The organism is Luteipulveratus halotolerans (assembly GCF_001247745.1).
GTDB lineage: Bacteria > Actinomycetota > Actinomycetes > Actinomycetales > Dermatophilaceae > Luteipulveratus > Luteipulveratus halotolerans.
In genome coordinates this window covers 4,066,265-4,177,857 of record NZ_LAIR01000002.1, presented here as the reverse complement: position 1 = coordinate 4,177,857, position 111,593 = coordinate 4,066,265, and the positions used below count along the sequence as shown (strand labels likewise).

Annotated in this window: 116 protein-coding genes (2 of these 116 running past the window's edge); 65 read left to right on the top strand and 51 right to left on the bottom strand. The window is 70.6% G+C overall.

Annotated elements, in window-relative coordinates:
- Positions 1-654: the beginning of an arginine--tRNA ligase gene (gene argS / locus VV01_RS20955; protein WP_050671597.1), read on the bottom strand. Its footprint begins 1,110 nt before the window's first position; the window shows 654 of its 1,764 coding nt (coding positions 1-654); the start codon lies at positions 652-654; its stop codon lies off the left edge, out of view.
- A gap of 110 nt (positions 655-764) precedes the next feature.
- Here argS and VV01_RS20950 point away from each other — a divergent pair, with 110 nt between their 5' ends.
- From VV01_RS20950 to VV01_RS20900, 10 genes are all read left to right on the top strand, one after another.
- Positions 765-4,679: a Pls/PosA family non-ribosomal peptide synthetase gene (locus VV01_RS20950; RefSeq protein ID WP_050671596.1), complete on the top strand. Its 3,915-nt coding sequence runs from the start codon at positions 765-767 to the stop codon at positions 4,677-4,679.
- Positions 4,679-5,980: a M1 family metallopeptidase gene (locus tag VV01_RS20945; protein WP_050671595.1), complete on the top strand. Its 1,302-nt coding sequence runs from the start codon at positions 4,679-4,681 to the stop codon at positions 5,978-5,980. The genes VV01_RS20950 and VV01_RS20945 overlap by 1 nt, the downstream gene beginning before the upstream one ends.
- 47 nt (positions 5,981-6,027) lie before the next feature.
- On the top strand, positions 6,028-6,882 hold the full coding sequence (locus VV01_RS20940) for a hypothetical protein (protein WP_050671594.1): 855 nt from the start codon (positions 6,028-6,030) through the stop codon (positions 6,880-6,882).
- A gap of 257 nt (positions 6,883-7,139) precedes the next feature.
- A complete protein-coding gene (locus VV01_RS20930; protein ID WP_157509021.1) occupies positions 7,140-7,652 on the top strand; it encodes a hypothetical protein in 513 nt (170 codons plus the stop codon).
- A 148-nt stretch (positions 7,653-7,800) separates the two neighbouring features.
- Complete coding sequence (locus tag VV01_RS20925; RefSeq protein WP_050671591.1) at positions 7,801-9,240, top strand: cytochrome ubiquinol oxidase subunit I; 1,440 nt, start codon at positions 7,801-7,803, stop codon at positions 9,238-9,240.
- 15 nt (positions 9,241-9,255) lie between these two features.
- Positions 9,256-10,314 (top strand): cytochrome d ubiquinol oxidase subunit II, encoded by a 1,059-nt coding sequence (gene cydB / locus VV01_RS20920; protein WP_050671590.1) that lies wholly within the window; start codon positions 9,256-9,258, stop codon positions 10,312-10,314.
- The gene (cydC, locus tag VV01_RS24545; RefSeq protein ID WP_050671589.1) at positions 10,314-13,619 is read left to right on the top strand and encodes a thiol reductant ABC exporter subunit CydC; all 3,306 of its coding nucleotides are present in this window, start codon (positions 10,314-10,316) and stop codon (positions 13,617-13,619) included. The genes cydB and cydC overlap by 1 nt, the downstream gene beginning before the upstream one ends.
- 56 nt (positions 13,620-13,675) lie before the next feature.
- A complete protein-coding gene (locus tag VV01_RS20910) occupies positions 13,676-14,062 on the top strand; it encodes a BlaI/MecI/CopY family transcriptional regulator (RefSeq protein WP_050671588.1) in 387 nt (128 codons plus the stop codon).
- 210 nt (positions 14,063-14,272) lie between these two features.
- Complete coding sequence (locus VV01_RS20905; protein WP_197275128.1) at positions 14,273-14,872, top strand: TetR/AcrR family transcriptional regulator; 600 nt, start codon at positions 14,273-14,275, stop codon at positions 14,870-14,872.
- A 59-nt stretch (positions 14,873-14,931) separates the two neighbouring features.
- A complete protein-coding gene (locus VV01_RS20900) occupies positions 14,932-17,316 on the top strand; it encodes an MMPL family transporter (RefSeq protein WP_071606480.1) in 2,385 nt (794 codons plus the stop codon).
- Positions 17,317-17,704: 388 nt separating this feature from the next.
- Here the strand turns inward: VV01_RS20900 and VV01_RS20895 are convergent, their stop codons facing one another.
- The 3 genes from VV01_RS20895 to VV01_RS20885 form a co-directional block, all read right to left on the bottom strand.
- Positions 17,705-18,346, bottom strand: a complete 642-nt coding sequence (locus VV01_RS20895; protein ID WP_050671586.1) for a copper resistance CopC family protein — start codon at positions 18,344-18,346, stop codon at positions 17,705-17,707.
- Positions 18,343-19,080 (bottom strand): YcnI family copper-binding membrane protein, encoded by a 738-nt coding sequence (locus VV01_RS20890; RefSeq protein ID WP_050671585.1) that lies wholly within the window; start codon positions 19,078-19,080, stop codon positions 18,343-18,345. Before VV01_RS20890 ends, VV01_RS20895 begins: the two co-directional genes overlap by 4 nt.
- A 76-nt stretch (positions 19,081-19,156) precedes the next feature.
- Positions 19,157-19,747: a hypothetical protein gene (locus tag VV01_RS20885; RefSeq protein WP_050671584.1), complete on the bottom strand. Its 591-nt coding sequence runs from the start codon at positions 19,745-19,747 to the stop codon at positions 19,157-19,159.
- A 73-nt stretch (positions 19,748-19,820) separates the two neighbouring features.
- Between VV01_RS20885 and VV01_RS20880 the strand changes: the two genes are divergently transcribed.
- The 5 genes from VV01_RS20880 to galK all read left to right on the top strand — a co-directional run bounded on the left by VV01_RS20880 (position 19,821) and on the right by galK (position 24,828).
- Positions 19,821-20,696, top strand: a complete 876-nt coding sequence (locus VV01_RS20880; protein WP_050671583.1) for a M56 family metallopeptidase — start codon at positions 19,821-19,823, stop codon at positions 20,694-20,696.
- Between the two features lie 151 nt (positions 20,697-20,847).
- A complete protein-coding gene (locus VV01_RS20875; RefSeq protein ID WP_050671582.1) occupies positions 20,848-21,519 on the top strand; it encodes a DUF4282 domain-containing protein in 672 nt (223 codons plus the stop codon).
- A gap of 121 nt (positions 21,520-21,640) precedes the next feature.
- A complete protein-coding gene (locus VV01_RS20870; RefSeq protein WP_071606479.1) occupies positions 21,641-22,456 on the top strand; it encodes a GTP pyrophosphokinase in 816 nt (271 codons plus the stop codon).
- Between the two features lie 51 nt (positions 22,457-22,507).
- Positions 22,508-23,665 (top strand): galactose-1-phosphate uridylyltransferase, encoded by a 1,158-nt coding sequence (galT, locus tag VV01_RS20865; protein ID WP_050671581.1) that lies wholly within the window; start codon positions 22,508-22,510, stop codon positions 23,663-23,665.
- The gene (gene galK / locus VV01_RS20860) at positions 23,662-24,828 is read left to right on the top strand and encodes a galactokinase (protein ID WP_231635297.1); all 1,167 of its coding nucleotides are present in this window, start codon (positions 23,662-23,664) and stop codon (positions 24,826-24,828) included. Before galT ends, galK begins: the two co-directional genes overlap by 4 nt.
- A 253-nt stretch (positions 24,829-25,081) precedes the next feature.
- Here the strand turns inward: galK and VV01_RS20855 are convergent, their stop codons facing one another.
- Positions 25,082-25,330: a hypothetical protein gene (locus VV01_RS20855; RefSeq protein WP_050671579.1), complete on the bottom strand. Its 249-nt coding sequence runs from the start codon at positions 25,328-25,330 to the stop codon at positions 25,082-25,084.
- 183 nt (positions 25,331-25,513) lie between these two features.
- Between VV01_RS20855 and VV01_RS20850 the strand changes: the two genes are divergently transcribed.
- Positions 25,514-26,074, top strand: coding sequence for an isochorismatase family protein (locus VV01_RS20850; protein WP_071606614.1), 561 nt, complete (start codon positions 25,514-25,516; stop codon positions 26,072-26,074).
- Here VV01_RS20850 and pseI read toward each other — a convergent pair.
- A complete protein-coding gene (gene pseI / locus VV01_RS20845; RefSeq protein ID WP_050671577.1) occupies positions 26,071-27,117 on the bottom strand; it encodes a pseudaminic acid synthase in 1,047 nt (348 codons plus the stop codon). The genes VV01_RS20850 and pseI overlap by 4 nt on opposite strands.
- A gap of 130 nt (positions 27,118-27,247) precedes the next feature.
- Between pseI and VV01_RS20840 the strand changes: the two genes are divergently transcribed.
- The 5 genes from VV01_RS20840 (at position 27,248) to VV01_RS20820 (ending at position 30,478) form a co-directional block, all read left to right on the top strand.
- On the top strand, positions 27,248-28,111 hold the full coding sequence (locus VV01_RS20840) for a LysR family transcriptional regulator (protein WP_050671576.1): 864 nt from the start codon (positions 27,248-27,250) through the stop codon (positions 28,109-28,111).
- Between the two features lie 57 nt (positions 28,112-28,168).
- A complete protein-coding gene (locus VV01_RS20835; RefSeq protein ID WP_050671575.1) occupies positions 28,169-28,402 on the top strand; it encodes a hypothetical protein in 234 nt (77 codons plus the stop codon).
- A gap of 78 nt (positions 28,403-28,480) precedes the next feature.
- Positions 28,481-28,972 carry a low molecular weight protein-tyrosine-phosphatase gene (locus tag VV01_RS20830; RefSeq protein WP_050672069.1) on the top strand — a complete coding sequence of 164 codons (492 nt, stop codon included), beginning with the start codon at positions 28,481-28,483 and terminating at the stop codon, positions 28,970-28,972.
- A 3-nt stretch (positions 28,973-28,975) separates the two neighbouring features.
- Positions 28,976-29,470, top strand: coding sequence for an arsenate reductase/protein-tyrosine-phosphatase family protein (locus tag VV01_RS20825; RefSeq protein WP_050671574.1), 495 nt, complete (start codon positions 28,976-28,978; stop codon positions 29,468-29,470).
- Positions 29,471-29,806: 336 nt separating this feature from the next.
- A complete protein-coding gene (locus VV01_RS20820; protein WP_050671573.1) occupies positions 29,807-30,478 on the top strand; it encodes a slipin family protein in 672 nt (223 codons plus the stop codon).
- Positions 30,479-30,487: 9 nt separating this feature from the next.
- Here the strand turns inward: VV01_RS20820 and VV01_RS20815 are convergent, their stop codons facing one another.
- Entirely contained in the window at positions 30,488-30,988 is a 501-nt protein-coding gene (locus VV01_RS20815; RefSeq protein ID WP_157509009.1) for a DUF1232 domain-containing protein, read from the bottom strand.
- A gap of 120 nt (positions 30,989-31,108) precedes the next feature.
- Between VV01_RS20815 and VV01_RS20810 the strand changes: the two genes are divergently transcribed.
- From VV01_RS20810 to VV01_RS20795, 4 genes are all read left to right on the top strand, one after another.
- On the top strand, positions 31,109-31,876 hold the full coding sequence (locus VV01_RS20810; RefSeq protein ID WP_050671571.1) for a VOC family protein: 768 nt from the start codon (positions 31,109-31,111) through the stop codon (positions 31,874-31,876).
- A 64-nt stretch (positions 31,877-31,940) separates the two neighbouring features.
- Entirely contained in the window at positions 31,941-32,681 is a 741-nt protein-coding gene (locus tag VV01_RS20805; protein ID WP_050671570.1) for an NYN domain-containing protein, read from the top strand.
- A gap of 143 nt (positions 32,682-32,824) precedes the next feature.
- Entirely contained in the window at positions 32,825-34,237 is a 1,413-nt protein-coding gene (purB, locus tag VV01_RS20800) for an adenylosuccinate lyase (protein ID WP_050671569.1), read from the top strand.
- Positions 34,238-34,341: 104 nt separating this feature from the next.
- Positions 34,342-34,731: a ribonuclease domain-containing protein gene (locus tag VV01_RS20795; protein WP_082221273.1), complete on the top strand. Its 390-nt coding sequence runs from the start codon at positions 34,342-34,344 to the stop codon at positions 34,729-34,731.
- 223 nt (positions 34,732-34,954) lie between these two features.
- Here the strand turns inward: VV01_RS20795 and VV01_RS20790 are convergent, their stop codons facing one another.
- Positions 34,955-35,674: a dienelactone hydrolase family protein gene (locus VV01_RS20790; RefSeq protein WP_050671568.1), complete on the bottom strand. Its 720-nt coding sequence runs from the start codon at positions 35,672-35,674 to the stop codon at positions 34,955-34,957.
- Positions 35,675-35,705: 31 nt separating this feature from the next.
- On the opposite strand from VV01_RS20790, the gene VV01_RS20785 reads away from it, so the two are divergent.
- The gene (locus tag VV01_RS20785) at positions 35,706-36,347 is read left to right on the top strand and encodes a class I SAM-dependent methyltransferase (RefSeq protein WP_050671567.1); all 642 of its coding nucleotides are present in this window, start codon (positions 35,706-35,708) and stop codon (positions 36,345-36,347) included.
- Here VV01_RS20785 and VV01_RS20780 read toward each other — a convergent pair whose 3' ends face one another.
- A complete protein-coding gene (locus VV01_RS20780) occupies positions 36,348-36,956 on the bottom strand; it encodes a hypothetical protein (RefSeq protein ID WP_050671566.1) in 609 nt (202 codons plus the stop codon).
- Between the two features lie 141 nt (positions 36,957-37,097).
- Here VV01_RS20780 and VV01_RS20775 point away from each other — a divergent pair, with 141 nt between their 5' ends.
- On the top strand, positions 37,098-37,388 hold the full coding sequence (locus tag VV01_RS20775) for a hypothetical protein (protein WP_050671565.1): 291 nt from the start codon (positions 37,098-37,100) through the stop codon (positions 37,386-37,388).
- Positions 37,389-37,479: 91 nt separating this feature from the next.
- On the opposite strand, the gene VV01_RS20770 is transcribed toward VV01_RS20775, so the two are convergent.
- The 9 genes from VV01_RS20770 to serS all read right to left on the bottom strand — a co-directional run bounded on the left by VV01_RS20770 (position 37,480) and on the right by serS (position 47,069).
- On the bottom strand, positions 37,480-38,133 hold the full coding sequence (locus tag VV01_RS20770; RefSeq protein WP_050671564.1) for a VOC family protein: 654 nt from the start codon (positions 38,131-38,133) through the stop codon (positions 37,480-37,482).
- 74 nt (positions 38,134-38,207) lie between these two features.
- Positions 38,208-39,017: a TrmH family RNA methyltransferase gene (locus tag VV01_RS20765; RefSeq protein WP_050671563.1), complete on the bottom strand. Its 810-nt coding sequence runs from the start codon at positions 39,015-39,017 to the stop codon at positions 38,208-38,210.
- 152 nt (positions 39,018-39,169) lie between these two features.
- Positions 39,170-39,958 carry an HAD family hydrolase gene (locus tag VV01_RS20760; RefSeq protein WP_050671562.1) on the bottom strand — a complete coding sequence of 263 codons (789 nt, stop codon included), beginning with the start codon at positions 39,956-39,958 and terminating at the stop codon, positions 39,170-39,172.
- An 81-nt stretch (positions 39,959-40,039) separates the two neighbouring features.
- A complete protein-coding gene (locus VV01_RS24105) occupies positions 40,040-40,978 on the bottom strand; it encodes a hypothetical protein (RefSeq protein ID WP_050671561.1) in 939 nt (312 codons plus the stop codon).
- A 114-nt stretch (positions 40,979-41,092) separates the two neighbouring features.
- The gene (locus VV01_RS20750) at positions 41,093-42,304 is read right to left on the bottom strand and encodes an ABC transporter permease (RefSeq protein WP_050671560.1); all 1,212 of its coding nucleotides are present in this window, start codon (positions 42,302-42,304) and stop codon (positions 41,093-41,095) included.
- The gene (locus tag VV01_RS20745; RefSeq protein WP_050671559.1) at positions 42,301-43,179 is read right to left on the bottom strand and encodes an ABC transporter ATP-binding protein; all 879 of its coding nucleotides are present in this window, start codon (positions 43,177-43,179) and stop codon (positions 42,301-42,303) included. The genes VV01_RS20750 and VV01_RS20745 overlap by 4 nt, the downstream gene beginning before the upstream one ends.
- Positions 43,180-43,264: 85 nt before the next feature.
- Positions 43,265-43,870: a response regulator gene (locus tag VV01_RS20740; protein ID WP_082221272.1), complete on the bottom strand. Its 606-nt coding sequence runs from the start codon at positions 43,868-43,870 to the stop codon at positions 43,265-43,267.
- 65 nt (positions 43,871-43,935) lie between these two features.
- Positions 43,936-45,228, bottom strand: coding sequence for a sensor histidine kinase (locus VV01_RS20735; protein WP_197275126.1), 1,293 nt, complete (start codon positions 45,226-45,228; stop codon positions 43,936-43,938).
- A 536-nt stretch (positions 45,229-45,764) separates the two neighbouring features.
- Positions 45,765-47,069, bottom strand: coding sequence for a serine--tRNA ligase (gene serS / locus VV01_RS20730; RefSeq protein ID WP_050671556.1), 1,305 nt, complete (start codon positions 47,067-47,069; stop codon positions 45,765-45,767).
- Between the two features lie 105 nt (positions 47,070-47,174).
- Here serS and VV01_RS23560 point away from each other — a divergent pair, with 105 nt between their 5' ends.
- The 3 genes from VV01_RS23560 to VV01_RS20720 all read left to right on the top strand — a co-directional run bounded on the left by VV01_RS23560 (position 47,175) and on the right by VV01_RS20720 (position 48,809).
- Positions 47,175-47,342: a hypothetical protein gene (locus VV01_RS23560; protein ID WP_157509004.1), complete on the top strand. Its 168-nt coding sequence runs from the start codon at positions 47,175-47,177 to the stop codon at positions 47,340-47,342.
- 96 nt (positions 47,343-47,438) lie between these two features.
- A complete protein-coding gene (locus VV01_RS20725) occupies positions 47,439-48,353 on the top strand; it encodes a diacylglycerol/lipid kinase family protein (RefSeq protein WP_050671555.1) in 915 nt (304 codons plus the stop codon).
- 6 nt (positions 48,354-48,359) lie between these two features.
- Positions 48,360-48,809: an SRPBCC family protein gene (locus VV01_RS20720; RefSeq protein WP_050671554.1), complete on the top strand. Its 450-nt coding sequence runs from the start codon at positions 48,360-48,362 to the stop codon at positions 48,807-48,809.
- A 45-nt stretch (positions 48,810-48,854) separates the two neighbouring features.
- Here VV01_RS20720 and VV01_RS20715 read toward each other — a convergent pair whose 3' ends face one another.
- The 6 genes from VV01_RS20715 to VV01_RS20690 form a co-directional block, all read right to left on the bottom strand.
- Complete coding sequence (locus VV01_RS20715; RefSeq protein WP_050671553.1) at positions 48,855-49,451, bottom strand: ATP-binding cassette domain-containing protein; 597 nt, start codon at positions 49,449-49,451, stop codon at positions 48,855-48,857.
- Complete coding sequence (locus tag VV01_RS20710; RefSeq protein WP_050671552.1) at positions 49,448-50,317, bottom strand: ABC transporter ATP-binding protein; 870 nt, start codon at positions 50,315-50,317, stop codon at positions 49,448-49,450. Before VV01_RS20710 ends, VV01_RS20715 begins: the two co-directional genes overlap by 4 nt.
- The gene (locus tag VV01_RS20705; protein ID WP_050671551.1) at positions 50,314-53,010 is read right to left on the bottom strand and encodes a hypothetical protein; all 2,697 of its coding nucleotides are present in this window, start codon (positions 53,008-53,010) and stop codon (positions 50,314-50,316) included. The genes VV01_RS20710 and VV01_RS20705 overlap by 4 nt, the downstream gene beginning before the upstream one ends.
- Before the next feature lie 140 nt (positions 53,011-53,150).
- Positions 53,151-53,978 carry a uracil-DNA glycosylase gene (locus VV01_RS20700; RefSeq protein ID WP_050671550.1) on the bottom strand — a complete coding sequence of 276 codons (828 nt, stop codon included), beginning with the start codon at positions 53,976-53,978 and terminating at the stop codon, positions 53,151-53,153.
- Positions 53,975-54,580: a class I SAM-dependent methyltransferase gene (locus VV01_RS20695; protein ID WP_050671549.1), complete on the bottom strand. Its 606-nt coding sequence runs from the start codon at positions 54,578-54,580 to the stop codon at positions 53,975-53,977. The genes VV01_RS20700 and VV01_RS20695 overlap by 4 nt, the downstream gene beginning before the upstream one ends.
- A 9-nt stretch (positions 54,581-54,589) precedes the next feature.
- Complete coding sequence (locus VV01_RS20690; RefSeq protein ID WP_050671548.1) at positions 54,590-56,512, bottom strand: S9 family peptidase; 1,923 nt, start codon at positions 56,510-56,512, stop codon at positions 54,590-54,592.
- A 64-nt stretch (positions 56,513-56,576) separates the two neighbouring features.
- Here VV01_RS20690 and VV01_RS20685 point away from each other — a divergent pair, with 64 nt between their 5' ends.
- Positions 56,577-57,377, top strand: a complete 801-nt coding sequence (locus tag VV01_RS20685; protein ID WP_197275125.1) for a PIG-L family deacetylase — start codon at positions 56,577-56,579, stop codon at positions 57,375-57,377.
- 86 nt (positions 57,378-57,463) lie between these two features.
- Here VV01_RS20685 and VV01_RS20680 read toward each other — a convergent pair whose 3' ends face one another.
- The 5 genes from VV01_RS20680 to VV01_RS20665 all read right to left on the bottom strand — a co-directional run bounded on the left by VV01_RS20680 (position 57,464) and on the right by VV01_RS20665 (position 60,714).
- The gene (locus VV01_RS20680) at positions 57,464-58,015 is read right to left on the bottom strand and encodes a TetR family transcriptional regulator (protein ID WP_050671546.1); all 552 of its coding nucleotides are present in this window, start codon (positions 58,013-58,015) and stop codon (positions 57,464-57,466) included.
- A gap of 52 nt (positions 58,016-58,067) precedes the next feature.
- On the bottom strand, positions 58,068-59,054 hold the full coding sequence (locus VV01_RS20675; RefSeq protein ID WP_050671545.1) for an IS481 family transposase: 987 nt from the start codon (positions 59,052-59,054) through the stop codon (positions 58,068-58,070).
- Positions 59,055-59,120: 66 nt separating this feature from the next.
- On the bottom strand, positions 59,121-59,312 hold the full coding sequence (locus VV01_RS24835; RefSeq protein ID WP_331456466.1) for a hypothetical protein: 192 nt from the start codon (positions 59,310-59,312) through the stop codon (positions 59,121-59,123).
- Entirely contained in the window at positions 59,303-60,016 is a 714-nt protein-coding gene (locus VV01_RS20670; protein ID WP_331456465.1) for an alpha/beta fold hydrolase, read from the bottom strand. The genes VV01_RS24835 and VV01_RS20670 overlap by 10 nt, the downstream gene beginning before the upstream one ends.
- Entirely contained in the window at positions 60,013-60,714 is a 702-nt protein-coding gene (locus tag VV01_RS20665; RefSeq protein ID WP_050671544.1) for a TetR/AcrR family transcriptional regulator, read from the bottom strand. The genes VV01_RS20670 and VV01_RS20665 overlap by 4 nt, the downstream gene beginning before the upstream one ends.
- Positions 60,715-60,812: 98 nt before the next feature.
- Between VV01_RS20665 and VV01_RS20660 the strand changes: the two genes are divergently transcribed.
- Positions 60,813-61,424: a DUF2867 domain-containing protein gene (locus tag VV01_RS20660; RefSeq protein ID WP_050671543.1), complete on the top strand. Its 612-nt coding sequence runs from the start codon at positions 60,813-60,815 to the stop codon at positions 61,422-61,424.
- Positions 61,425-61,620: 196 nt separating this feature from the next.
- Here the strand turns inward: VV01_RS20660 and VV01_RS20655 are convergent, their stop codons facing one another.
- Both VV01_RS20655 and pheA read right to left on the bottom strand, forming a co-directional pair.
- A complete protein-coding gene (locus VV01_RS20655; RefSeq protein WP_050671542.1) occupies positions 61,621-62,268 on the bottom strand; it encodes a CatA-like O-acetyltransferase in 648 nt (215 codons plus the stop codon).
- 74 nt (positions 62,269-62,342) lie between these two features.
- On the bottom strand, positions 62,343-63,296 hold the full coding sequence (gene pheA, locus VV01_RS20650; RefSeq protein ID WP_071606478.1) for a prephenate dehydratase: 954 nt from the start codon (positions 63,294-63,296) through the stop codon (positions 62,343-62,345).
- A gap of 117 nt (positions 63,297-63,413) precedes the next feature.
- Here pheA and VV01_RS22990 point away from each other — a divergent pair, with 117 nt between their 5' ends.
- Positions 63,414-65,540, top strand: a complete 2,127-nt coding sequence (locus tag VV01_RS22990) for a DUF2339 domain-containing protein (RefSeq protein ID WP_050671541.1) — start codon at positions 63,414-63,416, stop codon at positions 65,538-65,540.
- Here the strand turns inward: VV01_RS22990 and VV01_RS22585 are convergent.
- Complete coding sequence (locus tag VV01_RS22585; RefSeq protein ID WP_071606475.1) at positions 65,428-66,702, bottom strand: glycosyltransferase 87 family protein; 1,275 nt, start codon at positions 66,700-66,702, stop codon at positions 65,428-65,430. The two genes, VV01_RS22990 and VV01_RS22585, sit on opposite strands and share 113 nt — an antisense overlap.
- A 289-nt stretch (positions 66,703-66,991) precedes the next feature.
- On the opposite strand from VV01_RS22585, the gene VV01_RS20635 reads away from it, so the two are divergent.
- A complete protein-coding gene (locus VV01_RS20635; RefSeq protein WP_050671539.1) occupies positions 66,992-69,064 on the top strand; it encodes a hypothetical protein in 2,073 nt (690 codons plus the stop codon).
- A 97-nt stretch (positions 69,065-69,161) separates the two neighbouring features.
- On the top strand, positions 69,162-69,758 hold the full coding sequence (locus tag VV01_RS20630) for an alpha/beta fold hydrolase (RefSeq protein ID WP_050671538.1): 597 nt from the start codon (positions 69,162-69,164) through the stop codon (positions 69,756-69,758).
- 84 nt (positions 69,759-69,842) lie between these two features.
- Here VV01_RS20630 and mptB read toward each other — a convergent pair whose 3' ends face one another.
- The 5 genes from mptB to VV01_RS20605 all read right to left on the bottom strand — a co-directional run bounded on the left by mptB (position 69,843) and on the right by VV01_RS20605 (position 75,095).
- Positions 69,843-71,408 carry a polyprenol phosphomannose-dependent alpha 1,6 mannosyltransferase MptB gene (gene mptB / locus VV01_RS20625; RefSeq protein ID WP_050671537.1) on the bottom strand — a complete coding sequence of 522 codons (1,566 nt, stop codon included), beginning with the start codon at positions 71,406-71,408 and terminating at the stop codon, positions 69,843-69,845.
- Complete coding sequence (locus tag VV01_RS20620) at positions 71,405-72,109, bottom strand: glycosyltransferase (protein WP_050671536.1); 705 nt, start codon at positions 72,107-72,109, stop codon at positions 71,405-71,407. Before VV01_RS20620 ends, mptB begins: the two co-directional genes overlap by 4 nt.
- Entirely contained in the window at positions 72,109-72,984 is an 876-nt protein-coding gene (locus tag VV01_RS20615; RefSeq protein ID WP_050671535.1) for a DUF5926 family protein, read from the bottom strand. The genes VV01_RS20620 and VV01_RS20615 overlap by 1 nt, the downstream gene beginning before the upstream one ends.
- 11 nt (positions 72,985-72,995) lie before the next feature.
- The gene (locus VV01_RS20610) at positions 72,996-74,417 is read right to left on the bottom strand and encodes a DUF2079 domain-containing protein (protein ID WP_050671534.1); all 1,422 of its coding nucleotides are present in this window, start codon (positions 74,415-74,417) and stop codon (positions 72,996-72,998) included.
- Between the two features lie 240 nt (positions 74,418-74,657).
- On the bottom strand, positions 74,658-75,095 hold the full coding sequence (locus tag VV01_RS20605; protein ID WP_050671533.1) for an ATP-binding protein: 438 nt from the start codon (positions 75,093-75,095) through the stop codon (positions 74,658-74,660).
- Positions 75,096-75,307: 212 nt separating this feature from the next.
- Here VV01_RS20605 and VV01_RS20600 point away from each other — a divergent pair, with 212 nt between their 5' ends.
- The 3 genes from VV01_RS20600 to VV01_RS20595 all read left to right on the top strand — a co-directional run bounded on the left by VV01_RS20600 (position 75,308) and on the right by VV01_RS20595 (position 77,609).
- Positions 75,308-76,657, top strand: a complete 1,350-nt coding sequence (locus VV01_RS20600; RefSeq protein WP_050671532.1) for an FAD-binding oxidoreductase — start codon at positions 75,308-75,310, stop codon at positions 76,655-76,657.
- A 326-nt stretch (positions 76,658-76,983) separates the two neighbouring features.
- On the top strand, positions 76,984-77,148 hold the full coding sequence (locus VV01_RS24100) for a sigma factor-like helix-turn-helix DNA-binding protein (RefSeq protein ID WP_231635296.1): 165 nt from the start codon (positions 76,984-76,986) through the stop codon (positions 77,146-77,148).
- Positions 77,145-77,609: a hypothetical protein gene (locus VV01_RS20595; RefSeq protein ID WP_050672066.1), complete on the top strand. Its 465-nt coding sequence runs from the start codon at positions 77,145-77,147 to the stop codon at positions 77,607-77,609. Before VV01_RS24100 ends, VV01_RS20595 begins: the two co-directional genes overlap by 4 nt.
- Before the next feature lie 82 nt (positions 77,610-77,691).
- On the opposite strand, the gene VV01_RS20590 is transcribed toward VV01_RS20595, so the two are convergent.
- Entirely contained in the window at positions 77,692-78,018 is a 327-nt protein-coding gene (locus tag VV01_RS20590; RefSeq protein WP_050671531.1) for a DMT family transporter, read from the bottom strand.
- Complete coding sequence (locus VV01_RS20585) at positions 78,015-78,338, bottom strand: DMT family transporter (protein ID WP_050671530.1); 324 nt, start codon at positions 78,336-78,338, stop codon at positions 78,015-78,017. The genes VV01_RS20590 and VV01_RS20585 overlap by 4 nt, the downstream gene beginning before the upstream one ends.
- Positions 78,339-78,425: 87 nt before the next feature.
- Here VV01_RS20585 and VV01_RS20580 point away from each other — a divergent pair, with 87 nt between their 5' ends.
- Entirely contained in the window at positions 78,426-78,785 is a 360-nt protein-coding gene (locus tag VV01_RS20580) for a MerR family transcriptional regulator (protein ID WP_050671529.1), read from the top strand.
- A gap of 77 nt (positions 78,786-78,862) precedes the next feature.
- On the opposite strand, the gene VV01_RS20575 is transcribed toward VV01_RS20580, so the two are convergent.
- Positions 78,863-79,636 (bottom strand): glycerophosphodiester phosphodiesterase, encoded by a 774-nt coding sequence (locus tag VV01_RS20575; RefSeq protein ID WP_050671528.1) that lies wholly within the window; start codon positions 79,634-79,636, stop codon positions 78,863-78,865.
- A gap of 40 nt (positions 79,637-79,676) precedes the next feature.
- Between VV01_RS20575 and VV01_RS20570 the strand changes: the two genes are divergently transcribed.
- The 4 genes from VV01_RS20570 (at position 79,677) to VV01_RS20555 (ending at position 82,999) form a co-directional block, all read left to right on the top strand.
- Positions 79,677-80,693 carry an enoyl-CoA hydratase/isomerase family protein gene (locus VV01_RS20570; protein ID WP_050671527.1) on the top strand — a complete coding sequence of 339 codons (1,017 nt, stop codon included), beginning with the start codon at positions 79,677-79,679 and terminating at the stop codon, positions 80,691-80,693.
- A 42-nt stretch (positions 80,694-80,735) separates the two neighbouring features.
- The gene (locus VV01_RS20565) at positions 80,736-81,200 is read left to right on the top strand and encodes a MerR family transcriptional regulator (protein WP_050671526.1); all 465 of its coding nucleotides are present in this window, start codon (positions 80,736-80,738) and stop codon (positions 81,198-81,200) included.
- 130 nt (positions 81,201-81,330) lie between these two features.
- Positions 81,331-82,326, top strand: a complete 996-nt coding sequence (locus VV01_RS20560) for an aldo/keto reductase (RefSeq protein ID WP_050671525.1) — start codon at positions 81,331-81,333, stop codon at positions 82,324-82,326.
- Positions 82,327-82,471: 145 nt separating this feature from the next.
- Entirely contained in the window at positions 82,472-82,999 is a 528-nt protein-coding gene (locus VV01_RS20555) for a GNAT family N-acetyltransferase (protein ID WP_050671524.1), read from the top strand.
- 68 nt (positions 83,000-83,067) lie between these two features.
- Here the strand turns inward: VV01_RS20555 and VV01_RS20550 are convergent, their stop codons facing one another.
- Positions 83,068-84,534: a UDP-N-acetylmuramoyl-L-alanyl-D-glutamate--2,6-diaminopimelate ligase gene (locus tag VV01_RS20550; RefSeq protein WP_050671523.1), complete on the bottom strand. Its 1,467-nt coding sequence runs from the start codon at positions 84,532-84,534 to the stop codon at positions 83,068-83,070.
- A gap of 169 nt (positions 84,535-84,703) precedes the next feature.
- On the opposite strand from VV01_RS20550, the gene VV01_RS20545 reads away from it, so the two are divergent.
- Positions 84,704-85,480 (top strand): MBL fold metallo-hydrolase, encoded by a 777-nt coding sequence (locus VV01_RS20545; protein ID WP_050672065.1) that lies wholly within the window; start codon positions 84,704-84,706, stop codon positions 85,478-85,480.
- A 235-nt stretch (positions 85,481-85,715) separates the two neighbouring features.
- The gene (locus VV01_RS20540) at positions 85,716-86,885 is read left to right on the top strand and encodes a lysylphosphatidylglycerol synthase transmembrane domain-containing protein (RefSeq protein WP_157509002.1); all 1,170 of its coding nucleotides are present in this window, start codon (positions 85,716-85,718) and stop codon (positions 86,883-86,885) included.
- A gap of 115 nt (positions 86,886-87,000) precedes the next feature.
- On the opposite strand, the gene VV01_RS20535 is transcribed toward VV01_RS20540, so the two are convergent.
- Positions 87,001-87,402, bottom strand: coding sequence for a hypothetical protein (locus VV01_RS20535; protein ID WP_050671521.1), 402 nt, complete (start codon positions 87,400-87,402; stop codon positions 87,001-87,003).
- A 158-nt stretch (positions 87,403-87,560) separates the two neighbouring features.
- On the opposite strand from VV01_RS20535, the gene VV01_RS20530 reads away from it, so the two are divergent.
- The gene (locus VV01_RS20530; protein ID WP_082221131.1) at positions 87,561-88,715 is read left to right on the top strand and encodes a lysylphosphatidylglycerol synthase transmembrane domain-containing protein; all 1,155 of its coding nucleotides are present in this window, start codon (positions 87,561-87,563) and stop codon (positions 88,713-88,715) included.
- 139 nt (positions 88,716-88,854) lie between these two features.
- On the opposite strand, the gene VV01_RS20525 is transcribed toward VV01_RS20530, so the two are convergent.
- A complete protein-coding gene (locus tag VV01_RS20525) occupies positions 88,855-89,262 on the bottom strand; it encodes an MmcQ/YjbR family DNA-binding protein (RefSeq protein ID WP_050671519.1) in 408 nt (135 codons plus the stop codon).
- Positions 89,263-89,364: 102 nt separating this feature from the next.
- On the opposite strand from VV01_RS20525, the gene VV01_RS20520 reads away from it, so the two are divergent.
- A complete protein-coding gene (locus VV01_RS20520; RefSeq protein ID WP_050672064.1) occupies positions 89,365-90,048 on the top strand; it encodes an alpha/beta fold hydrolase in 684 nt (227 codons plus the stop codon).
- Between the two features lie 4 nt (positions 90,049-90,052).
- Here VV01_RS20520 and VV01_RS20515 read toward each other — a convergent pair whose 3' ends face one another.
- The 3 genes from VV01_RS20515 to VV01_RS20505 all read right to left on the bottom strand — a co-directional run bounded on the left by VV01_RS20515 (position 90,053) and on the right by VV01_RS20505 (position 93,017).
- Positions 90,053-90,583 (bottom strand): hypothetical protein, encoded by a 531-nt coding sequence (locus VV01_RS20515; protein ID WP_071606611.1) that lies wholly within the window; start codon positions 90,581-90,583, stop codon positions 90,053-90,055.
- Between the two features lie 221 nt (positions 90,584-90,804).
- Positions 90,805-92,013 (bottom strand): DUF1266 domain-containing protein, encoded by a 1,209-nt coding sequence (locus tag VV01_RS20510; RefSeq protein WP_082221130.1) that lies wholly within the window; start codon positions 92,011-92,013, stop codon positions 90,805-90,807.
- Positions 92,014-92,156: 143 nt separating this feature from the next.
- Positions 92,157-93,017 carry a CoA transferase gene (locus VV01_RS20505; RefSeq protein WP_050672063.1) on the bottom strand — a complete coding sequence of 287 codons (861 nt, stop codon included), beginning with the start codon at positions 93,015-93,017 and terminating at the stop codon, positions 92,157-92,159.
- Between the two features lie 106 nt (positions 93,018-93,123).
- On the opposite strand from VV01_RS20505, the gene VV01_RS20500 reads away from it, so the two are divergent.
- The 7 genes from VV01_RS20500 (at position 93,124) to VV01_RS20470 (ending at position 100,021) form a co-directional block, all read left to right on the top strand.
- On the top strand, positions 93,124-93,660 hold the full coding sequence (locus VV01_RS20500; RefSeq protein WP_050671516.1) for a PadR family transcriptional regulator: 537 nt from the start codon (positions 93,124-93,126) through the stop codon (positions 93,658-93,660).
- Positions 93,657-94,376 carry an ABC transporter ATP-binding protein gene (locus tag VV01_RS20495; RefSeq protein WP_050671515.1) on the top strand — a complete coding sequence of 240 codons (720 nt, stop codon included), beginning with the start codon at positions 93,657-93,659 and terminating at the stop codon, positions 94,374-94,376. The genes VV01_RS20500 and VV01_RS20495 overlap by 4 nt, the downstream gene beginning before the upstream one ends.
- Entirely contained in the window at positions 94,373-95,881 is a 1,509-nt protein-coding gene (locus VV01_RS20490) for an FtsX-like permease family protein (protein WP_050671514.1), read from the top strand. The genes VV01_RS20495 and VV01_RS20490 overlap by 4 nt, the downstream gene beginning before the upstream one ends.
- Before the next feature lie 220 nt (positions 95,882-96,101).
- Positions 96,102-97,748, top strand: a complete 1,647-nt coding sequence (locus VV01_RS20485) for a P-loop ATPase, Sll1717 family (RefSeq protein ID WP_157509000.1) — start codon at positions 96,102-96,104, stop codon at positions 97,746-97,748.
- 214 nt (positions 97,749-97,962) lie between these two features.
- Complete coding sequence (locus VV01_RS20480; protein ID WP_050671512.1) at positions 97,963-98,337, top strand: YciI family protein; 375 nt, start codon at positions 97,963-97,965, stop codon at positions 98,335-98,337.
- Positions 98,338-98,342: 5 nt separating this feature from the next.
- The gene (locus VV01_RS20475; protein ID WP_050671511.1) at positions 98,343-98,723 is read left to right on the top strand and encodes a YciI family protein; all 381 of its coding nucleotides are present in this window, start codon (positions 98,343-98,345) and stop codon (positions 98,721-98,723) included.
- Positions 98,720-100,021, top strand: coding sequence for an RNA polymerase sigma factor (locus tag VV01_RS20470; protein WP_407942928.1), 1,302 nt, complete (start codon positions 98,720-98,722; stop codon positions 100,019-100,021). Before VV01_RS20475 ends, VV01_RS20470 begins: the two co-directional genes overlap by 4 nt.
- 4 nt (positions 100,022-100,025) lie before the next feature.
- On the opposite strand, the gene VV01_RS20465 is transcribed toward VV01_RS20470, so the two are convergent.
- Positions 100,026-100,331, bottom strand: a complete 306-nt coding sequence (locus VV01_RS20465; protein ID WP_050671510.1) for a GNAT family N-acetyltransferase — start codon at positions 100,329-100,331, stop codon at positions 100,026-100,028.
- Between the two features lie 156 nt (positions 100,332-100,487).
- Here VV01_RS20465 and VV01_RS20460 point away from each other — a divergent pair, with 156 nt between their 5' ends.
- The 4 genes from VV01_RS20460 (at position 100,488) to VV01_RS20445 (ending at position 104,104) form a co-directional block, all read left to right on the top strand.
- Positions 100,488-101,243, top strand: a complete 756-nt coding sequence (locus VV01_RS20460) for a DUF4190 domain-containing protein (RefSeq protein WP_157508999.1) — start codon at positions 100,488-100,490, stop codon at positions 101,241-101,243.
- 37 nt (positions 101,244-101,280) lie between these two features.
- Entirely contained in the window at positions 101,281-102,249 is a 969-nt protein-coding gene (locus VV01_RS20455; protein WP_050672061.1) for a pirin family protein, read from the top strand.
- Between the two features lie 128 nt (positions 102,250-102,377).
- On the top strand, positions 102,378-103,493 hold the full coding sequence (locus tag VV01_RS20450) for an LLM class flavin-dependent oxidoreductase (RefSeq protein WP_050672060.1): 1,116 nt from the start codon (positions 102,378-102,380) through the stop codon (positions 103,491-103,493).
- Positions 103,490-104,104, top strand: a complete 615-nt coding sequence (locus VV01_RS20445) for an FMN reductase (RefSeq protein WP_050671508.1) — start codon at positions 103,490-103,492, stop codon at positions 104,102-104,104. Before VV01_RS20450 ends, VV01_RS20445 begins: the two co-directional genes overlap by 4 nt.
- On the opposite strand, the gene VV01_RS20440 is transcribed toward VV01_RS20445, so the two are convergent.
- Complete coding sequence (locus tag VV01_RS20440; protein WP_231635295.1) at positions 104,035-104,820, bottom strand: DUF4166 domain-containing protein; 786 nt, start codon at positions 104,818-104,820, stop codon at positions 104,035-104,037. The two genes, VV01_RS20445 and VV01_RS20440, sit on opposite strands and share 70 nt — an antisense overlap.
- A 14-nt stretch (positions 104,821-104,834) precedes the next feature.
- Here VV01_RS20440 and pyrE point away from each other — a divergent pair, with 14 nt between their 5' ends.
- Both pyrE and VV01_RS20430 read left to right on the top strand, forming a co-directional pair.
- Positions 104,835-105,368, top strand: coding sequence for an orotate phosphoribosyltransferase (gene pyrE / locus VV01_RS20435; RefSeq protein ID WP_050671507.1), 534 nt, complete (start codon positions 104,835-104,837; stop codon positions 105,366-105,368).
- Positions 105,369-105,408: 40 nt separating this feature from the next.
- Positions 105,409-106,533, top strand: a complete 1,125-nt coding sequence (locus VV01_RS20430; protein ID WP_050671506.1) for a serine hydrolase domain-containing protein — start codon at positions 105,409-105,411, stop codon at positions 106,531-106,533.
- Between the two features lie 194 nt (positions 106,534-106,727).
- On the opposite strand, the gene VV01_RS20425 is transcribed toward VV01_RS20430, so the two are convergent.
- Both VV01_RS20425 and VV01_RS20420 read right to left on the bottom strand, forming a co-directional pair.
- Positions 106,728-107,249 (bottom strand): hypothetical protein, encoded by a 522-nt coding sequence (locus VV01_RS20425; RefSeq protein WP_050671505.1) that lies wholly within the window; start codon positions 107,247-107,249, stop codon positions 106,728-106,730.
- A gap of 253 nt (positions 107,250-107,502) precedes the next feature.
- Positions 107,503-107,868, bottom strand: a complete 366-nt coding sequence (locus tag VV01_RS20420) for a cupin domain-containing protein (RefSeq protein ID WP_050671504.1) — start codon at positions 107,866-107,868, stop codon at positions 107,503-107,505.
- Positions 107,869-107,922: 54 nt separating this feature from the next.
- On the opposite strand from VV01_RS20420, the gene rsgA reads away from it, so the two are divergent.
- The gene (rsgA, locus tag VV01_RS20415; RefSeq protein WP_157508995.1) at positions 107,923-108,915 is read left to right on the top strand and encodes a ribosome small subunit-dependent GTPase A; all 993 of its coding nucleotides are present in this window, start codon (positions 107,923-107,925) and stop codon (positions 108,913-108,915) included.
- Positions 108,916-108,925: 10 nt separating this feature from the next.
- On the opposite strand, the gene VV01_RS20410 is transcribed toward rsgA, so the two are convergent.
- Positions 108,926-109,678, bottom strand: coding sequence for a helix-turn-helix domain-containing protein (locus tag VV01_RS20410; RefSeq protein WP_050671502.1), 753 nt, complete (start codon positions 109,676-109,678; stop codon positions 108,926-108,928).
- Between the two features lie 597 nt (positions 109,679-110,275).
- Between VV01_RS20410 and VV01_RS20405 the strand changes: the two genes are divergently transcribed.
- The 4 genes from VV01_RS20405 to VV01_RS20390 all read left to right on the top strand — a co-directional run.
- Positions 110,276-110,902 (top strand): 4'-phosphopantetheinyl transferase family protein, encoded by a 627-nt coding sequence (locus VV01_RS20405; protein ID WP_050671501.1) that lies wholly within the window; start codon positions 110,276-110,278, stop codon positions 110,900-110,902.
- 63 nt (positions 110,903-110,965) lie between these two features.
- On the top strand, positions 110,966-111,289 hold the full coding sequence (locus tag VV01_RS20400) for a metal-sensitive transcriptional regulator (protein ID WP_050671500.1): 324 nt from the start codon (positions 110,966-110,968) through the stop codon (positions 111,287-111,289).
- Positions 111,290-111,317: 28 nt separating this feature from the next.
- The gene (locus tag VV01_RS20395; RefSeq protein WP_050671499.1) at positions 111,318-111,521 is read left to right on the top strand and encodes a heavy-metal-associated domain-containing protein; all 204 of its coding nucleotides are present in this window, start codon (positions 111,318-111,320) and stop codon (positions 111,519-111,521) included.
- A protein-coding gene (locus VV01_RS20390) for a hypothetical protein (protein ID WP_050671498.1) crosses the window boundary here: on the top strand, positions 111,518-111,593 show its 5' portion. The gene runs 923 nt beyond the window's last position; only the first 76 of its 999 coding nucleotides appear in the window; it begins with the start codon at positions 111,518-111,520; the stop codon falls past the right edge of the window. The genes VV01_RS20395 and VV01_RS20390 overlap by 4 nt, the downstream gene beginning before the upstream one ends.

Here is a 111,593-nt window from a genome sequence, read left to right as displayed (position 1 = left end):
GCCTGCGCTGCCTGCGGGCTCGGCCTCGTCAGCGGCCTTGAACTTCGAGCGTGCGCCCCGGTAGAACGCGTTGGGGTCGGACTCGAGCAGACCCGCCTCGTCACTGTCGGGGCCGACCTCGAGCAGGTGCTCGATGAGCATCCCGAACGACGTGCCCCAGTCACCGAGGTGGTTCTGCCGGATGACGTCGTGCCCGAGCGCCGAGAGCGTACGCACCAGCGAGTCGCCGACCACGGCGCTGCGCAGGTGGGCGACGTGCATCTCCTTGGCCGCGTTGACCGAGGAGTAGTCGACGACGACGGTCTCCTTCGGGGGCGTCGGCAGCCCGAGCCGCTCGTCGGCCAGCTGAGCCTGGGCGGCCTGGGCCACCCAGGCGTCGCGCAGGGTGATGTTGAGGAAGCCCGGCCCGGCGATCTCGACCGACTCGACCAGCTCGGGGGCGTCGAGGTGCTCGACGATCGCGGCGGCGACCTCGCGCGGCGGCTTGCCGACCTTCTTGGCAGCGGCCATCGCGGCGTTGACCTGCAGGTCGGCGCTGGTCTGCTTCTTGTTGGCCGGACGGATCACCGGGTCCGCCTCTCGCCACTCAGGCCCGAAAGCAGCCGCCATGGCCGCCTGGACGTGAGGAGTGAGGACAGTGCCGGGATCAGTCATGCGTCCCAGGGTAATGGCGTACGACCACCGGTTTTCCCGCGCTGTCAGGGCGAAGTGACCCCGACCACACGGTGCCCGGCGGAACCGACCGTTCACCTTCGTACGGGACAATGCCGCGACTGTCGGACAGCACAAGATGGAGTACGCCTGTGACGCTGCTGCGTGGAACGAGCGCACCGCCACCGCGCACCCTCGTCGACATCTTCACCGAGACCGTCCAGGAGTGCCCCGACGCGCCGGCGCTCGACAACGGGGCGACCGTGATGACGTACGCCGAGCTGCACGAGGCCGCGACCGAGCTCGCCGAGCAGCTCGCCGAGGTGGGCGTCGCGCGCGGCGACCGGGTCGGCGTCCGCATCAAGTCCGGCACCACCGACCTCTACGTCGCGATCATCGGCACGCTGCTGGCCGGCGCGGCGTACGTCCCCGTCGACGCCGACGACCCCGACGAGCGCGCACGCACGGTCTTCGGGGAGGCCGCTGTCGCAGCGGTGCTCGGCGACGACCTCACCATCGACGTACGCCGGGGTCTCGATGCGGCTCGCCCTGAGGGGCTCGCCCACTCGACCAGCGAGGTGCGCGCGGTCGAGGAGCCGACGCTCGACGACGACGCGTGGATCATCTTCACGTCCGGCTCGACCGGCACACCCAAGGGCGTGGCGGTCAGCCACCGCAACGCCGCGGCGTTCGTCGACGCCGAGGCACGCCTGTTCCTGCAGGACGACCCGCTCGGGGTCGACGACCGCGTCATGGCCGGCCTGTCGGTCGCGTTCGACGCGAGCTGCGAGGAGATGTGGCTGGCGTGGCGCTACGGCGCCTGCCTCGTCCCGGCGCCCCGCTCACTCGTGCGCTCCGGCATGGACCTCGGCCCGTGGCTGATCGCCAACAGCATCACCGTCGTCTCGACCGTGCCGACGCTGCTCGCGCTCTGGCCGGCCGAGGCGCTCGCCAAGGTCCGGCTGCTGATCCTCGGCGGCGAGGCCGCGCCCGCCGAGCTCGGCGCTCGCTACTTCACCGGCGGCCGCGAGGCCTGGAACACCTACGGTCCGACCGAGGCCACCGTGGTCGCCTGCGCCGCTCCCCTGACCGGCGAGGAGCCCGTACGCATCGGCCTGCCCCTCGACGGCTGGGACCTGGAAGTCGTTGACGCACAAGGCAATCCGGTCGCCGAGGGCGAGACGGGTGAGCTGATCATCGGCGGCGTCGGGCTGGCCCGCTACCTCGACCCGGCCAAGGACGCCGAGAAGTACGCGCCCATGCCGACCCTCGGCTGGGACCGCGCCTACCGCAGCGGTGACCTCGTCGTACGCGACTCCGCCGGCCTGGTCTTCGGCGGTCGGGCCGACGAGCAGATCAAGCTCGGCGGCCGGCGTATCGAGCTGGGTGAGGTCGACGCCGCTCTGACCGCCCTGCCCGGTGTCGCCGGTGGCGCCGCCGCCGTCCGCAAGACCAGCTCGGGCACGCAGATCCTCGTCGGCTACGTCAAGGTCGAGGACGACTTCGACCTGTCAGCGGCGATGCAGCAGCTGCGCGCGGTCATGCCCGCCACGATGGTGCCGCGCCTCGCCGCCGTCGACACGCTGCCCACACGCACGAGCGGCAAGATCGACCGCAACGCGCTGCCGTGGCCGGTCGCGACCCTGCGCGCGGCGTCGACCGACGCGCCGGCCGAGCTCACGGGGACGCCCAAGGCGATCGCCGACCTGTGGCTCGAGGTGCTGGGCGCCGAGGTCACGTCTGAGAACGACGACTTCTTCGACCTCGGCGGCGGCAGCCTCACCGCGGCGCAGATGGTGTCGCGGCTGCGCGAGACGCAGCCCGAGATCACGGTCGCCGACATCTACGACTACCCGACCGTCAAATCCCTTGCGGCACAGCTGGACTCGATGAGCGCCCCGGCCAACGTGCGCGAGCGCTCGGTCCGTCCCACGCCGCTCAAGACGCAGCTCGGGCAGAACGTCGGGCTCGTCGCTCTGCGCTGGCTCGCGGGCCTGCGCTGGGTCGCCTGGCTGGTGCTCGGCACGGCCCTCACAGCTCAGGTCGTCGACCGCGACCTGCCGACGGCCACCTGGTGGGCGGTCGTCCCGATGTGGCTCGTGCTGCTCACGCCGCCCGGCCGAATGGCGTTGGCAGTGCTGCTGATCCGCCTGACGATGGTGGGCATCGAGCCCGGTTCGTACCCACGCGGTGGCAAGGTGCACCTGCGCCTCTGGCTGGCCGAGCACATCGCCGAGGAGGTCGGCGCCACCCGCCTGTCGGGCGCTCCCTGGATGACGGCGTACGCCCGTGCGCTCGGCGCCAAGATCGGCAAGAACGTCGATCTGCACAGCTTCCCACCGGTGACCGGCTTCCTCACCGTGGGCGCTGCGGCGTCGATCGAGCCCGAGGTCGACCTGAGCGGGCACTGGCTCGACGGCGACCGCCTGCACATCGGCACGGTGACCGTACGCCGTGAGGCCCGCGTCGGCACGCGCTCGACCCTCACACCGGGCGCCGTCGTCGGCCGACGCGCCGAGATCGCCCCGGGCTCAGCGGTGTTCGGCGAGGTGCCTGACGACGAGGCGTGGAGCGGTGCGCCTGCCACCAAGGTCGGCAAGGCTCGCGGCCCGTGGTCCGACGAGCGCCCGAAGCACAAGCCGGTCATGACACTGGCGTACGGCCTCGTCGCCGTCGTCATCGCCCTTCTGCCGGTGATCGCCACGGCCGCGGCGGTGCTTGTCGGAGCCGCCGTGCTCGGCGACCGCAGCCTTGCCGCGATGGCCGTGCCGATGGTCGTCGCCGGCGGCGTCGTCGGCCTGATCGTGCTGACCGCTCTCATCTGGGTGTCCGTGCGCCTGCTCGGCATCGGGCTCACCGCCGGCCACCACCCCGTGCACAGCCGACAGGCCCTGCAGGCGTGGGGCACGATGCGCGTCCTCGACGAGGCGCGCACCTGGCTGTTCCCGCTCTACTCCAGCGCTCTCACGCCGGCGTGGCTGCGTTCGCTCGGCGCCAGGATCGGCAGCGAGGTCGAGGCGTCGACCGTGCTGATGATCCCGTCGCTGGTCACCGTCGGCGAGGGTGCGTTCCTCGCCGACGACACGCTCGTCGGCCCGTACGAGCTGGGCGGCGGCTGGCTGCGCGTCGAACGCACGAAGATCGGCAAGCGCGCCTTCGTGGGCAACTCCGGCATGACGGCGCCCGGTCGCAAGGTGCCCAAGAAGGGCCTGGTCGCGGTGCTGTCCGCTGCTCCCGGCAAGGACGCCAAGCCCAAGTCCGGTACGTCGTGGCTGGGCAGCCCGCCCCAACGGCTGCGGCGCCAGTCCAGCAAGGGTGACGACACGCGTACGTACCGCCCGCCGCGCCGCCTCAAGGTCGCACGGGCCCTGGTCGAGGCGTGCCGCATCGTGCCGGTGCTGCTGTCGTTCGGGCTCGCCGTCGCCGTGGCGTGGCTGCTGCTGGAGATTCAGGACCGCTGGGGGCTGTGGGCGGTGCTGCTGCTCGCCGGTCTCGTCCTGATGGTCGCGGGCGCGGTGGCCGCCGCCGTGACCACGCTTGCGAAGTGGGCGCTCGTCGGCCGCATCCGTGCGGGCGACCACCCGCTGTGGAGCTCGTTCGTGTGGCGCAACGAGCTCGCCGACACGTTCGTCGAGGTGCTGGCCGCACCCTGGCTCGCGCGTTCGGCGGCCGGCAGTCCGGTGCTCAACCTGTGGCTGCGCACGATGGGATCACGCATCGGGCGGGGAGTCTGGTGCGAGACGTACTGGCTGCCGGAGGCCGACCTGATCGAGCTGCGCGACGGCGCCACGGTCAGCCGCGGCTGCGTCGTCCAGACCCACCTGTTCCACGACCGGGTGCTGTCGATGGACGAGGTCGTGCTCAAGCAGGGGGCCACGATCGGACCGCACGGCGTCATCCTTCCGGCCGCGACGCTGGGTCGGCACGCTACCGTCGGCCCGGTGTCACTGGTCATGCGAGGAGAGTCCGTCCCCGACAAGACGCGCTGGATCGGCAACCCGATCGGCCCGTGGGTCGAGGACGACTGATGCGGCGACCCGAGGCTGACCCCTACCTCCCCGGGCACGGTGACCACTCGTACGAAGTCCTGCACTACGACCTCGACGTCGACTACGCGCTCGACAACAACCACCTCACGGGGCGCGCGACGCTGACCGTGCGTGCCAACATCGACCTGGACGACCTCACGCTCGACCTGCACCACCTCAAGGTCGTCAAGGTCACCGGTGTCCGGCTCAAGCGGCACACCCACCGCAGCGGTCGCCTGCGGCTCGTGCTGCAGCAGCCGCTCGCTGCGGGCGAGGAGGCCACGGTCACGATCACCTACCGCGGCGCCCCGAAGCCGGTCAAGGACAAGGTCGGCGACGCCGGCTGGGAAGAGCTCGAGGACGGCGTCATCGTCGCCTCGCAGCCCGGCGGCGCCCCGTCGTGGTACCCGTGCAACGACCGCCCCGACAACAAAGCGACCTACCGCATCACCGTCACGGCGGCCTCCGACTACCTCGTCGTCGCCAACGGCGTGCGCACCGAGCAGCGTCGCCGCGCGAGCCGCACGACGTGGACGTACGAGATGACCGACCCGATGGCGACCTACCTCGCCACGGTGCAGATCGGCCGGTACGCCGAGCACGAGATCCGCGCGGTCGTGCCCCTGACCGCGGCGCTGCCGCCGGCCCGGCGGAGGGCGTTCGACATCGCGTTCGCCGACCAGCCCGCGATGCTCGAGCTGTTCACGCGCCTGTTCGGGCCGTACCCGTTCAGCGGCTACCGCGTGGTCGTCACCGATGACGAGCTGGAGATCCCGCTCGAGGCGCAGGGGTTGTCGATCTTCGGGTCCAACCTGCTGACCCGCGACTGGGACAGCCAGCGCCTCATCGCCCACGAGCTGGCCCACCAGTGGTTCGGCAACGCCGTCACCCTGCGGACGCTGCGCGACATCTGGCTGCACGAGGGGTTCGCCTGCTACTCGGAGTGGCTGTGGTCGGAGGAGTCCGGCGGGCCGACCGCCGATCAGCGTGCGCACGAGCACTGGGGTCGACTGGCCGAGCTGGGCCAGAGGCTCGTCCTCGGCGATCCCGGGCCGGACGACGTCTTCGACGACCGGGTCTACAAGCGCGGAGCCCTCACCCTGCACGCCCTGCGGCTCACCGCGGGTGACGAGGCGTTCTTCGACCTGCTGCGCGCCTGGGTCGACCGCCACCGCGGCGGCAACGTCACCACCGACGACTTCGTCGAGCTTGCCGAGGAACGCCTCGACGTCCCGGTGCGTCCGATCATCGACGCGTGGGTCCGTTCCGGCCCGCTGCCGCCGTTGCCCGTACGCCGCTGAGCGGCCGTACGATCCCGCACACCGCACCATCTCGGGGAGGAACCCTCATGCTGCACTCCGCCACCCGTCGTACTCTCGCGCTCGTCGCTGCGGCGCCGTTGTCGATCGCGCTCCTCACCGCGTGCGGCGACGACTCGGTCTCGGTGACCAACGCCTCGGCTCCGGCGACCGGCGCCGCCACGACGTCGACGGCCGCGTCCTCGGAGGCGTCGTCCAGTCAGGCGCCGAGCACGTCGAGCGCCGCCCCGACCACGACGACGCCGAGCACGGCCGCTGCGCCGGCCACCGGCAGCCGCGACCCGGGCCAGATCCTGCGGACGTCCAAGACGTCGGCCAACCAGGCCAAGAGCGCGCACGTGTCGGGTGACGTCGTCGAGGACGGCGAGAAGATGCACATCGACGCCCGCGGCCAGATCCAGACCTCCAACCAGGAGGTCACCGTCAAGACGGCCACGGACGGCACGATCACGATCCGCACGATCAGCGGCACCCACTACGTCAAGGGCGATCGGACGTACTGGATCAAGCAGGGTGCACCGACGGCCACCGCCAACAAGTACGCCGGCAAGTACATCAAGGCACCCGCCGACAAGGCCGCCTCGTTCAACAACTTCACCATGAAGAAGCTCATCTCCGACATGACCGACGGCTTCGACGACTCCCGCATCAACTCCGTCAACACCACGGTCACCAGCAAGCAGGTGGGCACCCAGGCGGCTCTCCAGCTGGCGCCGCGCTTCGCGGCCGAGACCACCAACATCACGGTGGTGGACGACGCCAAGCGGCTGCCGCTGGAGATCACCTCCAAGGAGGGCAAGGTCGCGCTGACCGAGTGGGACGCCGTGCCGTCGTACACCGCACCGCCCGCCTCCCAGCAGGTCAAGGTGCCCGGCGGCGCCTGAGGACGGCCGTACGCCCCTTCTCACTCACACTCAGGAGACCGATGCTCGGCTGCACATCTCGTCGAATTGCGCTGACAGTCATGGCGATCTGCTCGCTGACACTCGCCGCGTGCGGGGATGAGGCCCCGCCCGCCGCAGCACCGTCAGTCGTACCGAGCACGAGCGCGAGTGTCCCGACGTCGACCGCGGGCACTGCCGAGGAGAGTGGCGCGGCGCTGCTCGCTACCGCCAAGAGGACGAGCAGCACGGTGAAGTCCGTGCGCATCACGATGGACCTGCAGCAGGGCGCTGAGCACAACACCATGGACATCTCCGGGCAGGCCGACGGGTCCAACCAGAAGGGCCGGATGACCAGCACGTCCGAAGGCACGCTGACCAACATGGTGGTCGCCGGGAAGATGTACGGAATGGGCGACGTCAGGTTCTGGACGTCCAGCGGCGTTCCCTCCGCCGAGGCGCACAGGCGGGTCGGCAAGTACCTCGTCAAGGTCGCGACGCCGACCAAGACCGCGCGTACGTACCTCGCCGAGTCCTTGGGTGAGTTCGACGATGCGGCCGGCCAGAGCACAACCCATCCCGCGACCTATCAAGGGGAGGCCGCGATCAAGGTCACCTCGACGAGCGACCCGGGGTACTGGTTCGCGGTCACGGCGGACCCGAGCCACCGGCCGCTGGAGGCCCACCTGCCTGGCGCCGACATGACGTTCAGCAGCTGGAACGCCGTCACGCCGTTCACCGCGCCGCCTGCGTCCCAGATCTACGGGGGCTGACACACCGCCCCCGCGACGCTCTCGACGTCTCGCGGCGAGAGTGCAGGCCTTGTCGTCCTGACCGCTCTCGGAGCGACAAGGCCTGCACTCTCGCCGTACTACTACGTGTAGTAGTACGCTGTTACTACACCTCGTAGTAGGAGCGCCCGTGAACGTCGACCTGGCTCGGTGGCAGTTCGCTGTCACGACCGTCTACCACTTCCTGTTCGTGCCGGTCACGATCGGCCTGTCCGCGTTCGTCGCCGGGTTCCACACGGTGTACCTGCGCACTCGCAACCCTGCTCATCTGCGGCTGTCGAAGTTCCTCGGCAAGCTGTTCACGATCAACTTCGGCCTCGGCCTGGTGACCGGCATCGTCCAGGAGTTCCAGTTCGGGATGAACTGGTCGGACTACTCACGATTCGTCGGCGACATCTTCGGGGCGCCGCTCGCGATCGAGGCGCTGCTCGCGTTCTTCCTGGAGTCGACGTTCCTCGGTCTGTGGATCTTCGGCTGGGGTCGCATCCCCGAGAAGCTGCACGTCGCGTGCATCTGGATCGTGCACATCGGCACGCTGCTGTCGGCGTACTTCATCCTCGCGGCCAACTCGTTCATGCAGCACCCGGTCGGCTACCGCATCAACCCCGAGACCGGCCGCGCCGAGCTGACCGACTTCGTCGCCGTGCTCACCAACAAGGTGCAGATGGTGACGTTCCCGCACACCGCGTTCGCGTCGTACATGTGCGGCGCCGCGGTCGTGCTCGGCGCGTGCATGTGGCACATCCACAAGAAGCACGTCGCCGACGACCTGCCGATGTATCGCACCGGCGCCCGCGTCGGCGCGATCGCGCTGCTCGTCGCCGGGGCGGGCGTCGCCATCAGCGGTGACTTCCAGGGCAAGGTCATGACCGAGGTGCAGCCGATGAAGATGGCGGCCGCCGAGGCGTTGTACGAGACGCAGGACTCCGCGCCGTTCTCGATCCTGACCGTGTCGAGCCTCAACGGCGAGCAGGAGAAGGTCGCCATCACCGTCCCGAAGCTGTTGTCGTTCCTCGGAACCGGCAGCTTCGACGGCACCATCCACGGCATCAACGACCTCGAGGCGCAGTACCAGGCCAAGTACCAGCAGGCCGAGCTCACCTCGTCGCCGTCGTACACCCCGACGCTGCCGCTCACGTACTGGTCGTTCCGGATGATGATCGGCATCGGCATGAGCTCGTGCGCGGTCGCCCTGCTCGCCCTGTGGACCCTGCGACGTCGCAACGACGCACCCGCCCGATCGCGCTGGTGGCCCTGGCTCGTCGGGTTCGTCGCAGTGGCGCCCGTGCTGGGCAACGCGTTCGGCTGGATCTTCACCGAGACCGGTCGTCAACCGTGGCTCGTGTTCGGCCTGTTCACGACGAAGTCCGGTGTGTCACCTGGTGTCTCGACGGCCGAGGTGGCGACGTCGCTCATCACGTTCACCCTGCTGTACGCCGTCCTCGCCGTCATCGAGGTACGCCTCACCCTGCGTTATGCCAAGGCCGGTGCAGAGCCGCTCAAGGATCCGCCGGACACGCCGTCGGACTCGTCGTCCGACGACAGCCAACCTCTCCAGTTCGCTTACTAGACAGGGGATTTCGACATGGAGCTCACAACTGTCTGGTTCGTCCTGATCGCCGTCCTGTGGACCGGCTACTTCTGCCTGGAGGGTTTCGACTTCGGCGTCGGCATGCTGTTCCCCGTGCTCGGCACCACCGAGAAGCGGCGGCGCGTGCTGCTCAACACGATCGGCCCGGTCTGGGACGGCAACGAGGTCTGGCTCATCACGGCCGGCGGTGCGACGTTCGCAGCCTTCCCCCACTGGTACGCCACGATGTTCAGCGGTTTCTACCTGCCGCTGCTGCTGATCCTCGTCGCCCTCATCGTGCGCGCACTCGGGTTCGAGTACCGCCACAAGCGCAACGACGACACGTGGCGGCAGCGATGGGACTGGATGATCATCGCCGGCTCGGTGGTCGTGCCGTTCATCTGGGGCGTGACCTTCACCAACATCGTGCGAGGCATCCCGATCAACGCCGACCGCGAGTTCACCGGCTCGGTCCTCACGCTCCTCAACCCGGCCGCGCTGTTCGGCGGGCTCGCGCTGGTGGCCGTCTGCCTGCTGCACGGACTGCTGTTCGTCGCGCTCAAGACGGACGGCGAGATCCGTTCGGACGCAAGGACTCTCGCGGGTCGCATCGGGTGGGTGGCGGTCGCCGCGGCAGCCGTCCTGCTCGTCGTACTCGGCCTCGACTCCGGTTCGGTCGCCAGCTGGATCATGACCGCCCTCGCAGCGGTCGCGCTCGTCGCGGCTCTGCTGCTCAACGCCCGCGACCGCGAGGGGCTCGCCTTCACCGGCACGTTCCTCGCCATCGGCCTCGCCGTGGCGTCGCTCTTCGTCATGCTGTTCCCCGACGTGATGCCGTCCTCCACCAACGCCGCGTGGTCACTGACCGTCGACAACGCCGCGAGCTCGCACAAGACGCTCGGCATCATGACCTGGGTCGGAGTGCTGTTCCTGCCGATCGTGCTGCTCTACCAGGGGTTCACGTACTGGACCTTCCGTAAGCGCATCACCACCGAGCACATCCCGCCTGCGCACGACGAGCGCGACTGGGCGCCCCGACGTGACCGGTCGCCGTCGGAGGGGGCCGGCGTCTGATGCGCCCCTTCGACCCTCGCCTGGTTCGCGAGATCCCTGCCGTACGACGACCGCTCGCTCTGCTCGGAGCGCTCGGCGTCGTCGGTGGTGCGCTCGCCGTGGCGCAGGCGTTCGCTCTCGCGCACCTGGTCGTCTGCGTGGTGAGGAGCGACGGGGTCGGTCGGGCTGGATTGATCGTCGGCGCTCTGCTCGTCGCCCGCGGAATCGTCTCTGCTGCAACGGATTTCGTTGCGGCGTGGTCAGGAAGCCGGGTCGCCGGCGAGGTCCGTGAGCGCCGCGTCGCGGGCTGGCTGGGGGCACCGATCGAGCGACGCCCGTCGTCCGACCGCATGACCACGCTGGCCGGCGAGGGTGCGTCGAGCCTGGAACCGTACGTCTCCCGCTACCTGCCGGCCCTGGTCACCGCAGCGGTCGTGCCCGCGCTCGCGCTGGTCGCACTGCTGTGGACCGACGTGTGGAGTGCGCTCATCGTCATCGCGACGCTGCCGCTGCTGCCGGTCTTCGCTGCGCTCATCGGCAAGCACACCGAGCGCGAGACGGCGTCTCGGTGGGCCGAGATGACTACTCTCGCAGGGCATTTCCTCGATGTCGTACGCGGACTTCCGACTCTCGTGTCGTACCAGAGAGGGGAGGCGCAGGTCGACGTCGTACGCGCCGTCAGCGATCGTCACCGCCGCGCGACCGTACGCACCCTGCGGACGGCGTTCCTGTCCTCGGCGGCCCTGGAGCTGCTCGCGACCATCTCGGTGGCGATGGTCGCGGTCGCCGTCGGGCTGCGGCTCGCCGGCGGACACATGGCGCTCGGCACCGCGCTGACCGCGATTCTCCTGGCGCCAGAGGCGTACTGGCCGGTCCGTCGCGTCGGCCAGGAGTACCACGCAGCCGCCGACGGCGCCCAGGCACTCGATGAGCTGCTGGCCGCGGACGACGTGGCCGACCGACCGGCGTACGACGGTGGTCCGGTGCGCGCAGAGGGCCTGACCTATCGCTACCCCGGCTCGTCGACCGACGTCCTGCACGAACTCAACCTGTCGATCGGCACCGGCCTCACGGCGATCACCGGTCCGTCGGGCTGCGGCAAGACCACCGTCCTCGACCTGCTCGCCGGGCTGCGCGAGCCGACCGCAGGCTCGGTGCATGCGCCTCGGGCGCACCTGGTGACCCAGCGGCCGTTCGTCGTACCGACCACGCTCGCCACCAACCTCGCGCTCTCCGACCCGCCCGACGGCGCCCCAGCCCAAGCCCCACTCACCGGGCGAGATGTGACTTCACGAGCCCGCACAGCAGCCCCTGAAGTCACATTTCGCCTGGGGAGTGAGGTGCTCGACGGCGAGACGGTGCTGGGCGACGACGGGTTCGGGCTGTCGGCGGGCCAGCGTGCCGAGCTCGCCCTCGAGCGCGCCCGCCGTGACGACGCGCCCCTCCTGCTGGTCGACGAGCCCACCGCGCATCTGGACCCCGACGCCGCCGCGCGCGTCCGCGAGCTGCTGACCGAGCTCGCCAGCGAGCGCACCGTCGTGGTCGTCACGCACGATCCCGAGCTCGCGGCGTCGGCCGACCGGACGATCGCCCTCTCTCCGGCCCCGACCCCTTCGCCGAGTGCGCATGTCGTGCTGGTTGAGGCCGGCCCGAACCAGCACGACATGCGCACTCGGCCGGTCGAGGTGGGGGCCGCCACCGACTCCGCACGCCCGGCCCGGAAGCCCCACCCGTGGTGGGCGGCCGGGCTCCTCGGCGGCCTGGCCGCAGCGTCCGGTGTCGCGCTCACCGCGACCAGCGGCTGGCTGATCGTCCGCGCATCCGAGCGCCCGGTCGTGCTGACCCTGCTCACAGCGATCGTGGCCGTGCGCACGTTCGGCATCGGCCGTCCCGTGCTGCGGTACGCCGAACGCGTCCTCTCCCACGACGCGGCCCTCGCCGACCTGACCGACCGGCGTACGCGCTCGTACGCCCGACTGATCCCGCTCACGCCCGCCCGCCTCGGCCGCCGCCGACGCGGTGACCTGCTCACCGGGTTCGTGCGTGACCTGGACGACGCGGTGTTCGCGAGCGTGCGGGTGCGCGTGCCGGTCATGTCGGCGCTCGTGGCTCTCGCCGTCGCGATCGCCCTGGCCACCGCGCTGCTGCCCCGAGCGGGTCTCGTCGTCCTCGCCCTCGCCGCGGCCCTCGCGCTGGTCTGCGCCGGGTGCTACGCACTCGAACGCCGTACGCAGCGCGCGGCCCTGCAGGCCCGCGCTGATGTCGCCACAGCCAGCCACCTCGCGACCGCGAACATGCCTGACCTGCAAGCGATCTCAGCGACGACGTATGCGACCAGCAGGCTCGCCGAGACCCACCGCCGGCTCGAGCGAGCCACCCTGAGGCAGGCCCGCGCCACCGCGCTCGGCGGCGCTGCGATGCTGGCGCTCACCGGTGCCGCGACCGCGCTGATCGCCGTCGTCGTCGCCGGCGAGGTCGCTCCGCCTCTCGCAGCCATGCTCGTGCTCCTGCCGGTCGCGTTGAGTGAGGTCGCCGCGACCTTGCCGCCGGCCATGTCCGCTCTCGCGGCGTCGCGTGCGGCCGAGGCCCGGGTCGAGACGCTGCTCGCGCAGGAGCCCGCGGTGCGTGACACCGACGCGAGCGCCGAGCCCGGCACCCGGCCCGCGCTGCAGCTGGTCGGGGTCAGTGCCACCTGGGACGACCGGCGTACGGCGCTGCCTGCTACCGACCTCACCGTGCGGCCCGGCGCACACGTCGCCGTGACGGGCCCCAACGGCAGCGGCAAGTCCACGCTGCTCGCCGTGCTCGCCCGACAGCTCGACCCGACGACCGGCGCCCATCTCGTCGACGGCCACGAGGTGCGCACCCTCTCGACCGACGCCGTACGCCGGCGGGTCGCCGTGGTCGACGACGAGCCGCACGTCTTCGCCGGGTCGGTCCGCGCCAACCTGGCCCTCGCCCGGCCGGACGCCGACGACTCGGCGATCACGACCGCGCTGGTGGACGCCGGCCTCGGACGGTGGCTCGCGGCACTGCCCGACGGCCTCGACACGAGCATCGGGTCCGAGCGCGGCCTGTCCGGTGGTGAGCGCGCTCGGCTCGGCATCGCGCGCGCCCTCCTGTCGCGACGACCGATGGTGCTGCTCGACGAACCGGTCGCTCACCTGGACCACCCGACGGCGCAGTCCGTGCTGGCCGACCTGCACCTGTCGGCGCGCGACCGGAGCGTGGTGATCGTCACCCACCAGCGCGCTGCCACCGAACGGTGTGAAACTGTGCTGCGATGGGGCGCACTCGACCGTGCGCCCTCAGTGAGCGCGCGATGAGTCAGACCAACGGCGAAGCACCTGGTGCCGAGCCCACCACAGGAGGACAGCGACCGATGCGCACAGGAGGCGGCAGCTCGGGCCTGGGCGACCTGGAGTCTGCGGTCATGCAGATCCTCTGGGCCTCGCCGACCCCTCTGTCGGTCCGTGAGGTGCACGCGTCGCTCACCGAGCGCGAGCTCGCCTACACCACCGTGATGACCGTGCTCGACCGGCTCGCCAAGAAGGGCCTGGCCGACCGCCAGCGCGAGGGACGGGCGTGGCGCTACACCGCACGCGCCTCCCGCGAGGAGCTCACGGCCCAGGTGCTGCGTACGACGCTCGGCGGCCTCGCGCCCGCCGACCGCACCGCGGCGCTGCTGCACTTCCTGGGCGAGTCGAGCCCGGGCGAGCGCGATGAGCTGCGTGCGGCCCTCGACGCGCTCGAGCGCGACAGCGACTGACCTCCCGGCCCCGGGCCACGTCCGGGCACCTGCACCACCACCGGCCTCGGCCGTCCACGCTGCGGCTGAAGCCGCTCTGAAACCGTCCTGAAGCAAGCCTGCCGGATGCTCGCTGACATGACCGGCGCCGTACAGATCACTCCACGCTGCGATGCACGTCACACTCCATCGAATTGCACTCGCACGGGTCAGGGTGCAAAACTGCACTTTGTGAGCCAAAGTGCAATTGAGTCGTCGGGCCGCGCCGCCCGCCGCTACGCCACCACCCACCGGCTCTCCGTGTGCGCTCAGCGACTGGCCGACGAGCACGGGGTCGACGGCTTCACGATGGACGACCTCGCCGCCGATGCCGGGGTCTCACGGCGCACGCTGTTCAACTACTTCCCCACCAAGGACGACGCGATCCTCGGCCCGCAGCCGCAGGTCGACGCCGACCTGCTCGCGCAGTTCCGCTCCGGCGGACCCACGGGTGACCTGCTCGCCGACCTGGCCACGCTCGTACGCGACCTGATGGCCTCCAAGTCGACGACCCGCGAGGACGTCGCCGTCGTCCATCGCGTCATGGAGGCCAACCCACGACTGATGAAGCTCGCGCACGAGCGCTTCCACGCCTTCGGCGAGGCGGTGCTCAGCGACATCGAGGCGCGCGAGGGAGACGCGTACGACGCCGTACGCGCTCGCGTCGCCATCACCGTGCTCGGCGCCCTGGTCGCGCTCGCGCTCGACACGTTCGTCAACCGCGACGCCGACGCCACGCTCAGCGAGCTGTTCGAGATCGCGTTCACCCACGCCAGATCCCCTCTCGCATAACGCTTCTCACCACCTTCCCTGGCGGCACTGCCGTCGACCCACCACCACCAGGAGTTCCCATGGCAACCCTGCTGTACCGGCTCGGAAAGACCGCCTACCGGCGGTGGCCGGTGTTCCTCGCCGCCTGGCTGCTCGCCCTGATCGGGTTCGGCACGCTCGCGGTGAGCGTGTCCAAGCCGATGGCCGACACCTTCTCCATCCCGGGCATTCCCTCGCTCAAGGCGCAGGACACCCAGAAGGAGCTGTTCCCCGGCACGGCCAACGCCGAGGACCAGGCCACCGTCAACGTCGTCGTCGCCGCACCCGAGGGGCACACCCTCAAGGAGCCGAAGTACTCCGGTGCCGTCGACGCGCTGATCGCCGACCTCAAGGACACGCCCCAGATGCCCAAGACGCCGCTGGGCAACCCGGTCCAGGCGTCCAACGCGCAGTACAAGATGGCGGTCGAGCAGGCCGTCAAGCAGGGCACACCGCGCGCGGTCGCCGAGACCAACGCCAAGCAGCTGCTGCCGCTGAGCGCGGACGGCCGCATCGGCACCATCACGTGGACGTTCGACGCCCCGTCCGTGCAGGACGTCAAGCAGGAGACCCGCGACGAGGTGCTCGCGAGCCTCGACAAGGCCCGCAAGTCCGGCCTGACCGCTGAGGTCAACGGCTCCGGTATGCAGGCCATGCCCGAGACCGGCGGCAAGAGCGAGCTGCTCGGTGTCGGCGTGGCCGCCCTCGTCCTCATCATCACGTTCGGCTCGCTCGTCGCCGCCGGCCTGCCGATCATCTCGGCGTTCGTCGGTGTCGGCATGGGCATGCTCGGCATCCAGCTCGCGACCGCTTTCACCACCATCGGTACGACGACCCCGATGCTCGCGACGATGATCGGCCTCGCGGTCGGCATCGACTACACGCTGTTCATCCTCGCCCGTTACCGCAACGAGCTGCACGACACCGACGACCGCGCCGAGGCGATCGGTCGAGCCGTCGGCACCGCAGGATCCGCAGTGGTGTTCGCGGGTCTGACCGTGATCATCGCGCTGTCCGCGCTGTTCGTCGTCGGCATCCCGTTCCTCACCTCGATGGGTCTGGCCGCCGCCGGCACCGTGTTCTTCGCGGTCCTCGTCGCCCTGACCCTGCTGCCGGCCGTGCTCGGCATGCTGAAGTCGAAGTCCTTCGGCGGCCGGGTGCGCAAGCAGAAGGTGCACCGCGAGGACGACGGCAAGCTCATCAACAACGGTGTGCGCTGGGCGCGCGCCATCGGCAAGGCGCCGATTCTCATCGCCGCGCTCGTGATCGTCGTCCTCGGCGCGCTCGCGACGCCGGTCAAGGACCTGCACCTGGCCCTGCCGAGCGACTCGACGGCGTCGGCGACCACGACCCAGCGCAAGGCGTCGGACCTGATGACCGAGGCGTTCGGCCCCGGCCGCGAGGCCCCGCTGGTGATCATCGCCGACGGTCGCGACATCACCGACCCGCAGGCGCGACCGAAGGCGTACAGCGATGTCGTCGCCTGGGCGTCCAAGCAGGGTGACGTCGCCAACGCCCAGATCGTCGGCATGAACAAGGACGGCACCGGCGCCCAGATCCTGATCACGCCGAAGTCCGGCCCCGACGACCAGGCCACGCTCGACCTGCTGCAGAACCTGCGCGACGGCGAGCCCGGCATCGAGAACCAGACCAAGGTCGACGTCGGCACCACCGGCATCACAGCCATCCAGACCGACGTGTCGGACCGCCTGACCGAGGCGCTGCCGCTCTACCTCGCGGTGGTCGTCGGCCTGGCGTTCATCCTGCTGATGCTGGTGTTCCGCTCGATCCTGGTGCCGCTGACCGCGACCCTCGGGTTCCTGCTGTCGGTGCTCGCCACGCTCGGCGCGACCGTGCTGGTGTTCCAGGAGGGCCACCTCGGCCTGGTCGACGGGCAGCCGCTGGTCAGCTTCCTGCCGATCATCCTCATCGGCATCGTGTTCGGTCTCGCGATGGACTACCAGGTGTTCCTGGTGACCCGGATGCGTGAGGCGTACGTGCACGGCGCGACCGCCAAGGAGGCCGTCGTCGACGGGTTCCGCCACGGCGCCCGCGTGGTCACGGCGGCCGCGGCGATCATGATCTCGGTGTTCGCGGCGTTCATGCTGCAGCCCGACAACCTGATCAAGTCGATGGGCTTCGCGCTCGCGGCAGCCGTGTTCTTCGACGCGTTCATCATCCGCATGGTCCTCATCCCCGCGGTGATGTACCTCATCGGTGACAAGGCGTGGTGGCTGCCGAAGTGGCTGGACAAGATCCTGCCCAACGTCGACGTCGAGGGCGAGAGCCTGGCCAAGCTGCAGGCGGCCACGCCCAAGCACGCCACCGACGCCGAGGCGCCCGCCGACGAGGACCCGTCCCAGCCGGCCCGTCACCAGGCCGACGATGACGACGACATCGACGACGAAGAGCTCACGCGGGTCTGACGATCGGCGGATCGCACCCGCACCACCCAGAACGCCGTACGCCGGTCGCTCACCTGAGCGGCCGGCGTACGGCGTTGAGGTCGCCACCTCTCTGAGAACCCCCGCGAACGGGCACTCCTCAGACCACCCGACCCGACCGGACCTGAGAACCCCCGCGAACGGGCACTTCGCAGACCGCATGGGCCCAGTGGCCGTACGCCGGTCGCTCACCTGAGCGGCCGGCGTACGGCCTTGTGATCTGTGCGCAGGAACGGCTCATGGATCCGGTTCGGACCGACCGTTGCTGCGCACTCCAGGAGCGGACCCGGCCGATCCGCGGCAACGGGTGTCGGATCGGGCGTCAGGACACGCATTACGACACCCGCTGGACACGGCCGTCGATCGGTGGTCAGTCCTCGTCGTCCTCGTCGTGGGTGTGCCGGGTGGTGCCGTCGGACCGCGAGCGGCGCCGGACCAGGCCGACGAGCGCACCGACGATGGCGCCGACCACGAGCAGGCCGACCAGGGTGACCAGCAGGTTGCGGCCGTCCTCGGGCTCATCGGACGCCGCGTCGGACGACGGCGCAGCGGACGGGACCGCGGTCGGCGACGACGTGCCGGTCACCGCCTGCGTCGTCGCGGTCGCGCCGCCGGGCGTGGCCGTCGGCTCGGACGACGCACCCGCCGCAGCAGCCGTCGCGGTGAACCGGAACGTGCCGCTGATCGGGTGGCCGTCGACGGAGGTGACCCGCCACGTCACGGTGTAGTCACCGGCCGGTGCACCCGCCTTGAGCGGCTGCGTGACCACGTGGTCGACGAACTGGGGCTTGCCCTCGTCGACCGGGCCGTCCGGGCCCTTGACCTGGATGACCGAACCCGTCGCGATGGCCGGGTTGTTGAACGTCAGCGTGACCTTCGAGGGCGCAGTCGCGACGGTCGAGCCGTCCTTGGGCGAGGTCGAGATCAGCACGTCGTGGGCCGACGCAGCAGGTGCGCCGAGACCCAGCACGGCGGCCACGGCGGCGAGCAGCAGGAGCAGACGGGCCCTCATACCTGGCCATCCTTGCGCGGGCGCGTCCAGCCGAGCACGCCGGCACCGATACCGACGACGCCCGCGAGCAGACCGCCACCACCGAGCCAGCGCGCCGTGCTGTCGGTGCTGGCCGTGCCGCCGGACTCGGGCGCGGCCGCCGCAGCCGGAGCCGCACTCGGCGCGGCTGCCGGGGCGGCTCCGTGCCCACCCTCGGCCGCGGTCACCGTCAGCGCGGGTGCGGGCTTGTCGGGCTCGGCCGCACCGGCCTCGGTCGGCTGGTTCCAACGGACGACCTCCCCGTTGGAGTAGGTCTGGTCGGCGGGCAGGACGACGGTCTTGCCGGCGGCCGGCAGCTTGCCGACGCTGATCGCGAACTCCTGGTACTGCTCGGGCCGAATCGCGTTGGCACCGCTCGCAGTCCAGGTGACCGTACGCACCGCCTCGGTGATCGTGGTGCCCTCGTCGTCGACCGGCTTGGGCAGCTTGGCCGTCGCCGTCGAGATCGCCCAGCCGGGAACGGGCTTGACCGACACCGACAGGAACGGGTCGGCCTGCGGGAGCGTGACGGTCACCTTGGTGGTGCTCGCGTCGTCACGCTCGTTGGGCACCCGGAAGGTGAGCTGGGAGTACGAGCCCGCGGCCGTCGTACTCGGTGTCACCCGCACGTGGGCGGACGCCGAGGCAGCGGTGCCGGCGAGGGTGAGGCCGGCGAGCGCGCCGACCGTGAGGAGTCTGGGCAGGGTTGAACGCATGAGTTGTCCTTCGAGATGAGTGGGGTCAGCGCTCGTACGCCGGTGGTTCGGCGTACGAGGGATGGCAGGTGGGTGCTCAGCGGCTGAGCGCGACCTGCGGCGGACCTCGAAGGAGCGGGACGTGGCGCAGCGCCACCCGCGGCCGGGTCGGGCCGGTGTGGCGGGGCAGCTGACGGCGGGTGGGCGCCGGTGCGGTCGGACGTGTCGGCAGCGTCAGGCCGAGCGCGGCGGCGAGCGTCCAGAGGATCTGCTCACCGCGCGCGAGGACCAGGGCCAGCGCGAGGGTCGCGGCCGCGTGCGCGAGCAGCATCGCGGCGCCACCGCTCGCGGCGTGGCCGGCCATCGCGCCCGGCTCACAGGCCGTGGCGTGCGCGGCGTGATGATCGCCGCTCAGGCAGTGCGACCCCGTCGGCGTCGAGCCCAGCACCCCGAACGTCGTGTGCAGAGCGATCTGCGACCCGGCGAGCAGACCGAGCATCGCCAGGCGACCGATGCGGCGTCCTGAGACGAGCACGGCGACCGCGAGCACCGCACCGAACCCGAGGCCGAGGACACCTACGCGGGGCGGGCCGCCGCCACCGGTGACGTGAGCGGTCGCCGACAGCGCCACCGCCACGGACGCGAACGTCGCGGCCCTGGCCAGTCGTACGCCACCCCGGTCGAGCACCCGCCCAGCCTAGGTCGTCCCGGTGGGCCGGTACGGTCCTGGGCACGCAGGCACGTCAGAGAGGATGGCCCGCATGACAGTCGGTGCGGTCGCCGTGCTCGCGATCGTGCTGGCGTGGCCCGTCCCTCGACTCCTGCCGCGCCTGCACGCGCTGCGCCACGTCCCGGGGCCTGCCCTGCTGCTGTGGCAGTCGGTGTCGCTGGCCGCGGTCATCGCCGGTCTCGCAGCCGCGCCGCTCGCGATGCTCGATCGCGCCCGCGACACCACGGCCGTCCCCGACCCCACCGACCACCTCGGCACTCTCGTGCTCGGCCTGTCGGTGACGGGCGTGATGGTCGTCCGGCTGCTGCTGGAGGCGCACCGCGTCGGCACCGACCTGCGACGCACCCGACGCCAGCACCGCGAGCTGGTCGACCTGCTCGGCGACGACGGGCCTGCCGACCGGCCCGCCGACGTACGCGTCCTCCCGCACCCCACGCCCACGGCGTACTGCGTCCCCGGTCGCCAGCACCGGGTGGTGATCACCGACTCGACGATGCAGTCGTTGCCCTCCGGCCAGCTCGACGCCGTGCTCGCGCACGAGCGCGCCCACCTGCGCTACCGGCACGACCTCGTGCTGGAGTTCTTCACCGTCCTGCACCACGCCGTGCCGCCATGGCTGCGCAGCCCCGGCGGCCTGCGTGAGGTGACCCTGCTGATCGAGGTGCTCGCCGACCACACCGCCCTGCGGACCGCCCCGCCTCGCGAGCTCGGCCGGGCCCTGGTCGCGCTCGCCGAGGGCACCCACCCCGAGGCCACGCTGGGCGCGCACGGATCGGCCCTGACCCGGCTGCAGCTGCTGCAGCAGCGCCGCCACCGTCCCGGCCTGGTGGCACTGGTCGTCGGGGCGTCCGTCGTGGTCCTGCTGCTGCCGCTCGTGCTCGTCGCGCTGGTGCTGCTCGGCGTCTGAGCACGCGACTCGTCGGCTGCTGCGGCCCTGATGAGCGGGTCCGGCGTGATATCACTGCACTGCCTGTCCATCGCCAGGCACGTCGGCTTGGCGGGCCCGGGCCACGGACGCGAGGATGGGCCGCCAGGACATCCCCCAGGGAGGAATCGCAATGTCATCGCCGACCAACGGCTCGTGGAACGACACCCCGGACAGCTCGGGACCCAACCCCCAGTACCCCGGCTACAATCAGGGCAGTGGCTTCGGTCAGTCGCAGGGTCAGGGCCAGCCGCAGAGCATCGGCCAGGGCTTCGAGCAGCAGGGTGGTTTCGGCCAGCCCGCCGGCGCGGGCCGTCCGTCCGAGGGCCAGCAGGACCAGACCAGCATCGGCCAGGACTTCGGCCAGCAGCAGGGCGGTTTCGACCAGGGCCAGCACGGCTCGTACGACCAGGGCCAGCAGGGTTACGGCCAGCCCCAGCAGCAGGGCGGCTTCGGCCAGCAGGCTGCCGGCAGCGCAGGCGCCGCGGTCCAGGGCGCCGGCGACGGCATCGGCGACCTGTTCAGCGACTTCCAGTTCAAGAAGGGCCTCACCGAGAAGATCGCCTCGCTGGCGTTCCTGCTCACCGTGGTCTGGGCGGTCATCCGCTTCGTGCGCACCCTCGCCCACGCGTGGGGCAGCCAGGACTTCGGCACCGAGTCCGTCAAGAACATGGGCGGTTTCGAGGCCTTCATGACCACGCTCGAGGCGCTCGCCTCGCTCGTGCTCACGGTCGCGATCATCCGCATCGTGCTCGAGCTGGCCGTCAACGTCGCCCGCATCGCCAAGGCGCGCGCCCGCGACTGACGCCCGCCCTCACGGCTCACCCGAGGCCCGCTCGTCCGCACCGGACGGGCGGGCCTCGTCGTCTCTCCGGGTACACCGGACCCACGGGCGGTGCACAGAGTCCCGGCTTACCATCGAAGTCATGGTCGACACGTCCGCATCTGCGTCCGGGGCCGACCTCCTGGGGCTGCTGGGGGAGTTCCGCGAGCTGCGTGATGAGTTCACGCGCTTCATGCTCTGCTACCAGTTCGGGATCGACGAGGTCACCACCAAGATCAAGATCCTGCAGCAGGAGTTCACCCACATCCACTCCTACAACCCGATCGAGCACGTCTCGTCACGGCTGAAGACCCCGGAGGGCGTCCTCGCCAAGGCGCAGCGCCGGGGCGTCAGCCCCGACCTCGAGAGCGTGCGGGCCGAGATCACCGACATCGCCGGTGTGCGCGTGACGTGCGCGTTCGTGAGCGACGTCTACCGGGTGTTCGACCTGCTCACCGGGCAGGAGGACGTGCGGCTGATGATCACCAAGGACTACATCGCCGAGCCCAAGGCCAACGGCTACCGCAGCCTGCACGCGATCGTCGAGGTGCCGGTGTTCCTGTCCGACCAGACGGTGCTCGTGCCGGTCGAGGTGCAGTTCCGCACCATCGCGATGGACTTCTGGGCCAGCCTCGAGCACAAGATCTACTACAAGTACGACCGGCAGGTGCCGTCCGAGCTGCTCGAGGGTCTGCACGAGGCAGCGACCACCGCCTCCCAGCTCGACGCTGACATGGAGCGCCTGCACCACGAGATCCGGGTCGCCCCCGACGGCACGCGCAGCGCCCCGCGCGGCCCCCAGGTCGAGGTCTCCGACCAGGCGGTCGCCGCGCTGCGCGACTTCATCGCCTCGGACGAGCCTGGCGCAGCAAGCCGGACCGCCCACTCCGGCGGCCCCGACGAGGCCATCGACATCTGAGCCGACCACGTCGTACGCCGCCGCCGCGGACGCGTCCGTTAGCGTCGTCCCGTGACCCGACGAACCACAGGCCGGCTGGCCGACGGACGCGAGATCCTCTGGTACGACGTCGACGGGTCTCCCCCGCGTGACGTCCCCGCCGACGAGCGCGACCTGCCGCACACGGCCACCTCGTCGCAGATGCGCCAGGACGTGCTCACGGGTGAGTGGGTCGCGCTCGCCTCGCACCGGCAGACGCGCACGTTCATGCCGCCCGCCGACGAGTGCCCGTTGTGCCCGTCGCGCGAGGGCCGCCACACCGAGGTGCCGACGCCGGACTACCAGGTGGTGGCGTTCGAGAACCGCTTCCCGTCGTTCTCCACGCGCGTCGAAGGCATCGAGCCCGTGGAAGATCAGGCGACGATGCCGGCCCGCGGGAGCCTGCGACCGCGGCCGGAGGAGGAGCATGATCAAGAGCGCATCGACGGGATCGAGCAGCTGCGAGCGGGCGTCGGTCGGTGCGAGGTCGTGTGCTTCTCCAGCGACCACGACGGGTCGTTCGCGACGCTGACCCAGCAGCAGGCGCGCCTGGTCGTCGACGCCTGGGCCGACCGCACCCACGACCTGTCGCAGATCCCCGAGGTCGAGCAGGTCTTCCCGTTCGAGAACCACGGCGCCGAGATCGGCGTGACCCTGCAGCATCCGCACGGCCAGATCTACGCCTACCCGTTCGTACCCGCCCGGGCGCAGCGCGAGCTCGACTCGGCCCGGGCGTACGCCGATCGCACGGGCCGCTCCCTCTTCGGCGACATCGTCGAGCGTGAGCTGGCCGACGAGGTGCGGGTGATCGCGTCCAATGAGCACTGGGTGGCTTTCGTCCCGTACGCCGCGCGCTGGCCCATGGAGGTCCACTTCTTCCCGCGGGTGCAGCGGCCCGACCTGCCCTCGCTCACGTCGGCGGAGCGGGATGCGTTCGCGGAGGTCTACCTCGACGTGCTGGGGCGGTTCGACCGGCTCTACTCGACGCCGATGCCCTACATCGCCGCCTGGCACCAGGCGCCCGTGCGGCAGGACCGCGACCTCGCCTGGCTGCACCTCGAGCTCTACTCCACCCGTCGTGGCGAGGGCAAGCTCAAGTACCTCGCGGGGTCCGAGTCCGGCATGGGCGCGTTCGTCGGTGACGTGCTGCCCGAGCAGCAGGCCGAGCAGCTCAAGGAGGCCGGCGCGTGAAAAGCGTTGAGGACATGCAGGACTCGGTCCTCGCGTCGTTCCGGTCCGAGTTCGGCGCTTCGCCCGACGGGTTCTGGTTCGCGCCCGGTCGGGTCAACCTGATCGGCGAGCACACCGACTACAACGACGGCTTCGTGCTGCCGATGGCGCTGCCCCTCGGCACCGTCGCCGCCGTACGCCGCCGCGACGACGGTGTGCTGCGCGTCCACTCAGCCGAGGCACGTGAGACGCGCACGATCACGCTCTCCGAAGTCGCACCAGGTGGCGACCTCGGCTGGTTGTCCTACGTGGCGGGCGTCGCATGGGCCGCCGGCGAGCAAGGCCTCGACGTCCCCGGTTTCGACATCTCGTTGGAGGCCAATCTCCTTCAGGGAGCAGGCCTTTCGTCGTCGGCGTCCCTGTCGTGCGTGACGGCCAAGGCATGGTCGGACCTGGCCGAGTGGGGCCTCGACGGCGACGCGATCGCCGCACTCGGTCGTACGGCCGAGAACGAGATCGCCGGAGCACCCACGGGTGTCATGGACCAGCTGGCCTCCGTGCACGGCCGGGCGGGGCACGCGATGAAGATCGACACGCGTTCGATCGACGTCGAGCAGATCCCGTTCGACCTTGCGGCACAAGGGCTTTCGCTGCTCGTGGTCGACAGCCGAGCACCGCACGCCCTGGTCGACGGTGAGTACGCCGAACGCCGCGCGTCCTGCCGTGAGGCCGCGCTGATGCTCGGCGTCCCTGCGTTGCGCGACGTGCCGCTCGACGGTCTCGACGAGACGCTCGGTCGCATGAAGTCCGATCTGCTGCGTCGCCGCGCCCGGCACATCATCACCGACAGCGCACGCGTGCTCGAGGTGTCGGGGCTGATGCAGGACGGCGGTGACGTACGCCGGATCGGCCCGCTGCTCAACGACTCTCACGCCTCGATGCGCGACGACTTCGAGATCACGGTGCCCCAGGTCGACGTGCTCCAGGAGGCGCTGGTGTCGGCGGGGGCCCACGGTGCGCGGATGACCGGCGGCGGCTTCGGCGGGTCGGTCATCGCGCTGGTCGACGCCGGCTCAGAGGACTGGATCATCGAGGCTGCTCACCAGGCGGCGACTGCTCACGGGTACGACGAACCGACCGGGTTCGTGGCCACGGCCGCCGACGGCGCCCACCGCCTCCGCTGAGCCCACCGCCCGGCGAACCACATCGCTGGTCGAGCAGGCGAGCCGTATCGAGACCACGACCCGCTGGTTGAGCCGGCCCGAGCCGGGTCTCGATACGGCTCGTCCCTCGCCTACTCGACCCAAGTAGGCGAGGGCCGTGTCGAAACCACGCGACGTACGGCGAGAGTCTCCCTGCGTCGTACCTCGGTTTCGACACGGGCTCGCGCTGGGGCGCTCGCCCGGCTCAACCAGCGGAGCCGGGCAACCAGCCGGGTCAGCCGGCGTGGCGGTGCGGCCAGCTCACGATCGAGCCGTGCGCTCCGACGCAGACCTCGTCGAGGTAGGTCACGCCCTCAGCACGCCAGCCCAGCGAGTGGTCGTCGACCTGCACCCGCTCGATGGTGGCGTGCTCGTGGGCGCGGAACCGCAGCCCCTGGTCGTCGTGCCGGACGAGCTCACCGAAGATGACGGCCCCGACCGGGGTCTCGTCGGCGTCGAAACGGTAGACGGTGTCGTCCGACATGACGGCCTCCTTGCCGCAGGTGCACAGGTCCCCGTCCGACGCGCGCGGTCGTCGTACGGATCCTGACTCGTCCAGGACGTTCCTGGATAGCCGCTTCTCCAGGAGGTGTCGCGTCGCCACGCCGCTGATACGACCGACGCCAACCGGTCGGAGATCGTCCGGAACCGGTTCTACGGTGCAGCCATGAGCACACAGCAGAGCGCACTCCTCGTCGTCGACGTGCAACAGGGCAACACCGGTGAGGCGTGGCAGCGCGACGCCGTGATCGGTCGCATCCGCGGCCTGATCGACCAGGCGAAGTCAGCAGACGTCCCCGTGCTGTGGATCCAGCACGAGGCCGGCCCGTTCACTCCGGGCTCGGACGCCTGGCAGATCGCCGAGGAGGTCCGCCCGGCCGACGGCGAGACCGTCATCGGCAAGCACTACCTCGACGCCTTCGTCGAGACCCCGCTGCGCAAGGAGCTCGACGCGCTCGGCGTCAAGCACCTGGTCATCTGCGGTGCCGCGACCGACGCCTGCATCCGATCGACGACGGCGCGCGCCCAGATCGAGGGGTACGACGTGACGCTCGTCAGCGACGGCCACACCACCGACGAGGGACCGTGGCCGCTGCCGCTCCCGGACGGCACCGAGGTGCCGGTCGGCGCACAGCAGATGATCGCGTTCACCAACTTCTTCGTCGCCGACACCGAGTACCCCGGCAGCACCACCAAGGTCGTCCCGGCGTCCGAGGTGACGTTCTAGACCAGACCCCAGTCGAGGGCCGTGCCACGGGCGACGTCCGCCCGGAAGGTACGGCCCTCGACCCGTGAGAAGGCTTCTGGCTCAAGGCCGTTCGCGGGTCGGATCGAACGCACGTTGTCCGCGCTGACGCGGTCACCGGCCTTCACATCGGTCACCACGTACAACGACCGACGGAACCGCAGCCCTTCCTTCTCCTGCTGACGCGCACCGATCCGCGCCTGCCCCAGACACTGCCACCCCGTACGCGTCTCACGCACCAACGCCGCCAGCTCCTCCGGCTCGGAGGAGAACGCCGCGTCCACCCCACCACCCTCACGCTGCAACGTCACATGCTTCTCCACCACACACGCACCCAACGCGACCGCCGTGATCGCCGCACCGATCCCGATCGTGTGATCCGAGTACCCGATCAACGTCCCGAACGCATCCGCCATCACCGGGATCCCCCGCAGATTCGACTCCGACGGGTCAGCCGGGTAGTTCGCCGTGCACGCCAGCACCACGATCTGCTCATTACCCGTCGAGCGGGCCGCCTCGACCGCCGCGTTGATCTCACCCAACGACGCCATCCCCGTGGAGATGATCACCGGCTTCCCCTTCGAAGCCGCGGCCCGGATCAACGGCAGGTCCACGATCTCCGAAGAGGCGATCTTGTACGCCGGCGCCCCCAGCCCCTCCAGCAGGTCGATCGCCGTCGGATCGAACGGGGAGGAGAACACCGTGATCCCGGCCTTCTTCGCCTCAGCGAAGATCGGCTCGTGCCACTCCCACGGCGTGTGCGCCTCGGTGTACAGGTCCCACAACGTGCGACCACCCCACAGCTCATGACCATCCGAGAGCCGGAAGTCCGGCGCATCCGACTCGATCGTGATCGTCTCCGGCTTGTACGTCTGCAGCTTCACCGCATGCGCACCCTGCCGCGCGGCCATCCGCACGATCTCCAAGGCCTTGTCCAACGACCCGTCATGATTGCCCGACATCTCCGCGATGACGTACGGCTCGTGCTCGGGGCCGATCTCGCGGTCGGCGATACGGATGCTCATGGTGTCCTCTCAGGCCGTACGACGGTCGTACCGGCTGCCCTCGACCCTGCGACCGCCCGACCGGCCGCGTCCAACAGACATCGCGGATAGCCTCATCAGCGGGACGAATAGCCGCAGGCCAGGAGGGTGCATGGACGTCGACGCCGGTCTGCTGCGCGCGTTCCTGGTAGTCGCCGACGAGGGCACGATGACCGCCGCCGCGCGCCGCCTGTTCGTCTCGCAACCCGCACTGTCCGGCCAGATCCGACGGCTCGTACGCGCGACCGGGCTCGACCTGTTCGTCCGGCTCCCGGTCGGCGTCCGGCTGACCACCGCGGGCGAGGCGTTCGCCCCCTACGCCGAGCAGGCCCTCGCCGCGCTCGAGCGAGGCGTGGCCGAGGCGGCCGCGGTCGCCGGAAGGGGATCGCTGCGGCTCGACGTCCTCGACCCTTCTCTCGCGGTCCCTCGACGGGCCGTTGCCCGTCTGCGTGAACGGCTGCCGCAGCTCACGCTCGAGGTGACGGGTCGCGGTTCGGTCGAGCAGGTACGCCGGCTGCGGGCGGGCGACCTCGACGTCGCCCTGACCGGCACGTCCACCACCCCCGACGACCTGACCGACACCCCGCTGCTCGACGAACCCCTCGGCGTCGCCGTCGCGGCAGCGCACCCGCTGGCGCGCGCGACCGACGTACACCTCGACCAGCTCACTGACGACGTCCACTACCTGCCGCGCGCCGAGTTCGCCCCCGAGTGGGTCGATCTGGTCGTCGGCGCGTGCCGGGCGGCCGGGTTCGAACCACGGCTGCTGCCCCTGCGCACCGAGTCGGCCGGCGGTCCGTTGCAGCTGGTCGCCGCGGGCGAGTGCGTCGCGGTCAGCCTGCTCAGCACTCCGGCGCCGCAGGGCGTGGTGATGGTGCCGCTCACCGACGCACCGGCGTACCGCTGGGTCGTGCGCACCGCCGGCAGCGGAGCGCTCGTGACCAGTGCGCTCGCAGCGCTCCACGGCCTCACCTGACCGGCTAGCGTCGTGCCACCGGGCCGAGCCCCGCCCGCGACACGCAAGGAGCCAGCCATGCACCGTCGTACGACCCTGTCCCTCGCCGCCGCAACACTCGCGCTCGGTGGCGCACTCGCCGCCGCACCCACCGCCGACGCGGGCATCTACACCTGGCACTACAGCGCGACCTACTCCAGCACTGCGGCCTGCCAGTCGGCCGGTGCTGACGCGGTCGCGACCTCTGAGGCCGTGAAGTACGAGTGCCGCGGCGCCTCGGCCACCGAGCTCTGGCTCGCCGAGATCTGGTGACGTCTCGCACCGCCCTCGGCGCGCTCGCACCGGGGGCGGTGCGGCACGGACGCCCGTCGGTGCTGTTACATGGACGCCATGGCTGACCCGTACCGCATCTGCGTGGTCTGCAGCGGCAACATCTGCCGCTCACCGATGGGCGAGATCGTCCTGCGCTCCCTGCTCGAGGACGCCGGTCTCTCCGACCAGGTCGTCGTCGACTCCGCCGGCACCGGCGGCTGGCACGCCGGGCAGCCCGCCGACCCACGCACGGTGGCGGCGCTGGCGCGGGCCGGGTACGACGCCTCGGCCCACCGGGCGCGTGAGCTCACGCCTCCCGAGCTCGCCGAGCGCGACCTCGTGCTCGTGGCGGATCGCGGCCACCTGCGCGAGGTCGAGTCGATGGCCACCCACTCCGGTGGCGACCCCGAGATCCGGCTGCTGCGCGAGCTCGACCCGCAGGCCGTCGCCGACGGCACGGTGGAGGTCGACGACCCCTATTACGGCGACGAGGCCGACTTCGAGCGCTGCCTCACCGAGGTACGCGCCGCGTGCGTGGGCGTCGTCGACCACGTCCGCGCGAGGGTCTGAGCCATGCGCGGCGTCCGGGCCCAGGTGGTGTGCGCGGCCAACACCTGCCGCTCCGCCATGACCGCAGTCGTGCTGCGCGACCTGATCGACCGGTCGCCCGTCGGCGAGCGCGCCGAGATCACCTCGGCGGGGCTGCTCGTGATGCAGCCCGACCTGCCCGCCGACCCGCACGCCGTTGCAGCCCTCGCCAAGGTCGGACTCGACGGATCTGCCCATCGCACAACGCAGTTCGAGGTCGACGATGCCGACGACTACGACCTGGTGCTGTTCGTCGAGGACCGCCACGTCGGCCTTTTCGAGAGCGCCCGACCACCGCGCGCCGTGCGTGACAAGGTCCGGTTGCTGCGCTCGTTCGACCCCGTCGCCGTCGCGCTCGGCACCCTCGACCTGGACGACCCGTACGGCCACGGGCAGGCGGCGTACGACCGGTGCCTGAAGGACATCCGCGCCGCTGCTCCGCGGGTGGTCGTCGAGCTGGAGCGCATCGCCTCGGAGTGACCGGTCCACGAATTCGGTGGAACCAGAACCGTATTCGGTCCATCATGTCCTGCGGCGGGGGAAGCAGCCGACGGAGTGTGCTCCAGGTCGGTCCTGTGTATCGCCCCACCACTGCATCTGTCCTCGGAACAGATCTGGCACAGGCTCTCCAGCCTGGGGTTCAACTCCCTCAGTGACGTGTCGCCGGTCGGCGCGAGCGTCGGGTCGTCCTGCGGCCCGCTCCTCGCCTCGGCTGGAGCCGCGCCCCACGTCTCGACGTGTCGGCCGGCGGCCCGTCTTGCCTGATCCGTCGCGTGCAGGTGCAGCCGTCCGAGTAGGCCTGAAGGAGGTCACCTCATGTCCCTGTTCCACACGACCGTCCCGACCCGGCACGCCTGCCTGGTCTACAAGAACGGCGCCCTGGTGACCGTCCTCGGCAGCGGCCGGCACCGGCGCGTCCGCAAGGCTGAGCACGTCGCGGTCGACCTGCGCGAGCAGATGTTCACGACCGCGACGCAGGAGGTCCCGACCTCCGACGGCCTGTCCGTCCGGGCGACCGTCGCCGTGCGCTGGGCCGTCGCGGACCCGGTGCGCTTCCACGAGGTCTCGACCGACCCGGTCGGCACGATCTACCTGGCCGCTCAGGTGGCGCTGCGTGAGCAGATCGCGCACCTGACCCTGGACCAGGTGGTCGAGCGCGGCGCGAGCGCACCGACGACCGGTCTCACCGAGGCGGTCGCCGCGGTCGCCGACCGCGTGGGCGTCGTCGTACCCGAGGTCATCGTCAAGGACGTGCTCCTGCCCGCCGAGATCCGGGCTGCCGCAACGGATCTTGTGGCTGCCAAGCAGCGGGGTCAGGCCCGCCTGGAGGAGGCGCGAGCCGAGACGGCGGCGCTGCGCTCGCTGGCCAACGGCGCCCAGCTGCTCGACAAGCACCCGGCGCTGGCCCAGCTGCGGCTCGTGCAGGCGCTGCCGCCGGGTGCGCGTGTCTCACTGCAGGTCGGCGACGCGGACGCCGGCGACGACTGAGAGCGCGGGTCAGCCGACCGCGCCGTCGAGCGGGGCGCCGATGGGTGCCCCGCTCGACGGCGCGACAGGACCGTGATGACCGTGGTCGTCGTGGGGAGGCGGGAGGTGGCCGGCAGCGACCTGAGTGACCCAGCGGACGATCGCGACGTCGTCGATGTGGCCGTTGGGCCGGTGGTCAGGGATCGCGTCGTGGTCGATCACCAGGTAGGACAGCGCCGCGATGACCAGTCGCAACCGGGCGCTCGTGGTGGGGTCGAGGTCATCGACGCCCTCGCCGAGACCTTCGTCGAGCTCTTCGGCCCTCGCCTCGACCACCGAGCACGCGATGTCGATGTCGAGCCGCCCGTGCAGGTCGTCGATCGTGCCGATGCCGAACGTCTTGCGGTCGACCTGCTCCAGCAGCGTGCGCAGCCGAACGCTGTCGTCGGCCAAGGGACCGGCGAGGGCTCGCGCGCGAGTGAACGCGGGCGAGGCCAGCAGCCGGGCCACGCCCGGTTCGTCGTGAACCATGGCAGGAGAGTACGGCTGATCACGCACGGACGGGGACTTGTCCGCAATGTCTGTGGCGGACGTCGTACGCCGGTGGTTGGCTGGTCCTGAACGCACAGCCCCCGACGAAGGAGCCCCACCATGCCCACGCGTGACACCGTCTGGCCGGCCGGGACCCCGTGCTGGGTCGACTGCGGGTTCGACGACTTCGACCGCGCCCGCCGCTTCTACGGTCACCTGTTCGGCTGGGACACCGACGAAGGCGACGGTCCGAGCCGCTACACGATCTGTCTCAAGAACGGCCGGTCCGCAGCCGGCATCTCGGCCAACGCCGACAAGGGCCAGGGCACGTTCTGGGCCACCTACTTCGCCACCGACGACGCCGACGCCACGGCCGCGGCGGTCCGCGACGCGGGCGGCACGGTCGTCATGGAGCCCACCGACGTCGGCCCGGGGCGCATGGCGATCTTCGAGGACACCACCGGCGCGAGCTTCAGCGTCTGGCAGGGCGGCGACATCACCGGCGTGCAGGTCTACGGCGAGCCCGGCACCCTCGCCTGGAACGACCTGATGACCCGCGACCTCGAGGCCGCCAAGACGTTCTACGCCGCGGTGTTCGGCTACACCTACGAGCCGACCGGCGACGACTACGTGCTGTTCACCCCGCCCGGCGCCGAGCGTCCGGCCGGCGGCATGCACCTGGCCGCCGAGCTGCCCGACGAGGTCCCGCCGAGCTGGCTGGTGCACTTCGCCGTGGCTGACCGCGACTCGACCGTGAGCCTGGCCGAGATGGAGGACGGCGTCGACGTGCTGATGACGTTCGACACACCGTTCGGGCCGGAGGCGACGCTGCGGGGCCAGGAGGGCGAGGTCTTCAACGTGATCGCGCTCGCCGACGGCGCGGGCTGAGGCGGCCGGCCGGCCGGATGCCACGAATGCGTTGCCTGTCTGTGGGCACCACTACGTTGCCGCCATGCGGGTGGGGATCTACATCGACGGCTTCAACCTCTACTACGGAGGACGCGGTCTCATAGGCGCACGGGGTGTGCCCGGATGGCGATGGCTCGACCTGCGCACCCTCAGCACGAACCTCGTCGCTGCTCGCGCGGCATGGCCGTCGGTGACCAGTACACGTGTCGTGTACTGCACCGCCCGCATCAAGGCTGACGCGGACAACCCGGCCGCATCGGCACCGCGTGATCAGGAGGTCTACCTGCGGGCTCTCCGTGCCTCAGCCTCTGTCGACGAGATCGCACTGGGCAACTATGTGTCACGAGTTGCCACCGCCCCACTGGCGACTGCCAACAAACGCAAGCGGCCGGTTCTCACGCGTCCGGCGTGGCCCGTCATGATCAAGGACGGCTCGGACGACGTCCCGAATGCCACCTTCATGGCCTCGGTCGCACGACGTGAGGAGAAGGGCAGCGATGTCAATGTCGCTGCGCACCTGCTCATCGATGTCCTCCAGGGCGATGTCGACGCCGCAGTGGTGATCAGCAACGACAGTGATCTGGCGTTCCCCGTCGCCCAAGCCCGGCTGCGCGTACCTGTCGGCACGGTCAATCCCACCAAGGGCTACACCGCCGGCGACCTCAACGGCTCACCGAGCGATGGCGTCGGGCAGCACTGGTGGCACCAGCTCACCACGACCGAGCTCCGAGCGGCGCAGCTGTCGGCCAATGTCGGCAGGCTCCACAAGCCGCGGGCTTGGTGAAGTCCGGTTGCCGCATACGCCTCGGTGCTGCAACAATCGACACACACCGCCCGCCCCCTTCGTGGGGCGGGTTTATTTTTGCGCGCGGTCACCTGCCGGGCGCGTACGACGACCGCCCGGCGGGGCCTGAGAGAATGCCGCCCATGCGTTCTCTTGCCGACGTCACGCCGCCGATCGCTCTGGGTGCCCTCGACGGGCGCTACCGCCCCGCGGTCGCTCCCCTGGTCGACCACCTGTCCGAGGCCGCGCTCAACCGCCGGCGCGTGCACGTCGAGGTCGAGTGGCTGATCCACCTCACCGACCAGCAGGTCGTGCCGGGCGTCCGCGCGCTGACCGCTGACGAGCAGCAGCAGCTGCGCGCAGTGGTCGAGGAGTTCGGCCCCGACGAGATCGCTGAGCTCGCTGAGATCGAGCGCGAGACCGTCCACGACGTCAAGGCCGTCGAGTACTTCCTCAAGCGGCGCCTCGAGCGCATCGCCGGCTCCGACGCGGCCGGCCTCGCCGAGCTCATCCACTTCGGCTGCACCAGCGAGGACATCAACAACACCTCCTACGCGCTGATGGTGCAGGGCGCCGTCCAGCAGGTGTGGCTGCCCAAGGCGCAGGCGTTCGTCGAGCAGGTCAGCGGTATGGCCCGCGACCTGCGCGACGTGCCCCTGCTGTCGCACACCCACGGTCAGCCGGCCACCCCGACGACGATGGGCAAGGAGCTGGCCGTGCTCGCGTACAGGCTGGGTCGTCAGCTCACGCGCATCGGCGGCCAGGAGTTCCTCGGCAAGATGAACGGCGCCACCGGCACCTACGGCGCGCACACCGCGGCGCTGCCCGACGTCGAATGGCCTTCTGTCTCACAGGGATTCGTCGAGGGCCTCGGCCTCACCTGGAACCCGCTCACGACCCAGATCGAGAGCCACGACTGGCAGGCCGAGCTCTACGCCGACATCGCGCGCTTCAACCGCATCCTGCACAACCTGTGCACCGACGTGTGGTCCTACATCTCGCTCGGCTACTTCGCCCAGGTGCGCGGCCAGGGCACGGTCGGCTCGTCGACGATGCCGCACAAGGTCAACCCGATCCGGTTCGAGAACGCCGAGGCCAACCTCGAGGTCAGCAACGCACTGCTCGACGTGCTCGCCTCGACCCTCGTGACCAGCCGACTGCAGCGCGACCTCACCGACTCCTCGATGCAGCGCAACATCGGCACGGCGTTCGGGCACTCGCTGCTCGCGATCGACAACGCCTCGCGCGGCCTGGCCGGGCTCGACGCCAACCCCGCGGCGATGGCCGCCGACCTCGACGGCAACTGGGAGGTGCTCGGCGAGCCGGTGCAGTCGGCCATGCGCGCGCTCGGCGCCCAGGGCCACCCCGGCATGGACCAGCCGTACGAGCGCCTCAAGGAGCTCACCCGCGGTCGCCGCATCAACGGCGACGACCTGCGCGAGTTCGTCCGTGGCCTCGGCCTGCCGGCCGACGTCGAGGAGCGGTTCGTCGCGATGACCCCGCAGTCGTACGTCGGCCTGGCGCCCCAGCTGGTCGACTACCTCGACCGCGACTGACGCCCGCGCACCACACGATCGGCAACGTGGCGCTGGCCAACTCCTGACGAAGTCCTGACGGCGCGGCCACCCGCATGCCGTCGTACGACGACACGGTGGTGGCCATGACCACGTTGACCAGTCGCTTCGGACGACTCGCCTCCGCCACCGTCGTCGCCGCCGGCCTCACCCTGGCCGCTCACCCCTCCGCTGATGCCGCAGTGCCCGACTGCGCGCTCTCGTCGTTGCCCGCCGAGGCCACGACGACGGCCAACCTGATCAAGGCGGGCGGTCCGTTCCCGTACGACCAGGACGGCACGGTCTTCCAGAACCGTGAGGGCATCCTGCCGTCGCAGACCTACGGCTACTACCACGAGTACACCGTCAAGACCCCGGGCGAGGACACCCGCGGTGCCCGGCGCATCGTCACCGGTGGCACGCCGCTGACGAGCCCGCCCAACTGGTACTACACCGGCGACCACTACGCGTCGTTCTGCAAGATCACCGGCGTCTGACCCGAGCACCGTCCTCACCGGCCGAGGAGGGCCGGAGCCCGAGCGCAGACCCGTATCGAGACTACCGGGCCACGGCTACGGAGGTCTCGATACGGCTCGCCCGTGGGGCTCGCCTACTCGACCAGCGGGACGGCTGGCTCACCACACGAACCAGCGCACAGTCACCGACGAACCCTCAGGCGCCCGGCGACGGGCGCGAGCTCGCGACGCGGCTTCCCAGCGTCTACGACCGCTCAGTGGCTCCTGTCAGGTGGGTGGCGAAGAACGCGAGCACCCGCCGCCAGGCGTCCTCGCTGTCGTCGTGCCGGTAGCCGATCCGCAGCACGCGCAGCAGCGGCGCGCCGTCGTACCGGTTGGCGAACGAGTGCCCCGAGCGCGGGTACTCCTTGACGTCGTGCTCGACACCCCGCGCGGTGAGGGCGGACTCCAGCCGGGCGGCAGCACCCTTCATGCCCGGGGCCGGGTCACGTCCGCCGAAGCTCGCGACCACGGGGCAGGCGCCGTCGAGCACGGACTCGTCGGACGGGACCTCGCCGTAGTAGGGCGCGCTCGCGTCGAACCCGCGCGCCGCCATCAGCAGCGCGAAACCACCGCTCATGCAGAACCCGACGACGCCGATCCGCCCGGTGCAGTCGCGGCGCTCCTCGAGCATCAGCCGGGTGGCCTCGACGTCGCGGAAGACCTGACCCTGCCCGGCCCGCAGTGCCTTCATCGTCGACCTGATGCAGCGCAGCGCCCCACCCCGTGAGTACAGGTCGGGCAGCACCGCGAGATAGCCGGCCTGGGCGAACCGGTCGGCGATGACCCGGTCGTCGTCGCTCAGACCGACGATGTCGTGCAGGATCACCACGGCCGGCCATGGTCCGGGGCCGTGCAACCGGGGGTCGGGTTCTGCGAGGTAGCCGCCGATCTCTTCGCCGTCCACGGCGATGGTGATCTCCATGCCAGCGACGCTACCGGCATACGCTGGGCCCATGTCCGAGCCGACCGACCAGGTCGCACGCGTGCGCGAGGGCTACAACGCCCTGTCGCGCGCCTACCGCGGCGACATCGCCGACGACGAGACCCAGACACGGTACGCCGGGTGGTTGGCCTGGGTGCGCGACCACACCCCCGCCGGCGGACGCGTCCTCGACCTGGGTTGCGGCAACGGCGTGCCGGCATCGAAGTGGTTGGTGGACAACGGTTTTCGCGTCACAGGCGTCGACGTCTCGGAGGAGATGATCGCGCGGGCTGCCACCCTCGTACCCTCGGCAGAGCTCATCAGGGCTGACGCCAGCGACCCCGACGCCGTCGCATTCGAGCCCGGCAGCTTCGAGGCGATCGTGACGTTGTACTCGCTGATCCACATCCCGATCGACCGGCAGCAGCCGCTCATCACCCGCATGGCGTCATGGGTACGCCCCGCCGGGATCGTCGTCGCGACCGTCGGCCACAACGCGTGGCAGGGACGCGAGCAGGACTGGCTCGGCGGCAGCGTCGACATGTGGTGGAGCCATCCCGACGCGGCGACCTACCGCGCGTGGTTCGAGCAGGCCGGTCTCGCGGTCGTGCACGAGGAGCTCGTGCCCGAAGGCACCAGCGGCCACCAGCTCATGGTGGCCCGGCGCAGCTGATCAGGCTCGCGCGCCCGAGGGCGTCGGGCGGCCCTCGTCGAACGGGATCGCACGCCGGGCCAGCTCGGCACGCAGGACGTCGACGAGCGCGCTGACCTCGGGGTCGGTGGCCGCACCCAGGCCAGTGGCCATCTTGCCGCTGCCGTCGGGCTCACGGTCCAGGAGGTGGTGCTGGTCGGGATCGGTACGGGCCAGCAGCCCGCCGTGGTCGCGAACGCGCACGACCACCTCGCGCGGTGTGTGACCGGCGTCGGCACGGCGTGCGCGACCGTGGGTACGCAGCTCGACGCCCGTGATCTCGTCCCAGTCGGCCCGCACCTGACCGGGGCCGACGATGCCGTCCTTCTCGACCGCGAGCGTCAGCAGGTCCTCGCCGGTCTGACGGGCCAGGATCAGGTTGTTGACCGCGAGCAGCGCGAACATCAGGGCGCCGACGCCGCAGACCAGCACGACCGGCACCAGACCGAGCCGGAAGCCGCCGGCGACCATGCCGACCACCGCCAGCGCAGCCAGCGCGGCGAGGACGACGGCGCCGAGGGCGAACCGGACGCCGAGACGTCGCTCGCGGGCCGGGTCGGAGTACAGCGCGGCCAAGCGGTTCGGGTTCATCGTGTCGCTCCCCTGAGAGATGTCGCCCTGCGCGACAGGGACGTGTGCCCCTGTCCGGGGCGGCAGCGCTCCGACGGCTCACCAGCCGTGGCTGGTTCCGAGCGGCGGCGCGGTGTCCGTACCCGCGCCCAGTGTGGGCCCATGAGCGAGCGGGGCGCCAGCACCCACGACCTGCACGACATCGCCGTGTCGCTGCCCGAGGTGATCGTCATCCACACGCCAGGCCTGGACGACAAGGACGCCTTGGTGCAGGACGAGCGGTCTCCGTTCTTCACGACTCCGCACGTCGACGGCTACCGCGCGGTGCTGATCCGCGAGCGCGACCTGCATCTGGTCAGCGTCGACGAGCTGCGCGAGATCATCACCGACGCGTGGGCCGCCCGCGCACCCAAGCGGCTCGCGAAGGCGTTCCTCGACCGCGAGTCTCGTTGACCCGCAACGGTTCTCGACCTCGTACGAGGTGACTGCGAGGACGACGAAGGGCGCCTGCCGTCGTGGCAGGCGCCCTTCGTACGACGTCGGGTCAGATGGTGATCGAGCCCTTGGAGGTCTCGAACGTCACCGACATCAGACCGGGCGTGCCGTGCGGAGCGGCGAAGTCGAAGCCGACCTCGGGCTCCCACTCGTCACGGTCGACGCCGGGCTCACCGGTGAGGCCGAGCCACTCGCGGACCCGGTCGGGCGAGCCGGCGATCTGCAGGCTCTTGAGGTCGGCGTCGGCGCTGCCGTCGTGGGACGGGTGCTGGGCCTCGTCGTCCCAGTGGATGAAGAACGGCACCTGCGGGTCGGCCATCAGGCCCTTGACGCCCAGCTGCTTCCAGGTGATCTCGACACCGTCAGGACGGTGACGGTTGCCCGGGGCGGCCTCACGACCCACACGCGCCTCGGCCTTGGCGAGGTCACGGACCTCGACGACCCAGCCGAGCCAGCCGCCGCCGTTCTCGGAGCAGGCCTTGACCGCCTGGCCGAACGGGGCCTTGTCGGACGCGGGGTGGTCGAGCGGCTCCACGACCTCGATGAAGCGGTGGTGCGACAGCGGGATCACGACGTTGCGGGTGCCGAAACGCGGGTGCAGTCCCCCGTCCACCACATCGACCCCGAGCTGCTCCCCCAGGCGCTTGGACGTGGCCACGAGGCCGTCCTGCTCGGCTGCGTACACGACGTGGTCTATGCGCATACCGGTCATCGTGCCACGCACCTGGCAAGAACCTGAAAACGGGTATGGCCCGAAACACACACGACACATGGCTGTCATCTGATAGCGCGCTGGCGAACCGCCTCGTACAGCAGAATCGCGGCCGATGTGGCCACATTCAACGAGTTGACCAGGCCCGCCATCGGGATGCGTACGCGGTGGGTGGCGGCGTCGAGAACGGCGTCGGTGAGGCCGTACTTCTCGGTGCCGACGGCGATCGCGACCGGCCCGGTGAGGTCGACGTCGGTGTGCAGCGTCTCGGTGTCGGGCGTGGCCGCGAGCAGGGGGACGCCGCGCTCGGCCAGCCACGTCAGGGTGTCGGCGGTCGGGGCGCTCGCCACCGGCATGGAGAACACCGTGCCCTTGCTGCCGCGGACGACGTTGGGGTTGCCCCAGTCGGTGACCGGGTCGGCGGCGATGACCGCGTCGGCTCCGGCCGCGTCGGCGGTGCGCAGCATGGCGCCGAGGTTGCCGGGCTTCTCGACGCCCTCGGCCACGAGCAGCAGCGGTTCGGCGGGCAGGTCGAGCTCACGGGGCGTGCGGTCGATCGACGGCACGACGGCGAGGAAGCCGTCCGGTCCCTCGCGGTAGGCGACCTTCTCGAACGCCGCCCGCGACAGCCGGACGGTCTCGGCCCCCAGGGCGGCCACCCGGCGTACGACGTCGTCCTGCAGCCCCGGGTCGAGCATCAGCTCGGGGCAGGAGAACAAGGTGCGGGGCACCACACCGGCGTCGAGCGCGAGGGCGAGCTCGTCGTACCCCTCGAGGAGGGTGAGGCCCTCCTGCTCACGGGTACGACGACGGCGCAGCGCGACGAGCGCCTTGAGACGGGGGTTGGACGGGGAGGTGATGACGAGCTCAGCCATGGCCGTCACAGCATTCCGTACGACGTGCGCCGCCCGCCACCAGCGAGTCGAGCCTGCTCACCGAGAGGCCCAGAAATGCCCGAGCGGCCCAGAAAATGCGGCCACACAAGTGGGCCTCTCGCGCGTTGCTGGGCCTCTCGGCGAGAAAGGGCTCAGACGAGCGTGCGCAGGACGAGCGCGAGGCCGTCGTTGTCGACCGTCTCGGTGACCTCGTCGGCGATGTCCTGCACCTCAGCAGGTGCCTGGCCCATCGCGACGCCGCGCGCGGCCCAGCGCAGCATCTCGATGTCGTTGCGCTGGTCGCCGACCGCGACGGTGTCGGCCGGCTCGACGCCCAGGCTGCGGCGTACCTGCTCCAGGGCCGAGCCCTTGGACACGCCCTCGGGGTTGATGTCGAGCCAGGCGGTGAAGCCGACCGCGTAGTTGACGCCGTGCAGGCCGATGCGCTCGGTGAGCTCCATGAAGTCCTCGGCGCTGCCCGTCGGCGACCGGAACGTCACGCGCGTCGCCGGGTGGCCCACGAGCTCGTCCCAGGGCACCACCCGCTGGTCGCCCATGAGCTCGCCGTCGGGGAAGGGCGCGCTGACCTTGAACCCGACGCCGACGTCCTCGACGGCCACGACCGCATCGGGCCAGGAGCCGCGCAGCAGCGTGAGCGCCGGCTTCGGGTCGAACGTGACGGCCTCGATGATCTCGTAGCCGTCGGGCAGGTCGGAGCCCAGACGCAACGTGATCGCGCCGTTGGAGCAGACCGCGAAACCCGTTGAGAGGCCGAGCTTTTCGGCGATCGGGATGGTGGCGATCACGGAGCGGCCTGTGGCCAGCACGACGTGATGACCTGCGTCGGCGACGGCGCGCACGCTGTCGCGGACCGCGTCGGTCAGGTGGCCGTCGTGGTGCACGGTGGTGCCGTCGATGTCGAGTGCGATCAGCAGGGACACGCCGTCAGCCTAAGCGCCGGGGTACGACGAAGGGCCCGCCGGTCGGGTGACCGGCGAGCCCTTCGAGTGGTGCGGTGTGTGTCAGTCGCGCTTGAGCAGGCTCGCGATCGAGACGGCGAGCATCGCGATACCGGCGATGATCACCAGCCACAGACCCCAGCCCGTCGAGACATCGACGGTGCCGCCAGGGCCGACCTGAGCCTTGATGTCGTCGCCGTCGCTCTGGATGTCGAAGTAGTTGTAGATGCCCACACCAGCGACGATGAGGCCGCCGATCACGCCGACGATCGCCGCGGGGAGTCGGATCTTGCCGAGACCCCGCAGGAGCGCCACGACAGCCACGACGATCGCGGCGATGAGGGTGAACCAGCCCTGCTTTGCCTCGTCCTCACCGGTGATCGAGTCGGTGCCCTGCTTGTCGATCTGCGCTTGCACCAGCGGGTTGTCGCTGTGCGCACTGGTGTTGCCCAGGCCGGTGATGGAGACGTCCACGCTGAGGCCGTCACCGCTCATCGACACCTTCGCCCACGTGACGACAGAACCGATGATCGCCAGCACCGCCACGGCGAGCAGGACCCAGCCGAGGATCTTGCCGATGCCCGAGGCCTTGGTCGCGACCGGAGCCGCGCCACCGGCGTACGCCGCCTGGCCGTAACCCTGCTGCTGCCCGTAGCCGGGCTGGGCGCCCTGGCCGTACGAGGCCTGCTGGCCGTAGCCCTGCTGAGCCTGCTGGCCATAGCCCTGCTGGCCGTACGACGGCTGCTGCGGCTGGCCGTACGACGGCTGCTGGCCCTGCTGCTGACCGTAGGACGGCTGGCCCTGCTGGCCGTACGACGGCTGCTGCGGCTGGCCCTGCTGGTGCTGCTGCGGCTCGGTCGGCACCACGGGCTGAGCCCGCGTGGGCTCCTCGTGCGGTGACGCCGGCGCGCGATCGGGCTGCTGACCGCCCTGCCCGGGCAGGCGACGTGCGCCTCCGGGGCCCTGACCGTGGGGCGGCTGACCGCCCGGGGTGCTGCTCATGTGCCCTCCTGCGAAAACGGAACTCTCCCCGCGGCAACGTACAGGTCGCACGGAGCATGTGAACAGGGATGACATTGCAGTTGTGCAACGCCACCCCTGTTCACAGGGTGCTGATCAGTCGCTCGAGCGCAGCGCCTGACGCATCGTCATCCGACCCTGCGTCTGCATCAGCGACCGCCGGTAGACCGTCTCGGCGAGGACCACGATCACGGCTGCGGTGGCTGCCAGCAGCACCAGCGAGACGATCGGCTCCCACCAGGACGCTGTCCCCGCGACCATGCGGGTCGGCATCGCCACGATCGACAGCATCGGCACGTACGACGCCACGACCTGGACCGTGCCCGTCGCGAAGATGCCGGCGAGCATCACGATCATCAGCAGCATCGACAGCGGTGTCGACGTCGACTGGAGGTCCTCGTTGCGCGTGGCGAGCGATCCCGCGACCGCCCACAGCGCCGCCAGCGCGAGGAACCCGAGCACGAAGAACACGACGAACCAGCCGGCCGCACCCGCGACGGCCGCGAGGTCCGAGCCCTGGCCCATTGCGGCCATCCCGATCAGGCCGGCGCCGACGAACAGCGCCAGCTGCGCGAACGCCAGCGCCGTGTTGCCGAGGATCTTGCCGATCAGCAGCTGCCGCAACGGGATCGCGCTGGCCAGGATCTCGACGATGCGGTTCTGCTTCTCCTCGACCACGCTCTGCGCGATCGCCATCCCGAACAGGATCGACGACAGGTAGAACAAGAACGCGAACACGAAGCCCACGACCTTGACCATGCTCGGGTCCCGGCCGCTGTCGTCCAGGAGGCGGTACGACACCGAGCCGCCCTGCTGGAGCTGCTCCATCGTCGTACCGGCCGCCGCGGCGTTGCGCTGGACGGCGAGCTGAGCGGCGGCGGTGCCGACGTACGTCGACAGGTCGTCGTTCTCGTCGGTGTCGCCGATGAGCTGCCACCCGGTGCCCGTACGCACCAGCCCGGCGTCCGCGTCGCCGTCACGGACCTGTTTCTCGACGGCTGCTACGTCGGCGACCTGGTGGGGCCTCAGCGTCAGGTTGGCGTCCCGGGCGTCGGCGCCCTGCTGCGCGACCTGGACGACCTGCGCCGAGCCGTCGCCCGCCACCGCGAGGTCGACCGTCTCGGCACGTCCTCCGAGCCAGCCGCTGACGACCATCGACACGACGATGGCCAGCAGCGTGACGCCGGTCGAGATCAGGAAGTTGCGATCCCGCAGCTTCACCGCGAGCTCGCGGCCCGCGACGATGCGCCAGACGCCCTTCGCGGGTTCGCGGGTCGTCACCTGGCGCTCCTGCGTCGGCGTGCTCATGCGGTGACCTTGCGGTAGATGTCGGCGATGGACGGCGTGACCTCGACGAGCTCGCGCACACCGCCACGGCGCAGCGCCTCGGCGAGGACCTCGTCGGTCGTGGCCGACGTCAGCTCGAGCAGCGCGCTCGGGCCGTCGACGTCGACCACGGTGACGCCGGAGAGCCCCCTGACCCATCCGGCGTCCCCCGACACCACCAGGCGGTGCCGCGTCGTACCCGTACGACGCAGCCCCTCGGACGTGCCCTGCGCGACGACGCGACCACGGCTGAGGACGACCAGCCCGTCGCAGAGCCGTTCGACGAGGTCGAGCTGGTGCGAGGAGAAGAGCACGGGTACGCCGCGCACGGTGTACTCGCGCAGCACCTCGACCATCGAGTCGACAGCGGCCGGATCGAGGCCGGAGAACGGCTCGTCCAGGATCAGCACGTCCGGCTCACCGATGACGGCAGCCGCGATCTGGACACGCTGCTGGTTGCCCAGCGAGAGCGACTCGAGCTTGTCGGTGCGGCGTTCACCGAGGTCGAACCGGTCGAGCAGCGCCGTGGCCGCCGCGCTCGCGTCCGAGGCCGAACGCCCTTGCAGGCGAGCGAGATACACGAGCTGGTCATGGATCGGCTGCTTCGGGTAGAGACCGCGCTCCTCCGGCATGTAGCCGAAGCCTCGCCGGTCGGCCGCGGTGACCGGGTCGCCCTGCCAGCGGACCTCGCCCCCGTGAGCCGCGAGGACTCCCATGATCATGCGCATCGTCGTGGTCTTGCCGGCACCGTTGCCGCCGACGAAGCCGGTCAGCTGCCCGTCCGGCACGTCGAACGACACGGCATCGACGGCGACCTTGTCGCCGAAACGCCTTGTCAGCTGGTCGATCTCAAGCACTCCACGCCTCCCGGTCGGTCATGGGACCAGGCTAGGAACGGCGTACGCCGACCGGATCCGCCACGAGGCGGGACGTGGGGTCTGCTCACTCCCCCGGAAGGATGAGGCCGGTCTCGTAGGCGAGCACGACGGCCTGGACGCGGTCGCGCAGGTGCAGCTTGGACAGCACGGACGACACGTGGGTCTTGACCGTCGCCTCGCCGAGGTAGAGCTCGCCGGCGATCTCGGAGTTGGACAGTCCGCGGGCCATGAGTCCGAGCACCTCCCGCTCGCGCGCGGTCAGCAGGTCGAGACGCGAATCGCGTTGTGCTGCTTGCGGACTCGACGGAACGGTGTCGAGCTGGGAGATCACCCGACGCGTCACCTCAGGAGCCAGCAGCGCGTGCCCGTGGCCGACCGCTCGTACGGCATCGGCGAGGTCGTCGGGGTCGGTGTTCTTGAGCAGGTAGCCGCTCGCGCCCGCTCGCAGGCCGTCGAAGAGGTAGTCGTCGCGGTCGAACGTCGTGAGGATGATGACCTTGCCGATGTCCTCGCGCACGATCGTGGCGGTCGCCTCGATGCCGTCCATGACGGGCATCTGCACGTCCATCAGGATGACGTCGGGCTGCAGCCGGCGGGCCAGCGTCACGGCCTCGGCGCCGTCGGACGCCTCGCCCACGACCTCGATGTCGTCCTCGACGCCCAGCATCATCGCGAAGCCGCTGCGCACCAGACGCTGGTCGTCGACCAGCAGCACCGTCAGCGCGTCCTGTGCCGTCACGATCGGACCGTCAGCGGAAGTCGCACCCGGACACGGTAGCCACCGGTCTCGCGCGGCCCGATGTCACCCAGACCGCCCTGGGCGATGATGCGTTCGCGCATGCCGACCAGACCGAGGCCGCTGCCACCGGTGCCGCCGCGCGGGTCGCCGTCGTCGAGCACCTCGACCTCGGCGTACGCGCCGTCCGCCTCGTCCAGCGCCCGCAGCACCACCCGCGCGCTGTCGGCCGTGGAGTGACGGCGGATGTTGGACAGCGCCTCCTGCACCGTGCGGTAGAGCGACAGCCCCACCACCGACGGCACCTCTGCGAGCATCCCCGGGCTCGCCTCGACCTCGGCGTACGAGACCCGCAGCCCGCGCGACCGCACCTCGTCCACCAGGGCCGGGATGTCTCGTACGGTCGGCTGCGGTGCGCGGTCGTCGTCGTCCGCGCGCAGCGTGCCGAGCAGCGAGCGCATCTCGCCGACGGCCTCCCGCGCGGAGTCCTCGACCTGCTGCAACGCGCCCGCGGCCATCTCCGGACGCCGGTCGAGCGTCTTGCGTGCCGCCCCGGCCTGGATGCCGATGACCGCGACGTGGTGCGCGACCACGTCGTGCAGCTCGCGGGCGATGCGCAGGCGTTCGTCGAGCGTCGCCTGCTGCTGCAGCTCCAGCGACTGAGCCTCGATCTTCTCGGCCTGCTCCTGCAGCGCGGCGCGCTGCCGCGCGGTGCGCCAGGCCATCTGACCGGCCGCCATCGCGCCGCCGAAGAAGACGGCGTTGGTGACGAAGGTGTAGACGACGCTCGCCACTCCCGCGCCGAGCAGGCCCACGTCGGGGCGAGAACGCATCTCGTCCCACGAGTCGCCCCACACGAACTGCCAGGCCAGCCAGCCGAACATGAACAGGACCATCAGCCCGGTGACGACCAGCGCTCGACCGCGCGGAGCACCCCACGCCATACCCGAGTAGAACCCGAACAGGTAGAGGATCTGCGGGGTGAACTGGAGCATCAGCTCCGGCATGAACACACCCGTGCAGAACATCGCCGCCGCCACCAACGCCATCGCGGTCAGCGGGAAGCGCCTGCGCCAGACGATCACGACCGCGGTCGACACCAGTGCGGCGTACTCGACCCAGACCGGCTTGCCCGTGACGAGCACCGCCATGCTGCGTGCCGTCTCGAGGCCGATCGCCGCGAGCAGCAGGAACGCCGCGGCCGTGAGGAGGTCCTGCCTCAGCCAGCGTTCGGGCAGCGGACGCCGCCAGCTGTCACCCAGCGCGAAGAACCGCGCCCCACCATGTCGCACGGCGACCAGGGTAGGTCGGTGACCGCGGCCGCCGCCTCCGTCGTACGACGGAGCCCCCACTGGTTGAGCCCTCTCGCTGGTTGAGCCGGGCGAGCGCCCCAGCGCGAGCCCGTGTCGAAACCATCGCGACCGCGGACGGACGAGTCTCCCTGCGACTCACCAGGTTTCGACACGCCCCTCGGCTAGCGCCTCGGGTCGGCTCAACCAGCGGGAGGACGGCTAGCGCCTCGGGTCGGCTCAACCAGCGGGAGGACGGCTAGCGCCTCGGGTCGGCTCAACCAGCGGGAGGACGGCTAGCGCCTCGGGTCGGCTCAACCAGCGGGAGGACCTCGGGCCGGCTCGACCAGCCGAGACTTCCTGGGTCAGGAGGGGTCTCGTCGCGCAGTGTGCACTGGTTCGTCAGGTGAGCCAGCTGCGCGAGTGGTTCACCACACGAACCAGTGCACACTCCTCACCGAACCCCTCCTCGACCCGCTCGCAGCCGAGCCGGCCGCCCCCGCTGGTCGAGGAGGGCCGGCTCGACCAGCGATGGTGGTTCAGAGGGGCTTGAGGACGTCCAGTCCGAGGAACGGCTGCAGCGCCTCGGGCACCCGCACGGAACCGTCGGCCTGCTGGTGGTTCTCGAGGATCGCGACCAGCCAACGGGTGGTCGCAAGCGTGCCGTTGAGCGTGGCGACGGGCTCGGTCTTGCCGCCCTCGACGCGCTGCCGCACGCCCAGCCGGCGGGCCTGGTAGGTCGTGCAGTTCGAGGTCGAGGTGAGCTCGCGGTAGCGGCCCTGCGTCGGCACCCACGCCTCGCAGTCGAACTTGCGCGCCGCCGAGCCACCGAGGTCACCGGCCGCGGTGTCGATGATGCGGTACGGGAGCTCCATCTTGCCGAGCATGTCGCGCTCCCAGCCGAGCAGCCGCTGGTGCTCGGCCTCGGCGTCCTCGGGCTTGCAGTAGACGAACATCTCCACCTTCTGGAACTGGTGGACGCGGATGATGCCGCGGGTGTCCTTGCCGTGCGAACCGGCCTCGCGGCGGTAGCAGGACGACCAGCCGGCGTAGCGGCGCGGGCCGTCGGACAGGTCGAGGATCTCGTCCTTGTGATAGCCGGCGAGCGCGACCTCGGAGGTGCCGACGAGGTAGAGGTCGTCTGCGGGCAGGTGGTAGACGTCCTCGTGCGCGTCGAGGTAGCCGGTGCCGTCCATGATCTCGGGCCGCACGAGCGTCGGCGTGATCATCGGCGTGAACCCGTGCTCGACCGCCTGCGCGATCGCCATGTTGAGCATCGCCAGCTCGAGGCGGGCGCCGACACCGGTGAGGAAGTAGAACCGCGAGCCCCCGACCTTGGCGCCGCGCTCCATGTCGATGGCGCCGAGGCGCTCGCCGAGCGCGAGGTGGTCCAACGGCTCGAAGTCGAACGTCGTCGGCTCACCGACCTTCTCGAGCTCGACGAAGTCGTCCTCACCGCCCGGCGGGACACCGTCGATGACGATGTTGTCGATCTGCTTGAGAGCCTTCTCGAAGGCGCGGCTCGCGTCGGACGAGGCCTGCTCGAGCTCCTTGACCCGGGTGCTCAGGGCCGTCGCGTCGTCGCGGGCCTGCTGGGCGGCCTTCTCGAGGTCGTCGGTCGGCTCGCCCTTCTTCTTGGCGGCGTTGAGCGCGCCCATCGCGGCACCGACGTTCTTGCTGACCGACTTCTGCTGGCCACGGGCGGCCTCGAACTCCTGCAGAGACGACCGCCGCACCTCGTCCGCGCTCAGGGCCGCGTCCACGAGGCCCTCGTCGGCCCCGCGGGAGCGCTGGCTGGCGCGCACCAGGTCGGGGTGGTCACGAAGCAGCTTGATGTCGATCACGGACGTCAGGGTACCGACGGCCGGCGGCGTCCTCGTACGGGAATTGCCGTCCACGTACGACGGTCGCGCGCGTACGCCCTCGCGCGGACGGCTAGGCTGGCGCTCGTGGTCGATCTGTTCTCTGAGCTCATGCTGTGCCTCGGCTTCGCCATCGTGCTCCTGGCGGTCCCGGGCTTCCTGACGTCGCTGCTGTTCGGCAAGGGCGAGAAGTCGCTCAAGCCGACGGCCGTCCCCGGCACGTCCGAGCCGCACGTCGGTTCCGACCCCCACTGACGACGACGGTCCCTCCCGAGCCCGCCGCTGCACGGCGCCGGCTCGGGTAGGTTGACCCCGGACCAGCGGCGACAGCGACGTTGACGAGGTGATCAGGTGAAGCGCGGTGCGGTCATCGTCAACCCTTCCAAGACGCGCGACCTGCATCGTCTGCGCTACGACCTGAGCGCGGTCTTCCAGGGCTTCGGCTGGGCCGAACCCCTCTGGTACGAGACGACTCTCGAGGACCCCGGCATCGGTCAGGGCCGCGCCGCACTCGCCGAGGGCGTCGACATGGTGTGCCCGCTCGGAGGCGACGGCACGGTCCGCTGTGTGGCCACGGCCCTGCGCGGCAGCGGCGTCCCCATGGGCCTGCTCGCCGCCGGCACCGGCAACCTCCTCGCCCGCAACCTCGGCCTGCCGTTCCGCCGCTACACCGACGGCCTGCGCGTCGCGCTCAGCGGTCGCGACCTGTCGATCGACGTGGGCACCGTCCAGATCGACCGCGACGGCACGGGCACCGCGGTCGAGGACCACTGCTTCTTGGTGATGGCCGGTCACGGCCTGGACGCCGACATGCTCGGCGGCACACCCGAGACGCTCAAGGCCAAGATCGGCTGGATGGCCTACGTCGTCGCCGGCACCAAGCACCTGCGTGCCAAGCCCGTCGAGACGCAGGTCCACGTCGACGGCCAGCTCGCGCGTTCGGGTCCGGCGACCACGGTCATGGTCGGCAACTGCGGCCAGCTCACCGGCGGCGTACGCCTGATGCCCCAGGCCCGCGTCGACGACGGGCTCCTCAACGGCGTGGTCCTGTCGGCCGGTCGCCCGAGCGAGTGGACGCGGCTGGTCGCGCACGTGCTCAGCACCAAGATGACCGACACGATGGAGGTCAGCCACCTCATCGGTCAGGAGTTCAGCGTCCGATCGACCGAGGCGCGCAGTGTCGAGCTCGACGGTGACCTGCTCGGCGAGACGGTGGGGCTGACGGTCGGTGTCGACCGCCGTTCGTTGATCATCCGGGTGCCCTGACAGGTCGTGGCGCACTTCCGGTTCGCGTCCTCGTACGACCTCGACGCGCCGGCCGGACGAGTGTTCGCAGCGCTGAGCCACCCCGATGAGTGGGACCGCTGGTGGCCGCAGATCCGCACGATCATCCGGTACGACGACGCCTCGGGTCTGGTGGTCATCCGCAGCGTGCTCCCGGTGACGTTGCGGGTGGTCATCAGCCGTGAGGTCGTCGACCCTGCCGGCGGTGAGCTGCGAGCCGGGTTGTCGGGCGACCTGACCGGCTGGGCGCGCTTCGTCGTACGACCCTTGCCGGTGGGTGCGCACGTCGCCTACGCGCAGGAGTGCACGGTCAGCAAGCGCGGGCTCAGTCGGGTCTCGGGCGCGCTGCGACCGGTGCTCGTCGCCAACCACGCGGTGATGATGCGCGCAGGGATGCGCGGCCTCGCGTCGTACGCCCACTCACCAGGCGAAATGTGACTTCACGAGTGCGCATAGCAGCCCTTGAAGTCACATTTCGCCTGGTCAGTCGAGGGTGAGGACGTCGTCGGCGACGCCGGCGAGCGAGTCGGGGTCGTTGGTGGTGACGACGACCGCGACGCCGTGGGCCGCCCGCTCGGCGAGCAGGTGCAGCATCTTGCGCCGGTTGCCGGCGTCGAGTGCGGTCGTCGGCTCGTCGGCGAACAGGTAGGCGCTCAGGTGGGCCAGACCACGGGCGATCGCGACGCGTTGCTGCTGACCGCCCGAGAGCTCCTCGACCAGGTGGCCCTGCGACTCGCCGAGCCCGACCGCCTCCAGCACCTCCTGCGCGTGCGCGGCCGCGGTCGGGCCCTCGATCCCAGCGGCTATCAACGGGACCGCGACGTTCTCGAGCGCGGTGAGCGCGAGGCTCAGGTGGTTGCCCTGCGGGATCCACACGGCCTCCCCACCGGCAGGTGCCCCGGCCACCGAACCGGCGTCCGGTCGGCGTTCGCCGGCGATGACACGCAGCAGCTCGGTCTTGGCGACGTCGGCCGACCCGACGATCGCGGTGAAGCGCCCCGGTCGGACCTGGAGCGTCACCGGGCGGTCGGTGAGCCTCCGGCCGTCGTCGAGCAGCTCGACGTCGTGCAGCTCGATCATGGGCGTCCCTCTCCGCGTCCGCTCCAGGGCTCGACGACCAGGCGCAGGTGCTGGCTGGAGTCGTCGCGCTGCACCCGCAGCAGCGTGCCGGGCGGCAGCTCATCCAGGACGTCGTCCGGCAGCGGCAGTGCACCGTCGGGCGAGACGACCGCCAGCTCGACACCGTCGTGGGCCTGTGCACCGACGCGACCGTCGCGGATCGTGACCGTACGGTCCATCGCCGCCGCGAGGACGGGGTCGTGCGTGACGGTGAGGATCGTCGTACCGAGGCTGTCGTTGAGCCGCCGGAGGGCCTCGATGACCTGGTGGGTGGCGTCGGCGGCGAGCGATGCGGTCGGCTCGTCCGCGAGGAGCAGCCCCGGCCCGGACGCCGCGCCGACGCACAGGGCGACCAGCTGCGCCTGAGCCTCGGTGAGCTCGGCCGGCTTGCGGTGGACGATGTCGTCGGGGACGCCGACCCACTCCAGCAGGTCGTCCGGGTCGGGGGCCGCACCCGTCACCGAACCCCACTGGGCCATGCGGATGTTGTCGAGCACCGAGAGATAGGGCAGCAGGTTGCGCTGCCCGCCCTGCAGCACCAGCGCGACGCGGTCGCCACGCCACCGGTCCATCTCGCCGTCAGCGAGCTGGTCGGTGCGTTCGTCGCCGATCGTGATCGTGCCGGCGGTCGGCCGTTCCAGGCCCGCGATGAGCGACAGCAGGGTCGACTTGCCGGCACCCGACGGACCGAGCAGGGCGAGCGTGCTGCCGGCGTCGATGCTCAGGTCGACACCGGACAGGGCCGCGACGTCGTGCCCGTCGGCGCGGTAGATGTGCACGAGCCGCGCGACGTGCACGGACAGCCCCACCCTCGTCGTGGTCGTCATGCGTTGCTCCGGTCTCGTCGCAGGAGTGCTGACGCCGCAGCGACCAGGGCCAGTCCGATGACCAGCGCGAGCAACGGGGTCAGCACCGGAGGCGTGTGGTCGGCGATGGCGTACGGCGGGTCGTCGGTGTACCAGGGCACGCTCGGCGCGGCGAGGCGCGCTCCCACCCAGCCGACCAGACCGCCCAGCACCATCGGCAGCACCGTCAGCCCGATCTCGAGGCGGCGGGCTCGACCGAGCACCCCGCGACCGACTCCGGCGCGCAGCAGGGCCGACTGGTCGCGACGGCGCGCGACCGACTGCGCCGACAGCACGGCCACCATCACCAGCATGGCGACCAGCACCGCACCGACCGCGACGACGAGGCCGAGCTGCAGGCCGTACGCCGACGCCGACCGGTCCAGCTGGTGCCGCTGGGTCTGCGTCCGCTCGACGGTGACCTCGGGGAAGCCGGCCTTGCGCAGCTCGGCCTCGGCGCGGCTGATGAGGGCCGGGCCCTTGCCGTCGGACCAGATCTCGACCGAGGCGCTGTCGCCGCGGGTCTCCTGGGCGAGCTGGGGCGTGATCGACGTGACGAACGCGTGCGGTCCGCCGCCGGGGATGACGGGTACGCGGGCGGCCGTGACGTAGTCGCGGTCCTCCCGCGCCAGGCTCGGACCGCTGAAGCTCGGCATCCCGTCGACGGGCGCCGACCACTGCGCGGACACCGTGGCCAGGCCCTGCGGCGGCGAGGTCCGCGGGAGCAGTGCCCAGGGGTCGGGCTGTCCGGCGTGGGAGGCGATCCGGCTCATCGCAGCCGGCTCTCCGGCGAGCATCACGGGCCCGTCGCTGCTGCCCGACCGAGCCCGTACGGCGGGGGCGAGGTGCTCGCGACCGCGGTCGAGCCGGTCGACGACCTCGAGGACGCCCCCGACGGGCGTCGCCCCGGAGATGTCCGTACCGACGACGCGCACAGGAGCTCCGCCCTGAGCCTCGGCCTCGACCTGGCGGTTGTGCCCGCCGAGCTGGATGGTGGCGGTGGTGAACGTGAGCAGCGCTCCGGCAGCGGTCATCGCCAGGATGAGGTTGCGGGTGGACGGTCGACGCGCGAGGTCGGCCAGCCCGAGCAGCCCGGCCAGGCGCCTGCGCCGCAGCAGCCGGGACGCGACGCGGTTGCCGACGGGCACAAGCAGGCCGCCGATCACGAGCCCGGCGGCAAGCGCCATCACGATGGGCGTCATCAGCACGGGCCCGCCGGTGAGCGTGCCCGTGGCGACCGTGATGAGCATGGCGACGGCGAGCGTGAGCAGCACGGCCTCGGCGGCCGACAGCGACCACCGGCTCTGGCGGGGTGGGACGCTGCGCAACAGCTCGCCCACCGGGCTGCGGACCAGCCGCCCGACCATGACGCGCAGCAGTACGGCGCACGCGACGGCGGCCAGCACGGCGGCACCGAGAGCGATCCAGCTCCAGCCGCCCCAGGCCGTCCCGCCCAGCCAGGTCGCGCGACCGAGGGCGTCGAGGGCGTACGCGAGCAGCAGCCCGAACGGGACGGCGAGCACGATCGGCGGCGCCAGCTCTCCGAGCAGGAGGCGTCGTGCACCGCGCCGACCGGGACTGCGCAGCCGAACCAGCGCGACCTCACTGCGACGCCCGGTGAGCAGCGCGCGCAGGACGATCCAGACGAGGACCACCTGCAGCAGGACGAGCTGGGCGAGCAGCAGCGGCGCGATCACCTGGATCTGGTCGACGTCGCCCTTGACTGCCTGGTCGATCGTCGAGACCTGCTCGGTGAGCTGGGTGTCGGGGCCGGTGCGCGGGATGACGCCGCGGCTCGTCGCGAGCGCGGAGCGTGCCTGGTCGAGCTTGTCGTAGCTGAGCGCCCCTTGGCTCAGCTGTCGCGCGACGGTCGTCTCGACGTTGATCCACCCGACCGTGCTCGGGCTCTCGTCGCCTGTGGGCAAGGGGTTGGCCGGGTCGGGGAACGGTGGGAGCTTGCCGGCGAACGTCGCCGCGCCCGTCAACCAGGTGTGCTGCTCGATCTCGCCGCCGCCCTGCGTCGCCTTCGTCCGGACCGTGCTGATGTCCAGGCCGCGCCAGTAGTCGTCGCCCTGCGGCTGGGCGAAGATGCCCGCGACCCGCAGCGTGCGGCGTACGGCCTGGAACTGAGCGTTGGTCTGGGTGACCTTGACCGTGCGGCCGACCTGCAGGCCGGTCTTGCGGGCGCTGTCGGCCGAGACCGCGATCTCGCCCCGCGCGGTGGGGCAGCGGCCCGCGGTCAGCCGGAGGTGGGCGCACTCGCCCTCGCGCGACAGCAGGGTGACCTCGCGCTGCGCCTCGGGCGGGTCGGGCGTCACGACCACCCGGAGCTGCGACACGACCGGACCCGCGAGGCCGTTCCACTGGTCACCGACGACTGGGGCGAGCCGCGCGGGCGGGACGAGCCCGTTGACGCCGACGGCTCGCGCCTCGATCGTGCGACCGAGTGACCCGAGGTCCTGGACCCGGTTGTCGACCATCGTCCGGGCGATGCTGACGGTCATCAGCGGCAGCAGCGCCGCGAACGCGACCAGACCGGCCACGACCGCCGTGAGCACGACCTGCTGGCGACGCCGTGCCGCGCCGGCGAGGCGTGCGTACGGGAAGCGACCGCGCGGTGGCGCTGCCGACGAGGTGACCGGCGCGACCTCGATGACGGACTCGCCCCGAGCCATCCGCTCCCCCTCGACGCTTCGGCTGCCTCTTGAGTGGCACTCGTTGCCATCACAGGACACACCGGCGGCAGAAGTCGCCCCCCGCCGTGGAACGTCCCCGATTCGTGACCTTGGCTCTGGGCTCAGCGCAGTCGGCGCAGTCAGCCGCGCAGTCGGCGCAGCACAGCGTCGAGCATGTCCTCGGTGAGTCGTCCGGTGAACGTGTTGTGCGGGCTCACGTGATAGCAGCCCAGCAGGCGCACCGGGCCGTACGCCGACCGCAGCTCGACCTCGACGCCGTGCCCGAACCTGGGCTTGGGTCGCGGCACCTCCCAGCGGACGCGCCTCGCCGCCGCGATCACGGCGTCCCAGCCGATGGCGCCGAGCGTCATGATCGCGTCTAGGTGGGGTTCGGCGAGCTGCAGATCGCGGTCGAGCCAGTGGCCGCAGGTCGTGCGCTCGGCGGGCGTCGGCTTGTTGGCGGGTGGCGCGCAGTGCACTGCCGGGACGATGCGTACGCCGGTGAGCGCGAGTCCGTCGCCCGCGTGCTCCGAGGTCGGCTGGTTGGCGAACCCCGTGCGGTGCAGGGCCGCATAGATCCAGTCGCCTGACCGGTCGCCGGTGAACATGCGGCCAGTTCGGTTGGTGCCGTTGGCTGCTGGCGCGAGGCCGACGATGAGTGCACGCGCATCGGGGTCGCCGAAGCCTGGGCCGGGCCTGCCCCAGTAGGGCTGGTCCTTGAACGCCGCCCGTCGTCCTTCGCGCGCGACCTCCTCACGCCACGCGACCAGGCGTGGGCACGCTCGACAGACCGAGACCCGGGCGTCGAGTGTGGCGACGTCGTCCGCTGAGGCCGCGAGCCGGCGTACGTCGTCGACGTCGCGCGCGACCGGCGTTGCGGCAGTACCGGGTTCGCCCGGCCAACCCGTACCGGGCGCGACGGGCGAGTCGAACAGGTCGCCCGTGATCGGATGCGGCTCACCGCTCATGACGCCTCCGGCCGTCGCCAGACGAGCAGGTGCCGACCAAGCAGCAGACGACGAGAACGCCCGCCGGGCAACGTTTTTCGTGCGATTGCGTCGAGCTCGGCATAGGTGTGAGGTGGCGGCCAGTGGATGGGCGCCGTGTGCTCCCACTTGCCCCAACGCCGGTTGGCCACGCCGCGCGCGGCGAGGGTCACGGCTTCGGCCGGAAGCCCTCGCAGGCCCGGTCGAGCGAAGCCGACGATCCCGAGCACTCCACCCGGACGCACGAGAGCCGCAAGGGTTTTCAGCGACTCGGCCGCATCGGGCAGGTGGTGGAACGTCGCGTTGGACAGGACCGCGTCGAACGTCGCATCGGCGTACGGCGGGGCGGTCGCGTCTCCCCGGACCCAGACCACCTCGGCATCGGCGAACCGCTCGCGGGCACGGTCGAGCACACCGGCGTCGCGGTCGAGCGCGACGACGCGAGGGACACGCGTCGCGAGCTGGGCGGCGAGGAAGCCGTCACCACACCCGACGTCGAGAACACGCTGCGCCCCGGGCGGGACGAGCGCGGCGAGACGGTCGTCGTAGTGGATGTTGACGTTCCACGGCTTCCCGTTGCGCATGGCAGACGCTCAGCCGTCGGACGGGGTGAGGTTGTCGATGGCCAGCACGGGGATGTCGTCCGCCGGCGTGAAGCCGAAAACCTGTGCGTAGTAGGACAGCTCGGCCTTCGCGGCGTCCTGGATGCTGTCGGCCCGACGGAACCCGTGCCCCTCTCCCTCGTACATGACCAGAGCGACCGGGCGACCCTTGGCGCGTACGGCGTCGGCGGTCGCGATCGCCTGGTTGGGTGGCACGACCTTGTCGTCAGCGCCCTGCAGCAGGAGCATCGCGCTGTCGATGCGCTCGACGAAGTGCACCGGCGAGCGATCACGGTAGGTCTGCTGCGCCTCGGGGTAGGGGCCGATCAGGCTGTCGGGATAGCGCGACTCGAACTTGTGGGTGTCGCGTGCGAGCGTTTCGAGGTCGCCGATGCCGTAGTGGCTCACGCCGGCACTGAACACGTCGGCGAACGTCAGCGCGGCCAACGTGGTGTAGCCCCCGGCGCTGCCGCCCGCGATCGCCAGCCGCGTCGAGTCGACGAGCCCGCGGTCGGCCATCGCCTGGGCGCCAGACGCACAGTCGCGGACATCAACGATGCCCCAATTGCCTTGCAGTCGTTGGCGATACGCACGGCCGTACGCCGTACTTCCGCCGTAGTTGACGTCGAGCACTGCGAATCCGCGACTGGTCCAGAACGCGAAGTAGACGCGCATGGCCGGCGTGACATGGCCGGTCGGCCCGCCGTGCGACTGCACGATCAGCGGCGGCAGCTCGTCGTCCGGACCGGCATGGTCGGGGTTGCGCGGCAGATAGAGGAAGCCGTGCACGTCGGCACCTTCGCTCCCCGGCCACGTCACGGGCTCTGCCCGAGGGAGATAGTCGCTGTCGAACGGCAGCTCGCGCGCAGCGCGCAAGGTCTCGACCGAGCCCGACGCCGGGTCGAGCCGGATGACGGCACCGGGCCGGTCGGCGTACGACGCGACGAGGACGACGTCGTCGCCGATCACGGCAGGACCCGTCGTGCTGGCCAGCCCGCCGACCTCGACCGGGCTGGTGCCGCCCGTCGCGAGGTCGAGAGTGACCAGGCGTGCGCTCGCGTCGTGCCACTCGCGCAGCAGCAGGCGGCCGTCGCCGAGCTCGCACCACTCAGGTGGACCGAGCTGCCAGGCCGGGTCGGCGCAGTCGCGGTCGACCTGATGGACGGGCTGCCGGTCGATCGTGAGGTTCCAGAAACCGGAGCGGTCGGACGCGTAGAGCAGGCGGCCGTCGGACAACCATCCGATGTCGCTGACGGAGACGCCGTCGCCCCCGTCGATGACCCGCGCCTGACCGGCGCCCGCGTCGCCGACCCACAGTGTCGTGCTGTCCCACGGCATGCTCGGGTGCTCCCAGGTGACCCACGCGAGCCGCTCACCGTCCGGCGACACCCGCGGTGCGGCGACGAAGTCATGGCCTGTGACAAGCACCTCGCCCTCGGACTCGCCGGTCAGAGGCACTGCGACGATCTCGTTGCGCGGCTCGCCGTCGTCGCGGTGGTCCTCGCGCACCGCGAGCACCCGGCGACGCGGGAGGTCCAGGTGCAGGGCGGCGTACCTCAGGAGGGGTCCGCCCACGTACGGTGTGATCACGCGCGGCTCGACACCGCTCTCGACGACACGGAGCCGACCGTCGGCCCGGTCGGAGAAGACGACGAGTCCGTCACGCACGTCGTACGCGCCGCCGCCGTACTCGTGGACCATGGTGCGCACGTCGAAGGGCGCGGGCGTGACGTCGACGGTGGAGCCGGCACGTCGACGTACGAGCACCGTGCGGCCCTGCTCCTCAGGTCGCCCCTCGAGCCAGTAGACGTCGTTGCCGTCGACACGGGTGCTCGACAGGTTGACGGTCGCAGCCGTGAGCTGCTGGACGGTGATCGGAGAGCTCCAGGAGCCGTACGGCGCAGTGGTGGGCACCTGTCGTTTGTACCCCACCCCTGCGCAGGAATGGAGGCGCGCGGTGTCGGTGGGCTCGGGCAGGATGGACGGAGTGACGACCATCGTCTTCTTCCACGCACACCCCGACGACGAGAGCTCCCAGACCTCCGGAGCGATGGCCCGTGCCGCCAAGGAGGGCCACCGTGTCGTGGTCGCCTACGGCACCCACGGCGATCACGGCGAGGTCCCCGACGACCTGGCGCCCGGAGAGACCCTGGTCGACCGCCGCCGCGCCGAGGCCGAGGCCTCCGCCCGCGCGATCGGCACCCAGCGGATCGCCTGGCTCGGCTACGCCGACTCCGGCATGACCGGCTGGGACCAGAACAACGACCCCGGCTGCTTCCACCAGGCGCCGCTCGACGAGGCGGCCCAGCGGCTCGCGGCGGTCCTCGACGAGGAGGACGCCGACATCCTGACCTGCTACGACTGGCACGGCGGCTACGGCCACCCCGACCACGTCAAGGTCCACCAGGTCGGTCACCGTGCCGCCGAGCTCGCGGCTCGCCGGCCGCGGCTGCTGGAGTCGACCATGAACCGTGACCGCATGCGCATGTGGTCCGAGGCGATGAAGGCCGACGGCGAGGAAGGCTTCGACCCCGACGGCCCGATGGACGACGGCAACCCGATGGGCACGCCCGAGGCCGAGATCCACTGGGAGGTCGACGTCTCCGACTTCCTCGACCAGCGCCGCGCGGCCATGCAGGCGCACGCCAGCCAGGTCACCGACATCGGCATGTTCATGGCGATGCCGCCCGAGGTGTTCGCGGCGGCGTTCGGCACCGAGTTCTACATCGAGCCGGGCCGGCCGGCCGGGCTGACGAAGGGCTGGTGGCTCGACTCCTGAGGCGACAGCCTCGCGTACGCCGGACGCGGGCCGGCGTACCCCGCGGTCGGCGGACGTACGAGGCGGCCGGCGTACGCCGCGGTCTCTCAGCCGATGAGCAGCCGCGTCGTCGCCGCGGCGACCTCCGGGTCGTCGCGGTGCCGGTCGACCATGAAGTGCTCGCCGATGTAGGACGTGAACATCAGCCGCGCCCGCGCGCGCACCTGGGCCGGGTCGTCGTACATCTCACCGAGCAGCTGCTCGAGGTAGGCCAGGCGTCGGTCGTCGACCTGCCGCAGCCGCGACGCGACCTGGCCGTCGCGTCGCGCCCAGTGCCGGATGGCGAGGTCGACGGTGATGTCCGTCGGCACGGCGCGGCGGGCCGACACGACGGCGAACAGGCGCACGAGCCGCTCGCGGGCGTCGCCGCCCTGCCGCTCGACGTCGGCGATGACGTCGTCGGAGACGCTGCTCTCCCAGGCGTCGAGCATCTCGTCCAGCAAGGCCTGCCGTCCGCCGAAGTAGCCGTAGAACCCGCCCTTGGTGACACCGATCGCCTGGGCGAGCGACTCGATGCGTACGGCGTCGGGCCCGCCGTCCGCGAGCGCGCGCAGCCCCTCCTCGACCCAGCGTTCGCGGGGCGTGCGGGGCAGTGCCATGCGCGGTCGTCCTGTCGGTCGTATTGATGTGTACGCCACCGTACATCCACTGCTAGCTGTACTGACCGGGGACGTTGATCAATCGTGAGAAGGGCGGCTGGTTGGCGCACGCGGTGTGCGGACGCACCTCGTTGTAGTGGTGGAGCCAGTCGGGCAGTGCGTCGCGGCGTTCGTGCTCGCTGGTGTAGCAGCGAGCGTAGGCCCACCCGTCGGCCATGGTCCGGTGGAAGCGCTCCACCTTCCCGTTCGTCTGGGGGCGGTACGGGCGGGTCCTCTTCGGCGTGATCGACAACGCCTGACAGGTGTCACGCCACAGATGGGACCGGTACGCGCCGCCGTTGTCCGACAAGATGCGTTCGATGGTGACGCCGCGCTCGGCGAACCAGCCGACAGCGCGGTGCAGGACGGCGACGGCGGTGATGGCGGTCTCGTCGTCGTGGACCTCGGAGTACGCGACACGCGAGTGGTCATCGATGACCGTGTGGACGAACGCGTACCCGAGCTTCGGGCCGCCGTACTGATTGCGTGGCTTGCCTGGGGTGGCGGCTCGGTTCTTCTCGCCCTGTTTGCGGCCGACGTAGCGCCACCCGCCCCCATCAGGGATGTTCCCGATCTTCTTCACGTCGACATGTACGAGGGATCCGGGGTGGGGGTGCTCGTACCGGCGGATCGGTTCGCCCGTGGCCCGGTCGACGTAAGACAGCCGGTTCAGGCGTGCCGTCGTGAGGATTCGATGCACCGTCGAAGGGGCGATGCCGAGTCGGGCTGCCAGCTGAACTGGCCCTTCCCTCAATCGCATTCGCAGGCTGACGCACCGCTTCGTCACCGTCTTCGGGGTCTCGTTCGGCGACGTCTTCGGGCGCGACGTGCGGTCGTACATGGACTCGCCGACGAGGTAGCGGTCGACCCACCGCTTCACGGTCGGCCAGGAGACCTGGAAACGGGCGGCGACCTCGCTGATCGGCCACCCGTCCTCGACGACGAGTTTGGCGACCTTCAGGCGATGGCGGGGAGTGAGGGCGGCGTTTTGGTGAGACATCGGTGTCCTTGGATGCGCTGAGGGGCTCATCCGGCGCGGATGAGCCCCTCAGCGGGTTGGCGGTGGTCAGTGCTGGTCGTCGGCCCGGTGCGCGAGGGCCTGGACGAATTCGGCGATCTCCTGGGGGTTCTGTTCGGCCATGAAGTGGCCGCTCGTGGTCGCCTGGTAGGTGAAGTCGGGCGCCCAGGCGCGCCACAGCGCGGAGGCGTCGAAGCCGAGCTGAGAGCCCCAGTCCTGGGAGATGGCGGCTACCGGCATGGACAGCTGGACGCCTCGCTCGCGGTCGGCAGCGTCCATGTCGAGGTCGATTCCCGCGGTCGCTCGGTAGTCGGCCACGATCGAGTCCGTGGACGCGATCGATGCCTGGACGTAGTAGTCCCGCTCGGAAGGCGTGAACGTATTCCCAGCGGGTCCCAGGCGTCGAGGAACGAGGAGTAGAACTCGTGGGCGACTGCAGCGATCATCTTCTCGGGCATCCCAGCGGGCTGGGCCATGAGGTACAGGTGCCAGGCCACCTTGGCGTTCACGCCCTGCAGAACCGACCAGGTGTCGAGGGTGGGCAGAACGTCGAGGATGCCGAGGAAGGCGATGGACTCGGGGTGATCGAGGCCAGCGCGGACGGCGACGAGCGCGCCGCGGTCGTGGCCGACGAGGCCGAAGCTGTCGAATCCGAGCTCGCGGACGACAGTGATGATGTCGTTGCCCATGGTGCGCTTGGAATACGTGTTGACGTCCTGGGCGGCCGGCTTGTCACTGTCCCCGTAGCCGCGCAGGTCCGGGACGATCACCGTGTACTGCTGGGCGAGCAGTCGGGCGACGTGACGCCACATGTAGTGCGTCTGCGGGAACCCGTGAAGCAGAACCACGGCCGGGCCCTCGCCCCCAACGGCGACGTTGAGGTGGACGCCGTCGGCGCCTGCGATGCGGCGGTAGGTGAAATCGTCGATGGTGAAGCTGGTCATGAGAACTCCTGGGACGTTTCGGCAGCGGGGATGCTGGCGAGTTGGGTGGTGGGATGGCCGGAGAAGATCGCGGCAGGCAGCCCGGAGTAACGGTGCGAGACCGTTAGGGCAGGGATCACCAGCGCATCGATGAGGGCTTGCAGGTATTCGTCGGTCACGGCGAGCCCGTTGGCCCGCCGAAGAAGCAGCACCGAGCCGACGATCTCCTCGTACGCGAAGGCGTTGGTCCCGGCAGGTAGCTCCCCGCGTGCGACGGCGGCATCGATCACATGCTGTGGCAACCGGGCGCCAGTCGGACCCGTTGCTTCCTCGATGGCGTCGCACAGGTCGGGATCTTCCAGGCCGGCCTGCAACAGCATGAACGCGGTCCCGGTGTCTGCCGAGCGCATGGTCTCGGCGAGCCGCCGCACGAGCGCGAGGAGATCGTCGCGCAGGCATGCCCCCACGGGAATCGGTGTCGATGCCTGCCGGGCGGGGCCATCCTTCACCGCGGCCAGCACCATGTCCCGCTTCGAGGGCCAGCGCCGGTACAGCGATGCCTTGGAGGTCTGGCATCGGCGGGCAACGGACTCGAACGTGACTGCCTCGAACCCCTGCTCACCCAGAACCTCGAGTACGGCAGCAGTGATCCGACGGTCGAGGTCCGGGTCGCGCGGGCGGCCCCGCACAGGCGCGGTTTCATTATTTCGATACGGCACGGTCCGTATCGTATACAGTCACCGCCGCTCGATCAACGTCCCCGGTCAGTACAGCTAGCCTCGATCTGTACGCATCCGTACAGATCGGGAGACGAGCCATGCGACTGCCCACCACCGAGCACATCCGCCGACCGTGGCGGATCCACGAGATCGCGCCGGACTTCGAGGTCGAGGACGTGTGGGCGCTGCCGACGCCGGGCGGCCCGGACGACCTGCCGCGCCTGATCGCCCAGATCACCTCCGGCGGCGACTGGCCCGACAATGCGCCGCTGCCGGTGCGATTCGTGTGGGAGGCACGCTGGAAGATCGGCACGGTGCTGCGGCTCGACCGGAAGCGCGACGAGGTCGGCAGCCGCGTGGCGTCGCTGCGCGACCGGCTGCCCGCAGACCTGGCCGTGGTGCCGCGCGGGCCGGACTTCCCGACGCTGCCGTTCACGCCTGTGTACGAGCTGCCCGACGAGTGGGCGGCCGAGATGGCCAACCGCACGGTGCACACGATCATGCACATCGGCTGGGTCGCCGACGCCGACGCCGATGGCGGTCACCGCGGTCAGATGGCCGTCCTGGTCAAGCCCAACGGACGGTTCGGCGCGGCGTACATGCAGCTGATCAAGCCGTTCCGTTACTGGCTGGTCTACCCGGCCCTCATGAAAGTGATCGGCCGCGGGTGGGCAGCCGGTCGGGCGGCCAGTGCCGAAGCCCTCGCGTGAGAGGGCCCTCCCGCGACCGTCAATGTCGTTGACGGTCATGCGCAACGTGGTTGACGTTGCTGCCGACCAGGGATCCCCCCCCCCGGAGGACACGCAACCGGGTTGCGGGTATGTGCAACCCGGTTGCGCATGCTCAGCCGACCACCGCCTCAGGTGAGTCGGGCGAGCATGTCGGGGAGGGGGTCGGTGCACCTGGTCAGCCGAGCCAGGTCGGGTCGTCGAACAGGTCCTGCACCTCGTTGACCAGCCGGGCCGCGTGGAAGCCGTCGGCCACCGCGTGGTTGAGCTGCACCGCGAGGGGCAGCAGCGTGCGGTCGGCGCGCTCGGCGTACCGGCCGAGAGTGAGGATCGGCCGCAGGTGACCCGAGCCGCCGTCGATGTTGAGGTTGAAGCCGGTGAATGACGTCCACGGCAGGCTCGACACGTCAAAAGTGTTGGGCGGCAACGGTTCTGGGAACAACGAAGGCGCCGAGCGATGCTGGGCGACCACCTCGACGAACTGCGCGTGGAAGGCCGCGAACGTCGCGTCGTACTCCGCGCACACGCACGCGAAGGTCTCGGTCGCCTCGTTGAAGATCGTGAACGCCGGGTGCAGCACGTCCCAGACGGCGGGTCGCCCATCGCCGTCCCGGTCGGTACGCAGCTCGTCGTGCCGGTTGACGACGGTCGCGAGCGCCCAGACGTGCGCGGCGTATGTCGACCGGTCGGTCATCCGCAGCGCTGCCCGCAGCCGGGTCGCGTCGAGCTCGACGGTCATGGCGTACGTGCACGGGTGGCGTGTGTAGTGCTCGTAGTGCCCGCGGCGGGCCCAGGTGGCGAGGTCGATCGGACGCAGAGTGCTCATCGCCCCCGAGTGTTCGCGGGCGTCGGCGCCTCGGCAACCCGATTTCGCAGCCCCCGCGGACGCGCCGGCGGCGGTCAGCCGCGTAGGGAGTGCAGCCAGGCGCGGGCGTCGGCGTACGCCGCGTCGGTCGTCGTCGGCGTCGCTTGGACGGGGCGCCGGTCGGCGCGGGCGTAGGAGCCGAGGAAGCGCACGTCGGCGCAGACCCGCTTGAGCCCGACCAGCGTCTCGCCGACGCGTTCGTCGCTGACGTGCCCCTCGAAGTCGATGGAGAAGCAGTACGAGCCCATCGCCGCACCGGTCGGGCGTGACTCCAGCCGGGTCATGTTGATGCCACGGGTCGCGAACTGCTCAAGCAGCTCCAGCAGGCCACCCGGGTGGTCGTCGTGCTGGAACATCACGACGGTCGTCTTGTCGGCGCCGGTCGGCTCGGGCACCGAGCCCGGCCGCGACACCACGACGAACCGGGTGACAGCAGCGGCGTTGTCACCGATGTCGCGGGCGAGCACGTCGAGCCCGAACACCTCGGCGGCCATCGGCGCACACACGGCGGCCTCGTACGGCGGCCGGTCGCCTCCCGTGGACGCGAGCGCCTCGGCCGCGGCGGCCGTCGACAGGGTCGGGACGTACGACGCCTCGGGCAGGTGCTGCGCCATCCAGCCGCGGACCTGGGGCCAGGCGTGGGAGTGGGAGCCGACGCCGCGGATCGTCGACCGGTCGGTGCCGGCGGGCGCGGCGAGCACGAACGTGATCGGGACGAGCACCTCGCCCTGGATGATCAGCGGCTCACCGCCGTTGAGCGCGTCGAGCGTCGCCGCCACGCCGCCCTCGACGGAGTTCTCGATCGGGACCATGACGCGGTCGACCTCACCGGCACGGACCGCGTCGAGAGCGAGCGCGACCGTGCCGAACGGGGTCGCTGCGGCGAGCGCCGCCTCGTCGGAGTCGAGCCACGACGCGAGCGCCATCTGGGTGAAGGTGCCCTGCGGGCCGAAGTAGCCGTAGCGCACGGGGGTGTCCTGGGCCGTCACCCTGGGCAGGTTAGCCACCGCGAGAGCCGTCGTACGACGGCGTCTCACGGGCGCTTAGCACACCACCCGGCCGCGCAGCCCAGGCGATTACCAGGAATCTTTCCGTAATCTGGCCGGGTGACCCGCCGCTGGATCGTCTCGACCGCGTTGGCGGTCGTGGCGTTCCTGGTGGCGTCGCTGGCTGTCTCCGTGGCGCTCGCGCGACCCGCTCACCGGGGTATCGGCCAGCCCGGCCCGCTCGTCATCGTGTCGATGCCGTCGCTCACGTGGGCCGACGTCTCGCCCGAGGCGACGCCTGCGCTGTGGTCCCTCGCGCAGCGCGGTGCGGTCGGCAACGTCGCGACGCGCGCAATCTCGGCGCACTCGTGCTCGCTGCACGCCTGGCTCACGGTCTCGGCGGGTGCGCGCGCCACGATCGGCGCCGGCCCGGGCCAGACCGGACCCGACGGCAAGGTCGAGCCGTGCAACCGCATGCCCGCCCCGACGGTGGTCGGAGAGGGTGCCCGCTTCCAGGGCTGGAAGAAGTGGCGCACCATCTCGCTCAAGCGCCCGATCCCTGCTGACATCGGGCTCCTCGCGACCCGGTTGCGCGAGCGCGGCAGCTGCGTCACCGGCGTCGGCAAGGGCGGCGCGGTCGGGGCGGCCGACTACAACGGGTTCGTCGCCCGCTACTACTCCAGCGTCGCGAAGGCCGACTTCACCCAGTGCCCGGTCACGATGGTCTCGCTCAGCGACAAGAAGGACTCGGCTCTCGCCGACCTGCTGCCCCGGCTCCCCGCGCACACCACGGTCGTCGTCACCGGGCACGCCGACGACACCGAGCCCGAGTCGATGCGCGCCGCGGTCGTGGCCGGCCCGCGGACCCCGAAGGGCCTGTTGCGCTCGCCGTCGACCCGCCAGCCCGGCCTCCTGCAGAACGCCGACCTCACCGCGATGGCGCTCTCGCGCGTCGACCGCGACACGTCGTACATCCTCGACGGACGCAAGCCCGGTGTGCAGCCGCAGGACGACGCGGACCGCAACATCGAGCACGTCCGCGACGTCAGCCAGGCGTTGTACGCCGAGCACCGCGTCGTCGCGCCGTTCTTCATCCGCTTCGTCCTGGCCGTGGTGGTCGCCTCGCTCGCCGGGCTGGCGATGCTCGCCTCGTCCAGGTGGCGCTCGTGGGGACGACGCTGGTTCGTCGGCGTGGGCGCCGTGACCGCGGCGATGCCGGTCTCGACGTTCCTCGTCGGCATGGTCCCGTGGTGGAACTCCTCACGCCCCGGCACGGCGCTCAGCCTGTCGATCGTCGGCATCGCCGCGGTGCTCGCGACGGTGGCGGTGTGCGGTCCGTGGCGCCGCTGGGTCGCCGGGCCCGCGATCCTGCTCGCGGCCCTGACCGCCGTGGTGATCGCGCTCGACCTCACGCACGGCTCCCCGTTGCAGTTCGTCTCGATCATGGGGCTGCAGCCGGTCTACGGCGGCCGCTACTACGGCATGGGCAACGTCGGCTACGCGTTGTACGCGAGCACGTCGCTGCTCGTGGCCGCGCTGCTCGCCGGCCGGTGGATCCTGCGCGGCGAACGCCGGCTGGCCACGCTCACGGTCGTCGTGATCGGGCTCGCGACGATCATCATCGACGGCTATCCCGCGTGGGGCGCCGACGCCGGCGGGCCGCTGGCGCTGCTGCCGGCGTTCGCCTACCTCGCGCTCAACGCGGCGGGCCTGGCCGTCACCTGGAAGCGCATCCTCGTCGTCGGAGGCGCCACGTTCCTGCTCGTCGGCGGGCTGGGCCTCCTGGACTACCTGCGCCCACCGGCGTACCGCACGCACCTCGGTGACTTCGTGGCCTCGCTGATCGAGGACGGCCGGCTCACCTCACTGCAGCGCAACATCCGGGCCAACTGGACGATGCTGACCGGCAACTGGATCAACTTCTTCGTGCCGGTGCTGCTGCTGCTCACGATCTACGTGCTGATCGCGCGGACGTCGACGCTCGGCCGGCCGGTCGCCGAGGTGACCCGCCGGGTGCGCTACCTCGGTCACGGCCTCGCGGCGATCGCGATCTGCTGGCTGATCGGCTTCGTGTCCAACGACTCGGGCACCGCGATCCCGCCGAGCGGCATGATCGTGATCGCCCCGCTGGTGATCATGATCGCGGCGTCGACAGGGCGGTTGACCCCGAACGACGTCCCCGAGTCAGCGGTGACCGACCAGGACGTCGACGACGCACCTCTCGCCACACCAGTACGAGCAGGGTGAGCGCTGCGGCGACGCCGTAGCTGTTGTTGAGCAGGGTCCAGAACGGGTTGCCGCTGCTGTCCGCCGGGAACCGCTCGCCGTCGCTCACGAGGTTCCACTGACCCCACCAGGGCAGGTGCAGCAGCAGCACGACAGCGAGGCCGACACCGGCGACGAGCCGGCGCGGGTGGTGCAGCGGGTCGGAGCCGAGCAGCGCGAAGATCGCGAGCACCAGCCAGTGGAAGTGATGAATCCACGAGACCGGCGAGAGCAGCAGCGCCATCATGCCGACGGCGGCCGCCGCGACCATCTCGTCGCCGCGCTCGTGCGCCCGCCGCGCCACCCAGAACCCGGCGACGGCGGCGATGACGGCGAGCAGCAGCCACGGCGCGCTGCTGTCGATGCCGAGCCGCATCAGCACACCGCGGATCGACTGGTTGGACGTGCCGTCGTTGGGGCCGAGCCGGGCCGGGTCCTGCAGCGCGCCGCCCCAGAACGCGAACGACGCCTGCGGCAGCAGCACCAGCGCGCTCAGTGTCACGGTCGCTGCGGTGACGATGCTCGTGATCGCCGCGCGCCACTGCTTGGACACGATGAAGTGGACGATGAACACGCCCGGCGTCAGCTTGATCGCGGTGGCCAGCCCGACGAGCACACCTTGGGGCACTCGGTCGAGCAGCCGGTGCCGCGGGCGCATCAGGTCGAGCAGGCACGCGAGCACGAGGAACGCGTTGACCTGCCCGAAGCGGAACCCGTCCGACACCGGAAGCAGATGAAGGACGGCGACCGTCAGCAGCCCGAGAACCCAGCCCGCGTGCCGGCCCGTACGCGCGAGGAGGCCGCGCGCGGCGTACCGGACGATGAGGAGGTCGGCGACCAGCTGGAGCGCGAACCACAGCCACCCGATCACGCCGAAAGGCAGCAGTGCCAACGGAATTGCGAGGATCGCGGCGAACGGCGGATAGGTGAACGGCAAGAACTGCGGCGCGTCGGTGAGCCACTCGTACACCGGTCGCCCTTGGAGCACGGACACGCCGGCGTCGCGGTAGACCTGCACGTCGACCTGCCAGCGGCGCGGGTCCTGGTCGATGAGATAGGTCCACACCAGCGGCAGCGCGCCGACCACGGTGATCGCGAGCGCGACCGCCCACTGGGCACGGGTCAGTCGTCGGCCGCCGGTCACCGGTGCATCATGCCAACTCCGCCCGTACGCCGGTGACGCGCCGGGCCCCCATCGCTGGTCGAGCCGTCCTCCCGCTGGTTGAGCCGTCCTCCCGTTGGTTGAGCCGGGCGGAGCGCTAGCGGAGCCCGTGTCGAAACCGACGTACGACGCAGGGAGACTCTCCCTCGCGGGCACCCGGGTTTCGACACGGCCCTCACCCAGCGGCTCGGACCGGCTCAACCAGCGTCAACCAGCGAGGCGCGCCGGGCGTACAGAGCGCGCTCAGGTCGCGCCCCCTACCCTGTGGCGCATGGTTCGCCGGTGGGTCGTTGTCGCGTTGGTGAGCCTGGCGTCGTTCGTGCTGGTCGGGCTCGCGCTGGCCCGGCTGACGGCGCCGGAGGAGCGGATCCCGATCAGCCAGCCCGGGCCGCTCGTCGTCATCGGCATCCCCGGCCAGACGTGGTCCGACATGTCGGCCGCCGACAACCCGTCGCAGTGGCCGCTGCTCGACGTCGCGGCCACGGGTGCGATCTCGCCGCGCGCGACGACGACACCGACCTGTACGCCGGACGCCTGGCTCTCCCTGGGCGCGGGCAACGGCGCGAAGGTCGGCTGCGGGCCGACGCCACAGCCGCGGGTGAGCGGTCAGGGAGCGACGTTCGCCGGCTGGGCTGCGTGGCGTCGTACGAACGATGACCTGCGGTCCTCCTCGTCGATCGGGCTCGTCGCCGACCAGCTCGCGACGAAGAAGCAGTGCGTCGGCGCCGTCGGCCCCGGCGCAGCGCTCGCGGCAGCCGACGGATCGGGGCGCGTGGCGCGCTACTGGCCGTCCTCGACCGGCGCCGACCTGTCCGCGTGCGCGGTGACGTTCGTCGACCTGGCCCGCGCCGACGGCAGCGCCCGCCCCGACGCCGACGCCGCTCTCGCCACGACGCTGGAGCAGGTCCCCACCAACGCCACCGTCGTCATCACCGGCCTGTCCGACGGCCGTGCCGACCAGCCCGGCATGCGTGCGCTGACGATGGTCGGCCCGCGGGTCGCGCGAGGCACCGTCTGGTCGCCGTCGACGCACCAGGAGGGTTTTGCCCAGGCCGTCGACATCACCGCGACCGCGCTCGCCCGGTTCGACCTCACCCCCGAGGGCGTCGCCGGGCAGGAGCTGTCGGTCATCCCCTCGACCGCACCCGTCGCATCGCTCGTCAACGGCAACCGCGACCTCACGCGCGCGGTCGACCAGTCCAACCGCGCGCTCATCCCCTACTTCGTCGGCATCGCCGTTCTGTACGTCGGTGCGCTCGTGGCCGCCTACCTCGCGTGGCGCCGCGACCGGCGTACGCCGCCGTGGTTGCGGTCGGTCGCGACGTTCCTCGGGGCGATCCCGGTCGCGACGTACCTCGTCTCGCTCGTCCCGTGGTGGGCAGGCGGACCCGTGCTGCTGTGGTTCGCGCTGGGCGTACTGGCGCTGGCCGGTGCGGTCACCCTCGTGGCGCTGCTCGGACCGTGGCGACAGTGGCCGGCAGGCCCGGTCGTGGTCGTGTCGGCGATCACGGCGGCTGTCATCGCGCTCGACCTCGTCACCGGAAGTCGGTTGCAGCTGCTCGCGATCCAGGGTCTGCAGCCGTTGTACGGCGGGCGCTACTACGGCATGGGCAACGCCGGGTTCGGTGTCTTCTCGACGGCGGTGCTGCTGCTCGCAGGCCTGCTCGCCGCGCGACTCGTGTGGTGGGACGACGCCGACGAGACGGACCGCCGACTGGGCGCGGCGACGATCGCCCTCCTCGGCGTTGCGGCCGTCGTGGTCGACGGCTGGCCGTCGTGGGGCGCCGACTTCGGCGGGCCGCCCGCGCTCGTCGTCGGCACGGCCCTGCTCGCCTGCCTCGCGCTCAGCGTACGCATCACCTGGCGTCGCGCCCTGCTCATCGTGGGCGTGGTCGTCGTGGTCGCCGCCGGCCTCGCGGTGGCCGACTGGTTGCGGCCGGCGTCGTCGCGTACGCACCTCGGCCGGTTCGTGCAGCAGGTCATCGACGGCGACGGGTTCGGCGTCGTCGGCAGCAAGCTGTCCCAGAACTGGGAGCTGCTCATCAGCTCGCCCGGCGGATTCCTCGTCCCCGTCGTACTCGTCGTCGCGATCTGGGCGGTGCTCCGACCGAGCTCGGGGGTCGGTCGACCGCTGACGCCGTTCTGGCACGAGACGCCGCTGCTGCGCGAGACCGTCGGCGCCGTGCTGGCGTGCTGGGCAGTGGCGTTCCTGCTCAACGACTCCGGCGTCGGCGTACCCGCGACCGGTGCGCAGCTCGCGTTCCCGCTGCTGCTCGCGCTCGCGGCCGGGACGACGGTGCTCGACCGGCCCGCCGACGAGAGCGCTCACCCCGCCGACGCCTGACCCCCTCCGCACGAAATCTGTCTGTCCGGCAGTGCATGGAGTGCCGGACAGACAGTTTTCGTGCAAGGGGGCGCCGCGGCCGGGCACTCTTGTGGCCATGACGTCGTACGCCGACCGCGTCCGCACCGGCAGCTGGGACCCGCGCGCCGAGGTGCCTGAGCACGTCGCGCGCCGCGTGATCGTGCTGCCCGGCAGTGGCTACCCCGTGGCGCGACCGCTGCTGCACTGGACCTGCCGAGCGCTGTACGACGCGGGCTGGCACGTGCAGGTCGTCGACTGGGACGCGTCCGGCATCGGCATCACCGAGGCACGCGAGCTGGTCGAGTACGCCGCCGAGCGCGCCGCCGACGAAGCGCCGACCGCGGACACCACGCTGGTCGTCGCCAAGTCACTCGGCACCTGGGCGGCACCGTGGGCGTCCGCCCGCCGGCTGCCGGGCGTGTGGCTCACCCCGCTGCTGCCCGAGTGGGAGGTGGCCGAGGCGTTGACGTCGTACGCCGCGCCGTCGCTGCTCATCGGCGGCACCGCTGATCGGCTGTGGCGGCTCGACCAGCCTCTCGCCGGGCGCGTCGTCGAGATCCCGCGCGCCGACCACGGCCTTGAGATCGACGACGACTGGCGGGCGTCGATGGCCGCTCACCGCAAGGCCGTGGACGCGATCGACGACTTCGCCGCGGGCCTCGGCGCCGGCTGACCCGTTTGCGGCCCCACCCCACCCTGTGAGGAAGCGTGCGCACCACCTCACGCTTCCTCAAAGGGTGCGCGACGGGCTCGACGGCTACGAACGCGTGAGGCGGCGCAGTCGGGTGGCGCCGGACGCGGCCGGCCGGCGCGGTCGGCGTACGCGCAACGCCAGCAGCACCAGCGCGATCAACGAGATCCAGCCCGCCCACGGCGCGACGTTCTGACGGAAGCCGAGCGTCCAGTCCTTGACGCCCGGACTCAGCTCGAGCACTCGACCCGGGACGTACGCCAGCGCCATGAACACGTAGCGGAAGACCAGCACCGAGTCCCAGGCGAGCTCGACCAGCAGCGGCAGCAGAGCCCACGTGAGCGTGTCGTACCAGGGCAGGGAGTAGGGCGCGCACAGGACGTACGCCGTCGACAGCGCCCACGTGGTCGTGACCGCCTGGCGGGTGGTGGCGTCGGGGATACGGCGGCCGAGGTCGAGGCGAGCGATCACGCGCTGCAGCACCCAGGCGAGCGCGATCATGCCGGCGATCGCGAGCGTGAACACGACCGTCGTGACCGCCCACTCGGGCAGGACGTGCCGCAGGCCACGCCACAGCGGGGCAGCGGGCGTGGCGTACGAGAACGACCCGCCCGCGGCGCCGAGCTGGTGCAGCACGTTGGGGCCGGCGACGACGTAGCAGGGCGCGATCACCAGGAGCGCACCGCCGATCAGCCGCAGCACGCTGCGCCGGGCGCCGACGGCCGAGCTGATCGGGCGCACGAGCCACCGCAGCCGCTCGCCGAGCGTGCGCGGCGCGTCGCGACCGACCCACGTCGGGTGTCTGAGCACGGCCGCGCGCCACGCCCACACGATGCCGAGCGCGACCACGCCATAGGTCACCTTCGTGCTGATCGCGGCACCGACGCACAGGCCGGCGTAGAAGGGCTCTCGGCGCGCGAGCAGCAGTGCGGCACAAGCGAACACGCCCGCGATGACGTCGACGTGGGCGCCGAGCACGAGCACGCCGAACAGCACAGGGTTGAACGTCCACAGCACGTCGACGCGGCCCTGGGCGCGATCGCCGACGGCCAGCCGCAGCAGCACGAACCGCATCGCGAGCCACGCGGCGATGATAAAGATCTGCCACACCCACACGGTCTGTCGCAGGTTGTCGCCGCCGATCCACGACGACACCGCCATCAGGGCGGTCGCGAACGGGCCGTAGATGCTGGGCGTCTCCTGCCACGGCGGCTGCACGGACGCCGTGATCGGGTCCAGGCCGCCGTGCCAGTCGTGCGGCGACTGGACGTAGGGGTCGCCGCCCTGGATCGCGATGCGGCCGTACGCGGCGTAGTTGGTGTGGTCGCCGCTGCCCATCGGCGCGGTCCACAGCATCAGCGCGGCGAGGATCACGACCCACACGACCCAGCGGTGCTTGAGCCGGGGTCGCAGCAGCCCGATCAGGACGGCGAGCGCACCTGAGCCGTAGGCGATGAACAGCAGGATCGTGACGGCCTTCGAGCCGAGGGTCAGACCGAGGTCACCGGGGGCCCAGCCGGAGGTGCCGAGGGGCGGCTTCGCGGCCGACGGATCAGCACCCGCCACCAGGAACAGCAGCCCGAAAGCCAGCAGCAGCAACGGGATCCGGAGTCGCTCGATCGCCGTGATCATCGCGTCAGTCGCCCCTTGAGCCGCCTCCGGGCGAGGGCTATCCACACGTCGCGGTACTGCTCGGCCCGGTGCACCTGGCCGCGCCAGTCGGACCCGGTGACGCGGTGGTGCAGCTCGCACGGCACCTCGCGCACCGTCAGCCCGGCACGCAGTACGTCGACGGTCATGCCCGTCTCGACACCCCAGCCGCGGGCGAAGGGCTGCGCGGCGTCGTACGCCGACCGGCTGAGGCAGCGCATACCGGACAGCGGCTGCTGTGCCTCGAACCCCGTGAGGCTGCGAATTCCGTTGCGTGCCAACCGAACCACGAACCCATGGCCACCGCCCGCGACCTTCTGAGGGGGCAGCACCGCGATGGTCAAGTCGGCCTCGCCGGCGACGACCGGCCCGACGAGCACGCCGAGCGCGGCAGCCGAGCCTTCGAGGTCGGCGTCGACGAACAGCAGCGGCAGCTCGCCGAGACCGGCGGCAGCAGCAGCCGCAGCACCGGACGTCATGGCGGCGGCCTTGCCCCGGTTGGTGTCGTGGCGTACGACGGTGGCGCCGGCCCCGCGCGCGAGATCGCCTGTGGCGTCACGGGATCCGTCGTCGACGACCACGACGGTGTCGACTCCGGCGATGGTCTGGACCGCACGGATCGTCGAGATCACCCGGTCGGCTTCGTCCTTGGCCGGGATGATCGCGACGAACGTGCCAGGCATCAGCGCAGCGTGACCTGACGGCTGACGATGCCGTTGCGAGCGCGGCGCTCGTCGGCCGTCAGCGCGTCGGTGGAGGCGAGCACCTCGTCGAGCGCACCCGAGAGCGCGGCCAGCGGCTCGTCGAGCGCCTCGGGCTCGGTGGCCGGGTCGATCTCCCAGACGGGCACGAGCAGCCCGGACGCGCGGAACGCGCCGAGCAGCCGGCCGTCGCCGAGACGGCTGCGGTCGGAGGCGTGCAGACGGGCGAGGGCGTCGGTGGCCTTGTCCTCGTGGTGCGGCAGTACCCAGCGCACGAACGTGCGGTCACCGATGCGGCACCAGTACGCGGACGCGGCTGCGGTCAGGCGCTTCGTCGGGGCGGCGGCCTCGTTGGCGCGCTCGAGCGACTCGCGCCCGTCGGCGTCGAGGTCGGCACCGGCCACCCAGAAGTCGAAGCCCTCGTGCAGCTCGACGTCGAAGGTCTGGTCGGCGTCGAGGAGGTCCTGCAGACGCGGGGTGCCCGCCGTCGTACGCGGCACCGTCGTGAGCGCCTGCCCCTCGGGCAGCTGGGCGACCGAGATCAGGGCCTGGGCGAGGTCGCGGCTGGCGTCACCGCTGGTGGCACCGGACTGCAGGGCGATCATGCGCTCGCCGCCGTCGCGGTGCAGGCCCGGCCACGCCATCGGCAGCACGGTCGCGACGGTGGCCTGCGCCGACTCGCCGTCGTGCGTGTAGCGGATCGTCGCGGTCGCGGCCGGTACGATCTCGCGCAGCGCGACCCAGTCGGTCTCGGAGGGCAGCCCCTCGAACGGTCGTGCGACGAACGGCGCCGGCAGCGTGCTCGGATCGCGTGGTGCCTTCTTGTCCTGCGCCTTGCGCCGTGAAGCCTTCCCCATGGGGGGTGAGCCTATCTTTGCGGCGCACACGCCCGCAGGCCGGACGGCTGCTCGGTCGGCAACCGCACCAGCACCAGGTCGCCCTGGCGCCGCACCAGCCAGTCCGGGTGCTGCGCGAGATCCTCGAGGTACGTCGACCGCTCGCACGGCTGCGCCTGGAACTCGCGGCGGTCGTCGTCGACGAGCACGGCCCAGCGCACGCGTTCGGGCCGGTCGACGCCGAGCATCGTGACGTCGTACCGCGGGATGAGGTAGGGGCCGAGGCTGTTCTGCGCGGCGACGCGATCGCCGGCGGGCACGCTGCGCATCAGCTCGTCGAGGCGGTCCAGCCGCTCGGCGCGGGTCAGCGCGTGCGCCGGGTTGACGCCGCGGTCGGCGACGAACCCGATGCTCGCGACCACGCTGATGACGGCGCTGACGGCGACGAGCCCGTACGCGAGTGGTCGCCTCTCCCGCCAGCGCGGCCAGGCGTCGACCGCCGCGGCGACCGCGATCGGCCACAGCACCAGGTCGTAGTGGTTGTCGGAGGACCAGTACGACGCGTTGGACGACACCATCCGCCACGCCAGCGTCGGCAGCGCGAGCCACAGGATCGACGAGCGCCAGCCGATCACGAACGTGCTCACGGTCAGCATGAACAACGGGACGACGCGGCGGTCGAGAGCGAGCTGGTGCACGGGCGGCTCCGAGTGCGCCGCCAGGTCGCCGCCGCTGCCGCCGGTGAAGTAGTCGAGGTACGACGTGTGGCCGCTCGGGTTGAAGTGGCCGATCACGAGCATGGCCGTGAGCAGGCCGAGCGCTCCGATCACGCACAGCACCAGGCCTTTTCGCATCTCACGGCCGGACCGGTCGGAGCGCCACCACCACACGATGCCGGCCATGCCGACGGTCAGGCCGAGGTCCTCCTTGACCAGCACGAGCGCGAGGCCCGCGATGACGGCCGTGCGCCAACGGCGGTCGAGCAGCGCCCGGCAGAGGACGGCGACGACCGGCACGCCGAGCGCCACCTCGTGCACGTCGAACAGGTCGCCCGCGACGAGCGGCTTACCAGCGCAGCCGACGAGGGCGACGAGCACGCCCGCGCGTGGACCGAGGCGTGCGGCCGTCGTACCGACCATGACCGCGACGCCGACCGCGAGGCACAGGGCCTGGGTGAGCAGCAGCACGCGCGGGTCGGGCCACACCCGCCAGGCCGCCCCGAACACCGCGGTCGCCGGGCTGAAGTGGTCGGCCAGCAGCGTGTGGTCGCCGCGGATGAACGAGCGGGGCAGGTGGCCGCGGCTCCACGCCTGGGCCGACTGGCTGAAGATGCCCAGGTCGTACGACGTCGCGCGGCCTTCGTTCCAGCGCGCCAGGGCCAGCACGGTGAACCAGACGAACGCGACCACGCCGGCCGCAGCGCCGAAGGCGCGAGGGCGGCGCGGCAGGTTCACCCGGGCGACCCTAGCCGCCTCGCCGGTTGAGCCGGACCGGAGCGCAAGCGGAGGTCCGTGTCGAAACCACCGCAGCCGCGAGCGACGAGTCTCCCCGCAGCCCACCCGGTTTCGACACGGGCTCGCCCCGGTGGGGCTCGCCCGGCTCAACCAGCGGTGGACGAGCTCGCCGCCGCGGACATGCGAACGCCGACCGGCCGTGGGGGACGGTGCCGGTCGGCGTTCGAGAAAGTGCTGAGGTCAGGCGCGGCGACGCGAGGGGCCACCGAGGGCAGCCCAGACGGTGCGGCCCTGGCGTTCTTCGCTGACGCCCCACTCGTGGGCCATGCTGCGGACGATGCGCAGGCCACGGCCGGCGGGCGCCCAGGTGGCAGGCGGCTTGGGGGCGGGGATGCCCTCGCCGCCGCCGTCGGTCACCTCGAGCTCGACGCGCGGTGCGCGCACCTTCCAGTGCACGCGGACGCTGCCGTCGGGCAGCGGCTTGGCGTGGCGGACGGCGTTGGAGACGAGCTCGCACACGACCGTCTCGGCCTCGTGGACGATCTCGTCCGGGACCGAGCCGTCGGACAGGTCTTCGACCAGGACCCGCCGGATCTCGGGCACGGACTCCAGCGTCCAGGCGAGTCGAACTGTGCGTACGCGTGCGTCCATCTGCTTCTTCTTGGTCTGCGTCGTCATACGGGGGGATCCTGATCTGTCGTCGACAGGTGGCCAGCGGCGATCATCGCAAACTGCAGCAAGCACTTCAATCGTCCGCCGATCACACCAGGATCGCCCTTCCTGCTATCCCAGCCACCTCGCGACCTCTCGTCACACCGTGGCCGTGGCCTCCGTCAGACCAGTAGATCCACCCACAGCCACGGCACGACCGACTCGACGAAAGGCCGCCCATGACTGCGACCCAGCTCCCCAAGACCGACTGCCCCGTGCTCCGTCCCGACGACGACGGATTCGCCGAGGAGATCGCCGGATACAACGGCATCGTGACCCACGCGCCCCGGCTCGTCGTCTGCGCGATGTCGGCGCAGGACATCGTCACCGCGGTCGAGTACGCCGGTCGCGAGGGTCTGTCCGTCGGCGTCCAGGCGACGGGTCACGGCCCCACGGTGGCTGCGGACGGCGTACTCATCACGACCCACCGCATGCGCGAGGTCGAGGTCGACGCCGATGCCCGGACCGCTCGCGTCTCGGCGGGTGCCCGAGGCTCGGACGTGCTCGCCGCGGCGGCGCCGCACGGGCTCGCTCCGCTCGGCGGCTCGACCGGCGCGACCGGATTCATCGGCTACCTGCTCGGCGGTGGCATGCCGATGCTCGGGCGGATGTACGGGTACGCCGCGGACCGCGTCCGCTCGATCGACGTGGTCACCGCCGATGCCCGGCTGCGCACCGTGACGCCGGAGTCGGAGGCCGAGCTGTTCTGGGCCCTGCTTGGAGCCCGCGGCAACTTCGGCGTCGTGACCTCCGTCGAGGTCGATCTCGTCGAGGTCGACGAGATCATCGGCGGCAGCCTGGCGTTCACCGGTGCCAGCGCGGACGCCGTCGTACGCGCGTACTTCGACTGGGTGCGTGACTGCCCCGCTGACGTCGCGACCTCGATCGCGTCGATGCAGATGCCCGACCAGCCGTTCATCCCCGAGCCGATCCGCGGTCAGCGCACGGTGCAGGTGCGCTTCCTCTCGCTCGGTACGCCGGCGACGGGCTTCGTCGACGCCGTGCAGGCCGCGGGCGGCCCGGCGGTGATGGGCGCCATCGGCCCGATGCGCTACGCCGACGTCGCCACCATCCACCACGAGCCGACGACGCCGACGGTCTTCGCGGGCAGGAACAGCCTGCTCGGCGAGCTCGACGACGACGCGGTCGAGGCGCTCGTGGCGCGGGTGGGCAGTGACGGCGACGACCGCTACCTCGCCGAGGTCCGCCACCTCGGCGGTGCGCTGTCGGACGACCCCGACGGCCGGGCCGCGGTCGGCCGACGCGACGGCACGTTCAGCCTCTACACGGGCACGCCGCTCGTGGGGATCGACGCGGCGACGGCGTACGCCGCCCAGGACGAGCTGCACACGGCCATGGCGCCGTGGGGCATCGGCGCGGTCAACCCGATGTTCCTCGCCGACGCGGGCACCCCTGAGGAGATCGAGTCGGCGTTCACGCCCGAGGCCTTCCAGCGGCTGCGGGCGGCCAAGAGTCACTACGACGCGGACAACATGTTCCGCATCAACCGCACCATCCCCGCGCTCTGACCCTGCGCAGCGTCAGCGGACGCGTTCCATCCGGGTCCAGCCGTGCCAGCCGCGCTCGCGCATCAGGGCCGACCCACGAAACGTCTGCGTCCCGATCGCCCTCGACAGCGGCGCTGACGCCGCGCAGGACGCACTCATCGCGGTGATGCGGGCCCTGCCGACGTTGCGCGATCCGGTGGCGCTGATCGGCTGGACGCGCGCTATCGCGGTGCGCGAGGCCGTCCGCCACGCTCGCCGCGACGCGCGTCGCCGCGGCCCCTCGGACAAGCTGCTCGCGCAGGTCCCCGCCCCCCGGCGACCCGACGCTGGCAGCCGACGTCCGCGACGTGCTCGAACGACTCTCCCCCGAGCATCGCGCCGTCCTGGTCCTGCGCGACCTCGAAGGCGTCGACGAGGCGACGACCGCCCAGCTGCTCGCTCTCCCCGAAGGCACGATCAAGTCACGACTGCACCGCGCACGTCGCCGGTTCAGGACGGAGTGGACCGCATGACGAACTGGCCTGTGGCACAGACGAACTCGGTGCAGCGCCTGCGTGCGTTGGCCGCTGGAGTGAGCGGCGCCGACGTCACCGAGCGTGTCCTCGACGCGAGCGTCGACGACGTGTGGGCGGTGCTCGCCGACTTCGAGCACGGCTTCACCCTCGTGCAGCCCGACATGCGTCAGGTACGCGTCGAGGCGCGTGACCAGGAGACCGTCACGCTGCTCGCCCGCAGCCACTACGGCATGCGCGCCCGCCTCCACGGTGTCGTGCGCCCGGGCTACTGCTGGCTGCAGAGCCGGCTGCTCCTCGTCGCGATGGCGGCCGCCCCCGAGCCGGGCGGCGGCACCCGGGTGGCTCTCACGGGCGGCGTACGGGTGCCCGGTCGCGCCGCGATTGTGCCGGTCGGCGTACGCCGCGAGGCACTGGTCTCCCTGGACCGCCTGGCCCGCGTCCTCGACAGCTCGTCCTGACCGACGCGAGACGACCCGCTCCTTGCGGGACGACCCGCGGATCGGCGGGTCGTCTCGCAAAGAGCGGGTCGTTTCGTCGGCCTCAAGCGGGGCGGTCGGCGAGCTTGAGCCAGACCACGCCGCCGATGATGACCGCCAGCCAGAAGCCGCGTACGACGGTGAGCGTGTCGTCGAAGAACACCGGGCTGAGTAGTGCCGCGCCGACCGCGCCGATGCCCGCCCACACGGCGTACCCGATGCCGACGTCGATGCGCTTGAGGGCGACGCTCAGGGCGTACAGCGTGAGCAGGAAGAACACGACGGCGACGACCGACCACGGGAGCTCGGTGAAACCGTCGCTGCCGCCGACCGAGAGCGCGTAGCCGACCTCGAAGACGCCGGCGAGCAGCAGGGTGAGCCAGGCGTTCATGCCGCACCTCCGGTGAGCTGCAGGCCGACGACACCGCCGACGACCGCGGCGATGCCGATCGCGCGACGCCGGTCGATGTGCTGCCCGAGCACGAGTGCGCCGAGGACGACGATGCCGACGCCCGAGACCGACGTCCAGATCGCGTACCCGACACCGACGTCGAACGTCCGCAGCGCCAGGCTGAGGAAGTACGTGCCGATCGCGCCGCTCACGAGTGTGGCAGCCGTCCAGCCGCGATGGGTGAAGCCGGCGGCCTTGCCGGCGCTGACGGCGACCGCGATCTCGAAGACCACGGCGATGCCGAGGTGGAGCCATTCCATGACGAGCCCTTTCCGGTGGTGGCGGAATGTTCGGCACCACCGTCGGCCTTGACACTGATGTCAGGTGCAAGCGATCCGGGAGGCCTCATGCGCATCGGCGAGCTCGCGGAGAGCACAGGCGTCAGTGCCCGTTCGCTGCGCTACTACGAGTCGCTCGGCCTGATCCGGTCGACGCGTACGCCGGCCGGCTGGCGCGACTTCGAACCCGCCATGCACGAGCGGGTCGTGCTCATCCAGCACCTGTTCGCGGCGGGGCTGAGCAGCGCCACGATCGGTGAGGTGCTGCCGTGCCTGGAGGCCTCACCCGACGAGCGCACCGGTGAGCTCGACGAGCGGCTGCGCGCCGAGATCGACCGGATCGAGGCCGAGCGCCGCCACCTCGACTGCGAGCTGGACATCCTGCGAGCGCTGCGCTCCGAAACCGCCCCGGCGGCGCCCACCCCCTGACGAAACGACCCGCTCTCTGCGAGACGACCCGCAGATCAGCGGGTCGTCTCGCAGTCGGCGGGTCGTCTCGTCAGCAGTCAGAGGGCGTCGACGACCGAACGCACCCACGCGGGCCGGTTGGTGATGATCGCGTCGACGCCGAGGTCGAGGCAGCGGTCCAGGTCGTCGTCGCGGTCGACCGTGTAGACGTGCACCTGGTGCCCACGCGCGTGATGACGGGCCACGATCTGCGGGTCGCGCCGCAGCAGCGACGTGCTGATGCCGAGCACCGGGATGTTGTCGGGCAGCCGGCCGGCGCGTACGGACGGCACCAGCCCCAGCTCCGACAGCAGCACCCGCGGCAGGCCTGGGCAGAGGCGGCCGAACCGGCGTACGGCCAGCACCGAGAACGACATCATCCGCACGTGGGGCTGCACGGGCTCGGGCGAGGCGAGGCCCATCTCGTCGAGCAGAGCCGCGAGCCGCGACTCCAGCCGGCCGCCGTACTTGTCGGGGTGCTTGGTCTCGATCGCGATGTCGACCCGGCGCGGCGCGTCGAGCAGCAGCTGCAGCAGATCACGCAGCACCAGGACCGTCGAGCCGCGCCCGCGCAGCACCCCGAAGTCGAGCTCGAGCAGCTCGGCGAGCGTGAGGTCGGCGACCACGCCACGACCGTCGCTGACGCGGTCGACGCGCCGGTCGTGCACGCACACGAGCTCGTCGTCGGCGGTCAGCCGGATGTCGCACTCGACCGCGTCGGCCCCCTCGTCGATCGCGCGACGATAGGCGGTCAGGGTGTGCTCGGGCTCGGCCGCGCTCGACCCGCGGTGCGCGACGACCGCGGGTGCGCGCCCACTGAGAGTCCGGCCCACGTCGCCACCTTAGGCAACGCGCCGCCTATCGTGGTCGGCCGTGCCTGCCACCCGAACGTTCACCACAGACGAGATCCGCATCGAGCAGGACGGCGCACTCGGCCGCATCGTGCTCGACCGTCCGCGGGCCATCAACGCGCTCACGCAGCCGATGGTCGAGGCCGTCAGCGCCGCCCTGCGCGCCTGGTCCGGCGACGAGACCGTGCGGACCGTCTCGATCGAGGGCGCCGGAGACCGCGGCCTGTGCGCCGGAGGTGACGTCGTCGCCGTACGCCGCACCTGGCTCGACGGCGGCGACCGCACCGCGTTCTTCCGTGCCGAGTACGCCATGAACGCCGCCCTCGCTGCGTACCCCAAGCCCGTCGTCGCCTACCAGGACGGTGTGGTCATAGGCGGGGGCGTCGGCGTCTCGGCGTACGCCGACCTGCGGCTGGTCACCGAGCGCTCCAAGGTCGCGATGCCCGAGACCGGCATCGGCTTCTTCCCCGACGTGGGCGCGACCTACCTGCTCTCCCGCGCACCCGGCGAGATCGGCACGCACCTGGCCCTGACCGGTACGACGGTCGCCGGGCGCGACGCCATCGCCGCCGGTCTGTCGGACGCGCAGATCGCGAGCGTCGACTGGGTGAGCCTGCGCGAACGCCTGTCGGCCGGCGACCCGCTGCCCACGCACCTCGGCGACAACCCGCCCGCGAGCGGTCTCGCGGCTGCGCGTTCGTGGATCGACGAGTGCTACGCCGGTGACGACCCGGCCGCGATCCTGCACCGCCTGCAGTCGCACGACGACCCGGCAGCACGCGAGGCCGGCACGCTGCTCGCGACGCGCTCGCCGCTGTCGGTCGCGGTGACCCTGGAGGCGCTGCGCCGCGCGGCCCGGCTGGGTTCGGTGCGTGAGGTGCTCGACCAGGACCTCGTCATCGCCGGCCACCTGGTCGCGGACGGCGACTTCGTCGAGGGCGTGCGTGCCCAGCTGGTCGACAAGGACCGCACCCCGACCTGGCAGCACGGCTCGGTCGACGAGGTGTCGGCGAGCGTCGTCCAGAAATACTTTCGCTGAGGCCTTGCCTTAGAGCGTGGTCCAACTTCTACGGTCGAAGACATGACCACCTCGACGATCCTCGACCGGGCGCTCGCGACCCGCGTCGGTGACGAGCCCATCGACATCGATCAGATCAACGCTCTGCTCGACGGCGGCGAGATCGCCCACTCGATGACGGTCGCCGAGGTCGCCGCCCTGCTCGACCTCAGCCCGCACACCCTGCGCTACTACGAACGCATCGGTCTGGTGTCGGTGCCGCGCGCACCGTCCGGCCACCGCAAGTACGACACCGAGGCCGTACGACGCATCGTGTTCCTCACGCGAATGCGCTTGTCCGGTATGTCGATTCGCGACCTGACCCGCTACATCGAGCTGGCCGAGCAGGGCGAGTCGACCGTGCCCGAACGCCTCGCGCTGATGCAGGCGCACCGGGCGCAGATCGCCCGCCAGATCGAAGAGCTGCAGGTGTCGCTCGCCGTCACCGACCACAAGATCACGACCTACGGCGGTGCGTGCGGCAGCTGAGCCGCTACCCGTCGTACCCGCTGCCCACCTTCGCCCGCCCAACCCTCACTTCCCGGGCGAAATGTGACTTCAAGGGCTGCTATGCGCACTCGTGAAGTCACATTTCGCCTGTACCCGAAGGAGTACCACCATGAGTGCACCGCTCCCCCGTCGCCGCATCGCCGACCTCGACGTGTCCGCCCTCGGCCTCGGCTGCATGGGCATGTCGTTCGCGTACGGCACCGCCGACCGCGACGAGTCGATCGCCACCCTCCACCGCGCGCTCGACCTCGGCGTCAACCTGCTCGACACCGCCGACATGTACGGCAACGGCCACAACGAGCAGCTGCTGTCCGAGGTGCTCAAGACCCGCCGCGACGAGATCGTCCTGGCCACCAAGTTCGGCATCCTCACCGACCCCGAGACGTCGATGCCCAACGGCCAGGTGGACGGCTCCGCGGCGTACGCCCGCACGGCCGTCGACGCCTCGCTGTCCCGCCTCGGGGTGGAGACGATCGACCTGTACTACCTGCACCGCCCGGACCCGCAGGTGCCGATCGAGGAGACCGTCGGCGCGATGGCGCAGATGGTCGACGCCGGCAAGATCCGCCAGATCGGGCTGTCCGAGGCGTCCGCCGACACGTTGCGTCGCGCGAGCGCGGTCCACCCGATCGCAGCCGTGCAGACGGAGTGGTCGATCTTCAGCCGCGACATCGAACGGGCGGTCGTCCCGGCCGCGCGCGAGCTCGGCACCGCGCTCGTGGCGTACTCGCCGCTGGGCCGAGGCATGCTCACGGGTTCGGCCGCCGCGAGCGCGCCCGGCGACGGCGACTTCCGGTCGACGCTGCCGCGCTGGCAGGGCGACAACCTCGACGCCAACCTCGCGCTGGTCGGGCGCATCGGTGAGATCGCCTCCGGTCTCGGCGCCACCGCCGGGCAGGTGGCGCTCGCCTGGCTGCTCGCGCAGGGTGAGGACGTCGTGCCGATCCCCGGCACCAAGCGCCGGACCTACCTGGAGGAGAACGTCGCCGCCGCCACCCTGCAGGTCCCTGCCGAGGCGCTGGCCGAGCTGTCGTCGCTGGAGCCGGCCGGTGACCGTACGCCGGACCGCAGCTGGGTCGAGCGCGACACCGCCCCCACCACCTGAGTCGCCCACCACCGCTGGTCGAGTAGGCGAGCCCCACGGGGCGAGCCGTATCGAGACCGGGTTCCGGGTCTCGGTACGGGCATCACTGCGTTCGCCCTGCTCGACCGGCGGTCTGGCACGTTCCACGACGGGCGAGGATGTGCTCATGACTGCCCTCACGTTCCGGTCCGCCACCCACGACGACGTACCCGCACTCGTGGGCCTGATCGAGTCGGCGTACCGGGGCGATGCGAGCCGGGCGGGCTGGACCACCGAGGCCGACCTGCTCGAAGGTCAGCGCACCGACCCCGAGGGCGTACGGGCCGTGATCGACGGCGACGCGAGTCGGCTCGTCGTCGTCGAGCGCGACGATGACCTCGTGGCCTGCTGCCAGCTGGAGCACCGCGGCGACCACGCCTACTTCGGGATGTTCGCCGTCAGCCCGCGCGAGCAGGGCAGCGGGCTCGGCAAGCAGGTCATCGCCGAGGCCGAGCGGTTCGCGCAGGCCGAGTGGGACGTCGCCGAGATGCGCATGACCGTGATCCGGCAGCGCGAGGACCTGATCGGCTGGTACGAGCGGCGCGGCTACCGGCGTACCGGCCAGATGTCACCGTTCCCGTACGGCGACGAGAGGTTCGGGATTCCGCAGCGGGACGACCTGGAGTTCGAGCTGCTGGTCAAACCCCTCGGGTGACCGCAAAGCTGTCTGTTCGGCAGTGCATGGAGTGCCGGACAGACAGTTTTAGCTGAAGGGTAAGGAGCTCAGGCGGAGACGCGGGTGCCGAGGATCTCGGTGACGACGGTGGCGTCGTGGAAGTCGACGTCACCGGTCGGCAGGTGCTGGACCCGCTCGTGCCCCTTGCCCGCCACCACGACGACGTCGCCGGCGTGGGCCTGGCCGAGCGCCTGCTCGATGGCCTTGCGGCGGTCGAGCACGATCGTCGTACGCGACAGGTCGGCGCCCGTGGCGACCTCGTCGGCGATGGCCTGCGGGTCCTCGGAGTAGGCGTCGTCGGTGGTGATGATCGCGACATCGGCCAGGCGTGAGGCGACCTGTCCCATCAACGGCCGTTTGGCCTTGTCGCGGTCGCCGGCCGCGCCGTAGACGCAGATGACACGCGACCCGGCGTTGCGGGTGGCGGCCACGTCGCGGGCGACGTCGAGCACGGCCTCCAGGCCGATATCGGTGTGGGCGTAGTCGACGACGACCTCCAGGCCGTGCTCCATCGCCGCCGGCACGCGCTCGAACCGCCCCGGCACCTGCCCCATCTGCTCGACCGCGCGCACGAGCGTGTCGCGGTCCATGCCCATCTCGAGCGCGATCGCCGAGGCGCCCGCGACGTTGTGGACGTTGTAGTCACCCAGCAGCGGCGTACGCAGCTCGAGGACGCCGTCCGGTGTGTGCAGCTCGAACGCCGTGCCGCCGCCCTCGACGCGCTCGGCGACGATGCGGTAGTCGGCACCCTCGGCCAGGCCGAACGTCAGCGTGCCGGGGATCTCGTCGGCGATGCGTCGGCCGTAGCCGTCGTCGATGTTGGCGAGCTTGGGCCCGTCGGTCCACTCGAACAGGCGACGCTTGGTGAGGTAGTAGTCCTCCATCGTGCCGTGCAGGTCGATGTGGTCGCGCGTCAGGTTGGTGAACAGCGCTGCGGCGTAACGGGTTCCGAGCACGCGGTGGAGGTGGATGCCGTGCGAGGAGGTCTCGAGCACGACGTGGCTGACGCCGGCGTCGACCATGCGCGCGAGGTTGCCCTGGACGACGGGAGCCTCACCCGTCGTACGAACCGCGACCTCGCGGTCCTTGCCGACGACGATCTCGGCGGTGGTCATCAGACCGGTGTGCTCGGTGCCGTGCGCCGCGGACAGGATCGCGTGCAGGACGTAGGAGCTGGTGGTCTTGCCGTTGGTGCCGGTGATGCCGTAGACCGTGAGCTTCTCGGACGGGCGACCGGTCACCTCGACGGCGAGCCGGGCGAGAGCCACGCGGGCGTCGGGGACGACGACGGTCGGCGCACCGGGCACCTCGCGCTCGGCGACGACGAGGACCGCGCCGCGCTCCATCGCCTGGGGGACGAAGTCGACGCCGTCGGCGAGGAAGCCGGGGATCGCGACGAACGCGCCTCCGGGGACGACGTCGCGCGAGTCGTGAGTGACGGCGCACACGGACTCCACGGACTCGGGCACCGGGACGCCGAGAGTCTCGCTCAGGGCCGTGTGGTCAAGAAGCACCGGAGGACTGTAACAACGCGTCGGCACCGATCGGCGCACGCTGATCGATCCGTTCTAGGAATGTCGCTAGAAATCGGGATACCCGCCGATCCGCATCCGCTCGCCCGGGGGAGGCGACTCCCTCAGCAGAACGGTGCGCGACGCGGTGACCCGGGACAACCTGGGTGCCATGACACCCGTGACGATCACCACGCTCGGCAGCTGCGGCGCCTGGCCCGAGCCGGGACGGGCCTGCTCGGGGGTGGTGGTCGAGTACGACGGCGCGGCGATCGCGGTCGACCTCGGCTGGGGCACGCTCCCCCGGCTGCTCACGCACCTGCGGTCGCCGACGGCCGCACCCCTCGCGGCCGTGGTCGTCACGCACGACCACCCCGACCACACCGGGGACCTGCCCGCGCTGATGCGCGCCCGCTGGTACGCCGGCCGCGACCTGCCGGCGGTCCCGCTGCTGTGCCCGGAGGCGGTCGTCGTACGACTGCGCGAGTCCGAGGACGGCGCGCACCGGTCGTGCGCGCACGTCTTCGACTGGCTCGGTACGCCGGACGCGGCCACGGTCGGTGGGTTCGACCTGGCGTTGCACCGGTTGCCGCATTACGTCGACAACGTGGGCGTGCGCATCGAGGCGGGCGGTGCGACGGTCGCGGTCACGGGCGACACCGGTCCGATCGAGGCCGTGGTCGAGCTCGGTCGCGACGTCGACGTGTTCGTGGTCGACGCGACCGACCGGCACCAACGACAAGGCGTGCCCGGGCCGCCGCCCGGCACACCGGCGTACAACCTGACGGCGGCGCAGGCGGGTGCGCTCGCCGCGCGGGCCGGAGCCCGGCGGCTGGTGCTGACCCACTTCTGGCCGGGCAACCACCGCGAGCGCAGCCGGCAGGACGCTGCTGCGGAGTTCGGAGGCGACGTGCTGCTGGCCGACGAGGGGCTCACCATCACGGTCTGAGACGGAAGTCCACGATGTGGACGCACTGAGGGTGTGAACAGGCTGGCAGTTTCCTGCCCGTTGTCGCGCGGGTGTGATCGCGGTCATAAGTTTCCGCCGAGCGCGGCATCCCGTGGCGTACGCCGCTCGGCCGACCCCGTGCGTACCACCAAGTCGCGCGCCGGGCAGTGATGTCGCCCGGCGTTCACGCGCCGTGCGTCGAGTGTGCACGGGAAGTCATGGCACGGTGCAGGTCATGCCGATCAGCTCCTCCCCCGAGCCGACCGCGCACGCCTGTCCCTCCGGCCAGAGCGTGCTCCGCTGCCGCGTCCTCGCCACCGTCAAGGCCGTGGTGGGCCTCGGCCTGACCGCCGGTGCCCTGATCTGGGGGCTGCCGCGCACGGTCGGGGTGTCCTGGCCGCAGATCGGCTCGATGCTCGCCGGCATCTCGAGCTGGCAGCTCGTCGCGCTCGCCGCGCTGTGGGCGCTCGGCATCGCATCGCACACGATCATGCTCGCCGCGGCCATGCCCGGCCTGCGTCACCGCCAGTCGCTGCTCGTCAGCCAGACCGGCGCCGCGGTCGCCAACACGCTGCCCCTCGGCGGCGCGGCGGGGACGGCCGTCAACTTCGCCATGATCCGGCGCTGGGGGTTCACTAGCTTCGACTTCGCGCGCTACGCGATGGTCACCAACCTGTGGGACACGCTGTTCAAGCTCGGCCTGCCCGTGATCGCCGTGTCGTGGCTCGGCGTGACGGCGAGCGGCCCGGGTTCCCTGTCGTGGATCGCGCTGTGGAGCATGGCCCTGCTCGTCGGGGTCGTCGTCGGCGCGACCGCGCTGCTGCGCAGCGACCGCATCGCCCACAGCACCGGCCACCGCCTCGGTCGCGTGGTCGGCCGGTTCCGTCGCGACGTCGACCCGGCCGCGTGGGCTCGCCGCGGCGGTGAGATCCGCTACGACACGGCCTCCCTGGTCTCGTCCGCCTGGATCCGCCTGACCGTCAGCAAGACGCTCTACGTCGCCCTGCAGACCGCGCTGCTCGGAGGCTGCCTCGCCGCCGTCGGCGCCGACGTCAACCCGGCCGTGGTGTTCGGGGCGTACGCCGTGCAGCAGGTCCTCAGCCTCGCGCCCATCACGCCCGGCGCCGCCGGGGTCGTCGAGGTCGGCATGGCGGGCGTTCTCGTCGCGCTCGGCATGAACCCGGCCGAGGCCGCTGCCGGCATCCTGCTCTACCGCGGCTTCACCTTCGCCCTGGAGATCCCCGTGGGCGGGACGGCCCTGGTGTGGTGGATGGTCCGCGGCCGCTACCTCGCCGACGCCGCACGGACCCGGCGGGCCGACCTGACCGGGTCCGAGCACCCGGCCACGCCCGTACGCCCGACCCAGGCACCGGCGTACGCCCTCGCCGCCCCCGACGCCGCCTGACCTGCGCCCGCTCCGGCTCCGGCTCGGCCCCCAACGCCCACTCCACCGGGCGAAATGTGACTCCAAGGGCTGCTATGCGCACTCGTGAAGTCACAGTTCGCCTTGAGAGTGGCGCTTACGCCGTCAGCAGGCCGACGCCGAGGCTGATCAGGCTCACCGCGAGCAGAGCCGCCCCGGCGAACACCATCGCGATCAACCCGTTGGGCTTCTCCCGCCCTGCGCCCATCGACGAGAAGAAAAACCCGCCGGGCATCAGCAGGGCCGCCACCGCCACGCCCGAGCGGGAGAACCACTCGAGCGCGCCGCTCTGGTCGGTGGCGTCGACGTACGGCTGGCAGATCAGGGCCAGGAGCAGCAGCACGGCCGCGTGCGCGTGACCGGCCCGCGCGAACTTCTCCTGGAACGGTGTCACCGGCGCCTTGCCGCGCACGATCTTGAGCAGGTAGAGCCCGCCCGTCTCGACGGTGACCAGGGACAGCAGCAGGATCCCCGCGAGGATCCGGGACTCATCAGACATCAGGTTCCCCTTGGACTGGATACCGGAACTTCCTAGTTGGATAGTGCCAGTTCCTAGTCGGTCTGGCAACGGACTAGTACTCAGGGGTGACGTGCCGCGACGAGGTTCGTCCGGCTGGGTGACGACGGCGTACGCCGGTCGCCCGCACCATCGCTGCCATGGCCAGTCCCGTGCTCACCCGCCCCGCCACCGCGCCGACCTCCTCGCCGAGTGCGCATGTCGCGCGGGTTGGGGAGCCCGCGAACCCGCGCGACATGCGCACTCGGCTGGCTGCGGCCCGATCCGAGGAGCAGGTACGCCGCCGCTCGCGCTGGTCGGTCGCGCTCAAGGCACTGCTCGGCGTCGGCCTGACCGGCGTGCTCATCGTGTGGGCGCTGCCGCGGGCGGTGGGCGCCTCGTGGTCGCAGATCGGCGAGACCGTCACGGCGGTGCAGCCGTGGCAGCTCGGCCTGCTCGCCGCGCTCTGGCTGCTCGGGCTCGCCGTGCACACGCTGGCACTGTCGGCCGCGATGCCCGGGCTGTCGCACCGCCGGTCGTTCCTGCTCAACATCACCGGCAGCTTCGTCTCGAACCTGCTGCCACTGGGCGGCGCCGCGGGCACGGTCGCGAACTACTCGATGGCCCGCTCGTGGGGCTTCGGGCCGGTGGCGTTCGCGCGGTGGGCGCTGGTCACCAACGTCTGGGACACCCTGGTCAAGCTCGCGCTACCGGTCATCGCGATCACCTGGCTGTCGACCACGACGCTGCACAACGACGCGCTCGGCACCGTGGCCATCATCAGCGTGATTGCGTTGGTACTCATGGTGATCGGCGTCGCGGCCCTCTTCCTGAGCGACCGCGTCGCTCGCGGCCTGGCGCGGGTCGTCGCCCGAGCCGCCCGCGTCATACGCCGCCCGTCCGACTCTGTCACCTGGCAGCACCGGGCCGTCGAGATGCGTTGCGACACAGCGGAACTCGTCGCTCAGGGCTGGGGTCGACTCACGGTCGGCAAGGTCGCGTACGCCGCGCTGCAGGCCGTGCTGTTGTGGACCTGCCTGTGGGTAGTCGGCCTGCACGTGAGCCCGGCCGTGGTGTTCGCGGCGTTCGCCGTCCAGAACGTGCTGACGCTGTTCGTGATCACACCGGGCGCTGCCGGCTTCGTCGAGGTCGGCATGGCCGGCGTACTCGTCGCGCTCGGTGCTCCGGCCGCAGGGGCGGCTGCGGCGATCCTGCTCTACCGCGGTTTCGTGTTCCTGATGGAGATCCCGGTCGGCGGCGCGCTCATGGGGCTGTGGGTCGCCCGCCGCCCGGCGGACGTTGCCGCGGCTGCGTGAGTCCCACTGAGTGGTGCTGCAGCTGTTTGAGATCCCCCCACTGATTGACGAGACATCCGACGGATGACGGGAGTCTCGTCAACGAGCGGGGCAGCTTCGTCGAGAACCCGAATCTTGCGCGGCCGCCCGCGCCGCTGACTCAGCCCGCGGTGCTGCGGGCGTCGAGCTCGGCGATCAGCTTCTTGGGTGCGGTGTTGCGGTAGGACATGTCGAGCAGCTCGCCGACCTCGACCCAATCGGGCTCTGCTGCAAGGAGGTTCATCCCGATCCAGCCGGAGGGGCCGAGGTAAGCCGGCTCGAAGAACCGTTCGTCCTCGAGCAGCGCGAGGCGTTCGTCAGCGTCCGGCATCACCACCACCGACTGGTCATAGACCGTCGCGTAGTGCGACCCCTTGAGGCTGGCGCCGTAGTACGCGAACACCTTCGTCGTGTAGAACGCCGGATGTCCGTGCGACTCCTTCTCCTTGGCTCCGGGCAGGGCGAGAGCCAGCTCGCGCACACGCGCCAGGAACTGGTCACCGTCGTCGTACCGCCGTGGGTGCGCCATACCGCCACCGTACGACGGCGGTGCAGCCCGCGGAGCGTGTCGCCTCGAGCACAGCAGGATCGGAGATGCCCTCGCCCGGTGGGCGACCTACGTTGGGACGGCATGACGACATTCCTGCTCATCCCGGGCGCCGACGGCACGACCTGGCTGTGGCACCTGCTCGTGCCTGCGCTCGACCGCCGCGGCCACTCCGCCGTCGCGGTCGCGCTGCCGCCAGAACCCACCGCGGATCTGGGCGCGTACGCCGATGCTGCCGTCGCCGCCTGTGAAGATCGCGACGAGGTCGTGGTCGTCGCGCAGTCGCTCGGCGCGTTCACCGGACCGCTGGTGTGCGACCGTGTCGACGCGCGCGCCCTCGTGCTGCTGAACCCGATGATCCCCAGCCCCGGCGAGACCGCCGGCGACTGGTGGCAGGCCACCGGCCACGACGAAGCGCGCACGGCTCACGCCGTCGCACACGGTCGGCCCCCGGAGTTCGACGTGCGTCGCGACTTCTTCCACGACGTACCCGACCACATCACCGAGGCGGCCTTCTCGTCGGAGCGGCACGACGCCGACCTCGAGACGATCTGGAACCAGCCCTGGCCGCTCGACCGGTGGCCGGACCTCCCGACGCACGTGCTGCAAGGTGTCGACGACAGGTTCTTCCCGCTGGAGCTTCAGCGTCGCCTGGCGCGAGAACGGTTGGGAATGCACGAGATCGATACGATGCCGGGAGGGCACGCGCTCGCCCTGAGCCAGCCGGAGGAACTCGCCGACCGACTGGTCGGCTACGCCGCGGGCTGAACCACTACGCCACGAGCTGGGCGATGCGCTGGTGGCGCACCGTCGTACGACGTCGCCGGACGTAGTCGACCGTGACGATCAGGAGCGTCGGGCCCCACAGCACGAGCGGCGCGTAACAGCTGCACATCAACACAGCCCAGCCGTCCCAGCTGTCGACGTTGGCAGGCAGCCCGAACGCCATCGTCCACCCGAACCACGTCGCGCCCAGACCACCAGCCACGGCCGGCGGCACGGCGAACCACAGCGGCACCCGCCGCCGGCCGATGAACGGCATCCAGTGGGGGAACACCTCCCCCCAGGGCCGCACGAGGCCGAGCGCCAGGAACGCCAGCCCGTCAGTCAGCAGGCCCAGACCGATCAGATAGGCCGCCCGCGCCCAGAAGGGGTGGCTCATCATGTCGTCCATCATCGTGTCGCCGAGCCCCATCGAGATGCCGAACATCAGGGGCAGCCGCCACAACGAGCAGAGCACCGGGCTGAGCGCACTGAGGTGGGCGAGGCGGACCATGAGCGGCGATGCGGGCTGAGTTGTCATGACGGGCACGCTGCCGAGGTCGTACGCCGACCGCCTCACCTGAGCGGGCGACTCAACTCCCCCGGTGTCGCGAGGTCGCCGTACGACGGAAGTCGTACGCCCGGACCCTGCGCACCGCACCCCGTCCGCTGTGACGAGAACCCCGTCGGATGTCGGGGATCTCGTCACAGCATGGGGACCGCTGGTCAATCGGCAGGGTTCTCGTCCCCGCCGATCACCGGTCAGCGGAACGGGACGGTCACCCAGGGGCTCTGGTCATTGCTGAGGAGCCGCTCGTGGTTGTCGCGCGCCTCGGCGTACCACTCCCGCGAGAAGTCCCCGTCGAACTGAATGCAGCGCCCGAGCAGGTAGGCGATGTCGAACTCCTCCCACGAGGTGTAGCGTCGCCGAGCCTCCTCGCTGAGCTCGCGGAGGGCCTCGAACATCTCGGCCTGGGTGCAGAAGCGGGTGCTGCGGCCCCAGCGGGCCATGGCGGAGGCGCGACCCAGGTCCCAGGCGGCCGTCGTACGGACATACTCGCCGTCACCGAGCACGCTGTCCTCGCGTAGGCGTGCCTCACAGTGCACCACCATCAGGATCAGCTCACGGCGGGCCGCGAGCGCCCGGTCGAGACCGTCGTTCGCACCGGGAGCAGAGGGGGCACCGGACCGGGCGGCGTACTGACGGAGCGCCGACTCGTCGTACTGGCACCACTGCGCGCCGTCGACCGGCCCGCCGAACTGCTTGACCAGCAGGTTGCGCGTCTGGAGCACGTCGTCCCACGACGACGTGCCGACGTTGAGGTCGAGGAGGTCGCGCATGATCCGCTGCCAGTCCTCGCGTGTCCTGACGCCCCACCACTTCTCGAGCAGCGCGACCTCGGAGCTGTAGCCGTTGCCGTGGTGGTCGGTGGTGTTCCAGGTGTAGCCGTTGGTCGTGCACAGCTGTGCGCCACAGGCCAGGCCGTGGAGGAGGGCGCCGGGCTCGGTCGCGTTGCTCTCGCGCGTGCGGACGCGACCGACGAAATACCCGTCCTCCCAGTACTTGTCGTGCATCCGGCGGATCAGCCGCTTCATCTTCTTGCCGAGCGGCAGGGCCTTGCTGCACGGAGTCCCCGGGTTGACCAGCAGGACGTCGACGTCGTCGACGATCCGCAGCAGATCGCGCAGGTCGGCGAACTCGTAGACGACCTTCGGGTGCGGGCGCGGCAGCACGTCGAGGGTGAACACCGACATCACCCGTGAGCCGTCGGCCTCGCCGATGATCAGCTGTCGGCGGTCCGGGTCGGAGTGGGCGCCGGTGATCGGCACGGGGTGATAGACACCCACGGTCGCGAGGATCGCCAGATAGCCGGAGACGTCGTCGTCGTCCATGTACTTGTAGAGCAGCCGCTCGGCCAGTGCCGGTGCGACCCAGCCGCCGTCAGCCTGCGCCTCGAGAGCCGGTAGCACCTCGTCGTGGTCGTCGGCCTCCGCGAACGACCACCCGACATCGACCAGGTCGTCGACGACGTCGATGTCGTCGAAGGGGCCACGGCTGCTGCGCGTCGAGGCATGGCCACAAACCTATGTGGGCACAACCGTTCTCGTGTGTGTCAGTGGCTGCCGGGTGTGCGTACGGCGGCGATCGGCAGACCGTGCTCGCGACCCCACGCCTCCCACTCGTCGGCGGTACGGGTGCTGAACGCAGCCTCCAGGTCACCCCTGCTGCCCTCGACTCCGAGGAGCTCGACGACACGCTGCCAGAAGTGCCCCTCGAGAGCGGCGAGAGCGACGAATCCGCTTGCGGTCGAATAGATTCCGTACGCCGGCAGCGCACCTCCGAGGAACCCTTCCGCCGACGTCAGTCCGTGAGCGGCAGGTTGCGCCATCGACGCGGCGACGTCGCTCAGAGCGACCTCGCGCAGCACACCCTCGCCGGTACGCGCACGAGCGAGGAGCGCCGCCAGACCATCGGCCACCGCACGCTCGGCGCCCGCGAGGTCCGCGATCAGCGTCGTCGGCATCTGCGGGGGCTGGAGCGTGCCGACGGTCGCCTGATAGGTCAGGTCGTGGCCGGCCACCTCGGCCTCGTCGCCCGGGTGCCCGACGATCGCGACCTGGCACAGGCCAGGCACGCGCTGGTGCACGGACTCCCAGCCGAGGTCGAGCCTCGCGAGCGCGGACGGACGGCTGGAGGTGACCAGCAGGTCGGTCTCGCCGAGCAGCGCCCACAGCGACTCGCGCTCGGTCTCGTCCTTGAGGTCGAGCGTCACGACCTCCTGCCCGGCGGTGAGCTGCTCGTAGTACGCCGGCACACCGAACGCGAGCGGGTCACCGCTCGGCGGCTCGACCTTGGTCACCTCGGCACCGAGCGCACTCAGCCGGGCCGCCGCTGCGGGGCCCGGCAGGTTGATCGCGAGGCTCACCACGCGTACGCCGGTGAGCGGGCCGGCCGGGGCGGAAACGTCGGTCATGCGGTGATCTCCCTCGTCGCAGTCGAGCGCCTGCACCTTTGCACAGCCGAGCTCTGCGGGACACAGCACCTTGACCGATCTATTCATTGTGTGAATAGATACGGCCATGTCGAACGCACACGTCATGCTGGGGCTGCTGTCACGGGGGCAGCAGCACGGTTACGACCTCAAGCGTGCGCACGACGAGCAGTTCCCTGCGGCCAAGCCGCTGGCGTACGGGCAGGTCTACGCCACGCTCCAGCGCCTGGAGAAGCAGGGACTGGTCGACCCGGTGACGGTCGAGCGCGTGGACGGCCCGGACCGGACGGTCTACGCGCTCACCGACGCCGGCCGCGCCGAGCTGCACAGCTGGTTGGAGTCACCCGAGCCGCCCTCACCACACGTCGCCAACCCGCTCGCGGTCAAGGTCACGCTGACGATCCTGGCGGCCGGCGAGGCGGAGGCGAGCGCGTACCTGCAACGCCAGCGCGCGGCCCACCTGAACCGCATGCGGCACTACACGCGCGCCAAGACCGCACCGGAGTCGTCACTGCCCGAGGTGCTGGCGGCCGACTACGCGCTCGCACACCTGGACGCCGACCTGCGCTGGATCGACGCCGCCCTGCAACGGGTCGGCGCCCTCACGAAGGAGATCACGTCATGAGCACCATCGCCTCTGGGGAGAAGGCCGTCGCGCTGTCAGCGAGGTCGCTCGTCTACTCCTACGACAGCGCACCCGCGCTCAAGGGCGTCACCATGCAGGTCGGGCGCGGCGAGATCCTGTCGATCACCGGCGCTTCCGGCTCGGGCAAGTCGACGCTGCTGCTGTGCCTCGCCGGGGTGCTGCCACCCGATGCGGGTGAGGTCCGGCTCGGCGAGCGAGTCATCAGCGCCGAGTCCGAGAGCGACCGGTCCAGGCTGCGGCGCTCGCAGATCGGAGTGGTGTTCCAGTTCGGCCAGCTCGTCCCCGAGATGACTGCCCTGGAGAACGTCGCACTTCCGTTGCTGCTGGGCGGTTCTCGCCGTTCGGCGGCCGAGGCGGCCGCACGCACCTGGTTGGAACGGTTTGAGGTCGGGGGCCTCGCGGACGCCCGACCGACTGACATGTCCGGGGGCCAGGCCCAACGCGTCGCGATCGCCCGCGCCATGGTCACCGAGCCCGAGATCGTGTTCGCCGACGAGCCGACGGGCGCCCTCGACTCGCTCTCCGGCGAGCTCGTCATGACCCAGCTGGTGCGCGTGGCACGGGATGCCGGTACGACGGTCGTCCTGGTCACCCACGACGCGCGGGTCTCGGCGTACGGCGACCGCGAGATCACCCTGCGCGACGGTGAGCTCGACGCCCAGCCGGCCGACCTGATCGACATGAGCGCGTCATGAGCTCGCTCCGCACAGGCTCGGTCCTGCGGATCGCGGCCGTCGGCGGACGGGCCGACCGGCTCCGCATGATCCTCACCGCCGTCGGAGCGGCAGCCGCGACGGTCGCGCTGCTGCTGGCCGCCGCCGTCGCCTCGATCGGGCCCGTGCACGAGCCCTACAAGCTCAAGCTGATCGCCGAGCCAGGGTTGCGACCCGGCGCGATGAGCGCGCTGCTGCTCCTGTGCCTGCCGGTGCTGGGGTTCGCCGGGCAGTGCTCACGCATCGGTGCCCCAGCACGTGACCGCCGGCTCGCAGCCCTGCGGATGGCCGGTGCGACTCCTTCCGAGGTACGCCGCGTGGTCGCCTGGGAAACCGGGCTCGCGGCTGCCGCGGGTGTCCTGCTCGGCGGCGCGGTCTACGCCGTCGCGCACATCTGGTTCTCCGAGGCACCCGCGGGGGCCCGGCCCACCATGACCGAGGTCGCGGGCAGCGGCCCGACTCAGTCCGAGACGGTCGTCGGCTGGACCGACGGCCTGCTCTTCCCGACCGATGTCGTCCCGCACTGGTGGCTGCTCGTGCTCATCGGTGTCGTCGTCCCGCTCGGGGCGGCACTGGGCGCGCGACTGGCGCTGCGGCGTACGGCACTCACGCCTTTCGCGGTGACGCGTCGAGTGAGGCGACGACCTCCGGCCCTCCTGCCGGCCCTGATGTTCCTCGGCGCCGGGGCAGGCCTGGTCCTGTGGTCGGCAATCGGCCGAGCGCTGCCCGCGTCGACGGCCAACGCGACCTGGTACCTCCTGATGATTCCGCTGCTCGTGCTGATCGCGGCCGTCGGGCTGATGCTCGGCACCGCATCGTGCGCGTACGCCCTCGGGCGGCTGATCGCACCACGCACCGGCCGCCCCGCCCTGCTGATCGCGGCGCGGCGGATGGTGGACGCACCGTTCACCGCGAGCCGCGTTTCGACGTCCGTCATCCTGGCCGTGCTGCTCGGGTGCGGCGCGTACGCCCTGCGCGAGAACTTCACACTCGCCCGCGGAGAGGTCGGCCCCTATCGCGACCTGTACGACCAGGACCGGTTCTTCACCCGCTCCTTCGAGGCCGTCAACGCGATCGTGCTCGTGGGCCTGGTGATCGCGGTGGCAGGACTGCTGGTGGTCGCGGCCGAAGGCGTCGTCACGCGTCGCCGCACGCTCGCGGCGATGACCGCGGCCGGCGTACCTCGACGCACGCTCGCGACGGCGATCGTCCTGGAAACCCTTGTGCCGCTGGTTCCCGCCGTGCTGGTCGCCGGCACGACCGGAGTCCTGGCCGCACGAGGACTGTTCGGGAGGACGGTCGAGACCAACGGTCCGGTCCAGGCGGACGGCAGCTCGGCGTGGGTCACCCTCGACGTCCCGGTGCCGTGGGCGTCGTCGGCAGGCCTCATCGGCGCCGCGCTGGTGCTCGCTCTGCTGATGACCACTGGTTCGCTGCTGTTCCTGCGCAGCAGCACCGACATCCGCGAGCTGCGCGCCGCCGCCTGACCGGACCCTCGCTGGTCGATCCGACCTCGCTGGTCGAGTAGGCGGTCCGGGCTCGACCGGCGCAGTCTAAAGATCGTGGCGACCGATGTCGCAACCGGGCGGGCTCGTTCGCGCCTGAACGAATACCTGCCATCACGGCAAGATTGCTTGCCGTGCGGCGTAGGCTGCTCGCACCGAAGGGCGCACCAATCAGTACGGGACCTACTGGGGGGATAACAAAATGGCTAAGAGTGCGGCGCGACGACAATCCACGAGGTTTTCCGTCGGAGGCGAGCAAGCGGAGGCGGATCCCCTGCTGCGGGACAGCTTCTACGAAACTGCAGACTACCTCGACATTTCATCTCGCGACGACCAGCACTGCTTCATCATCGGCCGCACGGGAAGCGGAAAATCCGCACTCATCCAGCAAATCGAGGCCGACCATTCCGGCCACGTGATCCGGATATCTCCCGAAGACCTGTCACTTCCATATATATGCGACTCTGGTGCAATCAGATCTCTCAAGGAGAGGGACGTTAATCTGACGCCCTTCTTCACGGCCCTGTGGAAACATGTATTTCTGGTTGAAATAATTCGCCACCGATACTCCATAAATGATGCGCGAGCCAAAGCGAACTTCTTGGATGCCCTTCGGAAGAAAATATCGCAAGACCCCGCAAAGGCGGCCGCTCTGGATTACCTCGACGAGTTCGAAGGACGCTTCTGGTGCGAAACCGATGAACGCATACGGCAGATAACAGAGAAGTTCGAGAGCCAGGTCAAGGCCCAAGGCGGCATCGACGTCCCCGCCACTGTCAAACTTGGTGCCGAGACCGGCGCGATTCAGTCACGTGAGTCCCATGTTGAGCTAGTGGACCGCTACCAAAAATTTGTCAACCAGACTCAACTCCCAAGATTGAACAAGATGATGTCCGTACTGGACGAGGACATCCTTCAGTCTCAGCAGAATTTCACCTGGATCGTTATTGACGACCTGGACAGGTACTGGGTTGATGAATCTCTCGTTCACGACCTGATCCTCTGCCTCTTCCGGGCCGTCGTCGACCTCAAACGAGTGAAGAATCTCAAGATCCTGGTCGCACTTCGGACTAACCTATTCAATGAACTTGACTTCGCTGGCCGCAATATCGGACAGGAGGAGAAATTCAGGGCTCTCACGCTGCACCTAGGGTGGTCCGATCATGACCTTGAGGGAATGCTAAACGAGCGAGTCGCGGTAGGCGCTAGGCGTGCGGGACATACCCGCCTCACGAAGGCAGCGGATGTCCTGCCCCGAAACAATTCGTCGCGCGGCGACCCCATGAAATTCATGCTCCGGCGGACACTTATGCGTCCGCGAGACATAATCTCCTACTGGAACAAATGCCTTGCCCTTACTTCCGGATCTCCCGCAATCACGTGGCAAGCCATCGAAGGCGCACAAGGGTCTTACTCGAGCGACCGTTTGCTCGCTCTACGCGATGAGTGGAAAACTACCTTTCCCGGCCTGGAGGAGGTCATCGCCAAGTTTGCGGGCGCACCACCGCAAATGTTTCCGGACAAGTTCTTGGAAATTCTGGGCGAAGCTTCTCTCCTTATGGCCGACCCGGAATTCGCCGATAGGGCATGGTTGCGCGACGTTCTTGCCCCCGTGTGGGACGCCGACAACGGAAATGACGGAATCGAGCCATTTAAGGGTCTCGTCAGCATTCTATACAACGTCGGCTTCATCGGAATCAGGACCGCGTCACTCAAGGCGATATTCTCGTACGATCAACCCGATCTCCTACGTCAGCCACAAGCCTACGCGACGACGACGAAGTACATCGTCCACCCAACTTTCTGGGCAGCCCTTGGGATAGATCCAGGCCACAATCGATCGGCATAGTCGATGCCAGGGCCAATCCGTTGGCCGGTGGCCGAAGTGCCCGCGTGCGCCTGGTCTCGATACGTCTCGCCCCGTGGGGCTCGACTACTCGACCAGCGGTCCGGGCACGACCGGTCCGAAAGTTGGTGATCGGGCGATGTCGCAGCCGGGCGGGCCCGTTCGTGGGGATGATGAGAGCGGGCACCGAGCTCGCTTCCCGACGAAGGAGCACGCGATGACGCAGTACCTGCTTTCCGTGATGGCCCGTGAGGGCGGCCCGAAGATGTCGCCCGAGGAGCAGGAGAAGTCCTGGTACGACACGGGCACGTTCAACGACAGCCTCCGCGAGCGCGGTGCCTGGGTGTTCGCCGGCGGCCTCGGTGGCACCCCGTCGGTGATCGACGCCCGGGGCAGCAAGGCCGTGACGACCGACGGGCCGTTCAGCGAGTCCAAGGAGTACACCGCCGGGCTCTGGATCATCGAGGCGCCCGACCTCGCGGCGGCCCAGGCGATCGCGGCCGAGGGCTCGCACGCCTGCGGTGCTGTCGTCGAGGTGCGTCCGTTCATGACGCTCGACGAGGCCCGCGCCGCCAACGGCATCGAGGAGTGAGCGCCATGACCCAGTACATGCTCTCCGTGATGGGTCGCGAGGGCGACCCGCAGCCGAGCGACGCCGAGGTGCAGCAGATCTACCAACGGGTCGACGCGTTCAACCAGAAGATCACCGCGGCCGGGATCTGGGTGTTCGGTGGCGGCCTGCACGAGGTCAGCACCTCGACCGTCGTCGACGGCACCGGCACCGACGTCGTCACCACCGACGGACCGTTCAGCGAGGCCAAGGAGTTCATCGGCGGTTTCTGGGTGCTCGAGGCACCCGACCTCGACGCCGCTCTGAAGCTCGCGGCCGAGGCGTCTCAGGCGTGCGGCGACCCGGTCGAGGTGCGGCCCTTCATCGACGAGGCTCAGTTCCTGGCCGAGCACGGCATCGACGCGTGACCGACGCCCGTACGCCGGCCGCCGGCTCACCGGACAACGCGCCGGGGGCCGGCCTGGCCGCGGACCAGGCCGCGATCGAGACCGTCTTCCGCGAGGAGTTCGGCCGGGTCGTCGCCACGCTGATCAAACGCTTCGGCGACATCGACCTCGCCGAGGAGATGGCGCAGGAGGCATTCGTCGAGGCGCTGCAGCGGTGGCCGCGCGACGGCGTACCACCCAACCCAGGCGGCTGGCTCACCACCACCGCTCGCAACCGCGGCATCGACCGCCTGCGTCGTGAGTCGCACCGTGAGGCCAAGCACGAGGCCGCCCACCATCTGTACGGAGAGGAGCAGGACATGCCCGTCGCACCCGTGACGTCCGTCAACGACGAACGCCTGCGCCTGCTCTTCACCTGCTGTCACCCCGCACTCGCCACCGACGCGCAGGTCGCGCTCACTCTCAGGCTGCTCGGCGGGCTCACGGTGCCCGAGGTCGCGGATGCGTTCCTGGTGCCCGAAAGGACCATGGCTCAACGGATTACGCGTGCCAAACGCAAGATCAAGGCCGCCAACATCCCCTACCGAGTGCCGCGCGACGCCGACCTGCCGGACCGGCTCAAGGGCGTGCTCGCCACGATCTACCTCGTCTTCAACGAGGGCTACCTGCCGCAGTCGGGCGAGCACGCCATCCGAACAGACCTGTGCCACGAGGCCATTCGGCTCGGACGCGTGCTTCGCGATCTCATGCCTGATGAGCCCGAGGTGGCCGGCCTGCTCGCGCTCATGGTGCTCACCGAGTCGCGGCGCACGGCCCGGGTCGCCGACGACGGCCTGCTCGTCCCGCTCGACGAGCAGGACCGCACCACCTGGGACCGCACCCTGATCGACGAAGGCCACGACCTCGTACGGTGGTGCCTCCAACGCAACCGGCCCGGCCCGTACCAGCTGCTCGCAGCCGTGAATGCCGTTCATACTGATGCGGATTCGGTCGAAGAGACCGACTGGCGGCAGATCGTCGCGCTCTACGACCAGATGTACGCCGTGTCGCCCACCCCCGTGGTCGCGCTCAACCGGGCGGTCGCGGTGGGCGAGGTCGACGGGCCTGCGGCGAGCCTCGCGATCGTCGACGGCCTCGCGCTCGACTCCTACCACCCGTTCCACGCGACGCGGGCCGACCTGCTGCGCCGGCTCGGGCGCACCGACGACGCGCGCGCGGCGTATGACCGCGCCATCGAGCTGGCAGCCAACCCGGCCGAGATCGCGTTCCTCACGCGTCGCCGGGATGCGCTGACCGCTGGAGAGAACCCGGCCGGGTGACTTCTCAGCGCGGGATGGCGGCGAGGTCGTCGGGCGTCGGCTCGACGACCACGTCGGCGTACTCGGTGTGCTTCGCGACGAACTTCTTGACGTACGGGCAGACCGGCACGACCTTCAGGCCGGCCTTGCGGGTGTCGTCGAGTGCGTACGTCACGAGCTCACCGGCGAGCCCCTGGCCGGCGTACGCGTCGTCGACGACGGTGTGGAAGAACACGCGTCGGCCGTCGTGGTCGACGTACTGCGCGAAGCCTGCCTCGGCGCCGTCGACGCTGATGAGGTAGCGGTCGGAGCCCTGCGTGATGTCAGCCATGGCACGACCGTAACGCGCGGCCCGTGGGCAGAGGTGCGGGCGCCGTTGTCCACAGGCGACGTGCACGTCCGCTCGCGGGTCGGCCCGATCCGGCTACCTTCACGACCGGCGGAGCGGCACCAGGCACGCTCCCACTGATCGGGGAGCGTGTCGACGTTGAACAGCCAGACGTACCAGCAGGATTCATCGGTTCTGACTGATCCGTACGCCGCGCCTGGCTCTCCGTCGTACGCCGCCCCGCAGGCCCCGGCGACCGACGTGTTCGCTGCTCCGCCCCTGCGGACCGGGCGCAACGGTCTCGCGATCGCGGGCTTCGTGGTGAGCTTCTTCGGCGGTGCCCTCGGACTGGTCCTCTCGGTCGTGGGACTGCTGGAGTCCAGGAAGTACGTCGGCCGAGCCGGACGCGGTCTCGCCATCGCGGGCATCTGCATCAGCGTCGTCACGACGGTCCTCAGCCTCCTGCTGCTCGCCGTCGTGGTCGTGGGCGTCCACGAAGGCATCGCCGCGTCGCAGATGGACGACGACGTCGTACCCACCAGCACGCTCCAGGTCGGCCAGTGCTTCAACCACGACCACATGGAGTCGACGTCGACGGCCTCAGGCGTGCCGACCATGCCCACCGTCACCATCGAGTCGTGCGCGCTCCCGCACGAGCTCGAGGCCTTTCACCGCGCGAACCTCACCTACGCCGACTACCCGGGCGACGCGGCGGTCATCAGCGAGGCCGAGACACGCTGCACCGACGCCTTCGAACCCTTCGTCGGCGTCTCACCCGACCAGAGCTCGCTCGTCGTCACCTACTACGGACCGACCGAAGACGCCTGGGCGGCCGGCGAGCGCGACGTGCTGTGCATGGTGGGCGAGGCGTCGGGCCCGACCATCGAGACGACGCTGCGCGGTGCCGCGCGCTGAGCCGGGTTCGTACGATGCTCGTGGAGAGGTGACGCCCATGAGCAATCCTGAGAAGTCCCCGACGGTCGAGGTCTGCGACAGCGCCGGTCCGCCCGCCGCCCAGCTGCTCACCGCGCGCGAGGTGCCGCTCGGTGGCCTGCGCGCGATGCCCGTACGACGCACCCTGCCTCAGCGCGCGCGGTCGCTGATCGGCGCGTGGTGCTTCATCGACCACTACGGCCCCGACGACGTGTCGCAGACCGGCGGCATGAGCGTCGCCGGCCACCCGCACACCGGCCTGCAGACCGTGTCGTGGCTGTTCAGCGGCGAGATCGAGCACCGCGACTCGATCGGCTCGCACGCGATCGTCCGCCCCGGCCAGATGAACCTCATGACCGCAGGCTCCGGCATCGCTCACTCGGAGTACTCGACACCGACGACCACCACGTTGCACGGCGCCCAGCTGTGGGTCGCTCTCCCGAACGAGTTCCGTGACGCACCAGCCGCTTTCGAGCACTTCTCGCCCGAGCCGGTCGACGTCGACGGCGCGTCCGTGCTCGTCTTCCTCGGGTCGCTGCTCGGCTCGACCTCCCCGGTCACGACGTTCACGCCGCTCATCGGTGCGGAGGTGACCCTGCGGCCAGGCCAGACGCTCGACATCCCGGTCGACCCGGCGTACGAGCACGGCGTCCTGGTCGACACCGGCTCGGCGACCGTGGCGGGTGTCGCGGCCCAGCGCAGCGAGCTCGTCTACCAGCCGACCAGCTGCTCGACCCTGACCGTGACCGCCGCGGCCGACGACGCGACCCGAGTGCTCGTCCTCGGTGGCGAGCCGCTGGGCGAGCAGATCCTGATGTGGTGGAACTTCGTCGGCCGCACCCAGGACGAGGTCGAGGCCTACCGCGACGCGTGGGAGCGGGAGCGTACGACGGGCTCCGGCGGCCGCTACGGCGCGCTGCCGTCGCAGTGGTCCGAGACGATCCCGGCGCCCGACATGCCCAAGATCCGGCTCAAGACCCGCGGCTGAAGCACGCCCTTGGTCTGGGCTCGCCTACTCGACCAGCGGAAGGCGGAATGGAACGACCGGACGGCATGTTGTTGAAATCGCAACTACTTCGGAGGAAGGCTGAGGACATGACGAACACCACCTCGGGCATGCAGTTCGGCGTCTTCACGATCGGCGACGTCACCCCTGACCCGACCACCGGCCGTACGCCCACCGAGCACGAGCGCATCAAGGCGACGGTCGAGATCGCGCAGAAGGCCGAGGACATCGGGCTCGACGTGTTCGCGACGGGTGAGCACCACAACCCGCCGTTCGTCGCGCCGGCCGGACCGCCCGTGCTGCTCGCGCACCTGGCCGCCCTCACCGAGCGGCTGATCCTCACCACGTCGACGACGCTCATCACCACGAACGACCCGGTGCGCCTGGCCGAGGACTACGCCTACCTGCAGCACCTCGCCGACGGCCGCGTCGACCTGATGCTCGGCCGTGGCAACACCGGCCCGGTCTACCCGTGGTTCGGCGAGGACATCCGCCAGCCGATCCCGCTGACCGTCGAGAAGTACGGCCTGCTGCGTCAGCTCTGGCGCGAGGAGGACGTCGACTGGGAGGGCAAGTTCCGTACGGCCCTGCAGGGCTTCACCGCCACGCCGCGCCCACTCGACGGCGTGCCGCCGTTCGTGTGGCACGGCTCGATCCGCACGCCCGAGATCGCCGAGCTCGCGGCCTACTACGGCGACGGGTTCTTCTCCAACCACATCTTCTGGCCCGCCTCGCACACCCAGCAGATGGTCCAGCTCTACCGCCAGCGGTTCGAGCACTACGGCCACGGCACGGCGTCGCAGGCCATCGTCGGTCTCGGCGGTCAGATCTTCGTGCGCAAGAACAGCCAGGACGCCGTCAAGGAGTTCCGCCCGTACTTCGACAACGCACCCGTCTACGGCCACGGCCCGTCGCTGGAGGAGTTCACCTCGGGCACGCCGCTGACGGTCGGCTCACCGCAGGAGGTGCTCGAGAAGACCCTCGGGTTCCGCGAGTACGTCGGCGACTACCAGCGCCAGATGTTCCTGCTCGACCACGCCGGCCTGCCGCAGAAGACCGTGCTCGAGCAGCTCGACCTGCTCGGCGAGATCCTGCCCGACCTGCGCAAGGGCTTCGCCGAGGGACGACCGGCCGACGTACCCGACGCGCCCACTCACGCATCGCTGCTCGCGGCCAAGGAAAGGGCCGAAAGCGTTGCCACCGAAGAGGACTCGGTGAAGTCATGACCAAGATCGCCGTCATCAGCGCCGGCCTGCGCGACCCGTCGTCGACCCGGATGCTGGCCGACAAGCTCGATGCCGCCGTACGCTCCGAGCTGGGCGTACGCGGTGTCGACGCCACCTCCGAGGTCGTCGAGCTGCGACCGCTCGCTCACGCCATCATGGACGCGATGCTGACCGGATTCCCTTCTGCTGCACTGGAGTCCGCGTTCGAGACGATCGCGTCAGCCGATGCGGTGATCGCGGTCTCGCCGGCGTTCAACGCGTCGTACGCCGGCCTGTTCAAGTCGTTCTTCGACGTGCTGCCCGAGGAGACGCTGTCCGGGATGCCCGTGCTGATGGGCGCGACGGGTGGCACCGACCGCCACTCGCTCGTGCTCGATCACGCGATGCGGCCGATGTTCTCGTACCTGCACGCGATCGTCGCGCCGACCGCGGTGTACGCCTCGACCGACGACTTCGGCGACGTCGGCGCCTCGGGTGGCGCGCTCGGTGAGCGGGTCGACCGCGCGGCGTCCGGCTTCGCGCGACTCATGCAGGCGTGCGGTCAGCACGAGCGCCGCGACACGTTCAGCGAGCAGCTCTCGTCGATGGAGAAGCTGCTCGGCGGCGGCTGAGGGGCGCCAGGCCCTGGGGCGCTTCGGCTCAGAGGCGACGTTCCTCGCGCAACGGCTTGAGCGCAGCGGGTACGCCCCGCTCGCCGATGTCGAACTACGTGCACTCGAACGTGCCTCGGTATCCGAAGAGCGGCCCGAAGCGGGCGGTTGGTCACCCGCACCTCGATGCGGAAGCGGTCGAGGGCGTCGTCGTACGACTCACGCACCACCGCTGACCCGGTGAACAGCTGAGGGAACCGGAACGCCAGCGGCCCCTCGTAGAACCGCTGCTCACCCGAACGGATCGTCAGCCCGCCGTCGTCACCGACCATCACGTCGAGGTCGGTGGCGAGGTGCTGGTGGGTGCCGAGGTAGTCGATGACGACGTCACGACGCTCATCGCGCACCATCGTCGCGTCGAACCGCGCCCGCCGACCGTCGGCCGGTTCGAAGGTGCGCACGAACGTCACCGTCTCGCGGCCGTACATGTCGAGGTAGGGGTAGTTCTCGATCGTGAACGGAATCCCCTTGCCCTGCAACGGGATCAGGATGTTGCGCCACGCTCCGATGTGCAGGAACGGCACGGTCCACACCGGCCCGCGCCACACCTCGTCCATCACTCCTCGCCCGATGCACGCCTCGCCGGCGGCGACGGACAACCCGAACCGCCGCTGCAGCTGCGGGTGGAGGCGGTCGAAGTCCGACCCGAGCGCCTCGGCGAAGATCCCAGCAGGCACGCGATCATTGGACCATGACGACCGACCTCGCCGCCCTCGCCCGCGACATCGACGCCCGCTGCCGACTGCACGGAGAGTTCGTCCTCCGCTCGGGCAAGGTGAGTGACGAGTACTTCGACAAGTACCTGTTCGAGGGCGACCCCGAGCTGCTGCGCCGGGTCGCCGCCGCGATGGTCGACCTGCTCCCCGCCGACACACAGGTCCTCGGTGGCCTCGAGCTCGGCGGCGTACCGATCGCGACGATGCTGTCGAGCCTGACCGGACTGCCTGCGGTGTTCGTGCGCAAGGAGGCCAAGTCGTACGGCACCCGTCGCCTCGCCGAGGGTGGTGACGTCGACGGCAAGGTCGTCACGCTGATCGAGGACATCATCACGACCGGCGGCGCGGTGCGGGACGCCGCCATGGCGTTGCGCGAGCAGGGTGCACACGTGTCGACCGTGGTGTGCGCGATCGACCGGAGCGCCCCGGGCGACAGCGTGCTGCCGGCGGTACAGGTCTCGACAGTCTCCGTCCTGACCAAGGCCGACCTCGACGCGGCGGCCGGCTGAGCCCTCGGCGGCAGCGCGTGCGTCTGGGATAGTCGAGCCCATGAGTGATGCGTTGCAGGAGCTGCTCACCCGACACGTCACAGCCGGCACCGTCGTCGGCGCAGCCGGGCTGTTCGGCACCGGTGCTGACGTCGAGGTCGTCACGGCCGGGTCGATGTCGCTCGACGGCCCACCGATGCGCGACGACGCGGTGCTGCGTATCGAGTCGATGACCAAGGCGGTCACAGCCGTGGCGGCCCTGCGTCTGGTCGAGGGCGGCGCTCTCTCGCTCGACCAGTCGGTCGTCGCATGGCTGCCCGAGCTCGCCGACCGCCAGGTGCTGCGTACGCCGACCGCACCGCTCGACGACACCGCTCCGGCTCGCCGTGAGATCACCCTGCACCAGCTGCTGACCTGCACCAGCGGATACGGCGTCGCGGTCGAGCCGTCCCCGCTCCAGGACGCGATGGAAGCCAACGGCACCGCGGCGGGCCCTGAGCCGCCGTCGATGGGAGCGGACGAGTGGCTCGCACGACTCGCGTCGCTGCCGCTGGCGTTCGAGCCCGGTGAGGGCTGGCGCTACCACCACTCGTTCGGTCTGCTCGGCATCCTGATCGCACGGGTGGTCGGGCGACCGCTGCACGACCACCTGACTGACGATGTGCTCGGCCCGCTCGGCATGGCCGACACGGGATTCTGGGTGCCGGAGTCCGCCGCCGACCGGCTGCCGGCGGCGTACAGGAACACCGACCGTGGTCTCGTCGAGATCGAGCCGGCCGCGGGCGGCTTCTACGCCGGCCCACCGCCGTACGACGTCAGTCACGCCGAGCTCGTCTCGACGACGCGCGACTACCACCGGTTCCTGCGCGTGCTCGTCGAGGACGGTCAGCACGACGGGCGATCGTTCGTCTCGAGCGAGCACGTCCGGCTGATGACGAGCGACCAGGTGCCCACGCGGTGCAAGACGCCGGACAGCTTCTTCCCGGGGTTCTGGGACGGCATGGGCTGGGGCTACGGCGTGGTCGTGCACACGGAGGGCCCTCACCGGGGCAGGTTCGGCTGGTCCGGCGGGCTCGGCACCGACTTCTTCGTCGACCCCGACGGCACGATCGCGCTGCTCATGCCTCAGGTCGAGATGGGGCCGGCGTTGTTCCCGGTGCTGGAGGAGTTCCAGGCACTGGGTTGAGCGGTCGTCGGCAGGAGTCGTCGGCAAGAGCAGACCCCCCGAGAAATGCGCAACGTGGTTGCAGGAATCCGCAACCACGTTGCGCGTATCTCCAAGACCTCGTGCAGCCCGAGACGACAGACACTCTCCGAGAGAACGTCAATGTCGTTGCGCATTGACCGCAACGACATTGACGTTCTTTCAGGACCCCTTGCTCACCTCAGGGCTGGTGTGAGCGCCGCCGGGCGGGGCGGCGTGTCGAGCAGCTGGTTGATCAGCGCCTTCACATCGGCATCGGTCCACGTCCGCTTGCTCGTGTCGTAGGAGAGGAACACGCTGACGGCTCCATGGCCGCGGCCTTCCTTGACGAGCCACCACTCGTCCTTCGGAATGCCCAGCCCGTTGCCCTGGAACACAAGGGCTGTGACGCCCGTGCCGAGTACGACGGTCCGCTTGGGCCCGTAGGACATCGGCTCCTCGTTGATCTGCAGGCGCTGCGAGACGATCACGCTCGTGATCCCGTCTCGCACCTGCCAGGTCGCCGTCCGCCCCTGAGGCCACTGCCCCAGGAACAGCTCGTCGCTCCCGCCGTCCCCCGCGGTGAACTCGGCCGGGCCGGTCTGGCCCAGGTGCTTGCTGACCCAGTCCTGCGGGATGCGGGCGTCGCAGGTCGACGGCTTGAGCGTGCAGCCGCCGAAGGAGCCCTGCTCGACGTGCACGCCCGTGCTCCCCGGCATCGGAGCCTGCGCGTCACGCGCCCACGTCCCGTTGACCGCGCTTCGCTCCGGGCTGAGCGGTGATCGGGGGCGACAGGGACCCTCCCAGGAGTACGCAACGTGGTTGCGGGGATCTGCAACCACGTTGCGCGAATCTCGGAGACCCCCGTTTAGCCGGACGCGACAAACCCCTCCGACATCCTGTCGGCACCCCTGCTCACCTCGATGCCGGCCCGGGTCGTCAGTCGGCGACTCGGTGAGGCGAACGGACAGGTCAGGCGAGCGAGTCGTCGTACGACGCCGTCAGCTCTCCCCCGGCGTCGCCGGTGTTGACGACACCCGTCGGCTCGATCAGCAATGCCTGGACCTCACCGTCGGCGATCGGGCAGTGCTCGACGCCGCGAGGGACGACGAACAGCTGGCCAGGACCGAGCGTCACGTCGCCGTCACGCAGCTGGATGGTGAGCGTGCCGTCGATCACGAGGAACAGCTCGTCGGTGTCGTCGTGCGTGTGCCAGACGAACTCGCCCTTGAGACGAACCGCCTTGATCTCGTAGTCGTTGAGCCGGGCGATCACCTTGGGCGACCAGTGATCGGAGAACTGTGCGAGCTTGTCGGCGATGTCGATCGACTGGTTCATGGGTCCACCGTAAATCCGGTGGCCGGCTCGGGGCTCCGCTGCGAGGCTCACCAGGTGACCGACACTGCACTGCGCACGCTGGGCTGGGACGCCGAACGTGACGCCGCTTTCGCCTCGTACGCCGCGCGCGGCCTGACCGCCGGGCGGGTCGGTCGCGTCGACCGCGGCCGGTTCGAGGTGCTGGTCGACCGGGACGGCGCACTGACGACCGTGCACGCGCACGCGCGGACGAGCGTCGACGGATTCGTCGAGGACCAGCCCGCGACCGGCGACTGGGTGGCCCTCGACGCCGACGTCATCACCGAGGTGCTGCCCCGTCGCACGCTCATCATGCGCAGCTCCGCCGGCAAGAGCTCAGCCGGTCAGGTCATGGCCGTCAACGTCGACACCGTGCTCATCGCCGTCCCGCTCGAACGCGAGGCGAAGGTGGCCCAGCTCGAACGCTTCGTCACGGTCGCGTGGCAGAGCGGCGCCCGACCGCTCGTCGCGCTCACCAAGGCCGACCTGGTCGACGCCGACGAGGCCGGCCTCGCACTCACGCGCGCACAAGAGGTCTCGCCCGGCGTCGACGTGGTCGTCGTGAGCGCATCGACCGGTGAGGGGTTGGACGCCCTACGGGCACGGCTCGGTACGACGGCCGCCCTCGTCGGTCAGTCCGGCGCCGGCAAGTCGACCCTCGTCAACGCGCTCGCCGGCTCTGACGTCATGGCGACCCAGGCGACCCGCCAGGACGGAAAGGGGCGCCACACCACGACCGCCCGCGAGCTCGTCGCGCTGCCGGGCGGAGGCGTACTCATCGACACTCCCGGACTGCGCGGCGTCGGCGTACACGATGCGAATGACGGTGTGGCTCAGAGCTTTTCGGACATCGAGACGCTCGCAGATCAGTGCCGGTTCGCGGACTGTGCGCACGAGTCCGAGCCCGGGTGTGCGGTGCGCGACGCCGTCGAGACCGGCACTCTGGCCGAACGCCGGATCGTCGCCTACCGCAAGCAGCTGCGCGAGGTCGAGCGCGAGACACGCGCCAAGCACCGCGCCCGTCGCTGACCCGGCGAGCTCAGCCGGCGACGAGACGACGTGTCTCGTCGTCGGCCGGGTAGAACGTCTCGATCGCCAGCTCGGACAGGGTCACCTCGTGGGGCGTACCGAACACCGTGGTCGCCGAGATGAACGACAGCACGTCGTCGCCGGCCCGCAGCTGCAACGAGATGACGAGCTCGGCGTTGCGGGCCGCATCGCTCGGCACGGGCCCGAACTCCTTGAGCAGCAAGGCAAGACGCTCGTCGCCGCACTGGTCGTACTCACGCGCGATGCGAGCGAGCAGGTGCGCGCGCCACTCGTCGAGATTGACCGTGCGGGCCGCGAGACCACGCGGGTCGAGGGCGAGCCGGATGACGTTGACGGGTGGTTCGAGCAGGGCCGGGTCGACACCCTCGACGAGCCGGTAGATCGCGTCGTTGGCGCTGACGAGGTCCCATCCACGGTCGACCACCAGTGCGGGCCACGGCTGGTGCGCGGCCAAGATCTGCTCGATCGCCTGATTCGCTTGTCGCAGAGGCGGATCCGTGAGGGCGTGCTCAGCGTGAGCGGGAGCGTACCCGCCGGCCAGGAGCACCTTGTTCTGCTCACGCAGGGGGATGTCGAGGTGCTCGCACAGGCGCAGGATCATCGCGCTGCTCGGCCGGGAGCGTCCGTTCTCGAGATAGCTGAGGTGGCGGGCGGAGACGTCAGCGCGGTTGGCGAGGTCGAGCTGGGACAGCCGACGCCGCTCACGCCACGATCGCAGCATCGCGCCGCAGGTCTGGGTCATGTCCTCGAAACTACTCACGCCTCGCGACCGTGCCCATGACCTCGGAGGTCATCCACGTCGCGACCGCGGAGGTCAAGGGTGGCGACCATGAACACGACCAGGCCTGTCTGCCCGGCAGCGCATGGAGTGCCGCCCCCCGCCGGTTGAGCCGGTCGAGCCCCCAAGGGCGAGGCCGAGTCGAAACCACGGCGACTGCGAACGGATGAGTCTCCCCACGAGGCACCGGGTTTCGACACGGACTCCGCTAGCGCTCCGTCCGGCTCAACCAGCGGGAACGGCTAGCGCTCCGTCCGGCTCAACCAGCGGGAACGGCTAGCGCTCCGTCCGGCTCAACCAGCGGGGGGGCCTGCTGGAGCAGGAGGGATCTGGTCGCGCAGTGTGCACTGGTTCGTCAGGTGAGCCACCGATGCGAGTGGTTCACCACACGAACCAGTGCACACTCCTCACCGAACCCTCCCCGACCGGCACGTCGGTCGAGTAGCCGAGGAACGAGCGGTATCGAGACCCGCCTCGGGCCGGCTCAACCAGCGGAAGGAATCGAGCCGCCTGCGCTGCGAGCGGTCGACTGAGCCGCATCGCGTTCTAGAGTCTTCGGCGATGCGTGTCCTCGCCCGATCCATGCCGACCAGTGCCGTCCTCGGCCTCGTCGACGGCGTGATCGCGCCCCGCGACCTGCTGACCCCGCCGGAGCTCGACCGGCACGACCGCCTGTGGCGCAGGCGGGATCACACCGACTTCGTCGCCGCACGGGTCCTCGCTCGGCTCGTCCTGCTCGAGGCCACCGGCGAGACCGCGACCGCACTCGCCCTGAGATCAGTGCAGGTCACGCAGGTGTGCGACCGCTGCGGCGGTGAGCACGGACGTCCCCGGCTGCCGGCGTACGACGGTCTCGGGGTCTCGTGGGCGCACGCCGGCGGGGTGGTCGCGGCCGCCGTCGGGCCAGGCGACGTCGGCGTCGACGTCGAGCGCGTCGGCCCGGGAGCCCCGCCGGCCGTCTCGCGCTCCGGCGTACGGACCTGGCACGGCTGGACGCGCGCGGAGGCGCTGGTCAAGGCCGGCGTCGGCGACCTCGACACGCTGCTGGGCGATCCGTACGACCACCCGTTGTCGCCGGGCGGGTGGCGGTCGCCGTACGGCCTCGTGCTGACCGACTGGGCAGACGAGGCGACGACGACCGTCGGCGCGGTCGCCGCCCAGGTCGCGGGCGAGGTGCGCATCGGCTGACCCCCTTGCGGAAATACCCTAGGGGGGTATGCTGTTCCTTGAGCAACCGAGCGAGGAGCACTCATGAGCGACGCCGTCGAGGCCACCGCCTCCGCGGAGCACCACCACCACGGCTACATCCACCGCAAGGACGACTACCTCAAGCGTCTGCGCCGCATCGAGGGCCAGGCCCGCGGCCTGCAGCGGATGGTCGAGGAGGAGAAGTACTGCATCGACATCCTCACGCAGGTGTCGGCCATGACGAAGGCGCTGCAGTCCGTCTCGCTCGGCCTGCTCGAGGAGCACATGAACCACTGCGTCGTCGACGCCGCCCGCCAGGGTGACGCCGAGGCCGCGGTCAAGATCAAAGAGGCCACCGACGCGATCGCGCGTCTCGTGAAGTCCTGAAACCCGTTCGACACCAAGGAGATTCGCCATGAGCACTGCCACCTACACCGTCACCGGCATGACCTGCGGCCACTGCGTCGCCTCCGTGACCGAGGAGGTCCAGGAGATCGCGGGCGTCACGGACGTCAAGGTCGACCTCGCCTCCGGTGCCCTCACCGTCACCAGTGACCAGCCCGTTGCCGACGACGCCGTGCGCGCCGCCGTCGACGAGGCCGGTTACGCACTGGCATGAGTGGCGACCGCACCGCCGCCAAGGTCGGCGGGTTCGCCGTCGGCCTGGCCGCGGTGTTCGGGGTCGCGCTGC

Excerpts from the sequence above, each read along its gene's own strand:
- VV01_RS20950 (WP_050671596.1), top strand. The coding sequence starts at position 765 with ATGCCGCGACTGTCGGACAGCACAAGATGGAGTACGCCTGTGACGCTG.
- VV01_RS20945 (WP_050671595.1), top strand. The coding sequence starts at position 4,679 with ATGCGGCGACCCGAGGCTGACCCCTACCTCCCCGGGCACGGTGACCAC.
- VV01_RS20940 (WP_050671594.1), top strand. The coding sequence starts at position 6,028 with ATGCTGCACTCCGCCACCCGTCGTACTCTCGCGCTCGTCGCTGCGGCG.
- cydB (WP_050671590.1), top strand. The coding sequence starts at position 9,256 with ATGGAGCTCACAACTGTCTGGTTCGTCCTGATCGCCGTCCTGTGGACC.
- cydC (WP_050671589.1), top strand. The coding sequence starts at position 10,314 with ATGCGCCCCTTCGACCCTCGCCTGGTTCGCGAGATCCCTGCCGTACGA.
- VV01_RS20910 (WP_050671588.1), top strand. The coding sequence starts at position 13,676 with ATGCGCACAGGAGGCGGCAGCTCGGGCCTGGGCGACCTGGAGTCTGCG.
- VV01_RS20900 (WP_071606480.1), top strand. The coding sequence starts at position 14,932 with ATGGCAACCCTGCTGTACCGGCTCGGAAAGACCGCCTACCGGCGGTGG.
- VV01_RS20895 (WP_050671586.1), bottom strand. The coding sequence starts at position 18,346 with ATGAGGGCCCGTCTGCTCCTGCTGCTCGCCGCCGTGGCCGCCGTGCTG.
- VV01_RS20890 (WP_050671585.1), bottom strand. The coding sequence starts at position 19,080 with ATGCGTTCAACCCTGCCCAGACTCCTCACGGTCGGCGCGCTCGCCGGC.
- VV01_RS20880 (WP_050671583.1), top strand. The coding sequence starts at position 19,821 with ATGACAGTCGGTGCGGTCGCCGTGCTCGCGATCGTGCTGGCGTGGCCC.
- VV01_RS20875 (WP_050671582.1), top strand. The coding sequence starts at position 20,848 with ATGTCATCGCCGACCAACGGCTCGTGGAACGACACCCCGGACAGCTCG.
- VV01_RS20870 (WP_071606479.1), top strand. The coding sequence starts at position 21,641 with ATGGTCGACACGTCCGCATCTGCGTCCGGGGCCGACCTCCTGGGGCTG.
- VV01_RS20855 (WP_050671579.1), bottom strand. The coding sequence starts at position 25,330 with ATGTCGGACGACACCGTCTACCGTTTCGACGCCGACGAGACCCCGGTC.
- VV01_RS20850 (WP_071606614.1), top strand. The coding sequence starts at position 25,514 with ATGAGCACACAGCAGAGCGCACTCCTCGTCGTCGACGTGCAACAGGGC.
- pseI (WP_050671577.1), bottom strand. The coding sequence starts at position 27,117 with ATGAGCATCCGTATCGCCGACCGCGAGATCGGCCCCGAGCACGAGCCG.
- VV01_RS20840 (WP_050671576.1), top strand. The coding sequence starts at position 27,248 with ATGGACGTCGACGCCGGTCTGCTGCGCGCGTTCCTGGTAGTCGCCGAC.
- VV01_RS20835 (WP_050671575.1), top strand. The coding sequence starts at position 28,169 with ATGCACCGTCGTACGACCCTGTCCCTCGCCGCCGCAACACTCGCGCTC.
- VV01_RS20830 (WP_050672069.1), top strand. The coding sequence starts at position 28,481 with ATGGCTGACCCGTACCGCATCTGCGTGGTCTGCAGCGGCAACATCTGC.
- VV01_RS20825 (WP_050671574.1), top strand. The coding sequence starts at position 28,976 with ATGCGCGGCGTCCGGGCCCAGGTGGTGTGCGCGGCCAACACCTGCCGC.
- VV01_RS20820 (WP_050671573.1), top strand. The coding sequence starts at position 29,807 with ATGTCCCTGTTCCACACGACCGTCCCGACCCGGCACGCCTGCCTGGTC.
- VV01_RS20815 (WP_157509009.1), bottom strand. The coding sequence starts at position 30,988 with ATGGTTCACGACGAACCGGGCGTGGCCCGGCTGCTGGCCTCGCCCGCG.
- VV01_RS20810 (WP_050671571.1), top strand. The coding sequence starts at position 31,109 with ATGCCCACGCGTGACACCGTCTGGCCGGCCGGGACCCCGTGCTGGGTC.
- VV01_RS20805 (WP_050671570.1), top strand. The coding sequence starts at position 31,941 with ATGCGGGTGGGGATCTACATCGACGGCTTCAACCTCTACTACGGAGGA.
- purB (WP_050671569.1), top strand. The coding sequence starts at position 32,825 with ATGCGTTCTCTTGCCGACGTCACGCCGCCGATCGCTCTGGGTGCCCTC.
- VV01_RS20795 (WP_082221273.1), top strand. The coding sequence starts at position 34,342 with ATGACCACGTTGACCAGTCGCTTCGGACGACTCGCCTCCGCCACCGTC.
- VV01_RS20790 (WP_050671568.1), bottom strand. The coding sequence starts at position 35,674 with ATGGAGATCACCATCGCCGTGGACGGCGAAGAGATCGGCGGCTACCTC.
- VV01_RS20785 (WP_050671567.1), top strand. The coding sequence starts at position 35,706 with ATGTCCGAGCCGACCGACCAGGTCGCACGCGTGCGCGAGGGCTACAAC.
- VV01_RS20780 (WP_050671566.1), bottom strand. The coding sequence starts at position 36,956 with ATGAACCCGAACCGCTTGGCCGCGCTGTACTCCGACCCGGCCCGCGAG.
- VV01_RS20775 (WP_050671565.1), top strand. The coding sequence starts at position 37,098 with ATGAGCGAGCGGGGCGCCAGCACCCACGACCTGCACGACATCGCCGTG.
- VV01_RS20770 (WP_050671564.1), bottom strand. The coding sequence starts at position 38,133 with ATGCGCATAGACCACGTCGTGTACGCAGCCGAGCAGGACGGCCTCGTG.
- VV01_RS20765 (WP_050671563.1), bottom strand. The coding sequence starts at position 39,017 with ATGGCTGAGCTCGTCATCACCTCCCCGTCCAACCCCCGTCTCAAGGCG.
- VV01_RS24105 (WP_050671561.1), bottom strand. The coding sequence starts at position 40,978 with ATGAGCAGCACCCCGGGCGGTCAGCCGCCCCACGGTCAGGGCCCCGGA.
- VV01_RS20750 (WP_050671560.1), bottom strand. The coding sequence starts at position 42,304 with ATGAGCACGCCGACGCAGGAGCGCCAGGTGACGACCCGCGAACCCGCG.
- VV01_RS20740 (WP_082221272.1), bottom strand. The coding sequence starts at position 43,870 with ATGATGCTGGGCGTCGAGGACGACATCGAGGTCGTGGGCGAGGCGTCC.
- VV01_RS20715 (WP_050671553.1), bottom strand. The coding sequence starts at position 49,451 with ATGATCGAGCTGCACGACGTCGAGCTGCTCGACGACGGCCGGAGGCTC.
- VV01_RS20710 (WP_050671552.1), bottom strand. The coding sequence starts at position 50,317 with ATGACGACCACGACGAGGGTGGGGCTGTCCGTGCACGTCGCGCGGCTC.
- VV01_RS20705 (WP_050671551.1), bottom strand. The coding sequence starts at position 53,010 with ATGGCTCGGGGCGAGTCCGTCATCGAGGTCGCGCCGGTCACCTCGTCG.
- VV01_RS20700 (WP_050671550.1), bottom strand. The coding sequence starts at position 53,978 with ATGAGCGGTGAGCCGCATCCGATCACGGGCGACCTGTTCGACTCGCCC.
- VV01_RS20695 (WP_050671549.1), bottom strand. The coding sequence starts at position 54,580 with ATGCGCAACGGGAAGCCGTGGAACGTCAACATCCACTACGACGACCGT.
- VV01_RS20685 (WP_197275125.1), top strand. The coding sequence starts at position 56,577 with ATGGACGGAGTGACGACCATCGTCTTCTTCCACGCACACCCCGACGAC.
- VV01_RS20680 (WP_050671546.1), bottom strand. The coding sequence starts at position 58,015 with ATGGCACTGCCCCGCACGCCCCGCGAACGCTGGGTCGAGGAGGGGCTG.
- VV01_RS20675 (WP_050671545.1), bottom strand. The coding sequence starts at position 59,054 with ATGTCTCACCAAAACGCCGCCCTCACTCCCCGCCATCGCCTGAAGGTC.
- VV01_RS24835 (WP_331456466.1), bottom strand. The coding sequence starts at position 59,312 with ATGCCGGTAGCCGCCATCTCCCAGGACTGGGGCTCTCAGCTCGGCTTC.
- VV01_RS20670 (WP_331456465.1), bottom strand. The coding sequence starts at position 60,016 with ATGACCAGCTTCACCATCGACGATTTCACCTACCGCCGCATCGCAGGC.
- VV01_RS20660 (WP_050671543.1), top strand. The coding sequence starts at position 60,813 with ATGCGACTGCCCACCACCGAGCACATCCGCCGACCGTGGCGGATCCAC.
- VV01_RS20655 (WP_050671542.1), bottom strand. The coding sequence starts at position 62,268 with ATGAGCACTCTGCGTCCGATCGACCTCGCCACCTGGGCCCGCCGCGGG.
- VV01_RS20635 (WP_050671539.1), top strand. The coding sequence starts at position 66,992 with ATGGTTCGCCGGTGGGTCGTTGTCGCGTTGGTGAGCCTGGCGTCGTTC.
- VV01_RS20630 (WP_050671538.1), top strand. The coding sequence starts at position 69,162 with ATGACGTCGTACGCCGACCGCGTCCGCACCGGCAGCTGGGACCCGCGC.
- mptB (WP_050671537.1), bottom strand. The coding sequence starts at position 71,408 with ATGATCACGGCGATCGAGCGACTCCGGATCCCGTTGCTGCTGCTGGCT.
- VV01_RS20620 (WP_050671536.1), bottom strand. The coding sequence starts at position 72,109 with ATGCCTGGCACGTTCGTCGCGATCATCCCGGCCAAGGACGAAGCCGAC.
- VV01_RS20615 (WP_050671535.1), bottom strand. The coding sequence starts at position 72,984 with ATGGGGAAGGCTTCACGGCGCAAGGCGCAGGACAAGAAGGCACCACGC.
- VV01_RS20605 (WP_050671533.1), bottom strand. The coding sequence starts at position 75,095 with ATGACGACGCAGACCAAGAAGAAGCAGATGGACGCACGCGTACGCACA.
- VV01_RS20600 (WP_050671532.1), top strand. The coding sequence starts at position 75,308 with ATGACTGCGACCCAGCTCCCCAAGACCGACTGCCCCGTGCTCCGTCCC.
- VV01_RS20595 (WP_050672066.1), top strand. The coding sequence starts at position 77,145 with ATGACGAACTGGCCTGTGGCACAGACGAACTCGGTGCAGCGCCTGCGT.
- VV01_RS20590 (WP_050671531.1), bottom strand. The coding sequence starts at position 78,018 with ATGAACGCCTGGCTCACCCTGCTGCTCGCCGGCGTCTTCGAGGTCGGC.
- VV01_RS20585 (WP_050671530.1), bottom strand. The coding sequence starts at position 78,338 with ATGGAATGGCTCCACCTCGGCATCGCCGTGGTCTTCGAGATCGCGGTC.
- VV01_RS20580 (WP_050671529.1), top strand. The coding sequence starts at position 78,426 with ATGCGCATCGGCGAGCTCGCGGAGAGCACAGGCGTCAGTGCCCGTTCG.
- VV01_RS20565 (WP_050671526.1), top strand. The coding sequence starts at position 80,736 with ATGACCACCTCGACGATCCTCGACCGGGCGCTCGCGACCCGCGTCGGT.
- VV01_RS20560 (WP_050671525.1), top strand. The coding sequence starts at position 81,331 with ATGAGTGCACCGCTCCCCCGTCGCCGCATCGCCGACCTCGACGTGTCC.
- VV01_RS20555 (WP_050671524.1), top strand. The coding sequence starts at position 82,472 with ATGACTGCCCTCACGTTCCGGTCCGCCACCCACGACGACGTACCCGCA.
- VV01_RS20545 (WP_050672065.1), top strand. The coding sequence starts at position 84,704 with ATGACACCCGTGACGATCACCACGCTCGGCAGCTGCGGCGCCTGGCCC.
- VV01_RS20540 (WP_157509002.1), top strand. The coding sequence starts at position 85,716 with ATGCCGATCAGCTCCTCCCCCGAGCCGACCGCGCACGCCTGTCCCTCC.
- VV01_RS20535 (WP_050671521.1), bottom strand. The coding sequence starts at position 87,402 with ATGTCTGATGAGTCCCGGATCCTCGCGGGGATCCTGCTGCTGTCCCTG.
- VV01_RS20530 (WP_082221131.1), top strand. The coding sequence starts at position 87,561 with ATGGCCAGTCCCGTGCTCACCCGCCCCGCCACCGCGCCGACCTCCTCG.
- VV01_RS20525 (WP_050671519.1), bottom strand. The coding sequence starts at position 89,262 with ATGGCGCACCCACGGCGGTACGACGACGGTGACCAGTTCCTGGCGCGT.
- VV01_RS20520 (WP_050672064.1), top strand. The coding sequence starts at position 89,365 with ATGACGACATTCCTGCTCATCCCGGGCGCCGACGGCACGACCTGGCTG.
- VV01_RS20515 (WP_071606611.1), bottom strand. The coding sequence starts at position 90,583 with ATGACAACTCAGCCCGCATCGCCGCTCATGGTCCGCCTCGCCCACCTC.
- VV01_RS20505 (WP_050672063.1), bottom strand. The coding sequence starts at position 93,017 with ATGACCGACGTTTCCGCCCCGGCCGGCCCGCTCACCGGCGTACGCGTG.
- VV01_RS20500 (WP_050671516.1), top strand. The coding sequence starts at position 93,124 with ATGTCGAACGCACACGTCATGCTGGGGCTGCTGTCACGGGGGCAGCAG.
- VV01_RS20495 (WP_050671515.1), top strand. The coding sequence starts at position 93,657 with ATGAGCACCATCGCCTCTGGGGAGAAGGCCGTCGCGCTGTCAGCGAGG.
- VV01_RS20490 (WP_050671514.1), top strand. The coding sequence starts at position 94,373 with ATGAGCTCGCTCCGCACAGGCTCGGTCCTGCGGATCGCGGCCGTCGGC.
- VV01_RS20485 (WP_157509000.1), top strand. The coding sequence starts at position 96,102 with ATGGCTAAGAGTGCGGCGCGACGACAATCCACGAGGTTTTCCGTCGGA.
- VV01_RS20480 (WP_050671512.1), top strand. The coding sequence starts at position 97,963 with ATGACGCAGTACCTGCTTTCCGTGATGGCCCGTGAGGGCGGCCCGAAG.
- VV01_RS20475 (WP_050671511.1), top strand. The coding sequence starts at position 98,343 with ATGACCCAGTACATGCTCTCCGTGATGGGTCGCGAGGGCGACCCGCAG.
- VV01_RS20465 (WP_050671510.1), bottom strand. The coding sequence starts at position 100,331 with ATGGCTGACATCACGCAGGGCTCCGACCGCTACCTCATCAGCGTCGAC.
- VV01_RS20455 (WP_050672061.1), top strand. The coding sequence starts at position 101,281 with ATGAGCAATCCTGAGAAGTCCCCGACGGTCGAGGTCTGCGACAGCGCC.
- VV01_RS20450 (WP_050672060.1), top strand. The coding sequence starts at position 102,378 with ATGCAGTTCGGCGTCTTCACGATCGGCGACGTCACCCCTGACCCGACC.
- VV01_RS20445 (WP_050671508.1), top strand. The coding sequence starts at position 103,490 with ATGACCAAGATCGCCGTCATCAGCGCCGGCCTGCGCGACCCGTCGTCG.
- pyrE (WP_050671507.1), top strand. The coding sequence starts at position 104,835 with ATGACGACCGACCTCGCCGCCCTCGCCCGCGACATCGACGCCCGCTGC.
- VV01_RS20430 (WP_050671506.1), top strand. The coding sequence starts at position 105,409 with ATGAGTGATGCGTTGCAGGAGCTGCTCACCCGACACGTCACAGCCGGC.
- VV01_RS20425 (WP_050671505.1), bottom strand. The coding sequence starts at position 107,249 with ATGCCGGGGAGCACGGGCGTGCACGTCGAGCAGGGCTCCTTCGGCGGC.
- VV01_RS20420 (WP_050671504.1), bottom strand. The coding sequence starts at position 107,868 with ATGAACCAGTCGATCGACATCGCCGACAAGCTCGCACAGTTCTCCGAT.
- VV01_RS20410 (WP_050671502.1), bottom strand. The coding sequence starts at position 109,678 with ATGACCCAGACCTGCGGCGCGATGCTGCGATCGTGGCGTGAGCGGCGT.
- VV01_RS20405 (WP_050671501.1), top strand. The coding sequence starts at position 110,276 with ATGCGTGTCCTCGCCCGATCCATGCCGACCAGTGCCGTCCTCGGCCTC.
- VV01_RS20400 (WP_050671500.1), top strand. The coding sequence starts at position 110,966 with ATGAGCGACGCCGTCGAGGCCACCGCCTCCGCGGAGCACCACCACCAC.
- VV01_RS20395 (WP_050671499.1), top strand. The coding sequence starts at position 111,318 with ATGAGCACTGCCACCTACACCGTCACCGGCATGACCTGCGGCCACTGC.